At 52.2% G+C, this 85,198-nt stretch carries 75 protein-coding genes and 1 pseudogene; 48 read left to right on the top strand and 28 right to left on the bottom strand.

Annotated elements, in window-relative coordinates:
* Positions 1 to 30 precede the first annotated feature (30 nt).
* Genes ulaA through ACJ9N4_RS12725 form a run of 6 tightly spaced genes read left to right on the top strand, consistent with a single transcriptional unit; the run spans position 31 to position 4,438 of the window.
* On the top strand, positions 31 to 1,431 hold the full coding sequence (ulaA, locus tag ACJ9N4_RS12700; RefSeq protein ID WP_182273500.1) for a PTS ascorbate transporter subunit IIC: 1,401 nt from the start codon (positions 31 to 33) through the stop codon (positions 1,429 to 1,431).
* A gap of 12 nt (positions 1,432 to 1,443) precedes the next feature.
* Positions 1,444 to 1,749 carry a PTS ascorbate transporter subunit IIB gene (ulaB, locus tag ACJ9N4_RS12705; RefSeq protein ID WP_182919293.1) on the top strand — a complete coding sequence of 102 codons (306 nt, stop codon included), beginning with the start codon at positions 1,444 to 1,446 and terminating at the stop codon, positions 1,747 to 1,749.
* A gap of 9 nt (positions 1,750 to 1,758) precedes the next feature.
* A complete protein-coding gene (ulaC, locus tag ACJ9N4_RS12710; protein WP_182273501.1) occupies positions 1,759 to 2,226 on the top strand; it encodes a PTS ascorbate transporter subunit IIA in 468 nt (155 codons plus the stop codon).
* A gap of 12 nt (positions 2,227 to 2,238) precedes the next feature.
* Positions 2,239 to 2,889, top strand: a complete 651-nt coding sequence (gene ulaD / locus ACJ9N4_RS12715; protein WP_008502901.1) for a 3-keto-L-gulonate-6-phosphate decarboxylase UlaD — start codon at positions 2,239 to 2,241, stop codon at positions 2,887 to 2,889.
* 9 nt (positions 2,890 to 2,898) lie between these two features.
* Positions 2,899 to 3,765 carry an L-ribulose-5-phosphate 3-epimerase gene (locus tag ACJ9N4_RS12720; RefSeq protein ID WP_182919294.1) on the top strand — a complete coding sequence of 289 codons (867 nt, stop codon included), beginning with the start codon at positions 2,899 to 2,901 and terminating at the stop codon, positions 3,763 to 3,765.
* On the top strand, positions 3,752 to 4,438 hold the full coding sequence (locus ACJ9N4_RS12725; protein WP_182919295.1) for an L-ribulose-5-phosphate 4-epimerase: 687 nt from the start codon (positions 3,752 to 3,754) through the stop codon (positions 4,436 to 4,438). The genes ACJ9N4_RS12720 and ACJ9N4_RS12725 overlap by 14 nt, the downstream gene beginning before the upstream one ends.
* A gap of 140 nt (positions 4,439 to 4,578) precedes the next feature.
* Here the strand turns inward: ACJ9N4_RS12725 and yjfY are convergent, their stop codons facing one another.
* Positions 4,579 to 4,854, bottom strand: a complete 276-nt coding sequence (gene yjfY, locus ACJ9N4_RS12730; protein WP_182273504.1) for a DUF1471 family protein YjfY — start codon at positions 4,852 to 4,854, stop codon at positions 4,579 to 4,581.
* A 343-nt stretch (positions 4,855 to 5,197) separates the two neighbouring features.
* Here yjfY and rpsF point away from each other — a divergent pair, with 343 nt between their 5' ends.
* The 5 genes from rpsF to ACJ9N4_RS12755 all read left to right on the top strand — a co-directional run bounded on the left by rpsF (position 5,198) and on the right by ACJ9N4_RS12755 (position 7,716).
* Positions 5,198 to 5,593, top strand: a complete 396-nt coding sequence (rpsF, locus tag ACJ9N4_RS12735; RefSeq protein WP_014830397.1) for a 30S ribosomal protein S6 — start codon at positions 5,198 to 5,200, stop codon at positions 5,591 to 5,593.
* Between the two features lie 6 nt (positions 5,594 to 5,599).
* On the top strand, positions 5,600 to 5,914 hold the full coding sequence (gene priB / locus ACJ9N4_RS12740; RefSeq protein ID WP_014068638.1) for a primosomal replication protein N: 315 nt from the start codon (positions 5,600 to 5,602) through the stop codon (positions 5,912 to 5,914).
* A gap of 4 nt (positions 5,915 to 5,918) precedes the next feature.
* Entirely contained in the window at positions 5,919 to 6,146 is a 228-nt protein-coding gene (gene rpsR / locus ACJ9N4_RS12745) for a 30S ribosomal protein S18 (protein ID WP_000135199.1), read from the top strand.
* A gap of 41 nt (positions 6,147 to 6,187) precedes the next feature.
* Positions 6,188 to 6,637, top strand: coding sequence for a 50S ribosomal protein L9 (rplI, locus tag ACJ9N4_RS12750; RefSeq protein ID WP_182273505.1), 450 nt, complete (start codon positions 6,188 to 6,190; stop codon positions 6,635 to 6,637).
* 149 nt (positions 6,638 to 6,786) lie between these two features.
* Positions 6,787 to 7,716: a DMT family transporter gene (locus tag ACJ9N4_RS12755; protein WP_182919296.1), complete on the top strand. Its 930-nt coding sequence runs from the start codon at positions 6,787 to 6,789 to the stop codon at positions 7,714 to 7,716.
* Positions 7,717 to 7,762: 46 nt separating this feature from the next.
* Here the strand turns inward: ACJ9N4_RS12755 and ACJ9N4_RS12760 are convergent, their stop codons facing one another.
* Positions 7,763 to 8,410 (bottom strand): LysM-like peptidoglycan-binding domain-containing protein, encoded by a 648-nt coding sequence (locus tag ACJ9N4_RS12760; protein ID WP_182273507.1) that lies wholly within the window; start codon positions 8,408 to 8,410, stop codon positions 7,763 to 7,765.
* Between the two features lie 232 nt (positions 8,411 to 8,642).
* Between ACJ9N4_RS12760 and fklB the strand changes: the two genes are divergently transcribed.
* Together fklB and cycA are read left to right on the top strand one after the other, a co-directional pair.
* The gene (gene fklB / locus ACJ9N4_RS12765) at positions 8,643 to 9,263 is read left to right on the top strand and encodes an FKBP-type peptidyl-prolyl cis-trans isomerase (RefSeq protein WP_182273508.1); all 621 of its coding nucleotides are present in this window, start codon (positions 8,643 to 8,645) and stop codon (positions 9,261 to 9,263) included.
* 310 nt (positions 9,264 to 9,573) lie between these two features.
* Positions 9,574 to 10,983 carry a D-serine/D-alanine/glycine transporter gene (gene cycA, locus ACJ9N4_RS12770; RefSeq protein ID WP_182273509.1) on the top strand — a complete coding sequence of 470 codons (1,410 nt, stop codon included), beginning with the start codon at positions 9,574 to 9,576 and terminating at the stop codon, positions 10,981 to 10,983.
* A gap of 54 nt (positions 10,984 to 11,037) precedes the next feature.
* On the opposite strand, the gene ytfE is transcribed toward cycA, so the two are convergent.
* Positions 11,038 to 11,700 carry an iron-sulfur cluster repair protein YtfE gene (gene ytfE / locus ACJ9N4_RS12775; protein ID WP_182919297.1) on the bottom strand — a complete coding sequence of 221 codons (663 nt, stop codon included), beginning with the start codon at positions 11,698 to 11,700 and terminating at the stop codon, positions 11,038 to 11,040.
* A 246-nt stretch (positions 11,701 to 11,946) separates the two neighbouring features.
* On the opposite strand from ytfE, the pseudogene ACJ9N4_RS12780 reads away from it, so the two are divergent.
* Positions 11,947 to 13,596 (top strand): annotated as a pseudogene (locus ACJ9N4_RS12780) (methyl-accepting chemotaxis protein).
* Between the two features lie 39 nt (positions 13,597 to 13,635).
* On the opposite strand, the gene ACJ9N4_RS12785 reads toward ACJ9N4_RS12780, so the two are convergent.
* The 3 genes from ACJ9N4_RS12785 to ACJ9N4_RS12795 form a co-directional block, all read right to left on the bottom strand.
* Positions 13,636 to 14,601: a DMT family transporter gene (locus tag ACJ9N4_RS12785; RefSeq protein WP_182273512.1), complete on the bottom strand. Its 966-nt coding sequence runs from the start codon at positions 14,599 to 14,601 to the stop codon at positions 13,636 to 13,638.
* A 75-nt stretch (positions 14,602 to 14,676) separates the two neighbouring features.
* Positions 14,677 to 15,501, bottom strand: coding sequence for an AraC family transcriptional regulator (locus tag ACJ9N4_RS12790; protein ID WP_182273513.1), 825 nt, complete (start codon positions 15,499 to 15,501; stop codon positions 14,677 to 14,679).
* Between the two features lie 81 nt (positions 15,502 to 15,582).
* On the bottom strand, positions 15,583 to 16,431 hold the full coding sequence (locus ACJ9N4_RS12795) for an SDR family oxidoreductase (RefSeq protein WP_182919298.1): 849 nt from the start codon (positions 16,429 to 16,431) through the stop codon (positions 15,583 to 15,585).
* Between the two features lie 84 nt (positions 16,432 to 16,515).
* On the opposite strand from ACJ9N4_RS12795, the gene ACJ9N4_RS12800 reads away from it, so the two are divergent.
* A complete protein-coding gene (locus ACJ9N4_RS12800) occupies positions 16,516 to 16,902 on the top strand; it encodes a winged helix-turn-helix transcriptional regulator (RefSeq protein ID WP_182273515.1) in 387 nt (128 codons plus the stop codon).
* A 63-nt stretch (positions 16,903 to 16,965) separates the two neighbouring features.
* On the opposite strand, the gene ACJ9N4_RS12805 is transcribed toward ACJ9N4_RS12800, so the two are convergent.
* Positions 16,966 to 18,909, bottom strand: a complete 1,944-nt coding sequence (locus tag ACJ9N4_RS12805) for a bifunctional 2',3'-cyclic-nucleotide 2'-phosphodiesterase/3'-nucleotidase (RefSeq protein ID WP_411500528.1) — start codon at positions 18,907 to 18,909, stop codon at positions 16,966 to 16,968.
* Between the two features lie 190 nt (positions 18,910 to 19,099).
* Between ACJ9N4_RS12805 and cysQ the strand changes: the two genes are divergently transcribed.
* On the top strand, positions 19,100 to 19,840 hold the full coding sequence (gene cysQ, locus ACJ9N4_RS12810) for a 3'(2'),5'-bisphosphate nucleotidase CysQ (protein ID WP_182273517.1): 741 nt from the start codon (positions 19,100 to 19,102) through the stop codon (positions 19,838 to 19,840).
* On the opposite strand, the gene ACJ9N4_RS12815 is transcribed toward cysQ, so the two are convergent.
* Entirely contained in the window at positions 19,834 to 20,391 is a 558-nt protein-coding gene (locus tag ACJ9N4_RS12815; protein ID WP_182273518.1) for a YtfJ family protein, read from the bottom strand. The genes cysQ and ACJ9N4_RS12815 overlap by 7 nt on opposite strands.
* Before the next feature lie 324 nt (positions 20,392 to 20,715).
* Here ACJ9N4_RS12815 and ACJ9N4_RS12820 point away from each other — a divergent pair, with 324 nt between their 5' ends.
* Entirely contained in the window at positions 20,716 to 20,922 is a 207-nt protein-coding gene (locus ACJ9N4_RS12820) for a DUF1107 domain-containing protein (RefSeq protein ID WP_182273519.1), read from the top strand.
* A 74-nt stretch (positions 20,923 to 20,996) separates the two neighbouring features.
* On the opposite strand, the gene ACJ9N4_RS12825 is transcribed toward ACJ9N4_RS12820, so the two are convergent.
* Positions 20,997 to 22,334 (bottom strand): hemolysin family protein, encoded by a 1,338-nt coding sequence (locus tag ACJ9N4_RS12825; RefSeq protein ID WP_182273520.1) that lies wholly within the window; start codon positions 22,332 to 22,334, stop codon positions 20,997 to 20,999.
* Positions 22,335 to 22,553: 219 nt separating this feature from the next.
* Between ACJ9N4_RS12825 and ACJ9N4_RS12830 the strand changes: the two genes are divergently transcribed.
* The 3 genes from ACJ9N4_RS12830 (at position 22,554) to ACJ9N4_RS12840 (ending at position 26,985) form a co-directional block, all read left to right on the top strand.
* Entirely contained in the window at positions 22,554 to 23,753 is a 1,200-nt protein-coding gene (locus ACJ9N4_RS12830; protein ID WP_411500529.1) for a tyrosine-type recombinase/integrase, read from the top strand.
* 1,735 nt (positions 23,754 to 25,488) lie between these two features.
* Positions 25,489 to 26,112 carry a hypothetical protein gene (locus tag ACJ9N4_RS12835; protein WP_411500530.1) on the top strand — a complete coding sequence of 208 codons (624 nt, stop codon included), beginning with the start codon at positions 25,489 to 25,491 and terminating at the stop codon, positions 26,110 to 26,112.
* Between the two features lie 15 nt (positions 26,113 to 26,127).
* The gene (locus ACJ9N4_RS12840; protein ID WP_411500531.1) at positions 26,128 to 26,985 is read left to right on the top strand and encodes a lysozyme inhibitor LprI family protein; all 858 of its coding nucleotides are present in this window, start codon (positions 26,128 to 26,130) and stop codon (positions 26,983 to 26,985) included.
* 244 nt (positions 26,986 to 27,229) lie between these two features.
* Here the strand turns inward: ACJ9N4_RS12840 and ACJ9N4_RS12845 are convergent, their stop codons facing one another.
* Positions 27,230 to 27,796 (bottom strand): recombinase family protein, encoded by a 567-nt coding sequence (locus ACJ9N4_RS12845; protein ID WP_154126981.1) that lies wholly within the window; start codon positions 27,794 to 27,796, stop codon positions 27,230 to 27,232.
* A 239-nt stretch (positions 27,797 to 28,035) separates the two neighbouring features.
* Here ACJ9N4_RS12845 and ACJ9N4_RS12850 point away from each other — a divergent pair, with 239 nt between their 5' ends.
* Entirely contained in the window at positions 28,036 to 29,832 is a 1,797-nt protein-coding gene (locus tag ACJ9N4_RS12850; RefSeq protein WP_411500532.1) for an AAA family ATPase, read from the top strand.
* Between the two features lies 1 nt (position 29,833).
* Positions 29,834 to 30,829: a hypothetical protein gene (locus ACJ9N4_RS12855; RefSeq protein WP_305181170.1), complete on the top strand. Its 996-nt coding sequence runs from the start codon at positions 29,834 to 29,836 to the stop codon at positions 30,827 to 30,829.
* A 451-nt stretch (positions 30,830 to 31,280) separates the two neighbouring features.
* Here ACJ9N4_RS12855 and ACJ9N4_RS12860 read toward each other — a convergent pair whose 3' ends face one another.
* The gene (locus ACJ9N4_RS12860) at positions 31,281 to 32,126 is read right to left on the bottom strand and encodes a DUF2806 domain-containing protein (protein ID WP_411500533.1); all 846 of its coding nucleotides are present in this window, start codon (positions 32,124 to 32,126) and stop codon (positions 31,281 to 31,283) included.
* Positions 32,127 to 32,744: 618 nt separating this feature from the next.
* Complete coding sequence (gene msrA / locus ACJ9N4_RS12865) at positions 32,745 to 33,386, bottom strand: peptide-methionine (S)-S-oxide reductase MsrA (protein ID WP_182273521.1); 642 nt, start codon at positions 33,384 to 33,386, stop codon at positions 32,745 to 32,747.
* Between the two features lie 224 nt (positions 33,387 to 33,610).
* Here msrA and tamA point away from each other — a divergent pair, with 224 nt between their 5' ends.
* From tamA to ACJ9N4_RS12880, 3 genes are read left to right on the top strand one after another with little or no spacing between them, the layout of a single operon-like run.
* Positions 33,611 to 35,344 (top strand): autotransporter assembly complex protein TamA, encoded by a 1,734-nt coding sequence (tamA, locus tag ACJ9N4_RS12870; RefSeq protein ID WP_182273522.1) that lies wholly within the window; start codon positions 33,611 to 33,613, stop codon positions 35,342 to 35,344.
* Entirely contained in the window at positions 35,341 to 39,117 is a 3,777-nt protein-coding gene (gene tamB, locus ACJ9N4_RS12875) for an autotransporter assembly complex protein TamB (protein ID WP_182919300.1), read from the top strand. Before tamA ends, tamB begins: the two co-directional genes overlap by 4 nt.
* 2 nt (positions 39,118 to 39,119) lie before the next feature.
* The gene (locus ACJ9N4_RS12880) at positions 39,120 to 39,464 is read left to right on the top strand and encodes a gamma-glutamylcyclotransferase (protein WP_182273524.1); all 345 of its coding nucleotides are present in this window, start codon (positions 39,120 to 39,122) and stop codon (positions 39,462 to 39,464) included.
* Between the two features lie 58 nt (positions 39,465 to 39,522).
* Here the strand turns inward: ACJ9N4_RS12880 and ACJ9N4_RS12885 are convergent, their stop codons facing one another.
* Entirely contained in the window at positions 39,523 to 41,106 is a 1,584-nt protein-coding gene (locus ACJ9N4_RS12885) for a methyl-accepting chemotaxis protein (protein WP_182273525.1), read from the bottom strand.
* Positions 41,107 to 41,320: 214 nt separating this feature from the next.
* Complete coding sequence (ppa, locus tag ACJ9N4_RS12890; protein WP_010427397.1) at positions 41,321 to 41,851, bottom strand: inorganic diphosphatase; 531 nt, start codon at positions 41,849 to 41,851, stop codon at positions 41,321 to 41,323.
* A gap of 309 nt (positions 41,852 to 42,160) precedes the next feature.
* Between ppa and ytfQ the strand changes: the two genes are divergently transcribed.
* The 5 genes from ytfQ (at position 42,161) to ACJ9N4_RS12915 (ending at position 48,361) form a co-directional block, all read left to right on the top strand.
* Positions 42,161 to 43,117, top strand: a complete 957-nt coding sequence (ytfQ, locus tag ACJ9N4_RS12895; RefSeq protein ID WP_182273526.1) for a galactofuranose ABC transporter substrate-binding protein YtfQ — start codon at positions 42,161 to 42,163, stop codon at positions 43,115 to 43,117.
* Positions 43,118 to 43,169: 52 nt separating this feature from the next.
* The gene (gene ytfR / locus ACJ9N4_RS12900; protein WP_182919301.1) at positions 43,170 to 44,672 is read left to right on the top strand and encodes a galactofuranose ABC transporter, ATP-binding protein YtfR; all 1,503 of its coding nucleotides are present in this window, start codon (positions 43,170 to 43,172) and stop codon (positions 44,670 to 44,672) included.
* A 10-nt stretch (positions 44,673 to 44,682) separates the two neighbouring features.
* Entirely contained in the window at positions 44,683 to 45,708 is a 1,026-nt protein-coding gene (gene ytfT / locus ACJ9N4_RS12905; protein ID WP_182273528.1) for a galactofuranose ABC transporter, ATP-binding protein YtfT, read from the top strand.
* Entirely contained in the window at positions 45,695 to 46,693 is a 999-nt protein-coding gene (gene yjfF, locus ACJ9N4_RS12910; RefSeq protein WP_182919302.1) for a galactofuranose ABC transporter, permease protein YjfF, read from the top strand. The genes ytfT and yjfF overlap by 14 nt, the downstream gene beginning before the upstream one ends.
* Positions 46,694 to 46,789: 96 nt before the next feature.
* Positions 46,790 to 48,361 (top strand): methyl-accepting chemotaxis protein, encoded by a 1,572-nt coding sequence (locus tag ACJ9N4_RS12915; protein WP_182273530.1) that lies wholly within the window; start codon positions 46,790 to 46,792, stop codon positions 48,359 to 48,361.
* Here the strand turns inward: ACJ9N4_RS12915 and ACJ9N4_RS12920 are convergent.
* A complete protein-coding gene (locus ACJ9N4_RS12920; protein WP_182274612.1) occupies positions 48,333 to 48,689 on the bottom strand; it encodes a LysR family transcriptional regulator in 357 nt (118 codons plus the stop codon). The two genes, ACJ9N4_RS12915 and ACJ9N4_RS12920, sit on opposite strands and share 29 nt — an antisense overlap.
* Before the next feature lie 151 nt (positions 48,690 to 48,840).
* A complete protein-coding gene (gene fbp / locus ACJ9N4_RS12925; RefSeq protein WP_182273531.1) occupies positions 48,841 to 49,839 on the bottom strand; it encodes a class 1 fructose-bisphosphatase in 999 nt (332 codons plus the stop codon).
* 198 nt (positions 49,840 to 50,037) lie between these two features.
* On the opposite strand from fbp, the gene mpl reads away from it, so the two are divergent.
* Positions 50,038 to 51,411 (top strand): UDP-N-acetylmuramate:L-alanyl-gamma-D-glutamyl-meso-diaminopimelate ligase, encoded by a 1,374-nt coding sequence (gene mpl / locus ACJ9N4_RS12930; protein WP_182919303.1) that lies wholly within the window; start codon positions 50,038 to 50,040, stop codon positions 51,409 to 51,411.
* A 99-nt stretch (positions 51,412 to 51,510) separates the two neighbouring features.
* Here the strand turns inward: mpl and yjgA are convergent, their stop codons facing one another.
* The gene (gene yjgA, locus ACJ9N4_RS12935) at positions 51,511 to 52,062 is read right to left on the bottom strand and encodes a ribosome biogenesis factor YjgA (RefSeq protein WP_182273533.1); all 552 of its coding nucleotides are present in this window, start codon (positions 52,060 to 52,062) and stop codon (positions 51,511 to 51,513) included.
* A gap of 95 nt (positions 52,063 to 52,157) precedes the next feature.
* Here yjgA and pmbA point away from each other — a divergent pair, with 95 nt between their 5' ends.
* A complete protein-coding gene (pmbA, locus tag ACJ9N4_RS12940; RefSeq protein WP_182274613.1) occupies positions 52,158 to 53,510 on the top strand; it encodes a metalloprotease PmbA in 1,353 nt (450 codons plus the stop codon).
* A gap of 106 nt (positions 53,511 to 53,616) precedes the next feature.
* Positions 53,617 to 54,003 carry a cytochrome b562 gene (gene cybC, locus ACJ9N4_RS12945; RefSeq protein WP_182273534.1) on the top strand — a complete coding sequence of 129 codons (387 nt, stop codon included), beginning with the start codon at positions 53,617 to 53,619 and terminating at the stop codon, positions 54,001 to 54,003.
* A 70-nt stretch (positions 54,004 to 54,073) separates the two neighbouring features.
* On the opposite strand, the gene ACJ9N4_RS12950 is transcribed toward cybC, so the two are convergent.
* Positions 54,074 to 54,229: a Hok/Gef family protein gene (locus ACJ9N4_RS12950; RefSeq protein ID WP_182273535.1), complete on the bottom strand. Its 156-nt coding sequence runs from the start codon at positions 54,227 to 54,229 to the stop codon at positions 54,074 to 54,076.
* Positions 54,230 to 54,645: 416 nt separating this feature from the next.
* On the opposite strand from ACJ9N4_RS12950, the gene ACJ9N4_RS12955 reads away from it, so the two are divergent.
* The 12 genes from ACJ9N4_RS12955 (at position 54,646) to ACJ9N4_RS13010 (ending at position 63,904) form a co-directional block, all read left to right on the top strand.
* Complete coding sequence (locus ACJ9N4_RS12955; protein WP_182273536.1) at positions 54,646 to 54,984, top strand: glycine dehydrogenase; 339 nt, start codon at positions 54,646 to 54,648, stop codon at positions 54,982 to 54,984.
* 10 nt (positions 54,985 to 54,994) lie between these two features.
* Positions 54,995 to 55,357 (top strand): SFCGS family glycine-rich protein, encoded by a 363-nt coding sequence (locus tag ACJ9N4_RS12960; RefSeq protein WP_002437459.1) that lies wholly within the window; start codon positions 54,995 to 54,997, stop codon positions 55,355 to 55,357.
* Between the two features lie 2 nt (positions 55,358 to 55,359).
* A complete protein-coding gene (locus ACJ9N4_RS12965; protein WP_182919304.1) occupies positions 55,360 to 55,659 on the top strand; it encodes a DUF4312 family protein in 300 nt (99 codons plus the stop codon).
* 22 nt (positions 55,660 to 55,681) lie between these two features.
* Complete coding sequence (locus ACJ9N4_RS12970) at positions 55,682 to 56,458, top strand: DUF4311 domain-containing protein (RefSeq protein WP_182273538.1); 777 nt, start codon at positions 55,682 to 55,684, stop codon at positions 56,456 to 56,458.
* 13 nt (positions 56,459 to 56,471) lie between these two features.
* Positions 56,472 to 57,113 carry a DUF4310 family protein gene (locus ACJ9N4_RS12975; protein WP_182273539.1) on the top strand — a complete coding sequence of 214 codons (642 nt, stop codon included), beginning with the start codon at positions 56,472 to 56,474 and terminating at the stop codon, positions 57,111 to 57,113.
* A gap of 41 nt (positions 57,114 to 57,154) precedes the next feature.
* A complete protein-coding gene (locus tag ACJ9N4_RS12980) occupies positions 57,155 to 58,288 on the top strand; it encodes an amidohydrolase/deacetylase family metallohydrolase (protein ID WP_395122479.1) in 1,134 nt (377 codons plus the stop codon).
* Positions 58,272 to 59,390 (top strand): DgaE family pyridoxal phosphate-dependent ammonia lyase, encoded by a 1,119-nt coding sequence (locus ACJ9N4_RS12985; protein ID WP_411500534.1) that lies wholly within the window; start codon positions 58,272 to 58,274, stop codon positions 59,388 to 59,390. Before ACJ9N4_RS12980 ends, ACJ9N4_RS12985 begins: the two co-directional genes overlap by 17 nt.
* Positions 59,387 to 60,127 carry a 2-dehydro-3-deoxy-phosphogluconate aldolase gene (dagF, locus tag ACJ9N4_RS12990; RefSeq protein ID WP_182919306.1) on the top strand — a complete coding sequence of 247 codons (741 nt, stop codon included), beginning with the start codon at positions 59,387 to 59,389 and terminating at the stop codon, positions 60,125 to 60,127. Before ACJ9N4_RS12985 ends, dagF begins: the two co-directional genes overlap by 4 nt.
* A gap of 116 nt (positions 60,128 to 60,243) precedes the next feature.
* Complete coding sequence (locus ACJ9N4_RS12995) at positions 60,244 to 61,380, top strand: lactonase family protein (RefSeq protein WP_395122481.1); 1,137 nt, start codon at positions 60,244 to 60,246, stop codon at positions 61,378 to 61,380.
* 19 nt (positions 61,381 to 61,399) lie between these two features.
* On the top strand, positions 61,400 to 63,310 hold the full coding sequence (locus ACJ9N4_RS13000; protein WP_395122483.1) for a BglG family transcription antiterminator: 1,911 nt from the start codon (positions 61,400 to 61,402) through the stop codon (positions 63,308 to 63,310).
* Positions 63,311 to 63,387: 77 nt separating this feature from the next.
* Complete coding sequence (locus tag ACJ9N4_RS13005) at positions 63,388 to 63,630, top strand: type II toxin-antitoxin system RelB/DinJ family antitoxin (RefSeq protein WP_182919308.1); 243 nt, start codon at positions 63,388 to 63,390, stop codon at positions 63,628 to 63,630.
* A complete protein-coding gene (locus tag ACJ9N4_RS13010) occupies positions 63,620 to 63,904 on the top strand; it encodes a type II toxin-antitoxin system RelE family toxin (protein WP_182919309.1) in 285 nt (94 codons plus the stop codon). The genes ACJ9N4_RS13005 and ACJ9N4_RS13010 overlap by 11 nt, the downstream gene beginning before the upstream one ends.
* Positions 63,905 to 63,907: 3 nt before the next feature.
* Here the strand turns inward: ACJ9N4_RS13010 and nrdG are convergent, their stop codons facing one another.
* The 6 genes from nrdG to ACJ9N4_RS13040 all read right to left on the bottom strand — a co-directional run bounded on the left by nrdG (position 63,908) and on the right by ACJ9N4_RS13040 (position 73,349).
* Positions 63,908 to 64,372, bottom strand: coding sequence for an anaerobic ribonucleoside-triphosphate reductase-activating protein (gene nrdG, locus ACJ9N4_RS13015; RefSeq protein ID WP_395122485.1), 465 nt, complete (start codon positions 64,370 to 64,372; stop codon positions 63,908 to 63,910).
* 141 nt (positions 64,373 to 64,513) lie between these two features.
* Positions 64,514 to 66,652 carry an anaerobic ribonucleoside-triphosphate reductase gene (nrdD, locus tag ACJ9N4_RS13020; RefSeq protein WP_182919311.1) on the bottom strand — a complete coding sequence of 713 codons (2,139 nt, stop codon included), beginning with the start codon at positions 66,650 to 66,652 and terminating at the stop codon, positions 64,514 to 64,516.
* A 390-nt stretch (positions 66,653 to 67,042) separates the two neighbouring features.
* Positions 67,043 to 67,624: a fructose PTS transporter subunit IIA gene (locus tag ACJ9N4_RS13025; protein WP_182919312.1), complete on the bottom strand. Its 582-nt coding sequence runs from the start codon at positions 67,622 to 67,624 to the stop codon at positions 67,043 to 67,045.
* A 1-nt stretch (position 67,625) separates the two neighbouring features.
* Entirely contained in the window at positions 67,626 to 69,326 is a 1,701-nt protein-coding gene (locus ACJ9N4_RS13030) for a sugar phosphorylase (RefSeq protein WP_182919313.1), read from the bottom strand.
* Entirely contained in the window at positions 69,323 to 71,941 is a 2,619-nt protein-coding gene (locus tag ACJ9N4_RS13035; protein WP_182919314.1) for a glycoside hydrolase family 38 C-terminal domain-containing protein, read from the bottom strand. The genes ACJ9N4_RS13030 and ACJ9N4_RS13035 overlap by 4 nt, the downstream gene beginning before the upstream one ends.
* Positions 71,942 to 71,951: 10 nt before the next feature.
* Positions 71,952 to 73,349 carry a PTS fructose transporter subunit IIC gene (locus tag ACJ9N4_RS13040; RefSeq protein WP_182919315.1) on the bottom strand — a complete coding sequence of 466 codons (1,398 nt, stop codon included), beginning with the start codon at positions 73,347 to 73,349 and terminating at the stop codon, positions 71,952 to 71,954.
* Positions 73,350 to 73,527: 178 nt separating this feature from the next.
* On the opposite strand from ACJ9N4_RS13040, the gene ACJ9N4_RS13045 reads away from it, so the two are divergent.
* Positions 73,528 to 74,187, top strand: a complete 660-nt coding sequence (locus ACJ9N4_RS13045) for a MurR/RpiR family transcriptional regulator (protein ID WP_182273551.1) — start codon at positions 73,528 to 73,530, stop codon at positions 74,185 to 74,187.
* 8 nt (positions 74,188 to 74,195) lie between these two features.
* Here ACJ9N4_RS13045 and ACJ9N4_RS13050 read toward each other — a convergent pair whose 3' ends face one another.
* From ACJ9N4_RS13050 to treR, 4 genes are all read right to left on the bottom strand, one after another.
* On the bottom strand, positions 74,196 to 74,942 hold the full coding sequence (locus tag ACJ9N4_RS13050) for an oligogalacturonate-specific porin KdgM family protein (RefSeq protein WP_182273552.1): 747 nt from the start codon (positions 74,940 to 74,942) through the stop codon (positions 74,196 to 74,198).
* 148 nt (positions 74,943 to 75,090) lie between these two features.
* On the bottom strand, positions 75,091 to 76,746 hold the full coding sequence (treC, locus tag ACJ9N4_RS13055) for an alpha,alpha-phosphotrehalase (protein ID WP_182919316.1): 1,656 nt from the start codon (positions 76,744 to 76,746) through the stop codon (positions 75,091 to 75,093).
* 51 nt (positions 76,747 to 76,797) lie between these two features.
* On the bottom strand, positions 76,798 to 78,216 hold the full coding sequence (gene treB, locus ACJ9N4_RS13060; RefSeq protein ID WP_182919995.1) for a PTS trehalose transporter subunit IIBC: 1,419 nt from the start codon (positions 78,214 to 78,216) through the stop codon (positions 76,798 to 76,800).
* Between the two features lie 128 nt (positions 78,217 to 78,344).
* Positions 78,345 to 79,292 carry a trehalose operon repressor TreR gene (gene treR, locus ACJ9N4_RS13065; RefSeq protein ID WP_182273554.1) on the bottom strand — a complete coding sequence of 316 codons (948 nt, stop codon included), beginning with the start codon at positions 79,290 to 79,292 and terminating at the stop codon, positions 78,345 to 78,347.
* 387 nt (positions 79,293 to 79,679) lie between these two features.
* On the opposite strand from treR, the gene mgtA reads away from it, so the two are divergent.
* Positions 79,680 to 82,388: a magnesium-translocating P-type ATPase gene (mgtA, locus tag ACJ9N4_RS13070; protein ID WP_411500535.1), complete on the top strand. Its 2,709-nt coding sequence runs from the start codon at positions 79,680 to 79,682 to the stop codon at positions 82,386 to 82,388.
* Positions 82,389 to 82,585: 197 nt separating this feature from the next.
* Entirely contained in the window at positions 82,586 to 84,961 is a 2,376-nt protein-coding gene (locus ACJ9N4_RS13075) for a beta-N-acetylhexosaminidase (RefSeq protein WP_411500536.1), read from the top strand.
* Positions 84,962 to 85,198 lie beyond the last annotated feature (237 nt).

The following is an 85,198-nucleotide window of genomic DNA, read 5'->3' on the forward strand; positions in this document are numbered from 1 at the left end:
CCCCTCGTGTTCTCATTTCTGGAGAGAGTTATGGAGATCCTCTACAACGTCTTTACCGTGTTCTTTAATCAGGTAATGACTAACGCCCCGCTTTTGCTGGGTATTGTGACGTGTCTGGGTTACATCCTGCTGCGTAAGAGCGTCAGCGTTATTATCAAAGGCACGATCAAAACCATCATTGGTTTCATGTTGTTGCAGGCAGGTTCAGGCATTCTGACCGGCACGTTTAAGCCAGTGGTCGCCAAAATGTCGGAAGTGTATGGCATCAACGGCGCGATCTCTGACACCTATGCATCCATGATGGCCACCATCGATCGTATGGGAGATGCCTATAGCTGGGTGGGGTACGCCGTCCTGCTGGCGTTGGCGCTGAACATCATTTACGTTCTGCTACGTCGGATTACCGGCATTCGAACCATCATGCTGACCGGCCACATTATGTTCCAGCAGGCGGGGCTGATTGCGGTTTCTTTCTATATCTTCGGTTACCCAATGTGGACCACGATTATCTGCACTGCGGTGCTGGTGTCGCTCTACTGGGGGATCACCTCCAACATGATGTACAAGCCAACGCAGGACGTGACCGACGGCTGCGGCTTCTCCATCGGCCATCAGCAACAGTTTGCTTCCTGGATTGCCTATAAAGTTGCGCCATATCTGGGTAAGAAAGAAGAGAGTGTTGAAGATCTTAAGCTACCTGGCTGGCTGAATATCTTCCACGACAACATCGTCTCAACGGCGATTGTCATGACCCTCTTCTTCGGTGCCATTCTGCTCTCCTTCGGCATTGACGTGGTGCAGGCGATGGCGGGTAAAACCCACTGGACTATCTATATCCTGCAGACCGGCTTCTCCTTCGCGGTGGCGATTTTCATCATCACCCAGGGCGTGCGCATGTTCGTTGCCGAACTGTCCGAAGCCTTCAACGGTATTTCTCAACGCCTGATTCCCGGTGCCGTACTGGCCATTGACTGTGCGGCGATTTATAGCTTTGCACCAAACGCCGTGGTCTGGGGCTTTATGTGGGGCACTATCGGTCAGCTGATTGCGGTTGGCATCCTGGTGGGCTGCGGCTCTTCCATTCTGATTATTCCTGGCTTTATCCCGATGTTCTTCTCCAACGCCACCATTGGTGTCTTTGCTAACCACTTTGGTGGCTGGCGTGCGGCACTCAAGATTTGTCTGGTGATGGGGATGATTGAAATCTTCGGCTGCGTATGGGCGGTTAAGCTCACGGGCATGAGTGCCTGGATGGGCATGGCTGACTGGTCAATTCTGGCACCGCCGATGATGCAGGGCTTTGTCTCCATCGGACTGATCTTTATGGCCGTCATTATCCTGATTGCCCTGGCTTATATGTTCTTCGCCGGTCGCGCGCTGCGAGCCGAAGAAGATGCAGAAAAACAAACAGCAGAAGTTTCTGCTCACTAAGGAGTGTTGATTATGACCGTACGTATTCTGGCTGTGTGTGGCAATGGGCAAGGAAGCTCCATGATCATGAAAATGAAAGTGGATCAGTTTTTAACCCAGTCAAACATTGACCACACGGTGAACAGCTGCGCAGTGGGTGAATACAAAAGTGAACTGAACGGCGCAGATATCATCATCGCCTCTACTCATATCGCCGGTGAGATCACCGTGACGGGCCATAAATATGTCGTGGGTGTGCGCAACATGCTATCGCCAGCGGATTTTGGTCCAAAACTGCTGGAAGTGATCAAAGAACACTTCCCACAAGACGTGAAGTAAGGACGCCATATGAAACTACGTGATTCGCTGGCAGACAATAACTCCATCCTTTTACAGGCAGAGGCCAGCACCTGGCAGGAAGCGGTAAAACTGAGCGTGGATCTGCTGGTTAAGGCTGACGTTGTCGAGCCGCGTTATTACCAGGCCATTCTTGATGGCGTTGCGCAGCATGGCCCTTACTTTGTGATTGCACCGGGCCTGGCAATGCCGCATGGCCGCCCGGAAGAGGGCGTCAAAAAAACGGGCTTCGCCCTGGTGACGCTGAAAACGCCCCTGGTGTTCAACCACGAAGATAACGATCCGGTCGACATCCTCATCACGATGGCCGCCGTCGATGCCAATACCCACCAGGAGGTGGGCATCATGCAGATCGTCAATCTGTTTGATGATGAAGCCAATTTTGACCGTTTACGTGCCTGCCGTACCGCGCAGGACGTGCTGGATTTAATTGATAACGCCACTGCGGCGGCAGTTTAAGAGGAATTGAAAATGTCATTACCAATGTTGCAGGTTGCACTGGATAACCAGACGCTGTCTCACGCTTACGAAACCACCCGCCTGATTGCGGAAGAAGTCGATATTATTGAAGTGGGTACCATCCTCTGCGTGGGTGAAGGCGTGCGCGCTGTGCGCGATCTGAAAGCGCTTTATCCGCACAAAATCGTGCTGGCGGATGCCAAAATTGCTGACGCGGGCAAAATCCTCTCTCGTATGTGCTTTGAAGCCAATGCTGACTGGGTCACCGTGATTTGCTGTGCAGATATCAACACCGCCAAAGGCGCACTGGATGTGGCAAAAGAGTTCAATGGTGACGTCCAGATTGAACTGACCGGCTTCTGGACCTGGGAACAGGCACAGGAGTGGCGCGATGCGGGTATCCAGCAGGTGGTGTACCACCGTAGCCGCGATGCGCAGGCCGCCGGTGTTGCGTGGGGAGAAGCAGATATCAGCGCCATCAAACGTCTGGCCGATATGGGCTTCAAAGTCACCGTAACGGGGGGGCTGGCGCTGGAAGATCTGCCGCTGTTCAAAGGCATTCCCATTCACGTGTTTATTGCCGGTCGTAGCATCCGTGATGCCGCGTCTCCGGTAGAAGCGGCGCGTCAGTTCAAACGTTCAATCGCTCAGCTTTGGGGCTAAGGAGCGGGTATGTTGTCAAAACAGGTCCCGCTTGGCATCTATGAAAAGGCACTCCCTGCGGGGGAATGTTGGCTGGCGCGGCTGCAGCTGGCAAAACAGCTGGGTTTCGACTTTGTCGAAATGTCCGTAGATGAGACGGACGATCGTCTCTCTCGGCTCGACTGGAGCCGTGAACAGCGCCTGGCACTGGTGAGCGCTGTTGCTGAAACGGGCGTGCGTGTTCCTTCCATGTGCCTCAGCGCTCACCGCCGTTTTCCTCTCGGGAGTGAAGATGATACCGTGCGGGCTCAGGGGCTGGAGATCATGCGTAAAGCCATTCGCTTTGCGCAGGATGTCGGTATCCGTGTGATCCAGCTTGCCGGGTATGACGTTTATTACCAGGAAGCCAACGATGAGACGCGTCGACGTTTTCGCGACGGCCTGAAAGAGAGCGTCGACATGGCCAGCCGCGCGCAGGTGACGCTGGCGATGGAGATTATGGATTACCCGTTAATGAACTCTATCAGCAAGGCTCTGGGTTATGCCCATTACCTGAATAACCCGTGGTTCCAGCTTTACCCTGATATCGGCAACCTGTCGGCATGGGATAATGACGTACAGATGGAGCTTCAGGCGGGTATCGGGCATATCGTGGCGGTACACGTCAAAGATACGCGTCCTGGCGTTTTCAAAAATGTTCCGTTCGGCACCGGGGTGGTGGATTTCGAACGGTGCTTCCAGACGCTCAAACAGACCGGTTATTGCGGGCCTTACCTGATTGAGATGTGGAGCGAAACGTCGGACGACCCGGCAGGTGAAGTGGCGAAAGCACGGGACTGGGTGCGCGAGCGTATGGCGCGGGCAGGGTTGATGGAGGCCGAAGATGCGACAGCTTAAGCAGCAGGTGTTTGAGGCCAATATGGATCTTCCCCGCTATGGTCTGGTGACGTTCACCTGGGGCAACGTCAGCGCTATCGATCGTGAGCAGGGGCGGGTTGTGATTAAGCCCAGTGGCGTGGCGTACGAGACCATGACAGTCGACGATATGGTGGTGCTGGATCTCGAAGGTAATGTTGTTGACGGTAACTGGCGTCCTTCTTCCGATACGGCCACCCATCTGGCGCTGTACCGGCGTTATCCGTCGCTTGGCGGTGTTGTGCATACCCACTCCACGCATGCCACTGCCTGGGCGCAGGCAGGGCTGGCGATCCCGGCACTGGGAACAACGCATGCGGACTACTTCTTTGGTGATATTCCCTGCACGCGCGCGCTAGCGCAGGCGGAAGTGGAAGGTGAGTACGAGCTCAACACCGGTAAGGTCATTATCGAAACGCTGGCTGAACGTGAGCCGCTGCATACGCCGGGCATTGTGGTGTATCAGCACGGCCCGTTCGCCTGGGGAAAAGATGCTCATGACGCCGTACATAATGCGGTCGTCATGGAGGAAGTGGCACGAATGGCGTGGATTGCCCGCGGTATTAACCCACATCTTCAGGGGATTGATGATTACCTGATGAACAAGCATTTCATGCGTAAGCATGGTCCAAATGCCTACTACGGGCAGAAGTGAATAAGTGCTCTGGAATACCAAAACAGTTGTAACCGGTGGTATTTCAGAGCCATTCGCAAAAAAAAAGCCCCCGGGCAGGGGGCAAGTCAAACTATGGCTATATTCTCTTTGTTGGCTTTCCTGGTGCTAGCGTTAAAGCGTTATCGGTAAATATCTGCACTGGCGTGCATATTGCCGTTGCTGCCAGGCTCACGCATCAGTATGACGTGATAGTATGTTGCACCCTGCGCATCGGTTTCTTCATTAATTGCCTGATCTGCTTCACTTTCAGTGGCGAAATTATGATTGATGTAGATTACGCCTAAGCTTTGCACATCATCCATGTTTCTGGCCTGTCGGCCGTCTATCTTGATGGCTGCCATTGCGTTTGCACTGAGCAATAGCGCAGCCATAATGGCGATTGCGATTTTTTTCATGATATACGCTCCACGACTGCGTGCTGTGTGACGGTTTATTGCTCTCCTTTTTTCTTCAGATGGGCTCTGATTAAAGTGTAATCGCTTATCAGATGCGGATAAGTGACCATTTCTGATGCAGTTGTTCAAAAAAACAACGCTTCCTGATGTGATTAATTTTAAATCATCCAGTTAGGGTCACTTTGCGCTTTGTGCGAATTTTTTGCGCAATCAGCTTGAGTTTCCAGGGTCACGCAAGTATTATGACGCGTCAATTTTTCAGCCGACCTTTAACACGTTCCTTGCCTCCCCGGGCCTCGGCTGACCCAGACAGGAGGCTGAATAATCCGTAAGGAGCAATTCGATGCGTCATTACGAAATCGTTTTTATGGTCCATCCTGACCAGAGCGAACAGGTTCCGGGTATGATCGAGCGCTACACTGGTGCAATCACTGCAGCAGCGGGCACGATCCACCGTCTGGAAGACTGGGGCCGCCGTCAGCTGGCTTATCCGATCAACAAACTGCACAAAGCTCACTACGTTCTGCTGAACGTTGAAGCACCGCAGGAAGTGATCGATGAGCTGGAAACTAACTTCCGCTTCAACGATGCCGTTATCCGCAGCATGGTTATGCGTACCAAACACGCAGTGACCGAAGCATCTCCGATGGTTAAAGCGAAAGACGAGCGCCGTGAGCGTCGCGATGATTTCGCAAACGAAACCGCAGATGATTCTGATGCTGGGGATTCTGAAGAGTAATTTCTGATGACCAACCGTCTGGTGTTGTCCGGCACCGTGTGCAGGACCCCCCTTCGAAAGGTCAGTCCATCAGGAATTCCGCATTGCCAGTTCGTGCTTGAGCATCGTTCTGTGCAAGAGGAAGCCGGGTTTCACCGGCAGGCGTGGTGCCAAATGCCCGTTATTATTAGCGGACACGAAAACCAGGCCATTACTCACAGTATAACGGTCGGTAGTGCAGTCATCGTTCAGGGGTTCATCTCTTGCCACAAGGCAAAGAACGGCCTGAGCAAAATGGTTCTGCATGCCGAGCAGATTGATTTGATAGATTCTGGAGACTAGCCATATGGCACGTTATTTCCGTCGTCGCAAGTTCTGCCGTTTCACCGCGGAAGGCGTTCAAGAGATCGACTATAAAGATATCGCAACGCTGAAAAACTACATCACCGAAAGCGGTAAGATTGTCCCAAGCCGTATCACCGGTACTCGTGCAAAATACCAGCGTCAGCTGGCTCGCGCTATCAAACGCGCTCGCTACCTGTCCCTGCTGCCGTACACTGATCGTCATCAGTAATCGGGCACGGTCCATTAATACGACTTTAAGAGGATAAGGTAATGCAAGTTATTCTGCTTGATAAAGTAGCAAACCTGGGCAGCCTGGGTGATCAGGTAAACGTTAAAGCGGGTTACGCTCGTAACTTCCTGGTTCCACAGGGTAAAGCTGTTCCAGCTACCAAGAAAAACGTAGAGTTTTTCGAAGCACGTCGCGCTGAACTGGAAGCCAAACTGGCTGACGTTCTGGCGGCTGCTAACGCTCGCGCTGAGTCAATCAACGCACTGGGCACCGTTACCATCGCGTCCAAATCTGGCGACGAAGGTAAACTGTTCGGTTCCATCGGTACCCGCGATATCGCTGATGCAGTAACTGCTGCTGGCGTTAAAGTGGCTAAGAGCGAAGTTCGTCTGCCGAACGGCGTTCTGCGTACCACTGGTGAGCACGAAGTTGACTTCCAGGTTCACGGCGAAGTGTTCGCTAAACTGGTTGTTAACGTTGTAGCTGAGTAATTTTTACTCTGCTCACGTCGAAGCGCCGGCCTTGTGCCGGCGTTTTGCTTTTTAACGGTACCAGACACGTTTTCTTGCTTGTATGGTAGCTATTCCAGGCTCCTTCTCTGATAATAAATTGAAACGCAATTTTATTTATGAGATTTGTCATGGAAACTGTTCTGCCCACGCCCGTGTTTGCCCGTCGCAATGTGGCCTATGCCTGCGCCACGCTCTGCTGTCTGCTTTGGGGTAGCTCCTACCCGGCCATTAAAAACGGTTATGAACTCTTCCTGATTGCGACTGATGATATCCCGTCGAAAGTGGTGTTCGCTGGCTACCGTTTTCTGTTTGCGGGTGTGTTGTTACTCCTCTTTGCATTAGCACAGCGCAAACCCATCGCCCGATTAACACCCGCTCAGTTTGGGCAACTGACTGTCCTGGGTCTGACGCAGACGACCATTCAATACACTTTCTTTTATATCGGGCTGGCCTACACCACGGGTGTCAATGGTTCGATCATGAATGCCACCGGGACTTTCTTCAGCGTACTGCTGGCACACTTTATCTATCACAACGACAAGCTTAGCTATAACAAAACGCTGGGTTGTATTCTGGGGTTTGCCGGAGTGATGCTGGTGAACTTCCACAGTGGGCTAAGCGAGTTCCACTTTGTCTGGAATGGCGACGGGTTTGTGGTGCTGGCGGCATTTATCCTCTCTGCTGCCACGCTTTACGGAAAACGCATCTCTCAGACGGTCGACCCCATGGTGATGACCGGATGGCAGCTGGCTATCGGCGGGGCGATGCTGGTGGCAGGTGGCTATGTCACGGGGGGCACGCTGGTGCTGCATAGCGTCAACGCGCTGGCGGTACTGGGATATCTGACGTTGCTCTCATCTGTGGCCTTCGCGTTGTGGAGCATGCTACTCAAAGTCAACCGCGTCAGTATGATCGCACCGTTTAACTTCGTGATACCGGTGGCGGGAACGGTGCTGTCTGCCATATTCCTTGGCGAAAATATCCTGGAGATAAAATATGCCGTTGCGCTGGTGCTGGTGTGTTCGGGGATTTGGTGGGTGAATAAGCGGAGCCACTGAGTGGGGCATTGCCGGGCGGCGCTGACGCTTGCCCGGCCTACGGCAACTAACGCACCCGGATAAAACTTCCGTCGTTCTGACGCGTAAAGAGCACCTGCTGGCCGTTTCCGGCATCAATGGTCAGGCCCGTCACCACACCGCTGGCGTTCTGACGAATCTGCACCATCTGGCCGTTTTGCAGATTGCTGAGCGGCTTACCTGTACCTTCAACCTGTGCCATCGCATAGACATCGGTCGGTGGCAGATTATGGTCGCGGAACAGTTGCGCGAGGGTTTTACCCGGCTCTACGCGATAGGTGCGCCACTGTTGCTCAATTCCGGTGGGTTGCCGCGTTTGTTGAGGTTCTGAAGGGGTTGCGGCCTGTTCCTGCGGCTGCTCATCCTGAACCGGCTCTGGTTCAACTGGCGCGACCTGGCCCGGATCGTTAGATGGCGTAACCAGCTGAGTCTGCATAGGTTGAGCATCAGGCTGTGGTCGCGTTTGCGACTGGAGATCCAACTGTGCATTACGGGTCACCGTTGTGGTGCCCGTATCCTCACCGCCGGTAGGAAGCAAGAAGCCAATTATCATCAGCAGCGCTCCGATGATAATGCCTCTGCGATGCAGGGACGGTAGCGGATCCATGATGCGAAAATGATCTGGCGCATACCAGATTTTCGCCAGGGTAGGTTTCAGTTCAAATCGCCCGGGCATGGCTTTCCTCCTGCTCCGCGTCTTTTTTATCCTGTCCTGAGAAGTGTAGTTTGCTAACTGCCTGATGGGCGTAACAAAGCCAGCTTTCGTGACACATATTTGGGAAAATCCTGACTGGCTCTATTGTTTCTGTTTCGTCGCAGTTTGTCACCTTTACTTCAGACAAAGTTTTACCCATAAGGGCATGGCTGCTATGCTGCCCGCTACTTTAAATGTGATGGAAGGAAAACCCATGACCACCCCGACTTTTGACACTATCGAAGCGCAGGCAAGCTACGGTATCGGCTTGCAGGTAGGACAGCAGCTGAGCGAATCCGGCCTGGAAGGCCTGTTACCGGAAGCGCTGGTGGCGGGTATCGCTGACGCGCTGGAAGGCAAACATCCGGCGGTTCCGGTTGATGTTGTGCATCGCGCGCTGCGTGAAATCCACGAACGTGCTGACGCCGTGCGTCGTGCGCGTTTCGAAGAAATGGCTGCCGAAGGCGTGAAATACCTGGAAGAAAACCGTGAGCGTGAAGGCGTGAACAGCACCGAGTCCGGCCTGCAGTTCCGCGTGATCAACCAGGGTGACGGCACTATCCCGGCACGTACTGACCATGTTCGCGTGCACTACACCGGTAAGCTTATCGACGGTACTGTATTTGACAGCTCCGTGCAGCGTGGCGAACCGGCTGAGTTCCCGGTTAACGGTGTTATCGCTGGCTGGATCGAAGCGCTGACCCTGATGCCAGTGGGTTCCAAATGGGAACTGACTATCCCGCAGAACCTGGCCTATGGCGAGCGTGGCGCGGGCGCGTCCATCCCACCATTCAGCACCCTGGTGTTTGAAGTCGAATTGCTGGAAATCCTGTAATCGACATACGATTTTCCTCTCCCTGTGCGGGAGGGGAAAATAGTGAGAAAACCTATAGTTACACCTGAATCAACATTTTATCTTGCAAATGTATATGTTGCGTGTATTTTTGTGAGCTGTTTCGCGTTGTATGAGTGATATGACACTCACTTTAAACATATTATTAACATAATATTCAAATCATAGTATTCATCCCGCCGATTCTTACCTAATATCGATGAGTCCTTTCATGGGGACCGTCATCTTTTGACGTATTTAAAGGCCAGAAGAGCCTTAACAACACAGACAGGCATAAACAGGAAAATATCACATGGTAGATCAGATCAAAGTCGCCGCCGTTGAAGAGGCGTCGTCTGAACAGTCGCTACGGCGCAATCTCACAAACCGTCATATTCAGCTTATTGCCATTGGTGGTGCCATCGGTACCGGGCTGTTTATGGGATCGGGTAAAACCATTAGCCTTGCCGGGCCGTCGATCATTTTCGTTTATATGATCATCGGCTTTATGCTCTTTTTCGTGATGCGTGCAATGGGTGAATTGCTGCTCTCGAACCTCGAATACAAGTCCTTCAGCGACTTCGCTTCCGATCTGCTCGGCCCCTGGGCGGGCTATTTTACCGGCTGGACATACTGGTTCTGCTGGGTGGTAACCGGTATGGCGGATGTCGTCGCGATTACCGCCTATGCGCAGTTCTGGTTCCCCGGTTTGTCGGACTGGGTGGCCTCGCTGGCCGTTATCGTTCTGCTGCTGAGCCTGAACCTTGCCACCGTGAAAATGTTCGGTGAGATGGAGTTCTGGTTCGCGATGATCAAAATCGTGGCGATTGTGGGGCTCATTGTGGTGGGGCTGGTGATGATTCTCACGCATTTCCAGTCGCCAACGGGCGTTCAGGCCTCGTTTACCCATCTGTGGAATGACGGTGGCTGGTTCCCGAAAGGCATCAGCGGATTCTTTGCCGGGTTCCAGATTGCAGTATTTGCCTTTGTGGGAATTGAGCTGGTAGGTACTACCGCTGCGGAAACCAAGGATCCAGAGAAGTCTCTGCCGCGTGCAATCAACTCTATTCCGGTTCGTATCATCATGTTCTACGTCTTCGCGCTGGTCATCATTATGTCCGTGACGCCGTGGAGCTCCGTCGTGCCAACCAAGAGCCCGTTCGTCGAGCTGTTCGTTCTGGTGGGGCTGCCAGCAGCAGCGAGCCTGATTAACTTCGTGGTGCTGACGTCTGCTGCCTCTTCCGCGAACAGCGGTGTTTTCTCTACCAGCCGCATGCTGTTTGGGCTGGCACAGGAAGGCGTTGCGCCGAGCGCGTTCGCCAAACTGTCTAAGCGCGCGGTACCGGCGAAAGGGTTAACCTTCTCCTGCATGTGCCTGTTGGGCGGTGTGGTAATGCTCTACGTGAACCCGAGCGTGATCGGTGCCTTCACCATGATCACCACGGTGTCTGCGATCCTGTTCATGTTTGTCTGGACTATCATCCTGTGCTCGTACCTGGTGTACCGCAAACAGCGTCCACATCTGCATGAAAAATCGATCTACAAGATGCCATTGGGCAAGCTGATGTGCTGGGTGTGTATGGCGTTCTTCGTGTTCGTACTGGTTCTGTTGACGCTGGAAGATGACACTCGTCAGGCGCTGCTCGTCACGCCACTGTGGTTCATCGCACTGGGTCTGGGCTGGCTGTTTATCGGTAAGAAACGTATGGCGGGTGTGCGTTAATACGTTTGAAAACGTTACAGGCCCGGTAAGCGTAATCGCTACCGGGCCTTTTTGTTACTCTCCGGCTAATGCACGCGGGAACAGAACGTTGTTCTCAAGACTGATGTGTTCCATCAGGTCGTCAATCATCTCGTTAATACCGTTGTACATCGCTTTCCACGTCGTACACGCTTCCGGCGGCGGTGTGACGTTGTTGGTGGTGTGTTTGATCACTTCCAGCAGTTCACCTGCATCATCATGTTCGCTTTCCATCACGCTAATAGGCCCCATTGCCTGGCTGCCCATACCCTGTTTAATCATCGGGAAGAGGATCTGCTCTTCTTTCATCATATGGCTGGAAAGTTCTTCGTGCAGCATGGTCAGATATTTCGCCAGACCGCGTGGCACCGAAGGCTTGTCGGCATGCACGCGCTCAACTTTGGTCGCCTGCAGGATAAGCTCTGGTAACTGTTCGCGGTGACGATCATGGTAACGCACGATGATATGGTCGATGATTTCGGTAAGTGGTGCGGCGCGCCAGTCTTTTTCAATGGGCTGTGCGGCCAGCTGTGCCAGCTCCGCTTCAATAACCTCTACATCCAGCTCTTTGCGCGAGGCCGCACGCGCCAGAGTTTGCTTACCGCCGCAGCAGTAGTCCATATCATATTTACGGAACAGCGCCGAAGCGCGAGGGATGGAGAGCGCCAGCTCGCCGAGTGGTTGGTCGCGGAAGGCCATAGCAGTTACCTCATCATCAATAATATAAGATGCATTTTAAATGCATCTTTGTGGCGATACTATAACCCTTTAGGGGCAAAGTTGAAAATGAGATGTAGGTCACGAAAAAAATCTTGTGTATTAACCTGCTGAATGGATTTGGAAAATTTCTTTCGAAAGTTTTTAAAGGTGGATAAGCAGTAAACAACCCGCCGCACCTGCCGATAGATACACGTCAGACAATATCCCGCATATAAAAGGCTACGCATGTTTAAACGTATAAAAGTGATTACTCTTCTGGTTTCGGTGCTGCTTGTGCTTGGCATCATGCAATTGATCTCTGCTGGCATTTTTATTAATGCGCTGAATAACGACAAAGACAACTTCGCCGTCTCGCAGCTTTCGGGCAAAAACGTGGCGGAGTTTACCGATGCATGGATCAGCCTGAACCAGGCTCGCGTCACCCTGAACCGCGGCATGCTGCGCCTGCAAAGCAGCATGGCATCCCAGATTAACGGCGGGCAGCTGAATGAGCTGGTGACTACCGCAAAAAAGCTGCTGGCAGATGCACAGAATCACTACGACAAATACTATGCATTGCCTAATACCCCGGGTCTGGACGACAACCTGACGAATCGCCTGGAAGAGCAGTACCGCATTTATTCCGCAACGCTTACGCAAATGAACGCTTTACTGGCACAGGGCGATCTGGAGGGTATGTTCAAACAGAATGCGGAGCAGAAGCAGAACGCAATGCAGAGCGTGTACCGTGAATAGCGTGAAGCGCAGGTTGTACTGACGGACAAAGGGCTTCAGGATAATGAGAGCAACTACACGCGTATTCTGTGGATCCTCTCTGCGGTTATGCTTCTGGTGATTGTCGTCATTATTTTCAGCTGGATTGCGATGCGCCGCGTTCTGCTGCTGCCGCTGCAGGATGTCATCAGCCATATTCGTGCCATTGCGTCGGGTGATCTGACTCAGCCGATCGACGCCAGTGGTAAAAACGAGATGGCGCTGCTGGCACATAACGTCCAGGAGATGCAAAAAGCGCTGTCGAACACGGTTGGCGTGGTGCGTGAGGGTGCGGATACCATTTATACCGGTGCGGGGGAAATTTCTGCGGGCAGTAACGATTTGTCGTCCCGTACTGAACAGCAGGCAGCCTCTCTGGAAGAAACCGCCGCCAGCATGGAACAGTTAACGGCGACCGTGAAGCAAAACGCCGATAATGCGCGTCAGGCCTCCCGCCTTGCGCTGGATGCCTCTTCAACAGCGAAGAAGGGCGGTCATGTGGTGGAAGGCGTGGTGCGCACGATGGATGAAATCGCTACCAGTTCCAGCAAAATTGCCCAAATTACTAACGTGATCGACGGTATTGCCTTCCAGACCAACATCCTGGCGCTGAACGCGGCGGTTGAAGCTGCACGTGCAGGCGAACAGGGTCGCGGCTTTGCGGTGGTGGCGGGGGAAGTTCGTACTCTGGCCCAGCGCAGCGCCCAGGCGGCGAAAGAGATCAAAGCGCTGATCGATGATTCCGGCGAGCGCGTGAATGCGGGCTCTCAACTGGTGAATGAAGCCGGGGCGACGATGGAGGAAATCGTCAATGCGGTCACGCGTGTTACTGACATCATGGGTGAAATCGCCTCCGCCTCTGACGAGCAGAGTCGCGGTATTGATCAGGTCGGCCAGGCTGTGGCGGAGATGGATCGCGTGACCCAGCAAAACGCCTCGCTGGTGGAAGAATCTGCCGCGGCGGCGGCGGCGCTGGAAGATCAGGCTGCGCGCCTGAACGAAGCGGTGGCGGTGTTTAAGATTACCCGCAACCAGGCAGCAAAAGCGGCTCCGGTGAAAACATATGTGCCAAAAGCACAACCTGCTGTCACCGCTTCAGAAGCAAACTGGGAAACGTTCTAACGCTTTGCCCGGTAAGGCGTAACCGCCACCGGGCAATACTCACACCTCAGAGGCCGGAACAACCCTCGGTTTTTCCGGCTTCGCTCTCACCGCAATCACTACCCCGGCCACAAGCAACAAGATCCCGCAGGCCGTGAGGAGTGGCGGTACACTCTGGCGCATCAGGAAGGTATAAAGTAATCCGGCCAGGGTTTCGAAGACAATCAGCGGCCCTAAGATCACCGTCGGCAGCTTCTGGCTGGCGATATTCCAGCACAGCGCGCCCACCCAGGAACACAGCACGGCGATGGCAACCATTAAGCCGATGAATATCCACGGTCGAGGCCCGAAGGGCAGGGTAAATTCTGGTTGCTGCTGACCTAACCAGATGCACGCCCCCACATATCCCACCAGTGACACCGGCAGCGTGACCAGTGCCTGTGCCGTCGCCCACATCATTGGATGTTTATCCGGGTTTTCCCGCAGCCAGCGAGCGTTGCGCAGGGCATACCACGCCCAGCACACCACGGAAACACACGCCAGCATGATGCCAGACCCGTAGCGCCAGAGGTTGAAATCCGTCTGCCCGTGGCGCAGTTCGGCAATATTCACACACGCCAGTCCCACGGCGATGCATGCCAGTGCTGGCACCATTTTTGACCACGCCAGTTTGCCATCGCGGTGGCTATAGAGCAGGTTCGCAAACACGGGGATCACCACCGGTAATGTACCGATAATCATGGTAGAAACCGGTGCCCCTGTACGCTGAATGGCACTCGCCAGACAGAAGTAATAGATGAGGTTACCCATCATGGTCAGCGCCAGTGCAGCGAACCAGTCCTGGCGGCTGAGCTGTCGCAGCCGCGCACGCCCCAGCCACGCTAAGGGCAGTGCAATCAGCCCCAGTGCCAGGTAACGTCCCATCGACTGCAGTACCGCCGGGTACTCTGGTACTATCAGAGGGCCGACAAAAATTAACCCCCACATCAGACCTGCAAGCAGGGCATACAACACGCCGCTAACCATTTTTCCACCCACATTGATTCACTTTGCACTCAGTGTAGAAGGGGAACATGCGCCCGTATTGTATGAGGTTGCGCATTAGCGCGTGGTCACCTGTTTCTGGTAACGCACAGGGGTGATGCCGTAACGGCGGGTAAAGGCGCGGGTCAAATGCGACTGATCGGTCAATCCGGTGGCGGCGGCCACTTCAGCGGCGGGCATACCGTGCGTCAGGAACGCTTTGGCGCGCCACAGGCGGATCGCCATCAGCATTTGATGCGGCGTAACATGGAAGTGGGCTTTGAACTGGCGCTGAAAATGGTACGGGCTGAGTGACACCACATTCGCCAGCTCGTCCAGGGTCAGCGAATGCATATAGTTGTCATGCAGATATTCGCGCACACGTGCGAACCGGTGTGCGCCTTCCTGTATCACCGGTGCGTGGCGGGCCAGCGGCTGGAAGGTCTCAATGAGATCCAGCAATAACCCTTTTTGCGCCAGCGGGTCGTCCGTATGCCACAGGCCATAAATCAGCTGGCCAATCTGGACTGAACGTTGCGGATCGTAACGCGTAACATCGCTAAACCACCACTGGCGAAGGCCGGTCACCTCTTCCAGCAAATCGGGTTCGATGTAGACCATCCGGTAGCGCCAGCCACCTTCGGTGGCAGATTCCCCCGTGTGGATCTCGTCCGGGTTCATGGTGACAACGGATTTTTCAGAGGCGAGGTGTTGCGTACCGCGATAGCGAAAGCGCTCGGCACCGGTTTCAATCGTGCCGATCCCGAAGGCTTCGTGGGTGTGGGGCTCAAAGGCGTAGTCTGAGATATGCGCGTGATAGAGTTCGAGGCCCGGCAATTGCGCCAGGTGGCGAAAGCGCGCGCTGTCTCTCTCATCAATGAACTGTTCCGGTACGCCTTGCACGGTGAGTCTCCTCGTGGGTCATCGCTTCATTATCAGAGATGACCCGAGGGGATGCCACAAAAAATAACCAGTTTGTAACAATTACAGGATAGCGCTGACGCTCTCGCTCAGTGATGTCGTTGGACGGCCGATCAGTTTGCTGAGCGTATGGCTGTCGTCAAACAAACCACCTTTCGACGCCCCCGTGTCGGAATCCGCCAGCATATCCGCCAGCCCGGCGGGCAAACCAACGCTCTTCAGCGCGGCGGCAAAATCCGCTTCGCTCAGATTCTGATAAGCCACCTGTTTCCCGCTCTGTTTGCTCAGCTCAGCCGCCAGCTCGCTCAGCGTCCACGCATTGTCGCCTGCCAGTTCGTAAACTTTGCCCGCGTGACCCTCTTCAGCAATGACTTTCGCTGCGGCTGCCGCATAATCTGCACGGGTAGCGGAGGCGATTTTGCCTTCACCAGCGGCACCGATAAATACGCCGTGTTCCAGCGCAGGCGGCGCACTCGCCAGATAGTTTTCGGTATACCAGCCGTTGCGCAGCAGGGCATAAGGGATACCTGATTTCGCCAGCGCTTTTTCGGTGGCGACGTGCTCAACGTGCAGCCCCAGTGGGGATTTATCCGCATGCAGCAGGCTGGTGTAGGCGATGAACTTCACCCCAGCCGCCCTGGCGGCGTTAATCACATTCTGGTGCTGTGTGGCGCGCTGGCCCACTTCGCTGGATGAGATCAGCAGCAGTTTATCCACGCCGTTCAGTGCGGTGGTGAAAGCCGCTTCGTCAGTGTAATCGGCCTGGCGGACGACAATACCCTGCTGGCTTAATGCCTGGGCTTTCGCCGGATTACGCACAATGGCTACAATCTGGTTTGCCGGAACGGTTTTCAGCAGTTGTTCGATAACGAGATGGCCAAGCTGGCCGGTAGCGCCGGTAATCGCGATCATGATGAATCTCCTTCGTGTTTGTCTGGTGTTGTGGCACACTATCACCTTAACTAACTTTTAGTAAGTACGTACAAAAAGGTAAGTATGAAAATGACGATCCCGACACTCAGCGAACAAATGCGCGACGGAAATCTGTTTGCCGAGCAGTGTCCTTCCCGGGACGTGCTCAAGCATGTCACCAGTCGCTGGGGCGTGCTGATTCTGGTGGCATTACGTCAGGGAACGCATCGCTTCAGTGACCTGCGCCGCAAGATGGGGGGCGTGAGCGAAAAGATGTTGGCTCAGTCGCTTCAGGCGCTGGAGCAGGACGGGTTTGTTGATCGCGTTTCGTACCCGGTCGTACCGCCGCACGTAGAGTATAGTCTGACGCCGTTAGGGGCAGAGGTGAGCGAGAAAGTGGCCGCACTGGCGGACTGGATCGAGGTGAATACGCCTCAGGTGTTGGCGAACCGCGACGATCGAGCGGCCTGATTCCCGCACTCTGGCCCTCTCCCACAGGGAGAGGGAACAGACGTGGCATTGCCGTTTGGCTTTTTACTTGCTCAAATCCACCTGATAAACCGCAAACCCGATATCATCGGTCGCGACCTTGCTCATCGGATACTGGGCTTTATCCTTAATAAATGCGGCTGCTTTATCGGATGGTGAGGTTTCAAAACGAATATCCAGCTGCGTATTGCTGTGGATCGGAGCCAGTCGCCAGTTGTTATCGACGGCCGGGTGAATTTCACCTGCCTTTTTCGACTCTGCACTGATCCATGCTGACAGCACCGAGCGGTTCTCGTCCGGTGATGCAAACGCGATGTGGCTATCACCCGTACCGGCAAACTTCCCACCGTAGGCGCGGTAGTTATTGGTCACCACCAGGAAGGTGGCATTCGGGTCAATGGCCTTGCCATTAAAGGTCAGGTTTTTGATGCGTTCCGCCTGCGGATTAATGGCCTGACATTCGCCGTCATACTTCGCGGGCTGAGTGACATCAATCTGATAATTCACCCCGTCGATGACGTCGAAATTGTAGGTGCGGAACCCATCCCAGTTAATCAACGACTGCGGTTTGCTGCTGTTGGGATCGATCTGATTAAACTGCCCGGCAGAGCACTCCAGCCACTCTTTTACTTCTTTCCCTGTGGCTTTAACCACCACCAGGGTGTTCGGGTAGAGATAGAGGTCGGCGGCGTTACGGAAGGTCAACTGGCCTTTTTCGACTTCAACATAGCTTGCCGGGTCATTCTTACGCCCGCCTACTTTGAATGGCGCAGCGGCTGACAGTACCGGCAGTTTTGCCAGATCCGGATCGCCCTGCACAAAGTGTTCGGCATAGGCTTTTTGCGCCATGTTGACCACCTGAACGGTCGGGTCATCCTGTACCAGCGCCAGGTAGCTGTACATGTTGTCGGCAGATTTACCGATCGGCTTGCTGACGAATTCTCGCGTCGCGTCATGGTCATGCTTCAGCACGTCGACCAGCTTTTTGTCTTCGCCAGCCAGTGATTTTTTGGCCGCGGCATCATAAATTGGGCGCGCTTCGGCTGTGGATTGTGTGACTTTCCAGCTGCCACCGTCGTTATTCAGCACCAGATCCACCACGCCGAGGTGGTCACCCCACATACCAGGCATCACGGACGGTACGCCATTCAATGTCCCTTTTTTGATGTCTGCACCTTTGATGCTGGCAAAATCTTTACCCGGGAAGACCGCATGAGCGTGGCCAAACAGAATTGCGTCGATGCCCGGGACTTCGCTCAGGTAGTAAACCGAGTTTTCAGCCATCGCCTGATAAGGATCGGCGGAAAGCCCGGAGTGAGCGACCACCACCACCAGATCCGCCCCTTTCTTGCGCATCTCCGGCACGTATTTACGCGCTGTTTCGGTGATGTCGTTGACGGTCACTTTGCCGTTGAGGTTGGCTTTATCCCACGTCATGATCTGTGGCGGTACAAAACCGATATAGCCGATTTTCAGCGTCTGCTTTTTACCTTCTTTATCGACGACGGCAGTTTCTTTAATCAGGTAAGGGGTAAATAACGGCTTCTGGGTCTTAACATCGATGATATTGGCGTTAACGTAGGGGAATTTAGCGCCGGCCAGCGCATCATGAAGGTATTTCAGTCCGTAGTTAAACTCGTGGTTACCCAGGTTGCCGACGGTATAATCCAGAGTGTTCATTGCCTTATACACCGGATGGATCTCGCCTTTTTTCAGCCCCTTCGCTGCCATATAGTCGCCAAGCGGACTACCCTGAATTAAATCTCCGTTGTCGACCAGGACACTGTTTTTTACTTCACCTCGTGCGGCGTTGATCAAACTTGCCGTGCGTACCAGTCCGAATTTTTCGGTCGAGGTATCTTTGTAGTAATCGAAGTCCATCATGTTGCTGTGCAGGTCGGTGGTTTCCAGAATACGGAGATCTACCGTCGCCGCCTGAACGCTTGCCGCAATCAGCGTCGCCAGGAGCGTTGCGCTAAACTTAATCATCAGAGGAGTCCTTTTTTCGATCCAAGCCACAAAAGAATATGTATGTATATTTTGTTGCTTACAGAATTGTGAATCCTGCCAGAAAAAAGTGCGTTTAAACCGGAATTGCTTCACAGATAGCGGAATTGTTCACATTACGATATAACTAAAACAATAAGTTATGCCCACTGCGTTAACGAAGAGGTGGAGAATGTTAGATAAGATTTGTCAGCTCGCACGGGATGCGGGTGATGCCATCATGCAAGTGTATGATGGTGCAAAACCAATGGATGTTGTCAGCAAAGCGGACGACTCCCCGGTTACGGCGGCGGATATCGCGGCGCATGGTGTGATCCTCAAAGGGTTGCAGGCCCTGACGCCAGAAATCCCCGTTTTGTCAGAAGAGGCACCGCAGGGCTGGGATGAACGCCAGCACTGGCAGCGTTACTGGCTGGTAGACCCGCTGGATGGCACCAAAGAGTTCATCAAGCGCAACGGTGAGTTCACCGTGAATATCGCCCTGATTGAAAAGGGGAAAGCGGTACTCGGTGTGGTATACGCACCGGTGATGAAAGTCATGTACAGCGCGGCGGAAGGTAAGGCCTGGAAGGAAGAGTGCGGCGTGCGTAAGCAAATTCGGGTGCGCGATGCGCGTCCACCGCTGGTGGTCATCAGCCGTTCGCACAGCGACAGCGAACTGCAGGAATACCTGCAGCAGCTGGGTGAACACCAGACTACCTCGATTGGCTCATCACTGAAATTCTGCCTGGTGGCGGAAGGTCATGCGCAGCTTTACCCACGCTTTGGGCCTACGAATGTCTGGGATACAGCGGCAGGCCATGCGGTTGCAGTGGCTGCCGGTGCGCATGTTCATGACTGGCAGGGTAAGCCGCTGGACTACACCCCGCGCGAATCATTCCTGAACCCCGGCTTCCGTGTTTCTATCTACTGAGCCAGCAGTTTGTGCAGCAGTGCAATCACCTGCTGCACTTCTTCCTGGGTCAATGCCCCGTCTTTAGCCCACTGCACGCGGCCCTCTTTATCCAGCACGATAATTGCCGAACTCTCTTCTTCCAGCTGCCAGGCTTTGCGCGCTATGCCGTTACTGTCGACGATAAACTGTGACCACGGATAGAGCTGTTTATTGCTCTCCAGGCTTGAGCGAACAAACATCCCGGAGCCGGGAATGGCATCGTCGGTGTTAACAATGGTGGTGGTCTGGTAACGGTCATGGGGGAATTTTGCGGCCTTGATTGCTTCCACCAGATTCGCGTTTTTCTCTTTTGCTGATGTACGTCCGGCAATATGTTGTACAACTCTCACTTTGCCCGCGAGCTGCGCGCTATTCCAGGGTTTGTAGCTAAACTTATCATTGTCGAGAATCAGTTCTCCCCGGTCAGCAATCCCGACCGGCGGCACACGTTGTCCGTTTTCAAAGTTGTGTGCGCAAGCCCACAGGGGCAGGAGCAGGCATGCTGCTGCCAGGATATTACGTAGGGTCATGGTGTTTCCTTATTGTTTGCAGGTGATCCGACCACTTGGTCTTACGCTTTTAATCATAAGTGCGATCAATGTGGTTTTCCCGCAATCCCAATGCCAGTTTGCGGGTCAACGCACATATCCATGAAAAAACGACGGCTTATACTGCGTCCGCTCACGGTTTGCAAAGATTGTTCTGAATAATTGTAATAAAACGGTAAATAAACTTATGCATACTGGGTATCAATAGTTTTCTGATCTATAGTCAATGGGCACTAAAATTTGCGCTCAGGACAGTCGGGCCGATTGTGGCACCGCAAGAGCGTATGATTCGCAGGAGATACAAGAATGAAAATTTTCCAACGCTACAACCCGCTTCAGGTGGCGAAGTACGTGAAGATCCTGTTCCGTGGACGGTTGTATATCAAGGATGTTGGCGCTTTTGAGTTCGATAAGGGCAAGATCCTTATCCCAAGAGTGAAGGACAAACAGCACTTGTCTGTGATGTCCGAAGTCAACCGTCAGGTTATGCGTCTGCAAACTGAGATGGCTTAACCAGCGTGCTATGCAGTTGTTTAAAAAAACGGCTCCCGATGGGAGCCGTTGATGTATGAGGGGTATGCAGGGCGTTACGCCGACACCTTCTCTTCCGCTTCTGACAGCTTCGGTACCAGCACGGTCGGTTTATTATCAATACGCGTCACCAGCAGCTGGTCGATGCGGTAGTTATCAATATCCACCACTTCAAACTTGTAGCCGGAGAACTTCACCGAGTCGGTACGTTTCGGGATTTTACGCAGCATAAACATCATAAAACCACCGATCGTCTCGTAGTTGCCGGACTGTGGGAATTCGTCGATGTCCAGTACGCGCATGACGTCATCAATCGGCGTACCGCCATCAATCAGCCACGAGTTTTCGTCACGCTGAACAATCTGCTCTTCCATACCCTGGCCGACCAGGTCGCCCATCAGCGTGGTCATGACGTCGTTCAGGGTGATGATACCCACCACCAGTGCGTATTCGTTCATGATAACCGCGAAGTCTTCACCGGCGGTTTTGAAACTTTCCAGCGCTTCAGAGAGCGTCAGAGTATCTGGCACAATCAGGGTGTTGCGGATCTGTACGCCGCTGTTGAGCGCCAGGCTCTGGTTCGCCAGTACGCGGTTCAGCAGATCTTTGGAATCGACATAACCGATGATGTGGTCAATATCTTCGTTACATACCAGGAACTTAGAATGCGGATGTTCCGCCACTTTGTTCTTCAGGCTCTGTTCGTCTTCATGCAGATCGAACCAAATCACGCTTTCACGGCCAGTCATGGAGGACGGCACGGTGCGGGATTCCAGTTCGAACACGTTCTCGATCAGCTCATGCTCTTGTTTACGCAGTACGCCAGCCAGCGCCCCGGCTTCCACCACGGCATAAATGTCGTCGGAAGTGATGTCATCTTTACGCACCATTGGCAGCTTAAAGATGCGGAAAATCATGTTGGCCAGGCCGTTGAAGAACCACACCAGCGGGCGGAACACGAACAGACAGAAGCGCATCGGGTTGATGATACGCAAAGCCACAGCTTCTGGCGCAATCATACCGATGCGTTTCGGAGTCAGGTCGGCGATCAGAATGAACATACCTGTCACCAGCGAGAAGGAGAGAATAAAGCTGAGTTGTTCTGCAAGTTCTGCGGACATGTACTGAATAAAGAGGCTATGGAAGGCCGGGGAAAACGCAGCGTCACCCACGATACCACCCAGAATGGCGACAGCGTTCAGGCCAATTTGCACCACGGTAAAGAACGTACCCGGGTTCTCCTGCATTTTCAGAATGCGTGAGGCATTGATGTTGCCTTCATCGGCAAGCAGTTTTAGTTTGATTTTACGGGAGGCGGCCAGCGAGATCTCCGATATCGAGAAAAATGCACTGACGGCAATAAGACAAAGTATTACTAAAATACTGTTTAACATAGTTTATCCGGCTTCTCGCCAGATCCTCGGAAGGGAAGTTAGTCACGTTTGTGTGAAAACACTATTGAACACCAGCTCGTAGCGTTGAGCCGATTATTTCAGCGGGTAGTATAGCGTAAAGGAGTGTAAACCCGCCAGAGGTCACGTTTTACGCTTAAGTACCGAGAAGTGTTGTGCTTGGGAATTGATGGGAACCATTCTCATTTAAAGAGGGTTTTCATGCAATCTTTACCAGATCTTTATCCAATCTTTATACAGCAAAATGTACGTTTTTTAGACAGGACAGCTTCCTCTGAATGCTCTTTTATGTGGCAGCGTCGATTAGCTGGGAAACTTCTTCGAGTTAGCCTACGCACTCAGGACAGAAATGTGGCTCAGTATCGTGCCGTAAAGCTCACTGAAGCCTTTATAAGGCTCTCTCAGCTAATGGGAAATACAAATCCACTATTGATTCGTGAAACGCTTCTAAAGGCCAGAGATAAGCAAATAGAGGATGAATTTTTATCCGCCGTCTCTGTATGTCATGTATCGCCGCATCCAGTAATACAAGAAAAGAGCATTTCCCCTCTATTGTCATCAGTACTTAATGAGTGGCTTGAGGAGATGAGTTCTGATTGGGCGAAGAGTACCAAAGTGCTTAATGAGAGAACGGTGAATGGTTTCCTGGAATGGTGTGGGGATATCCCAGTAGCTTCAGTTACGAAAAAGACGGTGAGTACTTATAAAAAGTTTCTTGATAAGTCGGGTAAGTCACCTCGATCCAGACAAGATGCCATTATTAAGGTTTCTGCGATGTTCAATTTCGCTATGAAGCAACGTGATTACATCGTGAAGAATCCTTTTTTGGGGATGAACTATAAGAATGTTGAAAATGTGAGTATTAAAACGGGTGTTTCATTAAGGGAGCATCAAAAAATAATTTCTTCTGAGCATGTTGGCAATACCAGATCTTTATGGTGGTTACTAAACCTACTTTTTTACACAGGAGTACGTATTGGTGAGGCGATCCAAATCTCTTCAAATGATTATATTGAGAAAGAAGACCAAGGAATACTCATCAAATGTATCAGCATTAATGATGCTGGTACTAAAACCGTTAAGAATAACGAGTCAATTCGCGATATACCTTTAAGTGATAGTCTTCTAAAGGCTGGTATATGGGAAGAGAAACCAATATATCATTGGGTTAATAATTCATCTGCAAGTAATGCCGTAAGCAAGGCTTTCAAAAAAGCAGGTATGAAACATACAGCACATGACTATAGATATGGTTTGTCAGACCGATTGAGAGATCTTCAAGAAGTACCAGACCATATAAGATTCTCGATACTTGGACATGCTCATCGAACAATGACGGATAGAACATACAGGAGTAAACAACCACTTCTGCAAATGAAACAAGTGATTGATCGTATCTGAATTAAAAGCAAGCACATGGATGTGTTATCGTGAAGTACATTACTTTGAATCATTTGTGAAATTCTTTCCCTTTATATCCTATACTAAAAGGAATAATGAATTTATAAAAATAATGTGAGGTTTAAATTATGAGAATGAAAGAACATTATTATGATAAGACAATATCTTATTATAAGTTATTAGAGGAAGAGTATGAATGTATTATAAGGGAAGAGGAAAGGGTGTTTTCTAAAGACAGTAATAAGAGATTGTTAATAAAAACAAAAGTAAGCAACGCTAAAAAATAATCCACATTCATTTTTATTTTATGTGTTTTTATATGTGCTGAATATTTTTGTCACTTTTTATTTTTATCCTTTGGTTATAATGCTGAAATTTTCAAAATATTTTCAATGAGTAACCGATTCCTTAGTTTTTTTGTTGTGCGATAGAAACAGGTGCGTTGTTATTATTTCATAATCTAAAGGCGGGTTACTTAGCAATACTTAGTAATACAAGCTATTAAATATAAATGTACTAAAAAATGCATATTCCATTCCCTATAAATATCGGTAGATATTTATAGGGAGAGAATGAAAAAAAATGAAATGAATTTAAATTATGTCCTATACTATATGTATAGTTAAAAATCCTGTTGGTGTACCCGTTAGTCGTGGGGTAATGATAAGAGCGTCATTATCCTTGGTATAATAAATTAAAACCTGACCCTATCGACAAGTAGATGGCAGATGAGTTGTTCAACAGAACGCAGTGCAAATGAAACCCGTGCAAATTTCCCGAGCGTAAATTCCAGACAAAAAAGACGAAAACGCAGGAGTCACGGCAATGTGGCACTATAAAGGAATCGGATAATACCCCGTAGATTCCCTTGATAGACATATAAGGCCAATCCTTACCAAATGGTATAAGGGAGTCTATTACTTCTAATAGATTCTGTGGCGAATTTATACAATATAGATCCGTCCAGAATTTGAGAAGTACTTAGACGCTTATAGGAGTTATTCATACAGCTTTTATAAGAAGAGTAGTGATGAGCTACGACCGTTGCAGAGAATGGCGATAGGAAGAAACAGGGCAACCCGCTTCCGCTTGAGTACAATATAGTTGTATTCAAAATTCGCTGTATGAAATGTTGATGAGTATCAGCGTCAAGAAATACAAACTAATTGTATATCTTGAATTTCTTCCCCCTTAGTGGGGGGATCGAAATGTATCCAAGAAATCCCGTCAAGGGGTAACGCTGTTAAAGCTAAGCATCAAAATAAATGAATTGAATGAGAGGCAAGCGAACGTAGTTCGTTGGTCACGAATGAAAATTCTGACTTGCCCGTAGGGCAGTCACATTATCTAATCTATAACAATGAGTTCAATGAATGTGATATCGAAAGGATTCTTTTTTAATCTTTATCAAATATACCCCTTGTACTAAGTGATTTATATATTTTAGTCATGTATGAATGAGAAAAGATTATCCGTTATGAATATTCGGCATGTACCCGATAAATTCATCAATTGGTTAAGTAGTAATAGAAATAGTACACAGGAAGTGGATGTTGTGGGTTCTAAGACAGAAAGAGTTAAAGCATGTGATCGATTCTACCTATTGAAAAACATATGATTAATAGATGTCAATAGATAAAAACGATCGATTATAAAATATCGATCGATTAAATCGATCAATTTCGTGAGGTATGTTATGATTGTTAGTGTTACTAACTGTTTTTTAAGGGGATTTATGGCTTTTTTAATTGTTGTAATCATCTGTTTAGTCCTTACCGCCGTTACATACAAAACATGGTCAAAACGCTGTATCAGTAGAGGGAAAGGAAGAACCAGCACTGTAATTACCTCTCTATTACTAAGTTTCGTGGTACTTACAGTTACCTTCGTCATTGGCGTCATCAGTTTCATTCCGGCAAAATCAGGGGCTGTGAGTACCGTTACAGAATCCATGCCATCTGAGCGAGAACAGAAGGCAAAAAGGTATATCGAGAGTAAAATTAACAGCCTCAATAGGAGTAGTGGTAAGTACTTAGTAGCTGAAAATATCTACAAGCAACATGGCGTTTGGGTTGATGATTATATTGCTATTCAAAAGAAATCATGCTCACGTGAATTCAATCGACTTTTAGCTGCTAATGCAGCATCTGAGCAAGCCATTGAGTACTGGAATCAAACCTCTGATTCTTTGACCCGGTCGGGCGTTTCGCCATTTGCAGGGGGGAGAAACCCTACTACAGATCCCGAAATTCAAAGAACCAGGAATGACATCGATTTTGCTCGTTCCCAATTAGATAAATGTGGTGTAGCTCATCTTAATGAGATAGAACACCGTGTTACAGTACAAATTGATAATTAAAATAGGCTTAGTATTATGTATTTTAAAGCGGTAATTATAAGTTCAAGCTTACTATTGTGTTTATCAGCCTCTGCTGAAGAACTGAAGCAAGATATTGATAGTAAATTAAAAAAATGCAAAATGGATGCTGTTAGTACTATTGACTTACAGAATTGCTATATCAAAGCTACAACTGAATGGGATTTAGAACTGGGGAACCAGTACAAATTACTAATGAATGGTCAATCTGATAACGTGCGTATTGCTCTCAGAGACTCACAAAGACAATGGATTAAATATAGAGATCAGTATGCTTCTGCCATGGATGTATTCTACAAACAACAAGGTGGTACTATTTCATCATTAAATGTTGCTGAATCTAAACTCAACATTACTCGTGATAAAGCAATTGATCTTTATCGATTAAGAAATAGTAGTGATTTATCATCGCCAGCAACGGTAGACAATAATAAAATAGAAAGCATTGAAGTTAATAATAGCGTTGGTGAAGAAAAGGTAAATGAAAAAGTTGTTTCAACCGTATCAAATAATGATGCCTCCGATTCAAAGGTACGGGTGTGTAAATTTGTAATACAAGCTGATAAAACTATTAAGGAAATGCCTGGGTTCTTCGCAGAGAATAAAATGACTGTATTAGATAAAGGGACACAATTCACAGTACTTACTGGCGATTATTTTAATATACCAGATAAATTAATTAGCCCCGATCATTTAACTTCAGTAAAAAATAAAATGTTCGGCACAGGAAGTCAACAAAAGGATGGTACTGTTTCAACTTTTTCTAAAGATAGCTCTAATTATGTAGTCACTACGTGGGCGAATACAGCATTTAAGCACACAAAATTTCAATTAACTCTTTATGCTTGTAAATGATGTGAGTTTTAAGTTTTTTTAAAACCTTTCAAGGTAGCTTAGGCTACCTTTTTTATTGCCATCGATATGTTAGGGCTGGTGGGAAGCCGCTATTAATGATTCTTAAAGTACTTTCATCACACCATTCACACAGCAAAACGCCGAACATAAGGTAATCTTCTGTTCCAGGGTTAAAATAATTGTGCATTAAGTCATGCAAAGTACATTCTGTTTCTGTGAAGGCATTCGTTTTTTCATTTCTCATTCAAGCCGCTACACTGTTCATTTCTTTCTTTATGCGGCTGATGGTATTGGTACTTACACCGAATTCAGCAGCTACAGAGCGAACACTTCCGCCAGATGTCAATGCCGCGACGATTTCAGTACGCGGGATGCTTCTGCCATTTCCCCGCCCGGAAATACGCCCAGCAGCTTTAGCCGCTTCATACCCTTCACGCTGACGAAGTAGCATTTGCTCACGTTCCATTTGAGCGATTCCCCCAAGTAACGTTAAAACAAGATTACCTGTTGGGGAGTTGTCCCCTGTTTTAATTCCTTCTTTATAAAACTGGATCGCGACACCTCGTTTAGTCAATGCATCTACGGTTGATAGAAGGTCTGCTGTATTACGGGCAAGGCGGCTGATGTCATGCACATGTAAAGTATCCCCCTCGCGTAAGTACTCCATCATCGCTAAGAATGCTTCACGATTGGTATCTTTCGCACTTACTTTCTCAGTGAATGTTTTGTCAAAGGTGATCCCAGTATCTGCTAATTGTCGATCGCTGTTTTGTTGCAAGCTGGATACGCGAATATAAGCGACGTGTGCCATGTCAAAGTCTCTTGATGTTTCGATTTGTATGTTGCGATTTATTATAAGGTGTAGCGATGAAAAATCAAGGCAGATCGCTACGTCTAATCAGGTTTAAAGGGAAATTTGATGTGTAGCGATTAAGGATGCTAAATCGCTACATAAAACATAGCGGCCTACTAATAACTTTGAGTTTCCATCACTCTATGGATTAGCGTGCTAATTAATTGTATTGATAAGGATCAGATTATTTTTTATCTGTGGAACTGAATAAGAATGATGGAAAAAAAATAGCATCAAGTATATCATTTCATATGTTGAAATTTGAAAATGATTTTCATGACGAATTTGAGATAGTTATAAATGGAGATTATATGCTGCTAAGATTTTCTGGTGGAAATTATAAAGCGTTTGAGTCTTTTCAACTTGACCTAAAACCATTAACAATACTTTTGGGGGCTAATAGTTGCGGTAAAAGTGCAATATTAAACTCCTTCTTAATGTTAGCACAATCGATTGAAACATCCTCTCGTACTGAAACACCATTCCGTTTAAATGGGAATAGAGTTGGAATGGGGGAGTCATTAAATATAATTAAAGACAAAGATTCTGAAAATATTTTATCGTTTGCATTTGAATTTGATGATCAGACCTCGATTAAGTCTCAAATAGATGCTGCTAAAAGAGAATGTGTAGAGACACATTTTGCTTTTTCGAGATATATATTTCAATCATTACGGCGAAACAAATTTTTATACGATAAAGTTTTTCCATTATTAAATGAATTGGAGGAGTCCTATTACTCACATGATAGTTTTAATAACCGACAACTAAAGAAGATATCTTCAAAAATATGTTCAATTATTAGAATATATCGTGCAAACAAAGATGATATAACTGTAAGAACAAAGTTAATTCACTCCAAAGTGTTGAGTGATTTTTTGGATAATGTATCTTATCAGCGGATTAATGATTGTCTTAATGGCGTTTTGACTGTACCATTGTCTAAATTAGCTGCACAGAAAATTTCCTTTAAATTCTTATATAATAAGAGAAAGGATTACCTTCATATTGTCGAAGCAAAACTTACAAACAAAATTGATGAAGTTATATTGTGTGTAAAAATCGAACGTCAAAATGAAATTGAACTTTCTTCTGATATCATTAATAATGATATTCTTAGACGCTCAAAAAACGACATCAAAAATTTCATTGATTTTAATTCTTTGATTGTGTTCAATAACGACTCTGGTGTTCGTTCCTCACCGGGTTCTTATTTCTCTGAATCAATTAATCCGGTTGCTGTTTATTTTTCAAAAGTTCTTGCGGCATCGTTCAAAGAATTAAAAAAATCTTTTCATGGTGTGAATATAAACCATGTAAGTCCTTTAAGGGCCTTACCTCAGCGATATTATTTGTTAGATAAAGCGATTTACCACAACCAGCTAAATGCTCTCGATGGCACAGAGTTGGCTGAGGTTTTAAAAAATAATGAGCATATTAAAGATTCAATAAATGAACTTCTCTCTGAGTTTAATATTGCTGTCGAAGTTGAGAAAGTAAACGATATTATTCATAAAATAACAGTAAACCAAGATGCTGTTAACCTGGAGTTGACTGATGTAGGCTTCGGTATTTCTCAAGTTTTACCTATTTTGGTTCAGGCATATTTATCTCCAGCTTATTCAATAACCATAATTGAACAGCCTGAAATCCACTTGCACCCAAAAATGCAAGCATGGTTGACTGATGCATTAATTAAAATAGCACTAACTTCATTTAAGAAATTTGTCATTGAAACACATAGTGATGCATTGGTTCGAAGATTACGTTTGCGAATAGTCGACGAAGATAATCCTTTAACTGAACAAGATTTAGCGATGTATTATTTGGAGCGTGATAAATTAGGGAACAAAACAAATATAAGAAGAATTCCTGTTTCTCCAGATGGAGATATTACATGGCCTTCTGAATTCATGGATGTTGAGATTAGCGATACCCTTCTTATTCAGCAAAAGAAATTAGAGAGAATGTTGAACGATAAAGGGTCTAAATAATATGCCAAGTGCCCATTGTGTTTGCCCTGAATTTATTGCTAATCATATTTCTGATCCTTTGGTTTTTAATAATGTGTTTCTTGGTGTTTTGTTACAATCAGATGATCAAATCATAACTGATTCTAAAGGAATTTTGTCTTATGAATATAGTAAAGCTGTTGAAAATGATTCTAATGCCTTCTCTTTATATAAAGTTTGGCAAAGCCAATTAGATGCACGTACCGATGGGAAGTTGTTAAAAACTGAAACTGAAGTGACTTCTTCCTTCGAGGAAATAATATTCGATGTTGTGCAAAAAGCAGCGACAACGTTTGATAAACATATCATAACCTCTAATAATGAACGCTATCGTCCATTCATATCTGAACTCACCCGACAAAGAATTTCTCTTTATAACTTGCAAAACTTGACTCCTTCAAACATACATAAAGCTTTGAGTAAAAAAATATCATTTGAAGAACTTTCTCATGATATTGGATGGATACTTCACAGATTAGCAAGAACAAAAAGTAAAGGTACAACTGAAGATGACTTTAATGATCATCTACGTAATTTGTTATTATTCAAGCATTACGAAGTTAAAGATCAAACAAGAGAGGGAGTATCATCTGCTGGAAATAGTGCTGGAGAATTAGATTTAGTAATAGAAGAAAAGGGTTTTCTGTTTACTATCATTGAGGCTATGATTTTAGAGAGTGTCGACTCTTCGTATATAAGAACGCACTATAAGAAATTGTTGAATAATTATAATCCTTTAGGGGTTGATAAGAACTTTTTGATAACTTACTACACAGGCTCTCGATTTGAAGAATGGTGGCGAAGATATTTTAACTTCATTCGTGACATAAGTACGGATGTTTTTGAACTGTCAGGTGATATATCTTTGACTGATACTGTAGAGGAGGCAACATTGTATTCTTCTTTGAAAAAATTAACTCAGCATTTTGAAATTAATGGTAGGCATACCTGTTGCGTGCATTATGCGGTTAAATTTTGACATGTATTGAAATTATTGATGCTATTCTCTTGTGTAGAGAATAGCATTATCCCTGTAAATGAAAGTTTATTATTTTTATGATGGGTAATTGTTTTGAAATTAATTGTGGTTTGTTTTAAATAAGACAAGAGACAAGCAATAATAGCTACAAATTGAGATTATTTAATTTAGTGCCTAAATGCAAATCTCCATTATCATATACATAAACTTGATCTCTTCTTTACTTTCTTCTAAGGTTTAAGCTTCAATAACCACCATCAAACCCGCACCAACACTGACATTCTGACCCAGTAAAGTGGATTCAAAATGGCTGTTTAACAGTTTCAAGGGTTCTTTAATTAATAAAATAGGCCAGCGAAATTTCGCTGGCCTATTTTTATCTTCTGTTTTTAGTTGTGAAAACATAAAGTAAAGTGTTTTATTCAAGATGAGAAAATATTTCTTGATTATTTTATAGTATTGTTAAGTTTAGTTGGCTACCTTTTTTATTAAAATGGTTAAACACCTTGTTAAAATATTCCATGTCTGGAGTTGAACCGCATATTTTCATTAATTCAGAGCCAATCGGTGTCAGTAAGGCTGTTCCTGTGTTCATTGTCCATTCATTTTTACTCTCATTATTAAACTCAACGCTAACAGGAATTCCATAATAGGATATTCTACCTTTCTTTCCATTAAAGGTGAGATTGTATCCAAGGCCTTGTTGAATTACACCTAAAGAATCTAAGGTCGATAATTGTATGAAGGATATCTCATCCGTATCACCGTTATCATCCAATAAAAGGATTGGTGTTAAGATACTTGCTTGCCAAACAAATCTACCAAAGTAAGTTATTAAATTTGCTTCGTCTTTATTTAATGTAGACAATAACTTTATCGTTCTTTTACTAAAAGAGCCTTCTGATTTAGCTTCTTCAGAAAGTATCCTCGCCCAAAGTGTTTGCATTTCTTTATCATTAATATCTTCACATTCTTTAAAAAATGCATTAATCCAGTCTTCATTAATATCGCTAATGTTATCATTTTCATTGAGATTCATGGCAGCTTGGATTGATATGCTTTCAATATTTTCTTGACGTTTCGACTCTTTTTTTAAAAACCTCTCAACAGCTCTTTTTTCGATACCCTCAAGCTCCAATTTAGAAATGAGTTGTGTGCGATTAGCATCGGCCTCAGCCTTAGCAAGCTTTCTTATTTTTGTTGGTTCGTACAACACACCAATTGCATCACTGATTTTTTCAATTAACTTTGCTCCAGGTTTAGATAATCCAGAGAGACTAAGATCTATAAGACTCATATATCCTCTTTATAAAAGTACTTATGGCAGCAGTTATAGTGGCGTTATATAGTTTATTCTATTCATTTGTTTTGTTAAAGGGATGTTCGATTAGAAATCTGAACAATTAAGAGGGAAATAAAATTAGCACCCTGGATTAAAATTATCAAAAATATCCATCCAAACAATTAACTTGTTGAAATGAATCATTATTTTCAGCTTAAACTATGTGAGATTGCTTAAGAGAATTTAAAATTTCGCAGATTGAGCCTGTTATAAGTGTTTAATGGAAAATCATTATCATATACATAAACTTGATCTCTTCTGTACTTTCTTCTAAGGTCCAAGCTTCATTAACCACCATCAAACCCGCACCAACACTGACATACTACCCCAGTAAAGTGGATTCAAAATGGCTGTTTAACATAGTTTATCCGGCTTCTCGCCAGATCCTCGGAAGGGAAGTTAGTCACGTTTGTGTGAAAACACTATTGAACACCAGCTCGTAGCGTTGAGCTGATTATTTCAGCGGGTAGTATAGCGTAAAGGTATGTAAACCCGCCAGAGGTCACGTTTTTGGCTAAAAAATGGTGATTTTCAGACCAGGTAACCTCCGTCGCTGCCCGGTCTGAGCGATCCTTATGCAAGTTGTGGTGGCAGGCACACGCCGATACCACCAATGCCACAGTAGCCATACGGGTTTTTATGCAGGTACTGCTGGTGGTCGTCTTCGGCATAGTAGAACGGTTTCGCAGCGGTAATTTCCGTCGTGACCTGACGATCGTCACCGGCGGTGTGCATTGCGCTCTGGAAGCGCTCCAGGCTGGCGCGCGCCGCCGTTTCCTGCTCTGGCGTGAGCGGGTAAATCGCAGAGCGATACTGGGTGCCGTGATCATTACCCTGACGCATACCCTGCGCCGGGTCGTGATTTTCCCAGAAGACCTGCAGCAGTTGCTCGTAGCCTGTCACGGCTGGGTCATACACCACGCGCACCGCTTCGGCATGACCGGTTTCGCCGGAGCACACTTCACGGTAGGTTGGGTTTGGCGTGTAGCCTCCGGTGTAGCCCGCAGCGGTGCTGTAAACGCCGGGTAGCTGCCAGTAGAGACGTTCGACGCCCCAGAAGCAGCCCATCGCAAACAGGGCGATTTCCATTCCTTCCGGGACATTTGTCATGGAATGACCGTTTACAGCATGCAAGGTCGCCACAGGCATTGGGGTATTCCGTCCCGGTAATGCATCGGCCTGAGAAACAAGATGCTTTTTGTCGAATAAACTCACGGTGGGGCCTCCGGGTAGCGATGTTTCGGTTAAGGTTGTCACGAAGCGTTTAATTGAACACAATAAATACGCTAAATGAGTCTAGATTTAATCATAAGAAATATTTGGGTATTACACCCTTTTTCAACCCATGAATTGGGTTTTGGGCTGATAAGCCGTAGAGGACCGCGGAGCGGCACTTCATTTGCTTCCAGGGGTGGAAACAAGGATATTCAGGAGAAAACGTGCCAAAGATCCGCCAGTTATGTTTAGTCAGTTTATTACTGACAAGCGGAGTCGCCAGCGCGGCGAATGTTCGTTTGCAGGTTGAGGGGTTATCCGGAGCGCTGGAAAAAAACGTGCGTGCACAGCTGTCGACGATCCAGAGTGACGAAGTGACGCCGGACCGGCGTTTTCGTGCGCGCGTGGATGATGCGATCCGCGAAGGGCTGAAGGCTCTGGGGTATTACGAACCCACCATTGATTTTGATCTTCGCCCGCCGCCAAAGAAGGGGCGACAGGTTTTGATTGCCCGCGTCTCGCCGGGCGAACCGGTACTGATTGGCGGTACTGATGTTGTGTTACGCGGTGGCGCACGTACAGACCGGGATTACCTGGAATTGCTCAGCACGCGGCCTAAAATCGGTACCGTGCTTAATCACGGTGACTACGACGATTTCAAAAAAGAGCTGACGAGCGTGTCGCTGCGTAAGGGCTACTTCGACAGCCAGTTCAACAAAAGCCAGCTGGGTATTGCGCTGGACAGACACCAGGCCTTCTGGGATATCGACTACGACAGCGGTGAACGCTATCGCTTTGGTGACGTGACGTTCGAAGGCTCGCAAATTCGTGATGAATACCTGCAAAACCTGATCCCCTTCAGGAAGGGGGACTACTACCAGTCAAAAGACCTGGCAGAACTAAACCGTCGTCTGTCGGCAACCGGGTGGTTTAACTCCGTTGTTGTCGCGCCAGAGTTTGATAAATCACGTAAAACGAAAGTGTTGCCGCTGCACGGCGTGGTTTCGCCGCGCACAGAGAACACCGTTGAGACAGGGCTCGGTTATTCGACTGACGTCGGTCCGCGCGTGAAGGCGACGTGGAAAAAACCGTGGATGAACTCCTGGGGCCATAGCCTGACCACCAGTGCCAGTATCTCCGCACCGGAACAACAGCTCGATTTCAGCTACAAAATGCCGTTGCTGAAAAATCCGCTGGAGCAATATTACCTCGTTCAGGGCGGCTTTAAGCGTACCGACCTGAACGATACCCGGGCGGATTCCACCACGCTCGCCGTTTCGCGTTACTGGGATCTTTCCAGCGGCTGGCAGCGCGCTATCAACCTGCGCTGGAGCCTTGACCACTTTACCCAGGCTAACGTTACCAACACGACCATGCTGCTGTATCCGGGCGTGATGATCAGCCGCACCCGTTCACGCGGCGGCCTGATGCCCACCTGGGGCGACTCCCAGCGTTATTCTGTTGATTACTCCAGTACGATGTGGGGTTCTGACGTCGACTTCGCGGTCGTGCAGGCGCAAAACGTCTGGATCCGCACGCTGTACGATAAACACCGCTTCGTGGTACGCGGGAACCTCGGCTGGATTGAAACCGGGGACTTCGACAAAGTTCCGCCCGATCTGCGTTTCTTCGCCGGTGGCGACCGCAGTATTCGCGGCTACAAGTACAAATCCATTTCGCCAGAAAACGATAAAGGTCAGCTGACCGGGGCATCAAAGCTGGCGACCGGCTCGCTGGAATATCAGTACAACGTCAGCGGGAAATGGTGGGGCGCGATGTTTGTCGATGGTGGTGAGGCGGTGAACGACATCCGTACAAACGATTTTAAAACCGGCGCAGGCGTTGGCGTGCGCTGGCAGTCTCCCGTTGGGCCAATCAAGCTCGACTTCGCCGTTCCGGTGGGAGACAAAAAGGAACACGGTTTACAGTTTTACATCGGTCTGGGGCCTGAATTATGAGTTTATGGAAGAAGATAAGCCTCGGGGTGTTGATTTTTATCGTGCTGCTGCTCGGCACGGTGGCGTTTCTGGTCGGTACGACAACCGGCCTGCATCTGGTGTTTAACGCGGCAAACCGCTGGGTTCCGGGGCTGGAAATTGGCCAGGTGACAGGCGGCTGGCGCGATCTGCGTCTGAAGAATGTTCGTTATGCGCAACCAGGCGTAGCGGTCAACGCGGGGGAATTCCACCTGGCGGTCAAGCTGGGCTGCCTGCGGGACAGCAAGCTGTGTGTGAACGATCTGTCGCTAAAAGATGTGAATGTGGCGATTGATTCGAAAAAAATGCCGAAATCAGCACCGGTTGAAGAAGAGGACAGCGGCCCACTGAACCTCTCCACGCCGTACCCGATTGCGCTCTATCGCGTGGCGCTGGATAACGTCAATATCAACATAGACGACACCACCGTGTCGGTGATGGATTTCACCTCCGGCCTGCGCTGGGAGGAGAAGAACCTGACTCTGACGCCAACCTCCCTGCAGGGGCTATTGATTGCGCTGCCGAAAGTGGCGCAGGTGACTCAGGAGAAGATCGTCGAGCCGAAGATCCAGAACCCGCAGCCGGAAGAAAAACCGCTGGGTGAAACGCTGAAAGATCTCTTCTCGAAACCTGTTTTACCGGAGATGACGGATGTTCATCTGCCGCTGAACCTCAATATCGAAGAGTTTAAGGGTGAGCAGCTGCGTCTGACCGGTGATACCGATCTGACGGTCTATAACCTGCTGCTTAAAGTCAGCAGCATTGACGGCAATATGAAGCTCGACGCGCTGGATGTTGATACCAGCCAGGGCTCCGTCAATGCGTCTGGTCATGCGCTACTGCGCGATAACTGGCCGGTGGATATCACGCTGAACAGTGCGCTCAACATCGACCCGTTGAAGGGCGAGAAAGTGAAGGTAAAAGTCGGCGGTGCGCTGCGCGACAAACTGGATGTTGGCGTGAACCTCTCCGGCCCGGTAGATATGGTCTTGCGGGCGCAGGCACAGCTGGCGGAAGCCGGGTTGCCTCTCAATCTCGATATTGTCAGCCAGCAGCTTTACTGGCCATTCACCGGCGAAAAACAGTTCCAGGCCAACGACCTGAAGCTGAAGCTGAGTGGCAAGATGACCGGTTACACGCTGTCGTTCCGCACGGCAGTGAAGGGGCAGGGCGTGCCGCCAGCGACTATCACGCTGGATGCAAAGGGTAACGAACAGCAGGTTAATCTCGACAAACTGACCGTTGCGGCGCTGGAAGGGAAAACGGAACTGACCGCTTTACTCGACTGGCAGCAGGCGATCAGCTGGCACGGCGAGCTGAAGCTGACGGGCATCAACACGGGGAAAGAGGTACCGGACTGGCCGTCTAAACTTGATGGCCTGATCAAAACGCGCGGCAGCCTGTACGGTGGCTCGTGGCAGATGGATGTGCCGGAAATTAAGCTCACCGGTAACGTGAAGCAGAACAAGGTTAACGTGGAAGGTTCGCTGAAGGGCAACAGCTACCTGCAGTGGGTGATCCCGGGCTTGCATGTGGCTCTGGGGCGTAACACGGCGGATATCAAAGGCGAGCTGGGGGTGAAGGATCTCAATCTGGATGCCACCATCGATGCACCGAATCTGGATAACGCCCTGCCAGGGCTTGGCGGCACGGCGAAGGGGTTAGTGAAGGTGCGTGGCACGGTAGATGCGCCGCAGCTGCTGGCAGATATCACGGCCAGTAATCTGCGCTGGCAGGAACTGTCTGTTGCCCGTGTGCGCGTGGAAGGGGATGTGAAGTCTACCGATCAGATCGGCGGCAACCTGAACCTGCGCGTAGAGCGCATTGCCCAGCCGGATGTGAATATCAATCTGGTGACGCTTGAGGCGAAAGGTAACGAGAAGCAGCATGACCTCCAGCTGCGCGTGCAGGGCGAACCCGTTTCCGGGCAACTCCATCTGGCGGGCAGTTTTGACCGTAAGGAAGAACGCTGGAAAGGGACGCTGGATAACACCCGCTTTAATACCCCTGTCGGGCCACTGGCGCTGTCGCGTGCCATTGCGCTGGACTATCGTAACGCTGAGCAGAAAATCAGCATCGGGCCACATTGCTGGACCAACCCGAACGCTGAGCTGTGCGTGCCGCAAACCATCGATGCCGGTGCGGAGGGGCGTGCGCAGATCAACCTCAATCGTTTCGACCTGGCGATGCTGAAGCCGTTTATGCCGGAAACCACGCAGGCCAGCGGTGTCTTCAGCGGTAAAGCTGACGTGGTCTGGGACACCACCAAAGAGGGGCTGCCGCAGGGTAGCGTTACGCTCTCTGGCCGTAACGTGAAGGTGACACAGGAGGTAAACAGCGCACCGTTGCCGGTGGCGTTCGATACCCTCAACCTGAGTGCCGATCTGCATAACAACCGCGCAGAGCTGGGATGGCTTATCCGCCTGACCAACAACGGTCAGTTTGACGGGCAGGTGCAGATTACCGATCCGCAAGGGCGACGCAATCTGGGCGGTAACGTCAATATCCGCAATTTCAACCTGGCGATGGTGAACCCGATTTTCTCTCGCGGAGAAAAAGCGGCGGGGATGCTCAGTGCAAACCTGCGTCTGGCAGGTAATGCGCAAAGCCCGCAGCTGTTTGGTCAGATGCAGCTAAACGGCGTGGATATTGACGGTAACTTTATGCCGTTTGATATGCAGCCAAGCCAGATAGCGATGAACTTCAACGGCATGCGCTCGACTATCGCCGGTGTGGTGCGAACGCAGCAGGGGCAAATCAACCTGAGCGGTGATGCAGACTGGAGCCAGCTCGATAACTGGCGCGCTCGCATTGCAGCAAAAGGCAGTAAGGTGCGGATCACCGTACCGCCAATGGTGCGCCTGGACGTGTCGCCGGATATTGTCTTTGAAGCAACACCGAGCCTCTTCACACTGGATGGACGCGTGGACGTGCCGTGGGCGCGAATTGTGGTTCACGACGTGCCGGAAAGCGCAGTGGGTGTCTCAAGCGATGAAGTTATGCTCAATGATAATCTGAAACCTGTCGAACAGAAGAGCGCTGGCATACCGATCAATAGTAATCTTATCGTGCACGTGGGGAATAACGTGCGTTTGGATGCGTTTGGGCTGAAGGCGAAACTGACTGGCGATCTGAACGTCGCGCAGGATAAGCAGGGATTAGGTCTTAACGGGCAAATCAATATTCCTGAAGGGCGTTTCCATGCCTACGGTCAGGATTTGATTGTGCGTAAAGGTATACTGCTGTTCTCCGGACCACCGGATCAACCGCTGCTGAATATCGAAGCGATTCGTAATCCTGAGGCCACGGAAAACGACGTGATTGCTGGCGTGCGCGTCACCGGTTCTGCCGATGAACCGAAAGCCGAGATTTTCTCTGACCCGGCAATGTCGCAACAGGAAGCCCTCTCTTACCTGCTGCGTGGGCAGGGTCTGGATAGCGGTCAAAACGACAGTGCGGCGATGACGTCAATGTTAGTGGGGCTGGGGGTTGCACAAAGTGGTCAGGTTGTGGGTAAAATCGGTGAGACGTTCGGCGTAAGTAATCTGGCGCTGGACACCCAGGGCGTGGGTGACTCCTCGCAGGTGGTGGTCAGCGGCTATGTACTGCCGGGTCTGCAGGTAAAATACGGTGTGGGGATCTTTGACTCACTGGCAACACTCACGTTACGCTATCGCCTGATGCCTAAGCTATATCTGGAAGCAGTGTCCGGCGTAGACCAGGCACTTGATCTGCTCTATCAGTTTGAGTTTTAGCAATGCGAATATTTGTTTACGGCAGTTTACGAACCAAGCAAGGCAACAGTCACTGGATGACCAACGCCCAGTTGTTGGGAAATTACAATATCGAGAACTACCAGTTGTACAGTCTGGGCCACTATCCAGGCGCGGTTCCGGGGGACGGAACGGTACAGGGTGAGGTTTATCGTATTGATAATGCCACGCTTGCCGAACTTGATGCCTTGCGCACCAGGGGCGGTGAATACGCACGCCAGTTGATCCAGACGCCATATGGAAGTGCATGGATGTACGTCTATCAGCGTCCGGTCGAAGGGTTAACGCGGATTGAAAGCGGTAACTGGTTAGACAGAGACCAGTACTGAAAAACGACAACGCCACCGTAAGGTGGCGTTGTTTTTTCAGTGCAAGAGCTTATCAGCGTTAAACCGCTTCCTGGCGTAGCTTAAATATTTGTACCGTATCCAGCAGCTGTTCCGCCTGACGATGCATCGCCTGTGCTGCCGCAGAAGATTCCTGCGACAAGGTGGCGTTTTGCTGTGTAGCCGCATCCATATGGGTCACTGCCACATTCACCTGATCAATTCCGGTGCTCTGTTCATGGCTGGCATGTGAAATCGCCTCAATCAGTTCACTCACCTTACTGACGCTGTGCAGAATATCTGCCATCGCTGCACCGGCCTGTTTCACCTGCCCATTCCCCTCGTCAATACGGTTCACGGAACGGTCGATAAGAACGCGAATATCTTTGGCGGCGGCGGCTGAACGCTGTGCCAGCGCACGAACCTCCGCAGCAACTACCGCAAAGCCACGCCCCTCAGCGCCTGCACGCGCGGCTTCAACGGCTGCGTTTAGCGCCAGGATATTGGTCTGGAAGGCAATACTGTCGATCATACCGATAATCGTATTGATTTCACTGGAGAAATTGTGGATTTCACTCATGGTTTGTACTGCGCGTTCAACCGCCTCTTCACCCTGGCTGGCAACCTGACGGGCACTTCTGGCAAGATCGCTGGCGGTACGCGAGTTTTCGGCGTTACTTTTCACCACCGATGTGAGCTCCTCCATTGATGCGGCAGTTTGTTCCAGCGCACTGGCCTGTGCTTCGTTACGGGATGAAAGCTCGTGACTACCGCTGGCGATCTGCGCCGACGCGGTGGCGATGGTTTCGGTGCCGTTACGTACGCCAGAGACGATACGCGTGAGGTTGTCATTCATCTCCTGAAGGGCACGCATCAGCTCAGCCGTTTCATCACGCCCGTCAACGGTAAAGCTGGACTGTAAGTCCCCGGCGGCGACGGTACGGGCAATGATGACAGCTTGTGCCAGTGGGCGGGTGATGCTCCGGATCAGCCACCAGGTGACGAGCAGTCCGGCGGCAAGTGTGAGGGCCATTGTCAGCATTAACATCCATTTCGTTTGCTGGTATTGCTCCTGATTACGGGCGATAGTTTGCTGGTGGAGCGCCTGAGCATGTTGCAGCGTACGCGCCACGACATTGTCGATCATTTTAGTGGGTTCACGATCGATCCCCGTAACCTGTTGATCCACACGCTGGGCGCTGGTGGCATCACCCACCTGATAAGTGGCCAGTGCCGCCAGGTATTTCTGTTCAAGACCGGCGTGAATGTCGCGTGTTTCCAGCACTTGCTGGTTATCCATGCCAATCTCTGGCAGTAATTCGCTCAGGCGTGTCAGCAGTGCCTGAGTGTTCTGGCTTTCTGCAATAAAGGCCTGTTTGTATTTATCGAATGCCTCTTGCCCCTGAGCACCGCGAATCAGCGTGTTCTTCCACTCCTGAACCTGAATTTTGAATTGCACCTGGGCATTACGGGCGGTGTCGATACTGCGGGTGATGGTCTGTTCCATCGTCATAATCTGCTCGTTCTGCGCCCGGCTGTCGCTATTGATCAGCAGGCCACGCAGGCCAATCAAGAGGGTCGCAAGCAGCAGAAGCGACGCCAGAAGCCCCAGACGTTGTCCAATTGTGAGTGTGTTGAGTTTCATGATTTCCCGTTAAGTGAAAAAGCGATCGCGGTCACGCAGGGGAGGTATCGACCTGTAGAAGGCGGACTTTAAGGGGGCAAAGCGGAGGTAAGGCAGGTAAAAAGCGCTATCTAATTAATATCGTGAGCGAAAATCTCTTTGTGACATTTTTGTGACAATTTGCAACGGATACAAAAAAGCCCCGACATGCGGGGCTTACTATCAGCGGTAAGAATTACTTCTTAGCTGCACGCTCGAAGGACGCGATGATTTCTGCTTTCGCAGCTTCAGCGTTGTCCCAGCCGTCAACTTTAACCCACTTGCCTTTTTCGAGGTCTTTGTAGTGCTCGAAGAAGTGAGTGATCTGTGCTTTCAGCAGTTCTGGCAGGTCGTTCACATCTTTGATGTGATCGTACTCTTTGCTCAGTTTGGTGTGCGGAACCGCAACCAGTTTTGCATCTTCACCGGATTCGTCGGTCATTTTCAGCACGCCAACTGGACGGCAGCGAATGACGGAGCCTGGCTCCAGTGGGTATGGTGTTGGGACCAGCACGTCAACCGGGTCACCGTCCAGAGACAGGGTGTGGTTGATGTAGCCGTAGTTGCATGGATAGAACATTGCGGTAGACATGAAACGGTCTACAAACAGCGCGCCGCTCTCTTTGTCCACTTCGTATTTGATAGGATCTGCGTTAGCCGGGATTTCGATAACAACGTAGATGTCTTCAGGCAGTTCTTTACCCGCAGGGACGTTGAGTAAGCTCATGTCTGTGTCCTTTAAAATGGATGGTAAACAAGTGGCAGGTATTATAGCCAACTGGCGCTGAATGTCTCCGCCTGTTTTCGTCTTCTCTCCTCGTTCTTCCCACTTTTCAGAGCAATTTCATAGCAGGAAAGTCCATAATCACAGCTGCATTTTTCATGGCAAAATGAAAACGATTACAAACTTGTTATTAACGCTTTATTCACTTTTCTGAAGTGTGATGTAACGCAATCCGTTACATCTCGTATTGTCTATAGTTTTTCCGCAGAACACCTTTTAACCAACAATAAACCCCCCTACGAGGACGTTCATATGTGGAAGCGCTTACTTCTTGTCACAGCAGTTTCGGCAGCCATGTCGTCTATGGCGATGGCCGCACCTTTAACCGTAGGATTTTCGCAGGTCGGGTCTGAATCCGGCTGGCGTGCGGCTGAAACCAACGTTGCGAAAAGCGAGGCCCAGAAACGCGGCATCACGCTGAAGATTGCCGATGGTCAGCAAAAACAGGAAAACCAGATTAAAGCCGTGCGTTCCTTCATCGCTCAGGGGGTGGATGCCATCTTCATTGCGCCGGTGGTGGCCACAGGCTGGGAGCCGGTACTGAAGGAAGCCAAAGACGCTGAGATCCCGGTTTTCCTGCTCGATCGTTCCATTGATGTAAAAGACAAATCTCTCTATATGACCACCGTCACCGCCAACAACATTCTTGAGGGGCAATTAATTGGAGACTGGCTGGTGAAACAGGTGGGTGGCAAACCGTGTAACGTGGTTGAGCTGCAGGGTACGGTGGGCGCGAGCGTGGCTATCGACCGTAAGAAAGGGTTTGCAGAAGCCATCGCTAAAGCGCCGAACATCAAGATTATCCGCTCTCAGTCCGGCGACTTTACCCGCAGCAAGGGTAAAGAGGTTATGGAAAGCTTTATCAAGGCTGAAAACAACGGCAAGAACATCTGCATGGTTTACGCCCATAACGATGACATGGTGATCGGTGCTATTCAGGCCATTAAAGAAGCGGGCCTGAAGCCGGGTAAAGATATCCTCACCGGCTCTATCGATGGCGTGCCGGATATCTACAAAGCGATGATGGACGGTGAAGCGAATGCCAGCGTTGAGCTGACGCCAGACATGGCCGGCCCGGCATTTGATGCGCTGGAGAAATTCAAGAAAGACGGCACGTTGCCTGAGAAGCTGACCATCACTAAATCCACACTCTACCTGCCAGATACTGCCAAAGAAGAGTTAGAGAAGAAGAAAAATATGGGCTACTAATGCCCGTTCCCCTCTCCCCTATGGGGAGAGGGCCAGGGTGAGGGGGATAACCATGACCACTGAACAACACCAGGAAATCCTCCGCACAGAAGGATTAAGCAAATTTTTCCCTGGCGTAAAGGCGCTGGATAACGTCGATTTTAGCCTGCGACGTGGCGAGATCATGGCGCTGCTGGGTGAGAACGGTGCGGGAAAATCAACGCTGATTAAAGCCCTGACCGGCGTTTATCACGCCGATCGTGGTTCCATCTGGCTGGAAGGCAACGCGATTTCGCCAAAAAATACCGCCCATGCCCAGCAGCTGGGAATTGGGACGGTGTACCAGGAAGTGAACCTGCTGCCGAATATGTCGGTGGCGGATAACCTGTTTATTGGCCGTGAGCCACGGCGCTTTGGCCTGTTACGGCGTAAAGAGATGGAAGCGCGGGCAACGAAACTGATGGCGTCTTACGGTTTCTCCCTCGACGTCCGCGAGCCGTTAAACCGCTTTTCCGTGGCGATGCAGCAGATCGTCGCCATTTGCCGTGCCATCGATCTCTCTGCGAAAGTGCTGATCCTCGACGAACCGACCGCCAGCCTCGATACCCAGGAAGTGGAGATGCTCTTTACTCTGATGCGCCAGCTGCGCAATCAGGGGGTGAGCCTGATCTTCGTCACCCACTTCCTCGATCAGGTGTATGAAGTGAGCGATCGGATTACGGTGCTGCGCAACGGCAGTTTTGTCGGCTGTCGCGAAACCCGTGAGCTACCGCAGATTGAGCTGGTTAAAATGATGCTGGGCCGTGAGCTGGATACCAATGCGCTCCAGCGTGCAGGCCGCACGTTGTTGAGCGATAAACCGGTCGCTGCTTTCAGCGATTACGGCAAAAAAGGGACGATCTCGCCGTTTAATCTGGAGGTGCGCCCCGGCGAGATTGTCGGCCTGGCAGGCCTGCTCGGATCAGGCCGTACCGAAACCGCCGAAGTGATCTTCGGGATCAAACCTGCCGACAGCGGCAGCGCGTTGATCAAAGGCAAACCGCAAACGCTGCGATCGCCACATCAGGCTTCATGTCTGGGGGTCGGGTTCTGCCCGGAAGACAGGAAAACGGACGGCATTATTGCCGCGGCCTCCGTGCGGGAAAATATCATTCTTGCTCTGCAGGCGCAGCGTGGCTGGTTACGACCGATTCCGCGTAAAGAACAAAATGCGATTGCCGAACGCTTTATCCGCCAGCTGGGGATCCGCACCCCGAGCGCGGAACAACCCATTGAGTTTCTCTCCGGCGGTAACCAACAGAAGGTACTGCTTTCACGCTGGTTGCTGACTAAACCCCAGTTCCTGATCCTCGACGAACCGACGCGCGGTATTGACGTCGGGGCGCATGCCGAAATTATCCGGCTTATCGAAACGCTCTGTGCCGACGGGCTGGCGCTGCTGGTGATCTCGTCCGAACTGGAGGAGCTGGTGGGGTATGCCGATCGCGTGATTATCATGCGCGATCGCAAGCAGGTGGCAGAGATCCCGCTGGATAAACTGTCCGTTCCGGCAATCATGAATGCCATCGCGGCATAAGGAGTTAATCGTGATGCCCCGTTCGCTTTCGCAAACTGGTGAGTCAAAGCGCCGCTTTAACTGGCCGACCGGCACGCCGCAAATTGCCGCGCTGCTGCTGGTACTGCTGGTCGATAGCCTGGTCGCCCCGCATTTCTTCCAGATTATTGTGCAGGATGGCCGCCTGTTTGGTAGCCCGATAGACATCTTAAACCGCGCCGCTCCCGTGGCCCTGCTGGCGATTGGCATGACGCTGGTCATTGCCACCGGCGGTATCGACCTTTCCGTTGGTGCTGTGATGGCGATTGCAGGTGCCACTGCCGCCTCGATGACCGTGGCCGGACATAGCCTGCCGGTGGTACTGCTGGCAGCATTAGGCACGGGCGTTCTGGCCGGGCTGTGGAACGGTATCCTGGTGGCGGTTCTCAAGATCCAGCCGTTTGTCGCCACGCTGATTTTAATGGTGGCCGGACGCGGGGTGGCGCAGTTGATCACCTCCGGTCAGATTGTCACTTTCAACTCGCCGGGCCTGGCGTGGCTCGGTAGCGGTAAGCTGCTCTTTTTCCCGACGCCGGTCATTATTGCGCTGGTGACGTTAGTGGTGTTCTGGCTGTTTACCCGTAAAACGGCGCTCGGCATGTTTATTGAAGCGGTTGGGATCAACATTCGCGCCGCGCGAAACGCTGGGGTGAATACCCGGCTGATGGTGATGCTGACCTACGTGCTGAGCGGTGTCTGCGCTGCCATCGCCGGGATCATTGTCGCGGCAGATATCCGTGGGGCTGATGCCAACAATGCCGGGTTATGGCTGGAGCTGGATGCGATCCTGGCGGTGGTCATTGGCGGCGGATCGTTGATGGGCGGACGCTTTAACCTGCTGCTCTCGGTAGTCGGCGCACTGATTATTCAGGGAATGAATACCGGTATCCTGCTCTCCGGCTTTCAGCCGGAACTCAACCAGGTGGTGAAAGCGGTGGTCGTGCTCTGCGTGCTGATTGTTCAGTCGCCGCGCTTTGTTAGCATCATTAAGGGGATCCGTGGCCATGATAAAACGTAATTTACCGTTGATGATCACGCTGGGCGTGTTTGTGCTGGGGTATCTCTATTGCCTGACCCAGTTCCCCGGCTTTGCTTCCACGCGCGTCATTTGCAACATCCTGACGGATAACGCCTTTTTAGGCATTATCGCCGTCGGCATGACCTTTGTGATCCTCTCCGGCGGGATTGATCTCTCTGTGGGTTCGGTGATCGCGTTTACCGGTGTGTTTCTCGCGAAAGCGATCGGTTTCTGGGGCATTTCACCGCTGCTGGCCTTCCCGTTGATACTGGTGCTGGGCTGTGCGTTTGGTGCCTTTATGGGGCTGCTGATAGATGCGCTAAAAATCCCGGCCTTTATCATCACTCTCGCGGGAATGTTCTTTCTGCGCGGCGTCAGCTATCTGGTGTCGGAAGAGTCCATTCCGATTAACCATCCGGTTTACGACACGCTCTCCAGCCTGGCGTGGAAAATCCCTGGCGGTGGCCGCCTGAGCGCGATGGGGTTGTTGATGCTGGGCGTGGTCGTGATTGGGATCTTCCTCGCTCATCGCACCCGGTTTGGTAATCAGGTTTACGCCATTGGCGGCAGCGCCACCTCGGCGAACCTGATGGGGATCTCCACCCGCAGCACCACCATCCGCATTTATATGCTCTCTACCGGACTGGCGACGCTGGCAGGTATCGTCTTCTCCATTTATACCCAGGCCGGTTACGCTCTGGCAGGGGTGGGCGTGGAGCTTGATGCCATTGCCTCAGTTGTGATTGGCGGAACGCTGCTCAGCGGTGGGGTGGGAACGGTGCTCGGGACGCTGTTTGGCGTGGCGATCCAGGGGCTGATTCAGACCTACATCAACTTCGACGGCACGCTCAGTTCGTGGTGGACGAAAATCGCCATCGGCATTCTGCTCTTTATTTTTATCGCGTTGCAACGTGGCCTGACGGTACTGTGGGAGAACCGCCAGAACTCGCCTGTTACGCGTGTAAGCACATCAGCAACAAAGTGATAACACGCTGAATTTGCTTAAAGTCTAAACATTTTCCGGTAGCGGCCGATAATCTTTTTTTATGCCCAGAAATATCTCGCTACCGGAAATAATATCATGCTGAAAACGCTATCGATTCGTACCGGCTTGCTTTCGTTACTGGCCGTTATGACCCTTCTGCTGCTGATTGTCAGCGGCATTGGTATTTATGCCCTCACACAGAGTTCGTCTTCACTCCAGCGCATCAACCACCTTCAGGGTGAACAGATGGTGCAGCTTAATTCTGGCTATACGCTGATCCTGCGTGCGCGCAATGAAGCAAGCCAGGCCGTCCGCATGATGGAAATCGGCATGCTGGACGATGCGGCGAAGTCGGTGAAAACCATCAATCAGGAAGTCATCCAGGCGCAAAAAACGCTGAAAAGCGTGATCGACGATGGTGTGGCGGACAAACAAGGACAGCAGTTGCTGGATAAGGTCGCGGCGAGTCTCGCGGCGTATAACCAGCAAGGGATCAACCCGATGCTGAAAGCCCTGAACGACCAGAATGCAGACAGCTACTACGATCTGCTGGAGAACAGGCTGATCCCGGTAGCGAAGCAGTTTGATAACGATATGCAGGCGTTCCAGACATGGAGCGAAGCGCGCGGAAAAGCGGAAGTGAGCGCGGTGCAATCGAGTAAAAACCGGGTGCTGATCCTGATTGTCGTGGCGGCGCTGCTGACGGCCGGGATTATTGTGCTGGCCTGGCTGGTGCTGCGCAATATGTTGCTGAAGCCGCTCTCTGCCTCCATTGCGCAGCTTGAACATGTTGCAGCGGGGGACTTAACCCATACGCTGAATGCACCTGCGAGCCAGGAATTTAACCGTCTGAACGCGGCCATCGAAGAGATGCGTCAGTCGCTAATGGGCTCGGTTATGCGGGTGCGCGATGCCAGTTCACAAATTGATACCGGCAGCCGTGAGCTAACGGCGGGGAATATGAACCTTGCCCAGCGCACCGAATCCACCGCGACGTCGCTGGAGCAGACGGCGGCCAGCATGGAAGAGATCACCGCGACGGTGAAACTTAATGCCGATAACGCCGAACAGGCACACCAGCTGGCGAAGTCGGTGTCCGACACTGCCGATCACGGCAGCGAAATGGTCTGCTATGTGATCGAGAAAATGCGGGATATCTCTGGCAGCTCGGCGCGCATCGCCGACATCCTGAGCGTCATCGACGGTATCGCATTCCAGACCAATATCCTGGCGCTGAACGCCTCTGTTGAAGCCGCACGCGCAGGTGAACAAGGACGTGGATTCGCCGTTGTGGCAGGTGAGGTGCGTAACCTGGCCAGCCGCAGTGCCGATGCGGCAAAAGAGATCCGTTCACTTATCAGTGATTCGCAAACCCACGTTAACGAGGGCAGCGAGCTGGCGCAGCAGGCCGGTGAAACGATGGACGAAATCGCGACTGAAGTCCTGCGCATGACCAAACTGATGCGCGAAATTGCTACCGCGTCTCAGGAACAGAGTCGCGGTATTGAGCAGGTGAATATCGCGGTGAATCAGATGGACGAAACCGCGCAGCAAAACGCGGCGCTGGTGCAACAATCTTCTGCCGCGACACGCTCGCTGGAAGAGCAGTCGCGTGAGCTGATGGAAGCCATGTCATCATTCAAACTGACGGCTCAGGCTGTTGCATAATAATATCCAGCCCTGGTGCATTGTGTGCCAGGGTTTTATTTGTCGCTGAATTTATCGCCCCGAGATTATCGTGAATATCACCCACTAATATTTCCAGCGAGCTGGTTAAGGCTAACGCTTTTTCGGTTGGTTCCAGATATAAACCTTTGCGGAAAAATAATGGTTCGTCAAAGAGTTGGCTAAAGCGTTTTAATGCCAGGCTTACCGCCGGGCGGGACATTTCCAGACGCACTGAGGCTTTTGCCATGCTGCCGCAGCGGACCACTTCAATAAATACGGGGATAAGATTTAAATCAATACCGGTATTGGCTCGAGAATAGTTTTTCATCACAAGTTATGCTCCACGAAATATCTGTCAAACTGTTATGGAAATAATGCAGGAGCAGTGGTGAATATTAAAGCGTATTTTTTATAAACACTTATACGGTAAAATATATAAATGAGAAAGGGAGCCAGCCAGGCTCCCTTTGCTAAGGGTATTACGCGTCCGGGAATTCCCGGATAAAACGTTCAACATCTTCAACCATATGGTTGTTACCGACGAAGAACGAACGGCGCTGGTGCAGGCTTTTTGGCACGATATCCAGAATACGCTCTTTACCGTCGCTCGCCTTACCGCCGGCCTGCTCGGCCAGGAACGCCATCGGGTTGCATTCGTACAGCAGACGCAGTTTCCCGTCAGGGTGGCTGGCGGTGCTTGGGTAGAGGTAGATGCCGCCTTTCAGCAGGTTACGGTGGAAGTCCGCTACCAGCGAGCCAATGTAGCGAGAGGTATACGGGCGTTGGGTTGCTTTATCCTCTTCCTGGCAGAATTTGATGTATTTCTTCACGCCGTTCGGGAATCTGATGTAGTTACCTTCGTTGATGGAGTAGGTGTTGCCCTTCTCCGGGAAGCGCATACGTTCCTGACTCAGGCAGAACACGCCCAGCGACGGATCGTAAGTAAAGGCGTGAACGCCACACCCGGTGGTGTACACCAGCATGGTGGACGAACCATATACGACGTAACCGGCAGCAACCTGATGACTGCCAGGTTGCAGGAAATCTTCTTCGGTCACCGGCGTGCCAACAGGCGTGACGCGGCGGTAGATGGAGAAAATGGTACCGACAGAAACGTTAACGTCGATATTGGAGGAGCCGTCCAGCGGATCCATCAGAACGACGTATTTCGCGTGTTCGCACCCTTCGAAAACAACAATTTCATCTTCTTCTTCAGAGGCGATACCCGCAACGATGTCGCGTGCGCGCAGTGCAGCTTTCAGTTTTTCATTTGCGAACAGGTCGAGTTTCTGTTGAACCTCGCCCTGAACGTTCTCGGCACCGCTGGCACCCAGGATATCGACCAGACCGGCCTTGTTGATATCACGGTGGATGATCTTAGCGCCCAGCTTTATTGCCGACAGCAAAGCAGTGAGTTCACCGGTAGCATGAGAGAACTCGTGCTGCTTTTCGACAATAAATTCACCTAACGTTTTCATAACACTTTCCCTGCATCTTATGTGAGTAGAGCGATTGTATGTTCACTAAAACGACTAAAGCCCAACAATCTTAACAAACATTCAAATGTTAGCGCAGAGGTGAATCGCGCCAGCAGCATACGGATTTACCTGAAATGCGTTTCACAGGCGCTGACATGTGAGTAAAATGTGCGCCACATTGAAGAAGGATAGTGACGTATGCGCATTCATATATTGGGGATTTGTGGCACTTTTATGGGCGGACTGGCAATGCTGGCGCGCTCGCTGGGCCATGAAGTGACAGGTTCGGACGCCAATGTGTATCCGCCGATGAGCACGCTTCTGGAGAAGCAGGGCATCTCCCTTATTCAGGGCTACGATGTCAGCCAACTGGAGCCGCAGCCGGATCTGGTGATCATTGGTAACGCCATGACCCGTGGTAATCCGTGTGTTGAAGCGGTGCTGGAACGCAATATTCCATTTATGTCTGGCCCGCAGTGGCTGCATGATTTTGTGCTGCGCGACCGCTGGGTGATCGCTGTTGCCGGTACTCACGGTAAAACCACCACCGCCGGGATGGCAACCTGGATCCTTGAGGCCTGTGGTTACAAGCCTGGCTTCGTGATTGGTGGTGTACCGGGTAATTTCGACGTCTCCGCACGTCTGGGTGACAGCCCATTCTTTGTGATCGAAGCCGATGAGTACGACTGTGCGTTCTTCGATAAACGTTCTAAATTCGTACATTACTGCCCACGTACGCTGATCCTCAACAACCTTGAGTTTGATCACGCGGATATTTTTGACGACCTGAAAGCGATTCAGAAGCAGTTCCACCATCTGGTGCGCATTGTTCCGGGTCAGGGCCGTATTATCCTGCCGGAGAACGACATCAACCTGAAGCAGACGATGGCGATGGGTTGCTGGAGCGAGCAGGAGCTGGTGGGCGATCAGGGCCACTGGCAGGCGAAAAAACTCAACGTGGATGCCTCTGAGTGGGAAGTGCTGCTCGACGGCGAAAAAGTGGGTGAGGTGAAGTGGGGCCTGGTGGGCGAGCACAACATGCACAACGGTCTGATGGCGATTGCTGCGGCACGTCATGTGGGCGTTCAGCCTGCGGATGCGGCCAATGCACTGGGTTCATTTGTGAACGCCCGCCGTCGTCTGGAGCTGCGTGGCGAAGCCAACGGTGTCACGGTGTATGACGATTTCGCACATCATCCAACGGCCATTCTGGCGACGCTTGCTGCCCTGCGCGGCAAAGTGGGGGGCACGGCGCGCATTCTGGCGATACTGGAACCTCGCTCTAACACCATGAAGATGGGCATCTGCAAAGACGATCTCGCACCATCCTTAGGGCGTGCCGATGAAGTCTTCCTGCTGCAGCCGCAGCATATTCCGTGGCAGGTGGCGGAAGTTGCCGATGCCTGCGTACAGCCTGCGCACTGGAGTGCGGACGTTGATACGCTTGCGGATATGGTGGTGAAATCTGCACAGCCTGGCGATCACATTCTGGTGATGAGCAACGGCGGTTTTGGTGGGATCCATCAGAAACTGCTGGACGGTCTGGCGAAGAAAGCGGAAGTGGTCGAGTAATCCCCTCACCACAGCCTCTCCCCAAAGGGGAGAGGCTGTTCAATTCCCCTCGCCCCTTTGGGGAGGGGGTCAGGGTGAGGGGAACAGGCGGTTCGAATGTTACTCTTCGTTCTCAGACAGCTCGCGAAGATACTGGAAAATCAGGCGCGCAGATTTCGGCGGCTTATTCCCTTCTTTCTCTTTCTTCGCGTTGCGGATCAAAGAACGCAGCTGCTGGCGGTCGGCGTCTGGCCACAGATTTAAGACTTCTGGCACAGCGTCATCACCTTGTTCAATCAGACGATCGCGGATCTGCTCCAGTTTATGGAACAGCGCAACCTGCTGGTTGTGGCGGTTTTTCAGCTTGTCCAGCGCCTGGCGAATCGGGTCGACGTCACGCTGACGCAGCATTTTACCGATAAGCTGAAGCTGGCGGCGGCGGCCTTCTTTTTTGATTTTCTGTGCCAGTTCAATGGCATCACGTAGATCCTGGTCGAGCGGGAGCTTATCCAGCGCGTTTTTACCCAGTTCTACCATTTCTGCGCCAAGCTGTTTTAACTCTTCGGCGTCGCGTTTAATTTCACTTTTACTGACCCAGATGATCTCATCATCTTCGTCTTCGATGTCATCACCGGGAACGTCGTCGAGCCAGTCTTCGGGCTGCTTAGTCATGTCAGGCTCCTTAAAAAAAGAGGCTAATGTTACCAGTTAAGACGCGCACTGAAAAACGGTTCTCTGTTAGACTTCAGTTAACTCTCTCTTACAGTATGGCATTTGCGATGAAAGTAACCTCACAAGTTGAAGCGCAGCGTAAGCTTCTGGAAGAAGCCGTCTCCACCGCGCTGACGCTCGCTTCAGGTAAATCAGATGGCGCGGAAGTGGCGGTCAGCAAAACCACTGGCATTAGCGTGAGTACCCGCTATGGCGAAGTGGAGAATGTAGAATTCAACAGCGATGGTGCTCTGGGGATCACGGTGTATCACCAGAATCGCAAAGGCAGTGCATCATCGACCGATCTCAGCCCGGATGCCATTGCCCGTACGGTGCAGGCTGCGCTGGATATCGCGCGTTATACGTCCCCCGATCCTTACGCAGGTGTTGCCGACAAAGAGCTGCTGGCGTTTGATGCCCCGGATCTCGATCTTTTCCATCCGGCGGAAGTCACCCCGGACGAAGCGATCGAACTGGCTGCGCGTGCCGAGCAGGCCTCCCTGCAGGCTGATAAACGCATCACCAATACCGAAGGCGGCAGTTTCAACAGCCACTACGGCATCAAAGTATTCGGCAACAGCCACGGGATGTTGCAGGGTTACTGCTCGACCCGTCATTCGCTGTCCAGCTGTGTGATTGCCGAAGAAAATGGCGATATGGAGCGTGACTACGCCTATACCATTGGCCGTGCGCTGGAGGATTTGCAGTCTCCGGAGTGGGTCGGTGCTGAGTGTGCGCAGCGCACACTTTCTCGCCTGTCACCGCGTAAGCTCTCTACCATGAAAGCCCCGGTTATTTTTGCCAATGAAGTGGCGACTGGCCTGTTTGGCCATCTGGTCGGGGCGATTGCCGGTGGCTCGGTTTACCGTAAATCGACGTTCCTGCTTGATTCGCTGGGTAAACAGATCCTGCCGGAATGGCTGACTATCGAAGAGCATCCGCATTTGCTTAAAGGTCTGGCTTCTACGCCATTCGACAGCGAAGGCGTGCGCACAGAACGCCGCGATATCATCAAAGACGGTATTCTGACCCAGTGGTTGCTGACCAACTATTCTGCACGTAAGCTGGGGCTGAAAAGCACGGGTCACGCGGGTGGCATTCATAACTGGCGTATTGCCGGGCAAGGTCTGAACTTTGAGCAGATGCTGAAAGAGATGGGGACCGGCCTGGTGGTGACGGAGCTGATGGGCCAGGGCGTGAGCGGCATGACCGGGGATTACTCTCGTGGTGCGGCGGGCTTCTGGGTTGAAAACGGTGAAATCCAGTATCCGGTGAGTGAAATCACTATTGCCGGCAACCTGAAAGATATGTGGCGCAATATTGTTACTGTCGGTAACGATATTGAAACACGTAGCAATATACAGTGTGGTTCAGTTCTTCTGCCGGAAATGAAAATTGCCGGTCAATAATACCCGTCATACTTCAAACTGCAGGTGCGTTGGCTGCACGCGTTCCTGCAACTCGAATTATTTAGGGTATTACGCTTATCGTTAATAATAAAAAAGGAAGTGAGCAATGCGTAAACACCTGTTAGCGATCGTCGCGGCTTCAACGCTGGTTCTTGGCTCTTCTGCGTTTGCTGCCGATCTTGAAAGCAACATGGGTATTCTCAGTGAAAACCTGAAGATCGTTCAGAAAACGGACAATGCAGCAGAAATGAAAGACGCGTTGACCAAAATGCGTGAGGCGGCATTAGACTCGAAAAAATCCACGCCACCTAAGCTGGAAAACAAAGCGGCTGACAGCGCCGAGATGAAGGACTATCTCCACGGCTTTGACGTGCTGGTGGGCCAGATCGACGGTGCGCTGAAGCTCGCGAATGAAGGCAAAGTGAAAGAAGCTCGTGCAGCAGCCGATCAGTTTGTGACCACACGCAATACGTATCACAAAAAGTATCGTTAATTGGGTGCCTGAGCTGTACGCCCTTTCTCCGTGTGCGGAGGTGCATTACGCGCCCCCGCATGCTTGCTCCCTACTTTCCGGAGCGACAATCCATCCGCGCTGTCACTTCAAACGAGCCGTTTCGAAAACGGATCTCGCACAGTGTTTTCCTCGTCACCAGCGTTAAAATGATTATTGTCAAAGCAATAATCATCAAACCCCGGATAATCAGGGACTGGCGTTTCATGGATGCCTCCTTGCTTTAAAGCGGGCGAGGTAGCGAACTCCACGGTTGTGCGTGTCGTTTCGAGCCCCGGCCCTGATTTTCTATCAGGCGGGGCTTTCCACTTTCCGTCCCATGCCTGAGACGGTCAGTCTCAAGCACCCGTCGCCACTCTAGCGAATCCCCATAAGAAAACCTTATCCACGTCACATTTCTACGAGTCTGCTCGTAATCTTTTCTGCTTTACTCATCCCTTTTGTGCCGCCAGATTGAGTGATATTCATCACGTAAATGCATTGATTTATTCAAATTCAGCGTATTTATGTGGCACAGATCACTGCTGCTGCTTTCCTTTCCACTTCGAAGTGGAAAACAACTCGCTACAAACCCTTCGTCGTCATCGTTAGTTTTATTCCAGAGCCATTAACGGGGTAAGACGAGTGATTAACGGAGCGGTAATGAACGACGTTGGGGATCAGGCGGTGCAAACAGAACAGCTCGCTAACACCATGCTGCAGCAGGTCTATACCCTGCTGGCCCGGCACAACATCATCCCTAATGCAGTACAGGAACAGATGCTGACCTCACACGTTCGCGCGATGGCGCACCGGTCTGTGACCGGCGAGCCGCTGCCGGAAGTAGAAGCAGAGCTGTTCGACGAGATTTCACCCGATTCAATGCGACTTGCCCGCGAAGTGGTGGCGCAGTTTGGCAACCTTCCTGATGAAGAGGCCTGGCTGCTCTCCGTTCACTTTGAAGTCGCGAAAGACAACCTTTAAGGAGCAACACATGGAACAGATTACAGTCGTGATTGGCGATCGCCTGGGTAAAGGTCAGAAAGTGGCCGCCGGCGTGGAAAAGGCAGGTGGACGTGCGGTTGTCGTGCCGGGGGTGGCGGCAGATATGAAACTGGGTGACGTGATGAAAGCGGAAAACGCCACCTTCGGCATCTCCTTCTGCGGCAGCGGTGGCGCGGGTGCCATTACTGCGCAAACCAAATATGGCTACAAAGCCAAATACGGCATGCGTTCTGTGGAAGAGGGCGTAACCGCCATCAACGAAGGCTGCAACGTGCTGGGCTTCGGCTTTATGGATAAAGAAGAGCTGGGCGAGCGTCTGGTACAGGCGTGGCAGAAGAAGCACGGCGCATAAGCATGAAAGAACAGTTCACGACCACCGTGAGAGTGAAGGGCAAAGGCGATGCCAAGGCGCGTGCCTTTGCCGATGCGCTCAACCACGTTCAGGCCGCGGTGATGCAAGCCTCACCGCATATCTTACTGCGTATTGAGCCACAGGATGTGCAGGTTGTTCAGGCGCAAGAAGCGGTGCGTAAAGAAGCCTTCCTGTTCTTCTTTTTGCGCCGGGAAAGACGCACCTACAGCGTGGAGCTGGATGTGACCGTCAACGTGACTGCCATCAATCTTGATCGGGTGGATTTCGTCACGCAACGCTGATTCTTCATAAAAGGGCAGACTGATGTTCTTAATTATATTAATAAAATCGCTCATCATTGGCGGCCTGGTTGGCGTCGGTGTGGGGGCCGGGGCTGCACGCATGTTTCATGCGCCTACCACTCAGGGTATGGGCGCGTTTCGTACGTTGGGGGAACTGAACTCCTGTGAAGGGGACCCGGCTTCTCACTTCTCTTTTGGGTTAGGCTTCTTCTTTAACGCCTGGGCTTCTTCCGTGGCCGCAGGTGCATTCACTCAGGACGTTGACCACCGCATTATCCCGAACTGGGGCGCAGCGGCGCTAATGCTCAAAAACCGTAACGTCGGCGAAACACTCCACGATCCCCGCAAGATGGCGATTGCCTGCGGCGTGATCGGCATGATCGTCGTGACCTTCCTTAACCTTACCGCCTCCTCCGTTCCAGCTGCACTTCAGGTGACGGCCGTTAAGGTGCTGGTACCGGCAGCTAACCTGCTGGTGAACACCGTCATGCCGGTTATCTTCTGGCTGGCGGCCATCGATGCAGGCAAAAAATCCGGCTTCTGGGCCACCGTGTTTGGCGGTGCGGCGCAGCTGATCATGGGTAACGCCGTACCGGGTCTGGTGCTGGGTATTCTGATCGGTAAAGGCGTGGAAGAGAGCGGCTGGAACCACGTCACCAAAGTGATGATGGTGGCCATCGTGGCGCTGTTCGTCCTGAGCGGCTTCTTCCGTGGCTTCGATATGAAGATGATCGAATCCTTCCATCTGACCGTGCCGAACTGGCTCGACATGATCCACAACTCGCTCAGCGGTAAATAACAGGAGCCTCTACATGGAACAGAATAAAGGTTTTTGGTATGCCGACTGGTCGTTCCCGATCTTCGTTGGCCTGCTCTCCTCCGGCGTCTTCGCCGGGACGCACATGTACTACCTCTACGGCATTGGCGCGTTTAACGAAGTGGCTTTTGTGGCGATGCTGAAAGCAGGGATTGATACCGGTGTTTACGGCGCGGTAGCGGCCTTTGGTGCCAGCTTCCTGTTCGCCCGTATCATCGAAGGCTCGCTGGTGGGGATTTTAGATATCGGCGGGGCTATCCAGACTGGCGTTGGCCTCGGCGTTCCTGCATTGCTGCTGGGAGCGGGCATCATGTTCCCGGTGACCAACTTTATTGCCGCCCTGATCACCGGCCTGGTGATTGGTCTGGCGATTGGTTACGTCATCATTCTGGCGCGTAAGTTCACCATCAATCAGAGTAACTCGACCTACGGTGCTGACGTGATGATGGGGGCAGGTAACGCTTCCGGGCGCTTCCTCGGGCCGTTGATTATCCTGAGCGCCATGACTGCATCCATTCCGATTGGTATCGGGTCGCTTGCAGGCGCACTGCTGTTCTATCTCTGGCAGAAGCCGATCACCGGTGGTGCGATCCTCGGTGCGATGATTTTAGGCTGGCTGTTCCCGGTCGCCCTTTAACACCCGCGGGCGCAGCGCGCCCGCCTTATCAGGAGAGCACTATGTTTGATTTACTCCTGCGCCGTGCGCGTCTTACTGACGATACCCTGACTGATATCGCCATTCAGGACGGAAAAATCGCGGCGCTGGGCGACATTGACGCACCCGCCCATCAAACGGTGGCGCTCAACGGTGACGTATACGTTAGCGCGGGCTGGATTGATTCCCACGTACACTGCTACCCGAATTCCCCCATTTACCACGACGAACCAGACAGCGTGGGCATTGCCACTGGCGTCACCACCGTGGTGGATGCGGGCAGTACCGGGGCGGATGACGTGGACGATTTTTACGCCATCACCCGCAAAGCGACAACCGAGGTTTACACTCTGCTGAATATCTCCCGCGTTGGACTGATTGCGCAGAACGAGCTGGCTAATCTGGCTAACATCGACGCCGATGCGGTGAAACAGGCGGTTAAACGTTACCCTGATTTTATCGTTGGCCTGAAAGCGCGCATGAGCAGCAGCGTGGTCGGTGAGAATGGCATTACGCCACTGGAACGTGCGAAAGCTATCCAGAAAGAGAACGGCGACCTGCCGCTGATGGTACACATTGGTAATAACCCGCCAAACCTCGACGAAATCGCTGAACTGCTCAGCTCTGGCGACATCATCACCCACTGCTACAACGGCAAGCCAAACCGCATTCTCACCCCATCCGGCGAACTGCGTGCATCCATCACTTCCGCCTTGAAACGCGGCGTGCGTCTGGACGTCGGCCACGGTACGGCGAGCTTCAGCTTTGAGGTGGCAAAACGCGCCATCGCGATGGGCATTCTGCCGCACACCATCAGCTCGGATATCTACTGCCGCAACCGTCTTCACGGCCCGGTAGGCTCACTTGCGAGCGTGATGTCGAAATTCCTCGCCATCGGTATGTCACTGCCGCAGGTGGTTGAGTGCGTGACGGCAAATGCGGCTGATGGCCTGCGCCTGACGCGCAAGGGCCGCATCCAGCCTGGGCTCGACGCCGACCTGACGCTGTTCACCATTAAACGTCAGCCGACGGTGCTGACGGATGCCGAAAACGACAGCCTGCAGGCTGAACACATTCTGGTGCCGCTTGCTGCGATCCGCGCGGGCAAGGGCTACATGACCGAACAAGGGAGCACGGAACATGCCTTCGATTTATGAGAAGTACCACTTAAAGCAAGTCATTAACACCTCTGGCCGTATGACGGCGCTGGGGGTTTCCACGCCGCGCCCGGAAGTGGTGCAGGCGGCGATGGACGGTATGAATCAGTATTTTGAAATGAAGGATCTGGTCAATAAAACCGGGGAATACATTGCGAAGCTGCTGGATGTGGAAGGGGCGACGGTGGTCTCTTGTGCCTCGGCGGGTATTGCGCAGTCCGTGGCCGCAGTGCTGGTGAAAGACAGCGACTGGCTGCTGGAAAACCTGCACGTCACCCCACCTGAGAACAACGAAATCGTGCTGCCGAAAGGTCACAACGTCAACTTTGGCGCACCGGTGGGCACAATGGTGGCGCTGGGGGGGGGCAAGCTGGTGGAGGCGGGTTATGCCAACGAATGTTCTGCCGAGCAGCTGGCGGCGGCGATCTCCCCACGTACGGCGGCGATCCTCTATATCAAGTCTCACCACTGCGTGCAGAAAAGCATGCTCAGCGTGGAGCAGGCAGCCGTGGTGGCGCGTAAACATGGTCTGCCGCTGATCGTTGATGCGGCGGCAGAAGAAGATCTGCATGTTTACTACCGCTCCGGTGCAGATCTCGTTATCTACAGCGGTGCGAAAGCCATTGAAGGGCCAACCAGCGGGCTGGTGATCGGTAAAGCCCAGTACGTTGAATGGGTGAAGCGCCAGACGGCAGGCATTGGCCGCGCCATGAAGGTGGGTAAAGAGGGCATTCTTGGCCTGACCTGCGCCATTGAGCATTATCTGACGGCGACCAAAGAGAGTGCCGCAGAGATGGTGGCGAAGATGACGCCGTTTGTCGACGCGCTCAACACCCTGAATGGCGTAACGGCACGCGTGGTCTGGGACAGCGCTGGTCGTGACATTGCGCGCACCGAGATTGCGTTTGATGAAGCGACCACCGGCATGGGGACAGGTGACCTGGTGAATGCGCTGAAGCAGGGCGAATACGCCATTTATTTCCGTGGCTACAAGGCCAACGAAGGGATTATCGAAGCGGATGTGCGCAGCGTGAATGCTGAACAGCTGAACATTGTGTTCCGCCGCATTCGCGAAGTATTAGGACAGGAGAAAAACGCATGAAGCTGACCCCTAATTTTTACCGTGACCGCGTCTGTCTGAACGTACTGGCAGGCTCCAGAGCCAACGCCAGCGCCATTTACGAGGCGGCGGAAGGCCATGTGCTGGTGGGTGTGCTCTCCAAAAATTACCCGGACGTGGCAAGCGCTGTGGCCGATATGCGCGAATACGCGGCGCTGATTGATAATGCGCTGTCCGTGGGCCTGGGCGCAGGTGATCCGAACCAGTCTGCGATGGTGAGTGAAATCTCCCGTCAGGTACAACCGCAGCACGTGAACCAGGTCTTCACCGGTGTGGCAACCAGCCGTGCGTTGCTGGGGCAGAACGACTCCGTGGTGAACGGCCTGGTCTCCCCGACCGGTACCGTTGGCATGGTGAAAATCTCCACTGGCCCGCTGAGCAGTACGGCACCGGACGGCATCGTTCCTGTGGAAACTGCGATTGCCCTGCTGAAAGATTTTGGTGGCAGCTCCATCAAATACTTCCCGATGGGCGGCCTGAAATGTCGTGACGAGTACAACGCGGTGGCGGAAGCCTGCGCCCGTCACGATTTCTGGCTGGAGCCGACCGGTGGTATCGATCTGGAAAACTTTGAGGAGATCCTGCAGATCGCGCTGGACGCGGGTGTGAGCAAAATCATCCCGCATATCTACAGTTCGATTATCGACAAAGCCAGCGGCGATACGCGTCCGGAAGATGTGCGTACGCTGCTGGACATGACGAAGAAGCTGGTGAAGTAAAACCTGAACCCTCACCCTAACCCTCTCCCAAAGGGAGAGGGAACATTTCCCCCCCTCTCCCTTTGGGAGAGGGCTGGGGTGAGGGGAACAAACCGCACACACCTGAAGGAGCCACCATGCACACCCGTAATCTGCTTGTCGCTTCACTCTCTTTACTGGCTACTGCTGCTGTCGCCCAGACGCAGTACGCCTGGGTCGGTACCTACAATCCCAATGGTGAAGGGCTGTACCGCTTTACCGTCGACCCGCAAACTGGCGCGCTCGGCAGCAAAACGCTGGTGAGCAAGCTGCCGAACGCCGCGCAGCTCACTGTCTCGCACAACGGTAAAACGTTGTATGTGGCCAGCGAAGTGGAGCAGGGGGTGGTGCAGGCGCTGCGCGTGGGGGATAACGGGGAGTTGAGTGAGCTCAATCAGGTGGCGTCCGGTGGTGCGGGGCCGGTTTATCTCTCCCTGACGCCGAACGGGCAACATCTGCTGGTGGCGAATTATGTCAGCGGTTCGATTGCGGTTCTGCCGATCAAAACCGACGGCAGCCTGGGTGATGCCACGGATAAACATCAGGATCAGGGCGAGCCGGGTGCGGCGAAACCGGAGGCGGCGGTGGAAGGGAGTTTTGCCATCAGCGATCATAACGGCCCGCACGCACATATGATCGCCGCCGATCCGCGCGGGAAATACGTTTTTTCCACCGATCTGGGGCTGGATCGTATTTACCAGTACCGCTTTGACGATCGAAGCGGGAAGCTGACCCCCAACGATCCGCCGTTTATCCGTGCCTCTTCAAAAGGAGCCGGGCCTCGTCACTTCGTCTTTACACCGAAAGGTGATGCCCTGTGGCTGATTAACGAAGAGGCCTCCACGCTGACGCACTATACGCTGGATGCCAGCGGCAGGCTGAAAGAAGGCAAAACCTTCTCCGCGCTGCCGGAAGGTTATAAAGGCACCAGTTTTGCCGCCGGGCTGGCATTAAGTGCCGACGGCAGGCAGCTGTATGTGGCTAACCGTTTGCATAACAGCATCGGGCACTTTACCGTAAAAGAGGATGGCACGTTGCGGCATCAGGACGATGTCTGGACGCGGGGCGATTATCCGCGAACCCTGACGCTCGATAAGCAGGGGCGCTGGCTGTATGTCATGAACCAGCGCAGCGACAACATTACCCGTTTCCGCGTGGCGCAGGATGGAAAACTGAGCTTCGAGCCGGGTTATACCCCGGTCGGCAGCCCATCCCAGATGGTTATTTCACCCTAAGTAGTAAGAGGACAACGACGTGCGATTCCCGAACCAACGTTTAGCGCAACTTTTCGATCTGTTGCAAAACGAGACGCTGCCGCAGGACGAGCTGGCGCAGCGTCTGTCGGTCTCCACGCGAACCGTCCGCGCTGATATCACCGCCCTGAACGCGCTGCTGGCGAGCCACGGCGCACAGTTTATTTTGAGCCGTGGCAATGGCTACCAGCTCAAAATTGACGATGCAGAGCGCTACCAGCAGCTCCAGGAGTCTCACCCGCGCGCGTTGCGCATTCCCCGGACGGGGCCGGAGCGTGTGCACTATCTGGTGGTGCGTTTTCTCACCTCGGCGTTTTCCCTCAAGCTGGAAGATCTGGCTGACGAGTGGTTTGTCAGCCGCGCCACGCTGCAAAGCGACATGGCGGAAGTGCGCGAGTGGTTCCATCGCTACCACCTGACGCTGGAAACCCGCCCACGCCACGGCATGAAGCTGTTTGGTAGCGAGATGGCAACCCGCGCCTGTCTGACCGATCTCCTCTGGGAGCTGGCGCAGCAGGACAGCCTGAACCCACTGGTGACGGAAGTTGCACTCAACGCAGGTGTACCTGAGCAGATGGTGAGCGTGCTGCATGACGCGCTCACCCGCCACCATATCCGCCTGACCGACGAAGGTGAACTGTTCCTGCGCTTGTACTGTGCGGTGTCGGTGCGTCGCATCAGTGAAGGCTACCCGCTGCCGGAATTCCATGCGGAAGGTGTGGAAGAGAATGTACGTGAAGCGGCGAAGGATATCGCGGTGACCATCCAGCAGCTGGCAGGTAAGGCGCTTTCGCCTTCAGAAGAGAACTGGCTGTGCGTACACATTGCGTCGCGACAGATCCAGGACATCGCCCCCAGCGCCATCAATGCCGATGACGACGAAGCGCTGGTTAATTACATCCTGCGCTACATCAACACCCACTATAACTACAATCTGCTCAGCGACGAGCAGCTGCATGCGGATTTGCTGACACATATTAAAACCATGATCACCCGCGTGCGGTATCAAATCATGATCCCCAATCCGCTGCTGGATAACATCAAACAGCACTACCCGATGGCGTGGGATATGACGCTGGCGGCGGTGTCGAGCTGGGGCAAATACACGCCGTATGTGATCAGTGAAAACGAAATTGGCTTCCTGGTGCTGCATATCGGGGTTGGTCTTGAGCGTCACTACAATATTGGTTACCAGCGTCAGCCGCGCGTGCTGCTGGTGTGCGATGCTGGTAACGCGATGGTGCGAATGATTGAGGCGGTGCTGCAGCGTAAATATCCGCAAATTGAGGTGACGCGTACCCTTACGCTGCGCGAGTACGAGCAGGCCGGGTCGATCAGCGAAGACTTTGTTATCGCCACCGCCCGCGTGAGCGAAAAGTCCAAGCCGGTGGTGATGATCGCCCCGTTCCCGACGGACTACCAGCTGGAGCAGATCGGCAAGCTGGTGCTGGTGGACAGAACCCGTCCGTGGATGCTGGACAAATACTTCGACGCGGCCCATTTCCGCATTATTGATAAACCCATTGACCAGCAAACGCTGTTCCGTGAGCTGTGTGAGCAGCTTGAAGACGAAGGTTTTGTCGGCGCGGAATTCCTGGGCTCCGTCGTCGAGCGCGAAGCCATCGTCAGCACCATGCTCGGTGATGGTATCGCGCTGCCGCACTCCCTCGGGTTACTGGCGCAGAAAACGGTGGTTTACACCGTGCTGGCTCCGCAGGGTATTCCGTGGGGCGATGAAACTGCGCACGTCATCTTCCTGCTTGCCATCAGTAAAAGCGAATACGAAGAGGCGATGGCGATTTACGACATCTTCGTGACATTCCTGCGCGAACGCGCCATGTCACGGCTGTGCGGTTGCGGGGATTTTGCGGAGTTTAAGACCGTGGCGATGGAGAGTTTGAGCCGGTTTTGAGAGGCGTTATCCAGAATTCGATGTAATGCGAATGTAATGCTAAACTGCATTACATCTTTGTCATTACTGGAGGCATAATGGCCACGCTGAACGTCCGTCTGGACGACAAACTTAAAAATGAGGCTTATGCAGTGCTGGAAAAACTCAATATCACCCCAACCGAAGCTGTAAGATTACTGTTTCAGTACGTCGCAGAGACGGGGCGTATGCCGGTGAAAACGGTGACCATTAGCGACGGTGAAGACGCATTGATTCAGACAGTCCGGGAGCGACTGGCTAATCCACAAAAAGGAATTAAGGTTAGTCTGGATGACTTATGAGTTGGAATTCGACCCTGGAGCGCTAAAGGAGTGGCATAAACTGGGCGATACCGTGAAAACCCAATTTAAGAAGAAATTGGTCGATGTACTGGTGGATCCCAGGATCGAATCCGCCCGTTTACATGGGCTGCATGATTGCTACAAAATTAAGCTTAAATCATCCGGCTACCGTTTGGTCTATCAGGTGCGGGATGAGGTTGTGATGGTGTTTGTTGTTGCCATAGGCAAACGAGAGAAATCAGCCGTTTATCATGATGCAGATAAACGGCTATAGCGTTTAACGCAAATGATGCACAACCTGGTTACTGCTGCCGCGCCAGATAAGCGCCGGGTCTTTTAAATCCTGCACAAACTTGCCGTCGACCAGCACGTTAATCAGATCCACTACTTCCATCTGCTGCGCATTCAGCTCATCCAGCCTGTAGCCTGTCCAGACCCAGATGTCCTTTCCTGCACACTCTCTGCGAATACGTTTTACCAGCTTCAGGATCTCCGGCACGTTTTGCGGGTGAAGCGGGTCGCCACCGGAGAGTGAAATCCCCTGGCGGCGAATGCGCGTGTCGTTCAGGTCGTTGATGATCCGGTCTTCCATCTCTGCAGTAAACGGCATGCCTGAATTTAAGCGCCAGGTGCTTTTGTTGTAGCAGCCGGGGCATTCGTGAACACAGCCAGAAACAAACAGGGTGCAGCGGGTGCCGGGGCCGTTGACGATGTCGACGGGGTAGTACTGGTGGTAATTCATAGTGTTAACCTGATGCCCTTACCCCGGCCCTCTCCCACAGGGAGAGGGAGAAAACCGGCGTCCGGCATAACAATGTGCTCGATCGGTTCCCTCTCCCTTGAGGGAGAGGGGGAGGGTGAGGGGGAGAACCTGGCAAAGAACTTACCCGATCTGCCCATTCCCCAGATGTTTCACGCGGCGTTTCACCTCTTCCTGCTTACCGGCGTTAAACGGACGTGCATCAGGGCTGCCGAGATAACCACACACGCGGCGAGTCACGGAAACGCGCGAGGCATCATGGTTGCCGCATTTCGGACAGGTGAATCCTTTGCTGGTGCATTCGAACTCACCGGTAAAGCCGCACTCGTAGCACTCATCGATAGGCGTGTTCGTACCGTAATACGGCACGTGCTGATAGCTGTAATCCCACACGTCTTCCAGCGCTTTCAGGTTGTGCTGGATGTTTGGGTACTCGCCGTAGCAGATGAAACCACCGCTGGCGATGGGCGGGTAAGCAGCTTCAAAGTCGATCTTGTCGTACGGGTTAACTTTTTTCTCGACGTCGAGGTGGAAGCTGTTGGTGTAGTAACCTTTGTCGGTCACCCCTTCAATGATGCCAAACTCTGCGGTGTCCAGGCGGCAGAAACGGTCGCACAGGTTTTCGCTCGGGGTGCTGTACAGGCTAAAGCCATAGCCGGTTTCATCTTTCCACAGGTCAACCGCATCGCGCAGGCGCTGCACGATAGCGACACCTTTTTCACGCAGCGCATCGCTGTCATACATATGCTTGTCACCAGACAGCGCGTTGATGGTTTCGTGAATGCCGATATAGCCCAGCGAGATAGACGCACGGCCATTTTTGAAGATCTCAGAAACGTCATCGTCTGCTTTCAGACGCACGCCGCAGGCACCTTCCATATACAGGATTGGCGCAACGCGCGCCTTCACCCCTTCCAGGCGGGCAATACGGGTCATCAACGCTTTACGTGCCAGCAGCAGACGTTCGTCCAGCAGCGTCCAGAAGGCCGCTTCATTACCTTTGGCCTCCAGCGCGATGCGCGGCAGGTTAAGGCTGATCACGCCCAGGTTATTACGCCCGTCGTGGATCTGCTCGCCGTTTTCATCCTCGTACACGCCGAGGAAGCTGCGACAGCCCATTGGCGTTTTAAACGAACCGGTGACCTTGACCACCTGATCGTAGTTCAGGATGTCCGGATACATACGCTTGCTTGCGCACTCCAGTGCCAGCTGCTTGATGTCGTAATTCGGGTCGCCAAACTTGTGGTTCAGACCGTCACGAATGGCAAACACCAGTTTTGGGAATACCGCCGTTTTGCGGTTCTTGCCAAGACCAGAGATGCGGTTGCGCAGAATGGACTGTTGGATCAGTCGCGATTCCCAGCTGGTACCCAGGCCGAAACCGAAGGTGACAAACGGCGTCTGGCCGTTGGCGGTGTGCAGCGTGTTAACTTCATACTCCAGCGACTGGAATGCGTCGTAACACTCTTTTTCGGTGCGCGAATGGGCATAGCCGTCGGCATCCGGGATTTGCCACTCTTCCGCCGTTGTACGGTGCTTGTTGAAGCTCGCGCTGACAAACGGCGCAAGCACTTCATCAATGCGGTTAATGGTGGTGCCACCGTAAATATGGCTGGCGACCTGGGCGATAATCTGCGCCGTTACTGCGGTAGCGGTGGAGATGGATTTTGGCGGTTCAATCTCGGCGTTACCCATTTTAAAACCGTGGGTCAGCATCCCTTTCAGATCGATCAGCATGCAGTTGAACATCGGGAAGAACGGCGAGTAGTCGAGATCGTGGTAGTGGATCTCGCCGCGCTCGTGCGCGGAAACGACGTCGCGCGGCAGCAGGTGCTGACGGGCATAGTGTTTGGCAACAATACCCGCCAGCAGGTCACGCTGGGTCGGGATGACTTTACTGTCTTTGTTCGCATTTTCATTGAGCAGGGCGGAGTTGGTCTGCTCTACCAGACCACGAATATCCTGGTTCAGACGACCGCGCTTCTCACGCTGAATGTCACGATCGTGGCGATACTCAATGTAGGCGCGGGCCAGCTGCTTGTAAGGCCCCGACATCAGCTGGTTCTCAACGGCAGTCTGGATCTCGCTGATATCAACCTGGCTGCGTGTATTCATCTGGCTGCTAACGACTTCTGCGACGGTGGCGCAGTAATCTGCGTCATCGACTCCCGCTGCTTTAGCTGCACGCAGAATGGCTTCTTTGATGCGCTCTGATTTAAACGGCACTTTACAGCCATCACGTTTCATCACATGCGGTGTCATGATCACTCCATTTTAAAAACAGGTTATCCACAGAGGTGGAGAAGATTGCGCCGGGCAGATTTTCAATCCGCCCCGCTATTTCCCTCGTTCCCGACACTTGTTATCCACAATTCCGGGGAGCAGGGTCGCCGTCTTGTTGTTGGAATAGTAGACGATAAATACAAGATGTTGGGTCGGCGTGCATTTTAAGTGCTACATATAGTGATTTGCATCAAACTTGTTTGCGATTTTTTTGATTCAGAACAAAGTAAAAAAGGGAGAGTACAGATGACAAGCGTTACAGGCTTTGTAAATTCCTTGCGTCAAATTTTGATTAATTTTTCAACAAAATCATCAGCTCAGCGCAGGTTGCGCTGAGCCTGGTTTTGACTGACAGGTGTGAGTTCTGCGTTACAGGTGACCGGCCCAGCTTAGCCCGGCGTTGATCAGCGCCACTGCGGTGATGATGCCAAGTATCACCGGAACCAGTGGGTTGTTAGCCGGTGCGGCAGGCATTGCAGGTGGTACAGGCGCTTCCTCCTCACTCCCTAAAATGGACAGCACCTCTTCGCGGGTGCTTGCCGCGAGAAGGTTACTGCGCGTTTCGTCATCAGTGAGGGAGGTCGTCAGCGTTGTCAGAAGCTGCATATGGGTGCTTCCCGCTTCACGGGAAGGAATGGCCAGCAGGAATACCATTCTGACCTTTTCGTCGCCCTCCAGCCCGGGCCATGTGATGGGCTCTTCAAAAAGTGCAACACAGAAGGCCGCCTGGGCGACAGATTCTGATTTTCCATGCGGGACGGCAAGCTCTTCACCGAGCGCGGTAGGGCCTTCGCTTTCGCGATGTAAGACACTATCAATAAACGCGTGCTTATCGTGGATCACACCCCGTCTGGCTAGCGAATCTGACATGTGCCTGATGAGCGCTTCCGGCGTGCGTGGCTCGGGGTTGATAAAGATGAAATCAGCGTGAGTCAGCGTGAGTAAATTCATTTTATGCCTCCAGGGGTGAGTTAACCTGAACCCACAGTGTCTGCCAGCCTGCAAGAATGCACCTGCCGGTAAACGGTTTGTTTGTCACGAGATCGATACCTGACACCGGTAACGAAAGCGGCTGCGGGGTTCCCGTGACGTTGACGACACAATAGAGGGTTTCGCTTTCTTGTTTATTCTGGCGTACCACACCAAAGAGCGAGTCCTCCAGCGGCAGGACACGCTGCCCGGCGTGGGGCGAAAAGGCCGGATGCTGCCGCCGTATCTGTAACAGTTTCGTCAGTTCGCCATAGATGCGGGCACGCAGGCTCTGTGGGTCGATAAGCTCACTGTGCAGGCGTGAAAGATCCAGCTTTTCGCGATTGATACGCCGGTTAATGCCAGAGGCGCGCAGCCCGGCAACATCATTTTCACTCCCGAGCAGGCTGTGGTAATAAATTGCCGGAACGCCCTGTAGCATGAATAAAATCGCATGTGCGGCGCTGAAGCGGGCTATCTGTGAGTTCTGGCTTTCGCCGGGTTCGCTTAACGCACTCAGATAGTTGATGTTGAGTTCATACGGCGACTGGCTACCGTCAGGATCCGTTTTCCAGGAAATACGTCCTTCTTTGCGTTCCACTTCACTGATCAGAAAGTTTTTTTCCTCTGCATCCAGCACATTCTCTACCGGGCGTAAACCAATACCGTCATGGCTGGCCAGGAAGTTGAAAAATGTGCAGTTGCCAGGAAGGGGGTCGGCTTCCAGCGTTTTTGCCCACTGTCTCAGCCAGCGAGCATTGCCGCGTAAAAATGCATGCAGCGTCAGCGGAGGCAAGGGGAACTGATAGACCATGCTTGCTTCATCACCGGCACCAAAGTAACGGATATTCTCCTGATGCGGGACGTTGGTTTCCGTAATGAGCAGGCAATCGGGGAACGTTTTATCAAGAATGGCTCGCCAGAGCTTAATGATTTGGTGCACCTGTGGAAGATGAATACAGCGGCTATTTGGCTCCTTCCAGAGAAAACCGATAGCATCCAGACGGATCGCGCGTGCGCCACGGGCGGCATATTCCAGCAGGATCGCAATGCTCTCCAGAAGGACTTCCGGTTCACGGAAATTCAAATCTATCTGATCGGCGCTAAATGTTGTCCAGATATGAACCTTTTCCCCGCTTTTACGTGTAAATGGCGTGAGTAGCGGTAACGCCCGGGGACGCGTCACCTGATGGTAATCGCCCTCCGGGTCGGCATTCAGGAAAAAATTCTCGTAGCGGGCATCACCGTTCAGATACCCTTTAAACCAGGTGCTTTCCCGGGAGATATGGTTGATAACGAAGTCGAACATCAGATTGAAATCTTTTGCCATCGCTTCGACGTCCTGCCAGCCGCCCAGTTCAGGGGCTATTTGTCGGTAATCTTTGACGCTAAACCCATCATCGGAACTCCACGGATACATAGGCAGCAGGTGGATGTCACTGATCCTCTCTTTCAGCCACGTCTGTGAAAACCGGTGCAGTACGTTAAGTGCCGGTGCGCCTGGTGAGGTCATACTGTCACCATAAGCAATCATCCAGACGCGGGTTTGGTCCAGCGGAACCGGGGTGTGTTGACCAGACTCCCATTGTTTGCAGAGTTGGAGAATTCTCTCGCCGGTCACAGCGGGATCCTGATGGGGATACAGCTGCGTGAGTGTTTCGTTAATCAGAGGGGTAAGAGTCATTGCGGATCGTTACGCTCCGTGTAAGCAATAAGAAAATCACAGCTACTGGAAGGCGGGATCATGGTTTGTGTGGGGACGATCTCTTCCAGATAGTTGACCTGTGCAAGCGCTGTAAAACAGGCCGGAACGGGCACCGGCTGGTCACCGGCGTTAAAAAGACGCACGAGGGTGCCGTTCACCGTTTGGGCATGTGGCAGAGCGGAAAGTATGAGCGGCTCGGGGACGTCCAGAAGCGAGAAATAACCCGGCAGCGAGCGCGTTTTTATGTTTAATGTGAACCGCTCAAGACGGTTATCCAGCGTATGCAGCGTTTGCCGCTGCCAGGTAAAGGGTTGGCCAATAGCCTGTTTTTCCCGTTTCCGTAACGTGGCGTGCTCTGCGTTGTCTGCCAGCGACAGGGCAAAAGAAAAGTGCAGCGGTTTGAGGAGCTGTGCGTCCGGTGTTTCAACAATGGTGTTATTGATCCCCGAGGCACGGCCAGGTCGCCAGGCAAGATCGTCGCGGCCCAGCACCCCCGTGGCTTTAAACAGCGTCAGTGCAATGTGGGCGGGTTCTGTTCCGTGGAGCTGAAACTCTTTCATTCCCTGGCTGTTAATGATCAGCGCTTTACCTGCGTCTTCAACAGCAATAATCCCCTCACTGGTTTCGATATCCACGGGAAATTCCCGGTACTGCTGACGCCACCGATCGTTTTTCACGCCAGCCTGACGGCGGATGATCGAAAAAGGCTGCGAGGCAAGGGTGTGCCGCGTCGTGATATCGCTGTTGATCAGCAAGCGCAGACGGTGATCGCAAACGGTGTTCTCCAGATCTATCGCGACATATAAATGAGGATCGTATTTGCGCAGTTCACACTGCAGCCGCACGGACAGCGTTTTTGTTGCGCCTCCCGCGCGAGCTGCCAGATCCACGGGTAACAAGAGTTCCGTTTCTAACGTCATTCTTTCGATGAGCTGACACTTCTGGCAGTCAAGAAGCCTGAATTGAGCAGTGTATTGAGGCGTATCGCCCTTCAGTGGGGAGAAGTCGTAGCTGTCGCCTGCGTCGGCGCAGTCTTCGAACGTGAACAGTTTTTCAATCCGCCTGCCGCTATGTTTATCTTCCAGAGAGAGATAACCCGCTTCGATTCGCAGCCTGCTCGTCTCGTTTTCAATAACGGTATCCTGGACGGTATGTGCCCAATCGCTTATGCCCGGTGCTTCTGCTACGGTGACGGCCATATAACCGAGAGCGGGTAAGTCCGGCATATCCAGCGCGATGTTCCAGCGGTAATAGTCGGGTAATACGATCTCTTTTTCACCTTCAGGCGTCAGTTGAACAACCCGCCCACCAGGGAGGGACTGCCGGTCGAGAACGCTGAACGCCAGAGGCTGGTGTTGGTACCGTAGCGCAAGGGTATCGCTGCGGCTGTATACCGTGGTATTCACGACGCGTGACGCCTTATCCGCACTGGTATTCACAACCAGTAGCTCACCTTCCTGGCAGCACGCCGAGCCCAGTTCTTTCACCACCAGATTCCACAGGCTGTGGCAAAGCTGCTCGGTTTGCTCGAGGCGATGAGCAATATCACGGTTGGTGGCATCGCTATTACAACCGCCAATGGAATCGTGAGCATGGCAGCGCAATAGCTGTTTCCAGATGCGATCGACCCATTCCAGATTGACGTGAATACCGTGATGACGCGCTAACGCAATCGTGGGCTCCAGCCGACGCAGGATAAATTGTTCAATATCGTAATTTTTCTTTTTGATGTCATAACGGACGGAGCCGATCGTTTTGTGAATGCGCGTATAACGAGGGGATTTCAGTTCACCTTCCCAGCGCTCAAAACCGCCTTGCCGCTGTCGCAGGAGCCCGACGTAGTGCTCCAGCGAGCCGATCCGGTACTGGTCATTTTCTGGTGAGTGCTGGCTCGCCGTGCGCAGAATACCGGGTAAATCAGGATCGATATTGACCTGATCGCCGCCGCTGGGCAGTAATAAATGTTCCAGCCCGGCGCGCTGGCGAAGCGCATTGACGAGCGGGTAAATTTTGCCATGCAGGTGTTCAGCATCGGCGCTGATATTTTTTGCTGCGCCATAGCCAAATGCCATCGCGCAGGCGATGATTTCGGCTCCTGAGGGGGCTCGCCAGATAAACTGACTCTTGCTGGCCTGCTCGTCGTGGTTAATGCCGCGCCAGAATACAATGTTATCAATGCCGCAGCCGCGTAGCAGGGTCGGCATTTGTGCATTGTGGCCGAACGTATCCGGCAGGTATCCCACCATCATGGCATGGCCATGTTCCCTCGCGGACAACATACCGTATTTCAGGTTGCGAATAATTGACTCGCCGTGAACGTTGTAGGTATCGGTTTGCGAATACCACGGTCCAATAAACAGACGCTTGTCGCGTACCAGTGTATTCAGGCGCTGGCGATATTCGGGGTTAATGCCCAGGAAATCCTCAACGACGGCCATTTGCCCATCAAGGTGGTAGCAGGTATATGACGGATCTTGTTCGAGCGTGGCAATCACTTCAGCGAAATTGTAAGACGCCAGAATGTTGCTGTCCTGGAGCGTGAAATACCACTCCTGATCCCAGTGCGTATGTGCGACGACGTGGATGTGACTCATCTTCCTGTCCTTACTTCGCCATTCGTGGGCTGGCATAGAGAACGCCCAGCGCACAGACCAGTGCACCAGTGAAAACGCTTAGCAGATATCCCGTGACGTTGGTTGCCAGCGGCCATCCCCATATCGCCGGAAGTGGCAGGGTTTGCTTCACTCCCAGTGCGATAGCCAGCAGTGCGCCGGACATTGCGCCAGCCATGAAGACGGGGATCAGCCGTGGGTTTTTCAGAATGAAGGGGATCGCACCTTCTGATATGCCGATGAAACCCAGCAGCAATGATGTGCTGCCCACTGTTTTCTCTTCACTACTGAACACGGCAGGAAGGCCGAAGCGCCCGTTCAGAAATGCGGCGATACCTACACCAATGGAAGGAATAACAATCGCCAGCTCTCTGGCGGTTAAATCAAAGGTTTCACTGACGCCATTCAGACCCAGCGCCACGGAACCGGCGGCTTTATTCACCGGGCCACCCAGGTCAAAAGCGGTGCCTGCGGCGATCATCGCGGAATAGAAACCGCGCCCGGTATCCCCGGCGGAAGTAAAGAATTCAACCATCAGCTGGTTGAGCGCACCAAAAACAGGGTTAATCAGGTATTCCATCACCATCACCAGCGTAATACCGGTAATCAGCGGCACCATTAACATGGTCTTAATCGTTGTAAGCTGTTGGCGAACCTGAATGGTATCGTTAAGCCAGCGCACCAGATAGCCGACAAAAAAGCCGATACCTATCGCGCCAAAAAAGCCTGATGGCATAAACCCTTCAATGTCAAAGAAGCGCTTGTAAACCTCATCAGACATGATGCCGCCAATCAGCCCGGGGATCAGCGCAGGCTTACCGGCAATTGAAAACGCGAGATACATGGCAAAAACAGGGTACATAAATTTAATGGTCATGAACCCAAGCTTATCCAGCACGCTAAACGGCGTGTGTTCGATGCTGATAAATTGCCCGGTAATTTTCGCCGTCGCCATCAGCAGGCCACCCAGCACAACAACCGGCAGCATGTAGCTGATGGCGGCCATGATATGGCCAATAAAGATTTGGTAAGCGGAGCGGCTGCTTTCAGCGTGGTCTTCAATGTGCGTGACCGTTTTTTCCATTGCCAGCGCCTGGCGCAGGTAACGATCGGTATGCCTGATAAGCTCCTGGGTGCGCGTTTTCAGGTGCGGCACATGGTCGAAACGCTCGGCGTCCTGAAGGGGAACGTCGGTGGCGAGAATAATGGCACTGGCGCTGGCGATATCGTGGGCCGACAGTTTGTTCTTAACACCGTCGCTTCCCTGGGTTTCGACTTTGACATCAATACCCTTTTCTTTCGCCCATGCTGTAATTTTATTGGCAGCCATAAACGTATGAGCGATACCGGTAGGACAGGCCGTCACGGCAACAATTCTTTGTTTAGTCATGGTGATAATTTCCTCAAAGAGAATTGAGGCGATTATAAATACAAATAAAAACAACCCTTAACGTTTGCTGATACTAATTGCGTACCGTGATACTCATTTCCGTAATATGTGATTCTCCTTCCAGAGAAGAAAACGGTTCTTTGTTAATATTAAATTATATTTTTTATGAGAGCGAAATATGAATTCTTTCCAGGGAAGTGAACGATTAATATTCGAGTATATTCAACACCATGCACATGATATTTCTACTATCTCAGCGAAAGCGATCGCGCGAGATACCTTTACCACGACAACATCTGTTAACCGGGTGTGTAAAAAAATGGGGTATAATAGTTACACTGAACTACGATACAAATTTTTACGCGATCAGTTAACGGCGACACCTTCGTGGCCCGTTACGCTCACTGGTGAAGATAATATTGTCACGCAATTATCTGAACTGTTACTGCACTCCAGCCATATTTATTTATATGCACGGGGTGCATCACTGACTAGCCTGAATTATTTATCACGGTTTTTATCTCTGGCAAGTTTACCACATTTAATTCTTAATGATGTGCATCAGCTAACGCGTGTTTCCAGAGGAACACTGGTACTGATCAGTAAGTCAGGCGAGACACAATCGTTAATTGAAATGGCGCGTAACGCGTTGCGTAAAGGGTTAAAGATTATCGCGATAACTCGCGAGGGATCTACGCTGGCGTCGGTATCTACGTTGTGCTGGCCTCTGGAAATCAACATAAACGCGATCTCTTTATATCAGCGGGAAGGCCAGCTGGAGCTGCTGAATGCTGTTGACCGCATCGGCTGCTGGTTGCTGCAACACGATGCGGCATAGCCTCAGGCTTAGAGTTGCTTAACGACGCCCAGTCGAATGGCGTAATCATTTTCATGATTACCATCATCATTGATATAGGTTTTATCCAGTGAGACGAGTTCAACGTAAGGCGTCCAGCCATCATCGAGCTTATAGTTGAAGGATACGGTATGTTCCCAGTAGGTATCGTCGCCAGTGCCCTGGTCAACACCGTCCTGATAGCGGAAGCGTGGGTTATAGGACATACCGAATTTACCGATATTATAAGCGAACCAGAGATCGAACTGATGTGATTCACGGCGTGTATAACCGCTACCGTCTAATTCTCTGTCGCTGTGTGCATCATTAACGGTGTTATAGCGGTAACGTGCGGAGAGGTTCAGACCATTATCGAATGATTTCCAGCCCTGAATAAAGGGACGATAATGGGTATTACTGGCTGTGAATACGGTGACCAGACCGGGAGCCACGGCATAACCATTACCCAAATCAAAGCGCCAGCGAGTTTCTATTTCCTGAGCCGCTTCTGTTACCCCTTTATCATCAGAGTTGTATCTGTCGGTATCACCAAAAAAGGTGTCATTGTGGTTCTGTGCGGCTTCAACGGAGAAATAAAAACCGTTATCTGCCTGATGCATAACCTTAATACGGGAATCATTAACATCAGAACTGGTGTTATGACCAAAACGAAGATCTACAGACGTATTTCCACACCATCCCTGACCACTAATAAGCAACGCACTCATACAACTTGCTTTAATAATTAAATTCTTCATGATGTCCTGCCGATGTTATTAATATTGACAGTGACATTTTTATTTTAATTATTACGATCTGTAAAAGTTATTGTCATACATTCAGCGTATCGTTATACACTTTAAATAACAAAGAGATACAAAGTCCTTTTTGTATCTCTTGTGGTTTTTAAGCTTGTTGCCACCACACTGCTTCAAACGGCCGTAGCGTCATTGCTTGTGGGCAGTTCGCCGTCTCTCCGTAATTGCTGATCATCACCTGCCAGTCGCCACTGACGGCTTCTGGTCGCCATTCCTGGCACTCCCGGCTGAGGTTGGCAACCACCACCAGGGTTTGCCCCTGCCACTGGCGGCGGTAGCACCACAGGGAAGGGTGCTCAGGTAGCAGATCCTGATAATCTCCCCACGTCAGTACCGGCAGGGTTTTGCGTAGCGCAATAAGCGACTGATAGGTGTAAAACACCGAGTCAGGATCGTCCAGCGCCGCGCGGGCGTTCACAGTTTCGTAATTATCGCAGACACCAATCCACGGCTCTCCCTCAGTGAAGCCCGCATTGTGCGAGGCATCCCACTGCATCGGCGTGCGGCCATTATCGCGGGACTTGCTCGCCAGAATGGCCAGTAACTCCTCAGGATCGCGACCTTTTTCCCGTAGTTCAGCGAACATGTTCAGGCTTTCCACATCGCGGTAATCGGTAATGCGGGTGAAGTGCGGGTTGGTCATGCCCAGCTCTTCGCCCTGGTAAATATACGGCGTGCCCTGCATCCCGTGCAGCACCATGCCGAGCATCTTCGCGGCCTGGGTACGGTATTCCCCTTCGTCACCAAAGCGCGAGACGATGCGCGGCTGATCGTGGTTACACCAGAACAGCGCATTCCAGGCTTTATTGTGCATACCCTGTTGCCAGTGGCGGAAGAGGGTTTTCAGCGCCACGTAGTCCGGCTCTGCTTTCGTCCACTTTTCACCGCCGGGGTAATCAACCTTCAGGTGGTGGAAGTTAAAGGTCATCGACAGCTCGCGCCCGTCCAGTGACGCGTATTGCTGGCAGTTTTCCAGCGAGGTTGAAGACATCTCACCCACCGTCATCAGGTGACGCGGGGTAAAGACGTCGCGGCTCATCTCCTGCAAATACTCGTGAATACGCGGCCCGTCGGTGTAGAAACGACGGCCATCACCTGCGTTGTCATTCGGGAAATCCTGGTCTTTGGAGATCAGGTTAATCACGTCGAGACGTAAACCGTCGACACCGCGATCGGCCCAGAACTCGCAGACCTTTTTCAGCTCTGCACGTACGGCCGGGTTTTCCCAGTTGAGATCGGCCTGCTCAGGTGCGAACAAGTGCAGATAATACTGCTCGCTTTCGGCGTGCCAGTCCCAGGCGTTGCCACCAAATTTGGAGCGCCAGTTGTTGGGTCGCTGTTCTGGTGTACCGTCCCGCCAGATATAAAACTGGCGGTACGGGCTCTCTTTTTTCAGCGATTCGCGGAACCAGGCGTGCTGCGTCGAGGTATGGTTGAACACCATATCCAGCACGATGCGAATACCGCGTGCGTGCGCCTGGGCGACCAGCTCGTCAAAGTCATCCAGCGTACCGTAGGCCGGGTCGATGGCGATGTAGTTCGCCACGTCGTAACCGTTATCTATCTGCGGGGAGATATAAAACGGTGTCAGCCAGATGGCGTCGATCCCAAGCGTTTTCAGATAGTCCAGGCGCTGCGTCACGCCGCGTAAATCGCCGGTGCCGCGCCCGGTGGTGTCCTGGAAACTCTTTGGGTAGATCTGATAGATGACACCGTTCTGCCACCACTGAGGAAGGGTATTCATAGTACGTTCCTGCAAATGCGAAGGGGCGCAACTGCGCCCCGAAAGATGAAGTTAAACAATCTGCAGCGAGCCCTGACGGAACTTACGCTGGTAAACCACGGTAGTGAGCGCCATTGGGACAATAATCGCGATGGCCATCGCCAGGGCAAACACCTGCCAGTAGGTCGGCTGAATGGAGAGGATGCCCGGCAGGCCGCCAACGCCGATCCCGTTCGCCATCACACCGTTCAGGCCGCAGACCAGGCCCGCCAGACCGGAACCGATCATCGCGCAGAGCATCGGGAAGCGGTATTTGAGGTTGATACCGTACATCGCCGGTTCGGTCACGCCGAGGTAAGCAGAGATCGCTGCCGGCACGGAAATTTCACGTTCGTTATGCTTACGGCTGACCAGGATAATGCCAGTGACCGCTGAAGCCTGAGCAATGTTAGACAGCGCGATGATAGGCCAGACTGGCGTACCGCCCAGGCTCTGAATCATCTGCATATCAATGGCCAGCGTTGTCTGGTGTACACCGGTAATCACCAGCGGAGCGTACAGGAAGCCGAACAGGGCGGCACCAATTGGCGCGAAGCTGCCGGTCATCAGGTGACGAACCGCGAAGGCTACACCGTCGCCGATCATGCGGCCAAACGGGCCGATAAAGGCGTGGGCAAGGAAGACCGCAATAATCAGCGAGCAAACCGGCACGACCACCAGATAGAGGTAATCCGGCACGATGCGTTTTAAGCGGGTTTCAATAAAGCCCAGTGCCAGACCTGCCAGCAATGCCGGGATAACCTGCGCCTGATAGCCAACTTTGGCGATGGTGAACAGGCCGAAGTTCCATACTTCCGGTACCTGCTGACCAAGTAAGTAAGCGTTCATTAACTGTGGAGAGACCAGCGTAACGCCCAGTACGATACCCAGAATCGGTGTACCGCCCATTTTACGTACCGCTGACCAGCAAATACCGACCGGCAGGTAGAAGAAGATAGCTTCGCCAATCAGCCACAGGAAATCGTAAACCGTTTTCAGTGCGGGATACATCTGCGCCAGGGTTTTGCCGTCGCTCATCGGGACATCGCCGATGACGTTGCGGAAACCTAAGATCAGGCCTCCGCTAATCAGCGCGGGCAGCAGCGGGAAGAAGATCTCCGCAAAGTGGGAAATCAGCTGCTCGTGCCATTTCATGTTCTGGCGTGCGGCTTTCTTCGCCTGCTCTTTATCGGCAGAAGAGTGCCCGGTGGTTGCGAGCAGAGCCTGATAGTAATCGCTCACTTCAGTGCCGATAACGACCTGGAACTGCCCGGCGTTGGTAAAGCAACCTTTCACCATTGAAAGCTCTTCAATGGCTTTTGGGTTGGCTTTGGCCGGGTCGTTCAGCACAAAGCGCAGGCGGGTAATGCAATGGCTGACGGTCGCAATGTTTTCACGGCCGCCGACCAGGACGATCAGCTGATCGATATCTGCTTGTTTGACTTTACTCATCATGAAACCTCATGACAGATGGAGAGGGGTGTAATGACCTGAGCGCAAGCCTACTCCTTCCGCGTGATGGCGAAAATGGGAACGTTCCCGAAATCAGGCGAAGATCACAATAATCCGTTTAATGGCGTTTATGAAAGATGGGCTGGAATGACTATCTGACGCGGTTCCGTGCGGCCGTTGATCTGCTCGATCAACTGGGTTGCAGCCTGTCTTCCGGACTCGGCGTAACCGGGATCGACGGTGATAATCTCAGGATGAAGGAACTTCATCAGCGGCGTGCTGCCCACGCTGGCGACCTGTAAATCGTCGATACGGTGTTCCTGCAGGTATTTACTCGCGCCCAGCGCCAGGGTATCCGTGGCGCACACCAGCGCGGTGGTCTGTGGGGTTAGCACGCTGGCGACCTGCTCGTAACCCTGCTTCATGCCCAGCCCTGGCAGGGAGGCCACGGCAGAGAGGTTGTGCTTTTTGCAAAATGCCAGGTACGCTTCATGACGACGTTTGCCGGTGGTGACGTCTGCGTGCGGTACGCCAAGGAAACTGATGTGGCGATGACCCGCATCGTACAGGCGCTGCATCAGGGTAATAATTGCGCCCTCGTCGTCGTAGCAGACAGACGCAAATCCGCTGGCATCGCGCGCCAGCAGTACCAGTGAGGGTTGCCACGGTTTCAGCATCTCTTCCTGAATGCCGGTAAAACCAAACAGCACCACGCCATCAATGTTGCGGCGCTGGAGCATGCCCAGATGCTCTTCAACCATTTGCGGGGAGAACTGGCTCTCCATCATGATCGGGTCATACCCCTGCTCGTAAAAAGCGGGGAGCATGGTCTGAACGGCCAGGTTTTCCGAGAGTGAGTCCAGGCGCGAGACAATAATGGCGACCACTTTGTCACTCTGCCCACGCATGGCGCGTGCAGAGCGGGACGGGGAAAAGCCGTGCTGATTCATCACCGCCTCGACGCGTTCGCGCGTGCGTTCGCTGACACCACTTTCGTTGTTCAGCACGCGCGACACGGTGGATTTCCCCACGCCGCTTAAACGCGCGATGTCTTTAATCGTAAGGCGGTTCTGCATGCTGTATTCCCTGTAACAACGACAAAGTAGTGAATCAAGCCTTAATGCTATAGCGTGATTTCGCTATGGGCAAAGTCTGGTTTACGTTTGGTTTATTTGCGTGGTGCTATAATACCGCCCGAATGGTCACAAACGGTATGGTTAAATCCTTATACTGCGCGGCGACACCCTCATTTACTTACCGGAGGTTACATGGATCCCGATCCCACATCTCTCCTGAACGGGAGAATACGTTCTTTCCGGTAAGCCAGCCTTAAGCTGTCTCACCGGCGTGAGGCAGCAACGTCCAGACGTTCCTGCTTAAAAAAATAGAGTGCCTGTCAGGTACGGCTTTGCCACGCCTGCAGGAAATACTGTGTCCGCATTTGCGGATGCGGGGGAATGACTATGCTGAAAAATATCACCCGGCAGTTGCAAGCGCTGCTGGGCCGCCACCTGCCTCGTCGCCTGACTGAGCGCGACCCACTGCCTAACGCCAAAAACATCGCGGGGGCGGCCATTCCCGCCAGCCTGGCAGAACACTGCCTGAACGTGGCGGCGATGGATGAAAACGAAGTCTGGCGTGCCTTTGGTGGTCATCCGGAAGGGCTGAACGCGGCGGAAGTGGAAAAAATCCGCGCGGTACATGGCGACAACCAAATTCCGGCGCAAAAGCCTGCCCCATGGTGGGTTCACCTGTGGGCCTGCTACCGCAACCCGTTCAACCTGCTGCTGACGGTGCTGGGCATTATTTCCTACGCCACTGAAGACCTGTTTGCCGCAGGCGTGATCGCCCTGATGGTGGGGATCTCCACCATGCTGAACTTTATTCAGGAAGCCCGCTCCACCAAAGCGGCGGATGCCCTGAAAGCGATGGTCAGCAACACGGCGACCGTCTCCCGTGTGATTAACGATCTGGGTGAAAATGCCTGGGTTGAGCTGCCCATCGACCAGCTGGTACCGGGCGATCTGGTTAAACTCGCGGCCGGGGATATGATCCCGGCTGACTTACGTATCATCCAGGCGCGCGACCTGTTTGTGGCGCAGGCCTCGCTGACCGGTGAATCTCTGCCGGTTGAAAAGGTGGCGCGAACCCGCGACCCACAGCAAATGAACCCACTCGAGTGCGACACCCTGTGCTTTATGGGCACCACGGTGGTGAGCGGCACGGCGCAGGCAATTGTGACCGCCACCGGGGGCAACACCTGGTTTGGGCAGCTTGCCGGGCGCGTCAGCGAGCAGGAAAACGAGCCGAATGCCTTCCAGAAAGGGATTGGCCGCGTCAGCATGTTGTTGATCCGCTTTATGATGGTGATGACGCCAATTGTGCTGCTGATCAACGGCTACACCAAAGGTGACTGGTGGGAAGCGGCGCTGTTTGCGCTCTCTGTCGCCGTGGGCTTAACGCCAGAAATGCTGCCGATGATTGTCACTTCCACGCTGGCACGCGGGGCGGTAAAACTCTCTAAGCAAAAAGTGATCGTCAAACACCTGGATGCCATCCAGAACTTTGGTGCGATGGACATTCTCTGCACCGATAAAACCGGCACGCTGACCCAGGACAAAATTGTGCTGGAGAACCATACCGATATCACCGGCAAGACCAGCGATCGCGTGCTGAACAGCGCCTGGCTGAACAGTCACTACCAGACCGGGCTGAAAAACCTGCTCGACGTCGCCGTGCTGGAAGGGGTTGATGAAGGGGGGGCCCGCACGCTCTCTGGTCGCTGGCAGAAGGTTGATGAGATCCCGTTCGACTTTGAACGCCGCCGTATGTCGGTGGTGGTGAGCGAGCAGCCGGATGTACATCAGCTGATCTGCAAAGGGGCATTGCAGGAGATCCTCAATGTCTCCACGCAAGTGCGGTATAACGACGACATTGTGCCGCTGGACGACACCATGCTGCGCCGTATCAAACGCGTCACCGATAACCTGAACCGTCAGGGGCTGCGCGTGGTGGCAGTGGCCAGCAAAATTCTGCCTGCGCGTGAAGGGGACTATCAGCGCATTGACGAATCCGATCTGATCCTTGAGGGTTACATCGCATTCCTCGATCCGCCGAAAGAGACGACTGCACCTGCGCTGAAAGCGTTAAAAGCGAGCGGTATTACCGTAAAAATCCTCACCGGCGACAGCGAGCTGGTGGCTGCTAAAGTGTGTCACGAAGTGGGGCTGGATGCAGGTGACGTGGTGGTGGGGAGCGACATCGAGAACCTTTCCGACGACGACCTGGCAACACTGGCGCAGCGCACCACGCTGTTTGCCCGCCTGACGCCGATGCATAAAGAGCGCATCGTGACGCTGCTGCGCCGCGAGGGGCACGTAGTGGGCTTTATGGGTGACGGCATCAACGATGCGCCTGCGCTGCGTGCGGCAGACATTGGCATCTCCGTTGACGGCGCGGTGGATATCGCCCGTGAAGCGGCGGATATCATCCTGCTGGAAAAGAGCCTGATGGTGCTGGAAGAGGGCGTTATCGAAGGACGTCGTACCTTCGCTAACATGCTGAAGTACATTAAAATGACCGCCAGCTCTAACTTCGGTAACGTCTTCAGCGTGCTGGTGGCGAGCGCGTTCCTGCCGTTCCTGCCGATGTTGCCGCTGCACCTGCTGATCCAGAACCTGATGTACGATGTCTCTCAGGTGGCGATCCCGTTTGATAACGTGGACGACGAGCAGATCCAGAAGCCGCAGCGCTGGAACCCGTCCGATCTGGGCCGTTTCATGCTGTTCTTTGGCCCGATCAGCTCCATCTTTGACATTCTGACTTTCTGCCTGATGTGGTTTGTGTTCCACGCCAACACGCCTGAGCATCAGACACTGTTCCAGTCCGGCTGGTTCGTGGTCGGGTTGCTGTCACAAACGTTGATTGTGCATATGATCCGCACGCGCCGCATTCCGTTTATTCAGAGCCGCGCCGCGTGGCCACTGATTATCATGACGGGGATTGTGATGCTGCTCGGTATCGCGCTGCCGTTCTCACCGCTGGCAAGCTACCTGCAGCTCCAGGCGCTACCGCTGAGCTACTTCCCGTGGCTGGTGGCGATCCTCGCCGGTTACATGGTGCTGACGCAGATGGTGAAAGGGTTCTATAGCCGTCGATACGGGTGGCAGTAAAAACACCTTACCCCTCACCCTAACCCTCTCCCCGGACCGTACACACCCCAAAGGGGAGAGGGACGGGGTGAGGGGACTGGCTTTCCTCTCAAATTCAACAACCTGTGATCCTCGTCATGCCGTTTGCTTGACGACAATTTGTACGCATGTTAACAGAATGTTTTGCCTTACTTTGGCCCGTCAGATAAGGAACATTCATGTTACGGTACAGCCTCTTAACCGCCGGGCTGATGCTCGGCGCGTCAGCGTTTGCCGCTCCGGCAGGCGATCTCCCTCTGATGCCCTGGCCTGCGAAGGTTGAACGCCCTGTCACCCAGGGGACGCTGGTACTCAGCAACAACGTGTCCGTCAGCGTCAGCGGCGACGAACTCGACGATGCGGTCAACCGTCTGCGTCAGCGCGTCGCCCTGCAAACCGGCTGGACGCTGCAACCCCAGGGGGGAAAACCGACCATCCGTATAAAGATTGCCAAAAAGGTGAAGCCGCAGCCGCTGCCGGACAGCGATGAAAGCTATAAGCTCACGGTAGATGCCAGCGACGTCGATATCTCTGCCAATACCCGTTTCGGTGCGTTGCGTGCAATGGAGACATTGCTCCAGCTCATTCAGAATGGTGCGGAAAACACCTCGCTGCCCTGGGTGTCTGTAGAGGATTCACCGCGCTTCCCGTGGCGCGGCCTGCTGCTTGATTCGGCACGCCACTTTATTCCGCTGCCGGATCTCAAGCGCCAGATCGACGGCATGGCGGCAGCGAAACTGAACGTGCTGCACTGGCACTTAACCGACGATCAGGGATGGCGCTTTACCTCAAAACGCTATCCAAAGCTGACCCGGCTTGCCAGCGACGGGCTGTATTACACCCCGGAACAGATGCGCGAGATTGTGCGCTACGCCACTGAGCGCGGTATCCGTGTGGTGCCGGAAATCGACATGCCGGGCCACGCCTCGGCGATCGCCGTGGCATATCCTGAACTGATGAGCGCCCCGGGGCCGTATGACATGGAGCGTCACTGGGGCGTGCTAAAACCGGTGCTGGATCCGACAAAAGAAGCGACCTATGCCTTCGCCGACGCGATGGTCAGCGAACTGGCAGAGATCTTCCCCGATCCGTATCTGCATATCGGCGGTGACGAGGTGGATGACACCCAGTGGAAAGAGAACGCCGCCATTCAGAAATTTATGCGCGACAACAGGCTGGCGGACAGCCATGCGCTGCAGGCGTATTTCAACCGCAAGCTGGAGACGATCCTCGAAAAACATCACCGGCAGATGGTGGGCTGGGATGAGATCTACCATCCCGATCTGCCAAAAAACATCTTGATCCAGTCCTGGCAAGGGCAGGACGCACTGGGGCAGGTAGCGCAGAACGGCTACAAGGGTATTCTCTCGACGGGTTTCTACCTCGACCAGCCCCAGTCCACTGCCTATCACTACCGCAATGAGATTGTGCCGCAGGGGCTGAACGGCGTGGATGTCATTACGGATACCGACAGCCCTCAGAGCTGGTCTTTCACCATGTCGCGCCTGAAAGGCAAGCCGGTGGAAGGAAGCTTCACGCTGGTGAAAGGGGATTCTGGCTGGCGCGGGTTTATTGATTTCGCGGGTAAATCCCGTCGTGCGGTGCAGGATATTGCATGGCGTAATGACAACCAGGTGACCTTCACCGTCGATACCTGGATGGGGGAAACGCGCCCGGTCGTTTCTGTCGATAACGATACGCTGAGCGGCTATTTCCTGGTGGGTAACGCCCGTTATCCGATTAAGGGTAAACGTCTTGATGAGGTACCTAAAGGCATTCCGCCGGTGGTGCCGGACAGCGCCCATCAGGTCAACCTGCTCGGCGGTGAGGCCGCGCTGTGGGCGGAAAACGTGGTTGCACCGGTGCTGGATATCCGCCTGTGGCCGCGTGCCTTTGCGGTGGCGGAGCGGTTATGGTCGGCGCAGGACGTCAACGATGTCGACAACATGTACACCCGCCTGCAGGCGATGGACAGCTGGTCGACGGTATCGGTCGGGTTACAGCAGCATACCCAGCAGCAGGTGCAGTTCACGCGACTGGCGAACAGTGCCGACACGCTACCGTTGCAAATTCTCGCCCAGGCCGTTGAACCGGCGCAGTATTACACCCGTCAGCACCTGAAGTTCCAGGCCGGGAACTACCATCAGTTTGAGCCGCTCAACCGCTTTGCCGATGCGCTGAACGCTGAAAGTAACACCGTGCGCCAGATGAAAAAATGGGCGGAGCGCCTGGTGAGCGACGCGGAAGATGCTGAAAGTGCCGACGCGCTGCGCCACGTCTTTAACCGCTGGCAGAGCAATACCAGCGACGCGCTGGCGTTAAGTGAAAACAGCTACCAGCTGAAGGCCATCAAGCCGGTGATCCAGGAGGTGGATAAGCTGGCCTCGATTGGCCTGCGGCTGACGGATCTGGTGGCGCGTCAGGGGACGCTGGATGACAAAGAGATCGCCTCAATTCAGGGCGAGCTGGATAACGCGGCGAAGGTGCAGGATGAAGTGGTGATAGCGGCGGTGTATCCGCTGGAAACGCTACTCAGGGCGACGCGGAATCTGTAGCAGGCCACAAAAAAGGCAGCGCAGGCTGTAATGCCGATCAGTTAAGCACTGTGGATAATTCCGTTCACCTTACTATCCGCAGAAAATAATACGCTCACAACCTGTGAACGGGATAAGGGGGCCACCGCGGCCCCCTTATCAATCCCCGCGGCCCCGCGGAGAAATCGGTGCTTCGCACTGCGCTCACCTCCCGACCCGCTGCCTGCGGTCGGCTCGACTCAAGATTACTCGTCCCAT

Source organism: Enterobacter sp. LM3, assembly GCF_046622475.1.
GTDB lineage: Bacteria > Pseudomonadota > Gammaproteobacteria > Enterobacterales > Enterobacteriaceae > Enterobacter > Enterobacter cloacae_P.

Bases quoted from the DNA above. Each gene is read 5' to 3' on its own strand.
- mgtA (WP_411500535.1), top strand. From the start codon at position 79,680: ATGCTGAAAAATATCACCCGGCAGTTGCAAGCGCTGCTGGGCCGCCAC.
- ACJ9N4_RS12985 (WP_411500534.1), top strand. From the start codon at position 58,272: ATGCCTTCGATTTATGAGAAGTACCACTTAAAGCAAGTCATTAACACC.
- fklB (WP_182273508.1), top strand. From the start codon at position 8,643: ATGACCACCCCGACTTTTGACACTATCGAAGCGCAGGCAAGCTACGGT.
- ulaA (WP_182273500.1), top strand. From the start codon at position 31: ATGGAGATCCTCTACAACGTCTTTACCGTGTTCTTTAATCAGGTAATG.
- ACJ9N4_RS12950 (WP_182273535.1), bottom strand. From the start codon at position 54,229: ATGAAACGCCAGTCCCTGATTATCCGGGGTTTGATGATTATTGCTTTG.
- ACJ9N4_RS12785 (WP_182273512.1), bottom strand. From the start codon at position 14,601: ATGGTTAGCGGCGTGTTGTATGCCCTGCTTGCAGGTCTGATGTGGGGG.
- ACJ9N4_RS12795 (WP_182919298.1), bottom strand. From the start codon at position 16,431: ATGATCGCGATTACCGGCGCTACCGGCCAGCTTGGCCATCTCGTTATC.
- dagF (WP_182919306.1), top strand. From the start codon at position 59,387: ATGAAGCTGACCCCTAATTTTTACCGTGACCGCGTCTGTCTGAACGTA.
- yjfY (WP_182273504.1), bottom strand. From the start codon at position 4,854: ATGAAAAAAATCGCAATCGCCATTATGGCTGCGCTATTGCTCAGTGCA.
- ACJ9N4_RS13035 (WP_182919314.1), bottom strand. From the start codon at position 71,941: ATGAGTCACATCCACGTCGTCGCACATACGCACTGGGATCAGGAGTGG.
- nrdG (WP_395122485.1), bottom strand. From the start codon at position 64,372: ATGAATTACCACCAGTACTACCCCGTCGACATCGTCAACGGCCCCGGC.
- priB (WP_014068638.1), top strand. From the start codon at position 5,600: ATGACCAACCGTCTGGTGTTGTCCGGCACCGTGTGCAGGACCCCCCTT.
- ACJ9N4_RS12760 (WP_182273507.1), bottom strand. From the start codon at position 8,410: ATGCCCGGGCGATTTGAACTGAAACCTACCCTGGCGAAAATCTGGTAT.
- treB (WP_182919995.1), bottom strand. From the start codon at position 78,216: ATGAGTAAAGTCAAACAAGCAGATATCGATCAGCTGATCGTCCTGGTC.
- ACJ9N4_RS12830 (WP_411500529.1), top strand. From the start codon at position 22,554: ATGCAATCTTTACCAGATCTTTATCCAATCTTTATACAGCAAAATGTA.
- ACJ9N4_RS13045 (WP_182273551.1), top strand. From the start codon at position 73,528: ATGAATTCTTTCCAGGGAAGTGAACGATTAATATTCGAGTATATTCAA.
- ACJ9N4_RS12975 (WP_182273539.1), top strand. From the start codon at position 56,472: ATGGAACAGAATAAAGGTTTTTGGTATGCCGACTGGTCGTTCCCGATC.
- treR (WP_182273554.1), bottom strand. From the start codon at position 79,292: ATGCAGAACCGCCTTACGATTAAAGACATCGCGCGTTTAAGCGGCGTG.
- ACJ9N4_RS12855 (WP_305181170.1), top strand. From the start codon at position 29,834: ATGCCAAGTGCCCATTGTGTTTGCCCTGAATTTATTGCTAATCATATT.
- ACJ9N4_RS13025 (WP_182919312.1), bottom strand. From the start codon at position 67,624: ATGAATTTACTCACGCTGACTCACGCTGATTTCATCTTTATCAACCCC.
- ACJ9N4_RS13050 (WP_182273552.1), bottom strand. From the start codon at position 74,942: ATGAAGAATTTAATTATTAAAGCAAGTTGTATGAGTGCGTTGCTTATT.
- ACJ9N4_RS12885 (WP_182273525.1), bottom strand. From the start codon at position 41,106: ATGAAACTCAACACACTCACAATTGGACAACGTCTGGGGCTTCTGGCG.
- ACJ9N4_RS12820 (WP_182273519.1), top strand. From the start codon at position 20,716: ATGAAAATTTTCCAACGCTACAACCCGCTTCAGGTGGCGAAGTACGTG.
- ytfR (WP_182919301.1), top strand. From the start codon at position 43,170: ATGACCACTGAACAACACCAGGAAATCCTCCGCACAGAAGGATTAAGC.
- ppa (WP_010427397.1), bottom strand. From the start codon at position 41,851: ATGAGCTTACTCAACGTCCCTGCGGGTAAAGAACTGCCTGAAGACATC.
- ACJ9N4_RS12720 (WP_182919294.1), top strand. From the start codon at position 2,899: ATGTTGTCAAAACAGGTCCCGCTTGGCATCTATGAAAAGGCACTCCCT.
- ACJ9N4_RS12815 (WP_182273518.1), bottom strand. From the start codon at position 20,391: ATGACCCTACGTAATATCCTGGCAGCAGCATGCCTGCTCCTGCCCCTG.
- ACJ9N4_RS12860 (WP_411500533.1), bottom strand. From the start codon at position 32,126: ATGAGTCTTATAGATCTTAGTCTCTCTGGATTATCTAAACCTGGAGCA.
- ACJ9N4_RS12825 (WP_182273520.1), bottom strand. From the start codon at position 22,334: ATGTTAAACAGTATTTTAGTAATACTTTGTCTTATTGCCGTCAGTGCA.
- ACJ9N4_RS12880 (WP_182273524.1), top strand. From the start codon at position 39,120: ATGCGAATATTTGTTTACGGCAGTTTACGAACCAAGCAAGGCAACAGT.
- rplI (WP_182273505.1), top strand. From the start codon at position 6,188: ATGCAAGTTATTCTGCTTGATAAAGTAGCAAACCTGGGCAGCCTGGGT.
- ACJ9N4_RS13005 (WP_182919308.1), top strand. From the start codon at position 63,388: ATGGCCACGCTGAACGTCCGTCTGGACGACAAACTTAAAAATGAGGCT.
- pmbA (WP_182274613.1), top strand. From the start codon at position 52,158: ATGGCATTTGCGATGAAAGTAACCTCACAAGTTGAAGCGCAGCGTAAG.
- yjgA (WP_182273533.1), bottom strand. From the start codon at position 52,062: ATGACTAAGCAGCCCGAAGACTGGCTCGACGACGTTCCCGGTGATGAC.
- tamB (WP_182919300.1), top strand. From the start codon at position 35,341: ATGAGTTTATGGAAGAAGATAAGCCTCGGGGTGTTGATTTTTATCGTG.
- ACJ9N4_RS13030 (WP_182919313.1), bottom strand. From the start codon at position 69,326: ATGACTCTTACCCCTCTGATTAACGAAACACTCACGCAGCTGTATCCC.
- ulaD (WP_008502901.1), top strand. From the start codon at position 2,239: ATGTCATTACCAATGTTGCAGGTTGCACTGGATAACCAGACGCTGTCT.
- ACJ9N4_RS12970 (WP_182273538.1), top strand. From the start codon at position 55,682: ATGTTCTTAATTATATTAATAAAATCGCTCATCATTGGCGGCCTGGTT.
- ACJ9N4_RS12915 (WP_182273530.1), top strand. From the start codon at position 46,790: ATGCTGAAAACGCTATCGATTCGTACCGGCTTGCTTTCGTTACTGGCC.
- ulaB (WP_182919293.1), top strand. From the start codon at position 1,444: ATGACCGTACGTATTCTGGCTGTGTGTGGCAATGGGCAAGGAAGCTCC.
- ACJ9N4_RS12840 (WP_411500531.1), top strand. From the start codon at position 26,128: ATGTATTTTAAAGCGGTAATTATAAGTTCAAGCTTACTATTGTGTTTA.
- mpl (WP_182919303.1), top strand. From the start codon at position 50,038: ATGCGCATTCATATATTGGGGATTTGTGGCACTTTTATGGGCGGACTG.
- ACJ9N4_RS12805 (WP_411500528.1), bottom strand. From the start codon at position 18,909: ATGATTAAGTTTAGCGCAACGCTCCTGGCGACGCTGATTGCGGCAAGC.
- ACJ9N4_RS12920 (WP_182274612.1), bottom strand. From the start codon at position 48,689: ATGAAAAACTATTCTCGAGCCAATACCGGTATTGATTTAAATCTTATC.
- nrdD (WP_182919311.1), bottom strand. From the start codon at position 66,652: ATGACACCGCATGTGATGAAACGTGATGGCTGTAAAGTGCCGTTTAAA.
- ytfE (WP_182919297.1), bottom strand. From the start codon at position 11,700: ATGGCCTTCCGCGACCAACCACTCGGCGAGCTGGCGCTCTCCATCCCT.
- cycA (WP_182273509.1), top strand. From the start codon at position 9,574: ATGGTAGATCAGATCAAAGTCGCCGCCGTTGAAGAGGCGTCGTCTGAA.
- treC (WP_182919316.1), bottom strand. From the start codon at position 76,746: ATGAATACCCTTCCTCAGTGGTGGCAGAACGGTGTCATCTATCAGATC.
- ACJ9N4_RS13040 (WP_182919315.1), bottom strand. From the start codon at position 73,349: ATGACTAAACAAAGAATTGTTGCCGTGACGGCCTGTCCTACCGGTATC.
- cybC (WP_182273534.1), top strand. From the start codon at position 53,617: ATGCGTAAACACCTGTTAGCGATCGTCGCGGCTTCAACGCTGGTTCTT.
- ACJ9N4_RS12980 (WP_395122479.1), top strand. From the start codon at position 57,155: ATGTTTGATTTACTCCTGCGCCGTGCGCGTCTTACTGACGATACCCTG.
- ACJ9N4_RS12800 (WP_182273515.1), top strand. From the start codon at position 16,516: ATGAAAATGACGATCCCGACACTCAGCGAACAAATGCGCGACGGAAAT.
- ACJ9N4_RS12835 (WP_411500530.1), top strand. From the start codon at position 25,489: ATGGCTTTTTTAATTGTTGTAATCATCTGTTTAGTCCTTACCGCCGTT.
- ACJ9N4_RS13075 (WP_411500536.1), top strand. From the start codon at position 82,586: ATGTTACGGTACAGCCTCTTAACCGCCGGGCTGATGCTCGGCGCGTCA.
- ACJ9N4_RS12755 (WP_182919296.1), top strand. From the start codon at position 6,787: ATGGAAACTGTTCTGCCCACGCCCGTGTTTGCCCGTCGCAATGTGGCC.
- ACJ9N4_RS12995 (WP_395122481.1), top strand. From the start codon at position 60,244: ATGCACACCCGTAATCTGCTTGTCGCTTCACTCTCTTTACTGGCTACT.
- cysQ (WP_182273517.1), top strand. From the start codon at position 19,100: ATGTTAGATAAGATTTGTCAGCTCGCACGGGATGCGGGTGATGCCATC.
- ACJ9N4_RS12845 (WP_154126981.1), bottom strand. From the start codon at position 27,796: ATGGCACACGTCGCTTATATTCGCGTATCCAGCTTGCAACAAAACAGC.
- rpsR (WP_000135199.1), top strand. From the start codon at position 5,919: ATGGCACGTTATTTCCGTCGTCGCAAGTTCTGCCGTTTCACCGCGGAA.
- ytfQ (WP_182273526.1), top strand. From the start codon at position 42,161: ATGTGGAAGCGCTTACTTCTTGTCACAGCAGTTTCGGCAGCCATGTCG.
- rpsF (WP_014830397.1), top strand. From the start codon at position 5,198: ATGCGTCATTACGAAATCGTTTTTATGGTCCATCCTGACCAGAGCGAA.
- fbp (WP_182273531.1), bottom strand. From the start codon at position 49,839: ATGAAAACGTTAGGTGAATTTATTGTCGAAAAGCAGCACGAGTTCTCT.
- ACJ9N4_RS12960 (WP_002437459.1), top strand. From the start codon at position 54,995: ATGGAACAGATTACAGTCGTGATTGGCGATCGCCTGGGTAAAGGTCAG.
- yjfF (WP_182919302.1), top strand. From the start codon at position 45,695: ATGATAAAACGTAATTTACCGTTGATGATCACGCTGGGCGTGTTTGTG.
- ulaC (WP_182273501.1), top strand. From the start codon at position 1,759: ATGAAACTACGTGATTCGCTGGCAGACAATAACTCCATCCTTTTACAG.
- ACJ9N4_RS12965 (WP_182919304.1), top strand. From the start codon at position 55,360: ATGAAAGAACAGTTCACGACCACCGTGAGAGTGAAGGGCAAAGGCGAT.
- ACJ9N4_RS12725 (WP_182919295.1), top strand. From the start codon at position 3,752: ATGCGACAGCTTAAGCAGCAGGTGTTTGAGGCCAATATGGATCTTCCC.
- ACJ9N4_RS13010 (WP_182919309.1), top strand. From the start codon at position 63,620: ATGACTTATGAGTTGGAATTCGACCCTGGAGCGCTAAAGGAGTGGCAT.